Origin of the sequence: Caballeronia sp. BCC1704 (genome assembly GCF_902833455.1) — a bacterium.
Classification (GTDB): domain Bacteria; phylum Pseudomonadota; class Gammaproteobacteria; order Burkholderiales; family Burkholderiaceae; genus Caballeronia.
The window spans coordinates 343,196-456,478 of record NZ_CADFFT010000001.1 but is presented as its reverse complement, the minus strand read 5'-3'; the positions used below and the strand labels follow the sequence as shown (position 1 = coordinate 456,478).

Below are 113,283 nucleotides of genomic sequence, written 5' to 3'. Positions count from 1 at the left end.
GTGCGCGGCGAGGACGGCGGGCCGCTGCAACGCGTCGAGCCGCGCCTCGACGGCGCTCGCCCACTCCTCGAGATGCGGCGCGTCCCAGTCGGCCTGCTCGACGCGCGATGCCTCCACGTATTGCCGCTCCAGCCAGCTCTGCCAGTGCGCGCCTTCGCTGCCGTGCAGTCCGGGCACGGTCACGAGCACCGGCCGCCGCAAGGATTCGTCGTTCATGTTCATGCGTGCCTCGGCTGCATTCGGTTCAGGCTTCATTCTCGCGTGATGCAGCGCGGCCGCGAACGATTCAATCGTCATTTGGTTATTCGCAGCCGCACGCCGAGCGCGCCGTCACCGTAAAATGTCCCGAATCGCCGCATCGTCGCCACAGGGAGGCCGTATGTCCGATCTACCCGATGAATCCGCCGGCCGCTTCGAGCACGCGGACCATTCGAGGACGCAACGCACGCTGCAGCCGTTCCATCTCGCCTTTCCCGTCACCAGTCTAGAGAACGCCCGCGCGTTCTACGGCGAGTTGCTCGGCTGTCCCGAAGGACGCAGTTCGCCCGAGTGGGTCGATTTCGATTTCTTCGGGCATCAACTGGTCGCGCATCTGTCGCCCGACGAGGCGCGCCCCGCCGCGAAGAACGCCGTCGATGGCGACGCCGTGCCGGTGCGCCACTTCGGCGTCGTGCTCTCGATGAGCGACTGGCACGCGCTCGCCGAGCGTCTGAAGGGCGTGGGGACGAAGTTCATCATCGAGCCGCATATCCGCTTCAAGGGCGAAGTGGGCGAGCAGGCCACGATGTTCTTCCTCGATCCGTGCGGCAACGCGCTCGAATTCAAGGCGTTCCACGACATCGGTCAGTTGTTCGCCAAGTGAGCCGCATGAAGATCATCTTCTACGAGCAACACGCCGACACCGACGCCTGGCTGCGCGATTTCGCGCGGGAACTGCCGGAAGCCGACGTGCGCGTCTGGCAACCGGGCGACACCGCGCACGCCGCGCGAGCTGTTCGCCGATCGTCCCGATCTGAAGGCCGTGTTCAATCTCGGCGCGGGCGTCGATGCCATTCTGGATGTCGAGCGCAAGGAGCCGGGCACGCTGCCGCCCAACGCGATGCTCGTGCGTCTGGAAGACACCGGCATGGCGCAGCAGATGGTCGAATACGCAACCTATGCCGTGCTGCGCTTCATGCGCCGCTTCGACGAATACGACGTGCAGCAACGCGAACGCCGCTGGCGAAAACTGCCGCAGCATGCGCGCAAGACCTTCACGGTCGGCGTGCTGGGACTCGGCGTGCTCGGCGCTGAAGTGGCGCGTGCGCTGGTCGGTCTCGGCGTGCCGGTGCGCGGCTACAGCCGCACGCCGAAGGACATCGCAGGCGTTGAGGTTTTCGCCGGTGCCGAACAATTCGACGCCTTCCTCGACGGCGCGAAGATGCTCATCAACCTGCTGCCGCATACGCCGGATACGGAAGGCATCCTGAATGCGCGCGCGTTCGGCAAGCTCGCGCGCGGCGCGTATCTGGTGAACGTGGCGCGCGGCCCGCATGTCGTCGACGCCGACCTGCTCGCCGCGCTCGACAGCGGGCAGTTGTCCCGCGCGATGCTCGACGTCTTCCATGCCGAGCCGCTGCCCGCCGATCATCCGTTCTGGCGGCATCCGCGCGTCAGCGTCACGCCGCACATATCGGCGGAGACGTTGCGCGAGGAAAGCGTCGTGCAGATCGCCGCGAAGATCCGGGCACTCGCGCGTGGCGAAGCGATCAGCGGCATCGTGGATTTCAAGCGCGGTTACTGAATCGCGCGAGGGCTTATAACGGAGACAGCCATGCTTCCCACCAAAGTGAAAATCGTCGAAGTCGGACCGCGCGACGGTCTGCAGAACGAGAAGGAATTCGTCTCGACGGAAACGAAGGTCGAGCTCGTGAACCGGCTCGCGCGCGCGGGCGTCGTGAATGTCGAGGCCACGTCGTTCGTCTCCGCGAAGTGGGTGCCGCAAATGGCCGACGCCGCCGCCGTCATGGCCCGCATCGAGCGCCGGCCGGGCACGATCTACTCCGTGCTCACGCCGAACATGCGCGGCTTCGAAGGCGCGCTCGAAGCGAAGGCCGACGAGGTCGTCATCTTCGGCGCGGCAAGCGAGGCGTTCTCGCAGAAGAACATCAATTGCAGCATCGCGGAGAGCATCGCGCGTTTCGAGCCGGTCGCGAAAGCCGCGAAGGAAGCCGGCATGCGGCTACGCGCGAGCATTTCGTGCGCGCTCGGCTGCCCGTATCAGGGCGAAGTGAGCGTGGCGTCCGTCGTGGATGTGGTCGAGCGCATGAAGGCGCTCGGCTGCGACGAGATCGACATCGCCGATACCATCGGCGTCGCCACGCCGAAGCGCACGCGCGAAGTGGTCGCGGCGGCGTCGAAGGTGTTCCCGCGCGAGCGCCTGTCCGGCCACTTTCACGATACGTACGGCCAGGCCCTCGGCAACATCTATGCGGCGCTGCTCGAAGGCATCGAGATTTTTCATGCGTCGGTCGCGGGGCTCGGCGGCTGTCCGTACGCGAAGGGCGCGACGGGTAATGTGGCGACCGAAGACGTCGTGTATCTGATGAACGGGCTCGGCATCGAGACCGGCGTGAAACTCGATGAACTCGTCGAGATCGGTGACTTCATTTCGCGCGCAATCGGCAAGCAGAGCGCATCGCGCGCCGGCCGCGCGTTGCTGGCGAAGAAAAAGAGCGGCGAAGTCTGCGTCTAAGCGTGTCACGAAGAGAAACTCCATGATCGAACCGACTCCTATCGAAGCCCTGCCCGATTCCGCGCGCCGCGTCGCGTTGCTGTTGCAGGAGCGCGGTCATCCGCATCCGGTCGTGATGCTGCCCGAGACCGGAAAGACATCGGCGGAAGCGGCGGCCGGGCTCGACTGCTCCATTGCGCAGATCGCCAAGTCGATTCTTTTTCGCCGCCGCGAAGACGATGCGCCCGTGCTCGTGATCGCGAGCGGCGCGAATCGCGTGGACGAAGCGAAAGTCGCGGCGCGCGTCGGCGCACTTGCCCGCGCCGATGCGAAGTTCGTGCGCGAAAAGACCGGCTACGCGATCGGCGGCGTGTGCCCGATCGGGCACGCGGTCGAGCCGGTCACGCTGATCGACGAAGACCTGCTCGCGCTCGACAGCCTGTGGGCCGCGGCCGGGCATCCGCATGCGGTCTTCAACCTGTCGCCGCAAGAGTTGATCGATCTGACGGGCGCGCCCGTCGCCGATGTCGCGCTGCGCGAGACGGCGGCGCAATGAACGGCGTGCCGTCGCCGTGCGTCGACGTCTGCCGCATGAATGCGCAAACGGGCTTCTGCGATGGCTGCTTTCGCACCATCGACGAGATTGCGGAATGGAGCGCGTATGACGACGCCGCGAAACGCGGCGTGCTCGCGCGCATCCCGAGCCGCAGGCAAGGCGCGCGCGTCGTGATGCTCGGCGAATCGTTCCAGGCGACGCTCGCGCTGCCGGCCGATTCCATCCGCGAATTCGCGACGCTCGTCAACGACACGAACCCGCTGCATCACGACGAAGCCTACGCGCGCGCGAGCCGCTTTGGCACCCTGATCGCGTCCGGCACGCAACCGACCGCGCATCTCATGGCGATGATCGCCGACCACTTCGCGCGATACGCGCAGCCGCTCGGCCTCGAATTCGGCATCAAATTGACGCGCGCCGTGAAAGCCGGCGACGTGCTCACCATGCGCTGGGAAGTGATCGAAGCGAAGTGGAAAGCGAGCCTTGGCGGCGATCTGACGAAGCTGGAAGGCGGCGCTCAGAATCAACTCGGCGAAACCGTGATGAAGGCGACGGCGACCATCGTCGTGATGCCGAAGGAGACCGCGCCTTGAACGCGCTACCCGACTCCATGACCGTCTTCGAGCGCGGCTGGCTCTCGTCGAACAATGTGCTGTTCGTCAGTGACGAAGGCGCGGCGCTCGTCGATACAGGCTACGTTTCCCATGCGCCGCAAACGTTAGCGCTCGTCAGGCAGAAGCTCGGTCCGCGCCGCCAGCTCGATCTGATCGTCAATACGCATCTGCATTCGGACCATTGCGGCGGCAACGCGCTGCTTCAGCAAACGTATGCGTGCGACACGCTGATTCCCGCGAGCGAAGCCGACGCCGTGCGCGAATGGGACGAGCACGCGCTCAGTTTCAACGCCACTGGCCAGCGGTGCGACCGCTTCGGCTTCACGGGCACCATTGCGACGGGCGGCACGCTCATGCTCGGCGGACTCGCATGGTCCGTGCTCGGCGCGCCGGGACATGACCCGCACTCGCTGATGCTCTACTGCGCCGAGACGCGCGTGCTCATCAGCGCCGACGCGCTCTGGGAGAACGGCTTCGGCGTGATCTTTCCGGAGCTCGAAGGCGCGAGCGGTTTCGCCGAAGAACGCGCGGTGCTCGAACTCATCGCGCGGCTCGACGTCGGTCTCGTGATTCCCGGCCACGGCGCGCCGTTCACGGACGTGGCGCGCGCACTCGATGTCGCCTCGTCGCGGCTCGACTATTTGCAGGCCGATCCCGCCCGCAACGCGAAGAACGCGCTGAAGGTGCTGATCGTCTTCAAGCTGATGGAAGTGCGCGCGATGAGCTTCGACGCGCTCTTTGCGACCACCGCAACGGCGCGCGCCATGCGCGCCGCCGCGAATATGCTTGCCGCGCCGGGCGAGCGCCGCGCGTTGCTGGAGAGAATCGTCGCGGAACTCGCGCAGGCGGGCGCGGTGAAGGTGAACGCGGGCGTGGTGGCCGTCGCATAAAAAGCGTGCGGCCAAAAAGAAAGCCGCTTGTCAGCTACGGCAAGCGGCGAACATAGACGTGATCAACGTCGAATTGATCGTAACCCGACGATATACCCCGTGCATCGGTGCTTTCCCTACAGATGCTTGACGCTTCGTCGTCAAGCCGTGGTGTCGAAGAACGCGAGCATCTCTTCGATCAACGCATCCGGCTGCTCCTCGGGAATGTAATGCCCGCACGGCAGCGCGCGGCCGCTCACGTCGCGGGCCACGCGCCGCCATTCGGCGAGCGCGTCGAAGCATCGCTCGATCACGCCCTCCGCGCCCCACAGCACGCGCAACGGACACGCGATCTTGAGCCCGCGCTCGCGGTCGGCGCGATCGTGTTCCAGGTCGATGCTCGCGGACGCGCGATAGTCCTCGCACATCGCGTAGACCGCGCCCGGCTGCGCGAGCGCATCGCGGTAGGCCTGCAACGCATGCGGCGCAAATGGCGCGAGGCCCGCGTGACGATTGCCCATCACGCGGTCGATATATGCGTTCGGATTGCCGCCGATCAGCAGTTCCGGCAGCGGCGACGGCTGAATCAGCAGGAACCAGTGGAAATAGGCGGTCGCGAACTCGCGGTCGGTCGCTTCGTACATGGCGAGCGTCGGCGCGATGTCGAGCAGCATCAGTCGATCGACAGCATCCGGAAAATCCATCGCCATGCGATGCGCGACGCGCGCGCCGCGATCGTGCGCGCACACGAGAAAATGCTCGTAGCCGAAGTGCCGCATGACGGCGACCTGATCGGCGGCCATCGCGCGCTTCGAATACGGCGTGTGCTGATCGTCGCTCCCAGGTTTCGCCGACGCGCCGTAGCCGCGCAAATCCGTCGCGATCACCGTGAAGTGGCGCGCGAGAACGTCGGCGCACTTGTGCCAGATTTCGTGCGTCTGAGGATGGCCGTGCAAGAGCAGAAGCGGCGGACCGTTGCCGCCCTTCACGCCCGCGATCGCGACGCCCGCGGCGTCGACGCTAAACGGCTCGTAGCCTGCAAAAGACATGGTGCGTTCTTGTTGTCGGTGTGCAGGTCATTGTAGGCGTGGCGCTTCGAATGCTCACTCGACGAACGCCCGAATTGCCTGAAAACCGAGGATTCACTCGGATTTGCCCCGACCCGTAGCAAGCTCGCGCTGCCTATAATCGAACGATCGTTCCTATTCATCGCTTCGAGGCATGCTTAAGCTAGCGTCGAAACGAGATGACACATCAGGAGACTCGTCCTATGGCCCTTCCCGCCGTCCTGCAGAATCTCGCGCTTCCCGTCATCGGCTCGCCGATGTTCATCGTCAGTTACCCTGAACTCGTGCTCGCGCAGTGCAAGGCGGGAATCGTCGGATCGTTCCCCGCGCTGAACGCGCGGCCCGCCGAATTGCTCGACGAATGGCTCACGCAGATTCAGGCATCGCTCGCCGAGCACAAGGCGGCGAATCCCGATGCGGTTGTGGGACCGATCGCGGTGAATCAGATCGTGCATCAGTCCAACGCGCGGCTCGAACATGACGTGCGCGTGTGCGTCGAGCACAAGGTGCCGATCTTCATCACGAGCCTGCGGGCGCCGGTCAAGGAGATGATTGACGCCGTGCATTCGTATGGCGGCATCGTGCTACATGACGTCATCAATCTGCGCCACGCGCAAAAGGCGCTCGACGCGGGCGTCGACGGGCTGATTCTCGTGGCGGCGGGCGCGGGCGGGCACGCGGGCACCACGTCGCCGTTCGCGCTCGTCGGCGAAGTGCGGCGCATTTTCGATGGACCGATCGTGCTGTCGGGATCGATCGCGAATGGCGGCTCGATTCTCGCTGCGCAGGCGATGGGCGCGGACCTCGCCTACATGGGGACGCGCTTCATCGCGACGCGCGAGGCGCATGCGCTCGACAGCTACAAGCAGGCGATCGTCGATTCGACCGCGGCGGACATCATCTACACGAATCTCTTCACGGGCGTGCACGGCAACTACATTCGCCGGAGCATCGTAAACGCGGGGCTCGATCCGGACGCGCTGCCCGAATCCGACAAGACCGCGATGAATTTCGGGGATGGATCCAGCAAGGCGAAGGCGTGGAAGGACATCTGGGGCGCGGGCCAGGGCGTCGGCCTGATGCACGATACGCCGAGCGTCGCCGAACTGGTCGCGCGGCTGAAAGAGGAGTATGAGGAGGCGAAGAGGCGGCTGGCGATTCGCTGACCCGCCGATTCTGTCTTCGCCTGCAAAAAAACACCGCGCACCCGGCGCGGTGTTTTCTTTTGCGGCTCGGCGCTGCGCTCAGAACTTCGCGCGGATGCCGACGCCGAACGTGTCGCCCGAGGACATGCCCGTGTACTTGTCGTTCAAGTACGCGGCATAGACGTCGGTGCGCTTCGAGAGCGGATAGTCGTAGCCGACCGCCCAGCTCTTGTGCGTCTGATCGAGACCGCCGTTGCTGCGCGAGTACGCGTACGACGCCATCACCGTGCCGGGGCCGACCGGCACCGTCACGCCGCCCTGCCCCGTGTTGACGTGAAACGAGGTCGGTTCGATGTCGTTCTTCGTGTACATGTACTGCGCGAAGAACTTCACGTACTTCATGTCGAACGACGCGCCCAGTTGCCCGACGCTCTGGCTCTTGAAGCCGGGAATCGTGAAGGCATTGGACGTCGGCAGATCGCCCGGCGTGTTGTTGAAGTTCACGTACTGATAGACGCCGGTCGCCGCGAACGGGCCGTGGAAGTACAGGAACTGCGCGCTGTACTTCTTCGAGCGGTTGTCGCCGGCGCTGTTGCCGAACGCGTACATCGCGCTGCCGGAGAGGCCGTTGAAGTCAGGCGTCGTGTACTGCACGGCGTTGTTCCAGCCGGAGTCGCCCGTCACGCCCTGATCCGTCGTGTAGGTCGGGAACGTGCCCTGGCCGAGGAACACGTGAGCGACCATTGGCGAGAACACGTACGAGTCGACGAACGGGTTGGACAGAATCGTCGAGACGAAGAGCTGCGTGGTCAGGCGGCCAGCGGTAAACGTACCGATCGGGCCTTGAATGCCGACATACGAGTTGCGGGCGAAGAACGTGTCGCCGTCAAAGCGGCCGTAGCGACCGTTCTGCGCGCGGAAGAAGCTCTCGAGCGTGAAGATCGCCTTGTAGCCGTTGCCCAGGTCTTCGGCGCCTTTCATGCCCCAGTACGACGTCGACATGCCGCCGCCGCTGACGTTCCACGCGCGCTGGGAGCCGGGGAACTTGGTGGCGCCGACCCATTCGTCGACCTGGCCATACAGCGACACGCTCGATTGCGCGTGAGCAGCGCCCGCGGCGAAAAAGCCGATCATCGCGGCGACTGCGGTGGCCCTGACCGCCGCTTTCAGCGTGTTGCGCGGCGCACGGTTGACGGTTGGCATCTTGAACTCTCCTGTCTTTGTCGAAAATTAAAAGCGTGGCGGGCGAGAAACGTGGCGCTCGCCTCGTCTGACCGGCGTAATGGGCTTCTGACGAGAGGCATCGCGTGTGGAGCGGCACCATCTTTACGGACCATTTCTCCGGTCAAAAATCTTTATCGTTATTGCGGGTATAGCGTTTCGAGTACTCCGTCATGCGAGCGTCGATCGCGACGCTCATGCTTTTCGCGCGCCGCCCGCATCTCACCGCTGCGAACCACGCGATGCGACTCACCGGAAAGCAGGCGCGGCGCGCCTTCCGACGCGATGAAAGGAGTTTCGAAACAAAGGGAAGCCGCGCAATGAGCCGAAGGCCGCATTGTCCTTGCGCGGAAAAAAGAGGGGAACGTCTGACAGGAAAAGTGACGCCTTATTGTGGCGAGATTACGTCACCGTGACATGCGGGCTGGACGCGCCAATTGTTTTTCGTTAACTGGACGAAGGACGAAGTCGCGCGATTAGGAGACGCGAGTTAGACCGCTCAGTTGCGGAAGTTCGACGCGGCAGGCGCGCGGCCGTCGTCCGATGGGCGGCCCTGCGGACGGGGCACGTTGCGTTCTTCGTTATAGCGTGTGATGTCCGCGCGGATGGAGCCTGTGCCGTGAAACGCCGTGGCTTGCTCGCCACGAGGCGTCGGGCGCATCTCGGCGCTCACGGGTGTGAGCCCTTCCTTGGCGGCGATCGGCGTGGCATGCAGCGACTGGCGGCTCGCGGCCGAATCCTCGAACACGGCCGACGACAACCACTCGACGCGCGGCCCGGCGAGCGCGAGCGATCCCGCCGCCGCGAGCGCGATGAGCGCGGTGGAAGCGAGAAACCGAGTCGTCTTGCGAAAGCCTGTGGGCGCCATGTCAGAAGTGCCTGCATCCAGCACGAGAATTCATCCGTTCAACCGCAACCTAGCCGTCGAAGGAAGCGCGAGCCGTCATCGATGCCGGCGAACAGCCATCGATGTGAGCGATGAGCGCATCGCCCGACCAGCGCATCCAATAATTTATTAACCTTCGCGCGAGCCGTCGAGCCAAAAAGTGTTAGGCCCGCGCGATGGTTGTAACACCATGTTACGTCAGAGTTTTTTCGCTTCGCGGTCCTTATTTGCGCGCTGATTCTTAGGACGATTGCATCGTCTTCTGCGGGCACGCGCGGTCTAAAATTTGCTGTGCGACGGCACGACTCCCGCTCGCTCTCATGCGAAAATGGAATCAATCGATCCAAGAAATGAATTTGCCAATTCAATCGACCGCAGGCGAAAATCATGGTTTTCCCTGACGCGACGCTAGCCAGACCAAACGGCCCGGCGCGCCCGAGTGCGAGACCTCTTAGATGGCACGGCCCAAACTCCTTCCTGACAACTTCACGCTTGCGTTAATCGGCACCGTCATCATCGCCAGTTTGCTGCCGTGCCGCGGCACTGCGGCGGTCGCGTTCAACTGGATCACCGACATCGCCATCGGGCTGCTGTTCTTCCTGCACGGCGCGAAGCTCTCCCGCGAGGCGATCGTCGCCGGCGCGACGCACTGGCGTCTGCACTTGCTCGTGCTGCTCAGCACCTTCGTGATGTTCCCGCTGCTGGCCGTCGCGCTCAAGCCTGTGCTGAGTCCGCTCGTCACCCCGGCGCTCTACACCGGCATCCTGTTTCTCTGCACCTTGCCGTCCACGGTGCAGTCCTCCATCGCGTTCACTTCGATGGCGAAAGGCAACGTGCCGGCCGCCGTGTGCAGCGCGTCGGCCTCCAGCCTGCTCGGGATTTTCATCACGCCCGCGCTCGTCGGCCTGCTCGTGAGCAATCACGGCGCGACTACCGGCTCGCCGTGGCACACCGTCGGCAATATCGTGCTGCAACTGCTCGTGCCGTTCATTGCCGGCCAATTGCTGCGTCCGGCCATCGGCAAATGGGTGGACCGCCACAAGCCGGTGCTGAAGTTCGTCGATCAGGGCTCCATTCTGCTGGTCGTCTACGTCGCATTCAGCGAAGCGGTGAACGAAGGCATCTGGCATTCGATTTCCGTCTCGGCGCTGGCGGGCCTGCTCGTCGTGAACATTCTGCTGCTCGCCGCTGCGCTCTTCATTACCGCGTTCAGCGCAAAACGGCTGGGCTTCAGCCGCGCGGACCAGATCACGATCATCTTCTGCGGCTCGAAGAAGAGTCTCGCGTCCGGCATTCCGATGGCGAAGGTCATCTTCGCTTCCCACGCCGTGGGCGCGGTGGTACTGCCGTTGATGCTCTTCCATCAGATCCAGTTGATGGTCTGCGCCGTACTGGCGCAGCGCTGGGGCTCGCGCAGGACAGCCGCCGAGCCTGCGCGCGAAGGCAAAACCGTCGGGGCGCCCGCCCGCCGTTGACCGCTGCATCGTCTTTCTCCGCTTTCCGTCTAGGCCGCCCCGTGCGGCCTTTTTGTCATTTGAGCCGATGCGTCGTTCGACGTCGACTCAGCCGAACGGCATAGGCAAAACAACCTGCTCGCCGGCAGCATCACGCAACAGGCCGATGCCCGAAGTCCGGCGCTTTTGCCTACGCCATTCGGCCGAGTGTGAATCGGGTACATGACTTGCCACACTGCGGTCATAACTCGCATAGGCGAGAACGGGGAAAGCCATGAACCACACATCACTCATCCGTGATTCTTTGCTGAAAGGAGCCGCTCACTGCGGCGATCCGGCACGGCGCGTTGGCGCGCCGCCGGGGTCTGTCCGCGCGTCGCATGCTGCCGGCTCGGTCAAGCTGCGCGCGAAGGGATAGGAGCGCATTGCATGGCTACGCTGAAATCGGGCGTTTCGCCGTCGCAACAGGACGAGGCTTCCGCCCGAGGCACGCCGGAAGCCATGTGGCAAAGGTGGGGCCGTCTCGGCGCCTTGCCGGAAGTGCATTCGAGCGATCTCGTGCCGCCCGGCGCGCGGGCGGTCGTTCTGGCGCCGCATCCCGATGCGGAAGTTCTGGGCACCGGTGGATTGCTCGCGCAGCTATCGGAGACGAGCAGGAACCTGTTGATCGTCGCAGTTACGGACGGCACTGCCAGCCACCCGAATTCGACCGAATGGACGCCGGAGCGCCTCGCCGCCGTCCGTCCGATGGAAACGCGCGAGGCCTTGCAGCGGCTGCATCTGCGAAACGTGCAGGTGGCAAGGCTCGGCCTGCAACACGGCAGCGCGCAGGACATGGAGCCGGGCTTGTCCGGTTATCTCGCCAGCCACTTGCGCCCGGACGACATCGTCTTCGCGACCTGGCGTTACGACGGCCATCCGGATCACGAGGCGGTGGGACGCGCCGCGTTTTCGGCCGCGACTGCGCTCGGGTTGCCATTCGTGGAAGTGCCTCTTTGTACCTGGGACTGGGCGTCGCCGGACGATACCCGCGTACCGTGGAGCCGCGCCCGCAAGATCGTGCTGGACGATGCAACGCTTGCGCGCAAGCTGCGAGCCGTGCAGGCTTTCCGCAGCCAGATCGAACCGGACACGGCGACAGGACAGGCGGCCGTGCTGCCGGAACATGTGCTTGCGCGACTGACGCGGCCTTATGAGGTCGTGCTCATCTGAACGGCGCGTGACGGTGCGGGGTTGCGCGAGTCGGGCATTTCGAGCTAACGCGACGGATCAGGGCACACAGGCTGCGCCGCTTTCGACGGCAAGCTCGAGATCGCGGCATTCACTCAATCCGGGCGTGACTAGCGGCCAATGCTGACGTGCGAGCGAGCGCTACGCAGCCCGCTCGAAGCGAAAGCGGCGCCGACGCAGGCGACGATTTCGCCGGCAATTTGCCTGCGGCTTGCGCGAGCCATAAACGTGTATGGGTGTGAACGCGCACGGCGATGCCGCGGTGCTCGCGAAGCAACCGCCGCGAGGAAACGTGCAGGCGCCCGGCGTGCAGGCACTGTCGGATGCCGCTACAAGTCCGCGGTCGCGTCCGTTCGTTCGTACAGCCAAGTCATGATGGCGACTAATGCGGCTTGCAAGTTAAGTCCGAGACGACCGCGCGTCACGATGCTGTCTCGCCGGCGAATCAGACATGACGAGCGAACGCGCAGCGCAGAGCACGTCATCGCTGCGGCGTACCGCCGAAAGCTCGATTAAGGAGCACGGCAGGCCGACGCGGGCCGCGCGCGACGGTGCCGACCGGCAAGCGCACCGCACGCCGCGCCACTCGGCTCTACGGCCAAACACGTTGGTCCTTTTACTAAACAACCGCTTCAACCCCAAGCGCCTATCCTGCAAGCCTTAGTGGTTTCCTCTAAGCGCTCCCGCACGCGTCCCGCTGCACTTTTACTATACAATCCGCCCCCACAAGCGCCGCATATGTCGCGCGCTCTCGCCTCATCATAGAGAACAACACGATGGCCACTACCATCCGCGATGTCGCACGCGCGGCGAGCGTCTCCATCGGGACGGTTTCGCGTGCGCTCAAGAACCAGCCGGGTTTGTCGGAGGCCACGCGCGTGCGCGTCGTCGAAGTCGCGCAACGTCTCGGCTACGATTCGGCGCAGCTGCGCACGCGCATTCGTCGCGTGACCTTTCTGCTGCATCGGCAGCACAACAATTTCGCCGTCAGCCCGTTCTTCTCGCAAGTGCTGCACGGCTTCGAAGAAGCCTGCCGCGAGCGTCGTCTCGTGCCGTCCGTGCTGACCGCCGGACCGACGCAAGACCTCGCGCAGCAAATGCGGCTGCACGCGCCGGACGCCATCGCGGTCGCGGGCTTCGTCGAACCGGAACTGCTCGCGCATCTGCAGTCGCTCGCGCGGCCCATCGTGCTTATCGACTTGCGCGCGCCCGGCTTTCGTTCGGTCGACATCGACAACGCGAAGGGCGCGGCGCTCGCCATGCAGCATCTGTTCGCGCTCGGACGGCGGCGCGTCGCGTTCATCGGCGGGTCGCTCGCGCATCACAGTATCGCGCAGCGGGCGCTCGGGTATCGCAAAGCGTATTTCGACGCGGGCCTGCTCTTCGATCCGACGCTAGAAATCACCGCGCAGGCCGGCGTGCCCGCCGATGTCGCCGCGGCCGACGCGATGGAGCGCCTGATCGCCGAGACGCGCGCAAGATCGAGTCCGCTGCCCGACGCGGTTTTCGCCTATAACGATGCAGCGGCCCTCGCGGCCATGCGCGTCTGTCTCGCGCACGGTTTGCGCGTGCCGGAGGACATCGCGTTCGTCGGTTTCGACGACATTCCCGCCGCCGCTCACAGCGCGCCGCCGCTCTCGACGGTCGCCGTGGACAAGGAAGCACTCGGGCGGCGAGGCGTCGAGTTGCTGCTCGACGATCCTTCGACCCCGCCGGATCAGGCCGACTCGCTGATGAGCGTGGAATTCATCGCCCGCGCGAGTTCGGGCGCGAAAGAGGAGATCCGCACGCCATGAACATGACCGCTTCAGCCGCCGTCGCCGCCGTCGTTTCGGGCGAAGCGCCGGAAGGTGGAATCGACTTCCGCAGCCGCGACTTCCTGCTTTCGCACGTCCGCGACACGCTCGCCTTCTACGCGCCGAACGGCCGCGATCCCTCCGGCGGCTTCTTCCACTTCTTCAAGGACGACGGCACCGTCTACGATCGCACGACGCGCCATCTCGTCAGCAGCACGCGCTTCGTCTTCAACTACGCGATGGCGTATCGCCACTTCGGTGATGCGCAGTTCCTAGACGACGCCCGCCACGCATTCCGTTTCCTGCGCGACGCGCACTGGGACGCCGCAAACGAAGGCTACGACTGGGAAATCCAGTGGCGCGACGGCCAGAAACGCACGCTCGACGGCACGCGCCATTGCTACGGCATGGCGTTCGTGCTGCTCGCGTGCGCGCATGCGGCCATGGCGGGCATCGACGAAGCGCGGCCCATGATCGACGAAACGTTCGCGCTCATGGAACGCCGCTTCTGGGACGCCGAAGCCGGTCTCTACGCAGACGAAGCCACGCCCGACTGGCAGCTTTCGGACTACCGCGGGCAGAACGCGAACATGCACGCGACCGAAGCCTTGCTCGCCGCGTACGAGGCGACCGGACACGTGCTCTACCTCGACCGCGCCGAGAAGATTGCGGGCAACATCACGCTGCGGCAGGCGCGGCTGTCGAATGGCCTCGTGTGGGAGCATTTTCACCGCGACTGGTCGGTGGACTGGCATTACAACGAATCGGACAGCTCGAACATCTTCCGGCCGTGGGGCTTTCAGGCGGGGCATCAGACCGAATGGGCGAAGCTGCTGCTCATTCTGGAACGGCATCGCGCGCTGCCGTGGCTCGCGCCGCGCGCCATCGAACTGTTCGACGCGGGCTTTTCCCGCGCCTGGGACGACCGGCACGGCGGCCTGTACTACGGCTTCGGCCCCGACGACAGCATCTGCGACCACGACAAGTACTTTTGGGTGCAGGCCGAGAGCTTCGCGGCGGCGGCGCTCCTCGGCGCGCGCACCGGCAGCGAACGCTTCTGGGACTGCTACGACGAACTCTGGCGCTATAGCTGGGCGCATTTCGTCGATCATCGCTACGGCGCGTGGTATCGCATACTGACCTGCGACAACCGCAAATACGGCGACGAAAAAAGTCCCGCCGGCAAGACCGACTACCACACGATGGGCGCGTGCTACGAAGTGCTGAACGCGCTCGCCTCGCCGCACAACTCACGGTAAGCACGATGGCAACCGATCACACCACTTTTCCGCAGTTCGTCTCGGCCGGCGACATCCTCACTGACCTGATCCGCACCGGCGAGTCCAGCTGGCTGTCGCGTCCGGGCGGCGCGGGCTGGAACGTCGCGCGCGCCGTCGCCCGGCTCGGCCTGCCGACCGCGTGCGCAGGCTCGCTCGGCACCGACAATTTCTCCGACGACCTCTGGCAGGCGAGCGTCGCCGCGGGCCTCGACATGCGCTTCATGCAGCGCGTCGAGCGTCCGCCGCTTTTGGCCATCGTCCACAAGACGCAACCGCCGACCTACTACTTCATGGGCGAAAACGGCGCGGATCTCGCCTTCGATCCCCAGAAGCTGCCGCAAGGGTGGATGGAGCGCGTGAAGTGGGCGCACTTCGGCTGCATTAGCCTCGTGCGCCAGCCGCTCGGCGCGACGCTCGCCGCGCTCGCCGCGAAACTGCGCGAGCACGGCGTGAAGATCAGCTTCGATCCGAACTACCGCAACCTGATGGAGCACGGCTACGAGCCGATCCTGCGCAACATGGCGGGCCTCGCCGATCTCATCAAGGTGTCGGACGAAGACCTGCAGATGCTGTTTCGTGGCATTCCCGAGGAAGACGCGCTCGCGCAACTGCGCGCGATGAACCCGCAAGCCACCGTGCTCGTCACGCGCGGCTCGTCGGAGGCGACGCTCTATGCCGGCGATGAAGCGTTCAACGCGCGTCCGCCGGTCATCGAGGTGGCGGATACGGTCGGCGCAGGCGACGCGTCCATCGGCGGGCTGCTCTATAGCCTGATGGCGCGTCACGGCGGCTGGCCCGAGCATCTGAAGTTCGCGCTCGCGGCGGGCGCGGCGGCGTGCCGTCATTCGGGCGCGCATTCGCCGTCGCTCGACGAGGTCGAGGAATTGCTCGGCTAAGGACTGAGCGCGGTCATGCGCCGCAGTCACACGCGGCGCATGACCGCGTGCTAGCATGAATTTCATGCTTAAGTCCTTGGGCCAGAGGCGAATCCATCATGGAAGACACGACCTACACGAAAGGCATCTACACCGCGACGATCGGCGTGCGCGCCATCGACGGCGGCAAGTTCCAGGGGCTCGTCTCCCTCTCGCGCGACGACGGCGAGCAGCCCGACGCGACGCTCTACGAAGTGGAAGCGGCATCGGAGAACGAGCACGAAGCACTCGACGAAGCGCGGGCGCTCGCGCACCGCATCCTCGGGGAAATCGAACTGTAGCTGGCAGAAAGACGGCGCGATCGCGCCGTCCACTGCATCGGAGGGCGACATGCCGGACCAGGTCTTCCTATATGGCGTCTATTCCATCCACGTGCGGCCGATCGAGCTTCAGGGCCCGCGCTGGGACGCCGAGTACGAGATTCGCCATCTGGACAAAGCCGTGCAGGACTGGAAGACAGTCGGCGGCGACGACGGGCTCCCGACGTCCCACGAAGCCATTCAGCTTGCGCACCTGCGCGCGGTCGCGGACATCGACGCCGGCGCGGGCATTCCGAAGCCCCGCGCGTTTCCCTGACTCTCCGCTCAATCCACCGGCATTTTCGGGTGCGGCCTGAGTCCGAGGCGCTCGGCCTCGCGATGATCGATCGCGGCCGCGCGCTCGTAGCCTTCGCGCGCCACCGCCCGTTCGACGTAATCGAAGAGCACGCCTTGCGGCTCGATCAGCCTCGCGACGAACGCGATCTGCAACGTGCTCGCGAGCAGGATGTCGGCGGCGGTGAACGGCTCGCCGAGCAGCCACGGCCCTTCTTCGAGCGCGCTTTCGATCGCATGCTCCACCCGCGCGAGGTCGCCCCAGCCGAAGCTGAAGGTGTTGCCCTGCGCGCCGGTCATGCGCTCGGCCATCGCCGGTTCCAGGCATGAGCCGGTGAAGAACATCCATTGCAGGAACCGGCCGCGCGCCGGGTCCGAAAGCGGCGCGCCCAGACGCGCGTCCGGAAAGCGGTCCGCCAGATACAGCAGCACCGCGCCGGATTCGGCCACGCGCACGCCGCCGTCGTCGAGCGCGGGGAGCTTCGACATCGGATTGACGCGGCTGAACGCGGCTTCGTTCTGCGCGCCCGCCCGGATATTCACGAACGCCAATTCATACGGCTCGCGCAGTTCTTCGAGCATCCACAGCGCGCGAAACGCGCGCGTCTTCGGCCAGTAGAAGAGTTTCATCGGCGTCGGCCTTCTCTCGTTTTTCGGAGCGTTCAGGTTAGTCCCAATCAGCGCCGCCACGCGAGCGGCACGGCTGCGGGTTTACGCCGACGCGCGCCCGGATCGAGCAGATTTCTCCCGTTTATCCCGAAAAAGCCTGCATGGCTTCTCAACGTCTGCCGAATTGCAGCGAGTGCGAAAAAACATTCCGCTTTCGGTGACAAAAAATGACGTGTCGCCTCACAGACCCGCCTCACATACAAAGAACGAGACAACCATGAACGCACGCGTCCCCGCCGATGCTTTGTCGCCTCGCCTCAACGAACCCGCGCTGTCCGACTACCAACTCGCCGACAACCTGAGCGCCACGGGCGGCCGAATCTTCCTGACGGGCACGCAGGCGCTGGTGCGTCTCGTGTTGATGCAACGCGCGCTCGACCGCGCCGCGCATCTGAACACGGCCGGCTTTATCAGCGGCTATCGCGGCTCGCCGCTCGGCATGGTGGATCAGCAATTGTGGAAGGCGAAAAAGCTGCTCGCGTCGCATGACGTGCGTTTTCTGCCCGCGATCAACGAAGAACTCGGCGGCACCGCCGTGCTCGGCACGCAGCGCGTGGAGAGCGACCCGGAGCGCACCGTCGATGGCGTCTTTGCGATGTGGTACGGCAAAGGTCCGGGCGTGGACCGCGCGGGCGATGCGCTCAAGCACGGCAACGCGTACGGCTCGTCGCCGCACGGCGGCGTGCTCGTGGTGGCGGGCGACGACCACGGCTGCGTCTCGTCGTCGATGCCGCATCAGAGCGATCAGGCGATGATCGCGTGGCATATGCCGGTGGTGAATCCGTCGAACGTGGCGGACATGCTCGAATTCGGGCTGTACGGCTGGGCGCTCTCGCGCTTTTCGGGCGCGTGGGTCGGCTTCAAGGCCATTTCCGAGACGGTCGAATCCGGCTCGACCGTCGATCTCGACGCGTTGAAGACCGACTGGACCGCGCCCGAAGGCTTCACGCCGCCGCCGGGCGGCCTGCATAACCGCTGGCCCGACTTGCCGAGCCTCACCATCGAAGCGCGCCTGCACGCGAAGCTCGACGCCGTGCGCCACTTCGCGCGGACGAACAGCATCGACAAGTGGATCGCGCCGAGTCCGCGGGCGAACGTCGGCATCGTGACGTGCGGCAAGGCGCATCTCGATCTGATGGAGGCGCTGCGCCGCCTCGAACTCACGGTTGACGATCTCGACGCCGCCGGCGTGCGCATCTACAAAGTCGGGCTGTCGTTTCCGCTCGAAACCACCCGGCTGGATACGTTCGTCGAAGGGCTCGCGGAAGTGCTCGTGATCGAGGAGAAAGGGCCGGTCGTCGAGCAGCAGATCAAGGATCATCTGTACAACCGCGCTCAAGGCGCGCGGCCGGTCGTGATCGGCAAGACGACGCAGGACGGCGCGCCGCTGCTCTCCGCGCTCGGCGAGTTGCGGCCCTCCCGCGTGCTGCCGGTGTTCGCGCAATGGCTCGCGCGCCACAAGCCGGCGCTCGACCGCCGCGACAAAGTGGTCGATCTCGTCGCGCCGCAGATTCTGTCGAATATCGCCGATGCCGTGAAGCGCACGCCGTACTTCTGCTCGGGCTGCCCGCACAACACGTCGACGAAAGTGCCGGAAGGATCGGTGGCGCAGGCGGGCATCGGCTGTCACTTCATGGCGTCGTGGATGGAGCGCGACACGACCGGCCTCATCCAGATGGGCGGCGAAGGCGTGGACTGGGCCTCGCACGCGATGTTCACGAAAACGCCGCACGTCTTCCAGAATCTCGGCGACGGCACGTACTTCCACTCGGGCATTCTCGCGATCCGTCAGGCCGTGGCCGCCAAAGCCAACATCACGTACAAGATTCTCTATAACGACGCCGTCGCGATGACGGGCGGCCAGCCGGTCGACGGCAGCATTTCCGTGCCGCAGATCGCGCGCCAAGTGGAGGCGGAAGGCATCGCGCTGCTCGTCGTCGTGAGCGACGAACCGGAGAAGTACGACGGCCACGAGGACCAGTTCCCACGCGGCACGACCTTCCATCACCGCAGCGAACTGGATGCCGTGCAGCGCCGCCTGCGCGAAACGGCCGGCGTGACCGTGCTGATCTACGATCAGACGTGCGCCGCCGAAAAGCGCCGCCGTCGCAAGAAGGGCGAGTTTCCCGATCCGGACAAGCGCCTTTTCATCAACGAAGCCGTGTGCGAAGGCTGCGGCGATTGCGGCGTGCAGTCGAACTGCCTGTCCGTCGAGCCGGTGGAGACTGAACTGGGACGCAAGCGCCGCATCGATCAGTCGTCGTGCAACAAGGACTATTCGTGCGTCAACGGCTTCTGCCCGAGCTTCGTCACGCTCGAAGGCGCGAAGCTGAAGAAAGCGGACGGCCACGCGTTCGATCCCGCCGAACTCGCGCGCCGCGTCGATGCGCTACCGCCGCCGCGCGCGCATCTGAATCACGCGCCGTACGACATGCTGGTGACGGGCGTGGGCGGCACGGGCGTCGTCACGGTCGGCGCGCTCATCAGCATGGCGGCGCATCTGGAGGGCAAGAGCGCGTCGGTGCTCGATTTCATGGGCTTCGCGCAGAAAGGCGGCTCCGTGCTGTCGTTCGTGCGCGTGGCGAGCGAAGACGCGTTGCTCAACCAGGTGCGCATCGACACGCAGCAGGCCGACTTGCTGCTCGCCTGCGATATGGTCGTGGGCGCCAGTCCCGAAGCGTTGCAAACGGTGCGGCATGACCGGACGAAGATCGTCGTCAACACGCACGCCATTCCGAACGCGAGCTTCGTGCAGAATCCGGACGCGAATCTGCACGCCGACGCGCTCCTCGACAAGATGCGCCACGCGGCCGGCGCCGATGCCGCCGATGCCTTGTACACCTGCGACGCGCAAGCGCTCGCGACGCGCTTTCTCGGCGATACCATCGGCGCGAATATCGTGATGCTCGGCTTTGCGTGGCAACTCGGCCTCGTGCCGGTGTCGCACGGCGCGTTGATGCGCGCGCTGGAACTGAACAACGTGGCGGTTGCCGCGAACAAGCTGGCCTTCGCGGTCGGTCGGCTCGCTGCGGCGGATATGAATGCGCTCGATTCGCTCGCGTCCTCAGCGCAACCGAAGCGCGTCGCGATGGCGGACATGCCGCTTGCCGATCTCATCCGCGATCGCGAGGAGCGCTTGCGCGCGTATGGCGGCGCGAAGTACGTCGAGCGATATCGTTCGCTGATCGCGCAGGCATCGGCGAATGAAGACGTGAAGCGCGCCGTCGCGATCACGTTCTACAAGCTGCTCGCGGTGAAGGACGAATACGAAGTCGCGCGCCTGCACGCGGACCCGGCGTTCCGCGCCGCGCTCGCCGCGCAGTTCGAAGGCGCGCCCGGCGACGCTTACACGGTGAAGTTCAACCTCGCGCCGCCGGCTTTGTCGCACGGCGCGCCGAGGAAGAAAACCTTCGGCCAGTGGATGTGGCCAGTGCTCGGCGGCTTGTCGAAGCTGCGCGCGCTGCGCGGCACGGCGCTCGATCCGTTCGGCAGAACGCTCGAACGCCGCATGGAGCGCCAGCTCGCGAAGGACTACGAAATCACGATGCAGCGCGCGCTCGCGAAACTCGACGCCGGCAACGCAAAGGACGTCGCGGCGCTCGCCGCGCTCTTCGAGCGCGTGCGCGGCTACGGTCACGTCAAGCTCGCGAATCTCGCGATGGTCAAACGCAGCGAGCGCGAACTCGTCGCGCGGCTCGGCATCGAAGCGGCGACGGGCGATGCCGTGCGCGCGTCGATCGAAGCGATGAAGGGCGCGTCGTCGCTGAAGGGCATTCCGGTCGTCGTCGCGAAGTGAGCGGCATTGGTCGGCTTGAGGTGGCAGCGTTCATCGAACACAGGAAGTGCCCGTCGTCGCGCGACGGGTTTCCGGTCGTCGTCGCGAAGTGAGCGACGTCAGTCGGCGTCGTCGTCCGGCAGCCAGTCGATGTCGCCGCACAGCACGCAGCGCTTGCCGCCGGAGCGCGTCTCGACCGAGAGCGTGACGCACGGCATCGCCTCGTTGATCGACAGATACGGCTTCGTCACATGCACGCGCTCGGGGTCGCCGAGCGCCGCGCGAAAGTACGGACGGCGCAGCCAGTTCGCGCCCTGCGCATCGACGAGCGGCAGGAAGCGCGCTTCGTGCGCGGCGCGGTCGGCGCGCAGCACGACATTGCGGCCCGACTGCCGGCCGTTCTGGTCGAGCAGAAAGCAGCGCGCGGCGTGATCGAGTGCGAGGAAGTTCCAGCACACTTCGTCGAGCGGTTCGCCCGCCGCGAGCCGCTCCGCCGCGCGCTCGAACGCGCGCACGTATGGCTGAAGCCGTGTCGCGACGCGCCGCTCGCGCGCTTCCGTCTGCAAGCGATACCGCTCCGTCAATTCGCCGATGATGTTCTGCGCATGCACGCCGTCCGCGAGCCCCGGATGCGGCCGCGCGAAGAAAAAGCCCTGCACGAAGTCCGCGCCGCTCGCGAGCGCAAGCTGCGCCTCGTGCTCGGTTTCGACGCCTTCGATCAGCACGAGCTTGCCCGCCTCGTGCAGCAGCGAGACGATGCCCGACAGCACCGCTTCCATATTGCGACGCTGCTTGCGCGTGCGGTCCGACAGCGGCGCATGCACGTTGTGCCCGGCGTGCGACAGCATCACGCGGTCGAGTTTGACGATATCCGGATCGAGTTGCCAGATTCGTTCGATATTCGTGTGTCCCGCGCCGAAGTCGTCGAGCGCGATTAGAAAGCCGTGCTCGCGGAACTGCTGCACCGCCTGCGCGAGACGCTCCATGTCCGCGGCGCTCTGCTCCAGCACTTCGAGCACAACGCGGCGCGGCTCGATATGCAGCCGCTTCAGATTGGCGAGCAGCGCGGCCGCGTGATACGGCTCGGTCAGCGCGCCCGGATGCACGTTGAGGAACAGCCATTCGTCCTGCGCGCCGAGCATCTTGAAGTTTTCGAGATGCAGCGCCTGCGCGAGACGGTCGATCTGCAACGCTTCGCCGACGCGCGACGCCTGCGCGAACACATCGACCGGCGGCACGGGACGGTCGAGCGCGTCGTGCGCGCGCAGAAGTCCTTCGTAGCCGACCGCGCGCATGTGCGACAGGCTGAACACCGGCTGGAACACGCTGGAGAGCGTCCACTCGCCGTGCTCGACCGAATAGCGGTCCAAGCCCGACATCACGCCGAGCTCGAAGCTGCGCGCGGAGAGCGTCGTCTTTTCGGGATTGGCGATCACCATGTGGATGCCCCCGCGCGCGCGCCGCGCGCTTCCTGCTCCGGCCCCGCGCCGGTCCCGCCCGATACCGTTTTCATAAGAACCGCCCTCGATGATCTCGTCGGGAGTCTCGCGTCCCGTGGCAGTCGATAAAGCAAGGTCCATGCGCGGGAAGCCGCCGTGTTTGTCGGGCATTCGCAGGCTTCGTGCACCGCCAGCGGGCGGCGAACGCATGCACGCGCACCGCGCAAGTGCGTCGCGCAAAATGCCGTGGACGAAGCGTCGGGCTACACTCTCGCGTCGTCTCGAAAATAAACGGACGCCCGCGCGTTCGCATCCGGCATGGAAATCGTCTTCACCGTTCTCATCCTGCTGATGATCGTGGCGCTGTCCGGCGTCGGTCTCAGCCTGCTGCCGGTCAAGCTGCCGCTGCCGCTCATTCAGATCGCCATCGGCGCGATGCTCGCGTGGCCCGGCTTCCGGCTGCATGTCACATTCGATCCCGAGCTGTTCATGCTGCTGTTCATCCCGCCGCTGCTGTTCGCGGACGGCTGGCGGATTCCGAAACGCGAGCTGTATCTCGCGCGCCGCGCCGTTCTCATGCTCGCGCTCGGGCTCGTGTTCATCACCGTGGGCGCGCTCGGCTACTTCCTGCACTGGATGATTCCCGCGATGCCGCTTCCCGTCGCCTTCGCGCTCGCGGCCGTGCTGTCGCCGACCGATGCCGTCGCGCTCACGGGCATCGCCGGGCGCAACCGCATTCCGGCGAACCTCATGCATATTCTGGAAGGCGAAGCGTTGATGAACGACGCGTCGGGTCTCGTCGCGCTGAAGTTCGCGATCGCGGCCGCGCTGACCGGCGTGTTTTCGCTGCACGAGGCGGCCATCAGCTTCGTCGTGATCTCGGTGGGCGGCCTCGCGATCGGCGCGGCGATCAGCTGGATCGTCACCGAGATACCGGCGCGCGTGCTCAAGTTCTCCGAGGACGACGATCCCGCCGCGGGCGTCATCCTGACCGTGCTGATTCCGTTCGCGGCCTATGTGATCTCGGAGCGCGCGGGCTGCTCGGGCATTCTCGCGGCCGTTTCCGCCGGGATGATGATGAACATCCAGAGCCTGCGCGCGACGATTCCGAGCGCCGTGCGCGTGCGCATGACGAGCACGTGGACGATGATCGAGTTCGTCTTCAACGGCATGGTGTTCATCCTGCTCGGCTTGCAGTTGCCGCACATCATCGGGCGCGCGCTGATCGAGGCGCATCAGGACGGCAACGCGCAAGTCGGCCTGCTGATCGGCTACGTGATCGCGACGGTGCTCGCGCTCTACGCGCTGCGCTTCGTGTGGGTGTATTGCCTGCGCTGGGTCGCGAGCCGCAGCGCGGCGAAGGTCGGCATCGAAAGCGCCGCGCCCGGCTTGCGCACGCTGGCGCTGACGACGATCGGCGGCGTGCGCGGCGCGGTGACGCTCGCGGGCGTGCTCTCGCTGCCGGTCACGCTCGACAACGGCGCGGCGCTGGCGGGGCGCGATCTGGCGATTTTCATCGCGTCGGCGGTGATTCTGGCTTCGCTCCTGATTGCGGTCGTCGGCTTGCCGGTGGTGCTGCGCGGCGCGAAGCGCGAGCGCAACCCGCATGCGGCGGAGGAGCGGCTGGCGCGTCGGCGCGCGGCGCAGGCGGCGATCCGCGCCATCGACGAAACGCACGCGCTGCTCACCGACGACATGGACGAAGCCGCGTCCGCCCGCTGCGCGGATTCGACGGCGCGCGTGATGGACACGTATCGGCTGCGGCTGGAATCGCTCGGCGACGAGGAAGCGCCGCGCGTGGCGGCGAGACGAAGCGAGATCGTGGAAACGCGCCTCAGAATGGCGGCGCTGCGGGCGGAGCGCGCGGAACTGCTGCGGCTGAGAACGGATCAGGCGATCAACGATGAGACGCTGAACAAGCTGATGCGGGAGATCGATCTCTCGGAGACGGCGATCGTGAATCGTAAGCGGGGGATGACGGCGTGAGCGTGGGCGCGGCGGTAAGCCACGCCGGAGTTCATCGCGCAGAAAGTGATGCCTACTGGCTTCGACGACGCGTCACACGAGCCGGCGGCACGGAACCCCGTCGAAGTGATCCGTGACTCGGCGCCGGCGGGAAGTGGCGCGTGGACGTTTCGGATCAGCGCCTACGACACGTTGATCACGCGCAAGCAGAAGTTGTTGTGATGATCGCGCGTACGGTGTCTCATGCGTCGGGCCACCGTTCGCGCCGCGGGCGCCAACAATGCGTCAGGCTTTCGAATTGCGTGAAGACTAACGCCGCTAGCGTATTGGCGCTTGGGCCTCGGCGCGGGCGCAACGCAGTTGGCAATCAACCCTCGAGCACGGTCGTCGAGATTAGCGTCGAACGCGATGGCGCGCGGGAATCACCGCCTTGAATGTCGACTTCGCGCCCCGTCGCCCGCGAAGTCGACCAAACATCAAACGACACCCGCCCCGCGCCGGCGCAGGATCGCATAAAAAATGATCGCGCCGAACGTCGCCGTGCCGATGCCGCCGAGCGCGAAGCCGCCGAGCTTCAGCGTGAAATCGCCTGCGCCGAGCACGAGCGTCACCGCCGCGACGATCAGATTGCGGTTATCCGAAAAGTCCACCTTGTTGACGACCCAGATGCGCGCGCCCGTCACCGCGATCAGCCCGAACACGACGATCGACACGCCGCCGAGCACCGGGCCGGGAATCGTCTGGATCAGCGCGCCGAACTTCGGCGAAAAGCCGAGCACGATGGCGAAGAGCGCCGCGATCACGAACACGAGCGTCGAGTAGATCTTGGTGACTGCCATGACGCCGATGTTTTCCGCGTAGGTCGTCACGCCCGTGCCGCCGGCAAAGCCCGAGACGATAGTGGCAAGCCCGTCGCCGATGAACGCGCGGCCGATGTACTTGTCGAGGCTGCGTCCGGTCATCGCGCCGACCGCCTTGATGTGGCCAAGATTTTCGGCGACGAGAATGATGGCGATGGGCGCGAGCAGCGTCATGGCCTGCGGCTGGAAGACCGGCGCGGTGAAGTGCGGCAGGCCGAACCACGCGGCGTTCGAGACGATGCCGAAGTCGATCGGCTTGCCCATGCCCATGCCGTTGGTCAGCACCGCGTAGATGATGTACGCAATGGCGAGGCCGATCAGAATGAGCAGCCGCTGCGCCATGCCGCGCGCGAACACCGCGACGCCGCCGACGCACAGCACGGTGACGAGCGCCATCCACGAATCGAAGTTGCTGCCGCTCACGCCTTTCACGGCGATCGGCGCGAGATTCAGCCCGATCACGCAGACGATCGAGCCGGTGACGACGGGCGGCATCAGCGCTTCGATCCAGCGTGTGCCGACTGCCGCGACGATCGCGCCGATGACCGCATACGCCACGCCGCACGCGATGATGCCGCCGAGCGCGACCGGAATGTTGGGGTTCGCGCCGTGCCCGGAGTAGCCCGTGACCGCGATCACGAGCCCGATGAACGCGAAGCTGGAGCCGAGATAGCTCGGCACGCGTCCGCCTACGAGCACGAAAAACAGCAGCGTGCCGATGCCGGACATGAAGATGCAGAGATTCGGATCGAAGCCCATCAGGAGCGGCGCGAGCACGGTGGAGCCGAACATCGCGACGACGTGCTGAATGCCCATCGCGATCATTTGCGGCCAGGGCAGGCGCTCGTCAGGCCCGACGACGCGCCCGCCTTCGGCATTCGGCTGCTCGGGCCAGCGCGGGAAATAGGAATCGGACATGGGCAGCTCTCCTTCTCGGCGATGATGCGCCGGCCACGCGGCGCGCTTGATTCTTCGGACAGGCGCGAGTGTACGGAGTGGGCCGAACCGAGGCAAGCGAGCCGAAAATCGGTGTTGCTTATGCGATGTTGGGCGCGGTTTCGCGGGGGTTGGGGTTGCGTGGGCGCTGTCGCGTGGTGTTGCGGGCTTAGTCGCCGGCGAATCGGCGACGGAGGTGGGCCTTGCCGCACGCCTACACGCAACGTTGCCTGCGCGATCGGCGAACGCTGTTTTGCAGCGGCATTCGCTTGATGCGACGACGCGTGAACCCGCCACCGGCTTGCAGGCGAATCCGAACCCTTATGCGGGCGCCTGCACGCGACGTTGCCCGCGTAATCGGCGCGCGCTGTTCAAGCGGCGTTCGCTCGATGCGACGACGCACGAACCGACACCGGCCTGAGGGCGAATCCGAACGTTTCCGCGCGCCTACGGGCGATGCTGCCTGCGCGATCGGCGGGCGCTTCTTCAGGCGGCGTTCGGTTGATGCGACGACGCGCGAACCGGCGACGTCCTGCGGGCGGAGACAGACCTTCTCGCGCGCCTACACGCGACGTTGCCTGCGCGATCGGCGGGCGATTCTTCAAGCGGCGTTCGCTCGATGCGACGACGCGCGAACCGGCACCGGTTTGCGGGCGAACGCGAACCTTTCTGCGCGAACCGACACCGGCTTGCGGGCGAACGCGAACCATCGGCGCGCACCTACACGCGACGTTGCCTGCGCGATCGGCGGGCGCTTTTTCAATCGGCATTCGCTCGACGCGAAGACGCCCGAACCGCCACCAGCCCGCGCAAGCCCTGCCTCCGCCGCCCTGCCGTCCGCTTAAGCGCGCCCTTCGAGCTCGAACACCGCCACCGCGCCTTTCAACTGCTCGGCCTGATCCGCCATCGCCCCGGCCGCTGCTGCGGCCTGCTCGACGAGCGCCGCGTTCTGCTGCGTCACCTGATCCATCTGCGCGACCGCGCGATTCACCTGCTCGATGCCCGCGCTCTGCTCGTGCGACGCCGCCGAAATCTGCGCCATGATGCCCGTCACGCGCTGCACGGCTTCCGTGACTTCCGCCATCGTCGCGCCGGCGCGCTCGGCAATCGCCGCGCCGCTGTCCACGCGCGCCGTCGAGGCTTCGATCAGTTCCTTGATCTCCTTCGCCGACATCGCGCTGCGCTGCGCGAGCGAGCGCACTTCGCCCGCCACGACCGCGAAACCGCGTCCTTCCTCGCCCGCCCGCGCCGCTTCGACGGCTGCGTTTAACGCGAGAATGTTCGTCTGGAACGCGATGCCTTCGATCACCGCGATGATGTCCGTCATGCGCTTGCTGCCTGACGCCAGTTCGCGCATGTTGTCGACCACTTCGCCGACCAGTTCGCTGCCGCGCGCCGACACGTCCGACGCGCCGCGCGCGAGCGTGGTGGCTTCGTCGGCATTGCTCGCGTTCTGGCGCACGGTCGCGGTCAGCTGCTCCATGCTCGACGCGGTCTCTTCCAGCGACGCTGCCTGTTCCTCCGTGCGTTGCGAAAGGTCGGTGTTGCCCTGCGCGATCTCGCGCGATGCGAACAAAATCGACTCGCTCGCGTGGCGAATGCCGCCGACGATCTCCGCGAGCTTGCTGCTCATGTTGCCGAGGCTGTGCAGCATGCTGCTGTCGTCGCCGGGACGCGTCTCGACGCGCGCCGTCAGATCGCCTTGCGCAATGCGGTTGGCGATCTGCGCCGCATACGCCGGCTCGCCGCCGAGCTGCGCGGCAAGACGCCGGCCGATGACCACCGCGAGCACCGCGCCCGCCGCCATCGCGCCCAGAACGAGCGCGAGCAACACGACGCGCATGGTGTCGTACTCCGCCGCCGCGCTCGCGCGCGCCGCCGTCGCGCGCGCACGCTTGTAGTCGGCGAGCCGCTCCAGCGCGTCGCGCGCCTTCTCGCTCGCGGCAATCGCGCGTGCAATCAGCCCCATCTGATCGACGTCGATGGGCATCGGCTTCACGCCCATCTGCATCTGCACGATCTCTTCCCACGCGGCGACCGACTGGCTCGCGGCGTCGTAGAGCGCCGAGCCTTGCGGCGTCGAGAGCGTCGGGCGCATGCGCTCGAACGCGCGATGCATCGCGGCGAGCGATTCGCCCATGTCCTGCTTGAGCTTCTGCTTGCCGGCGTCGTCGGCGAAGGTCAGATTGGCGGCGTCGAGGTCCGTGTTGACCTTGTGCTTGTTGATTTCCTCCGCCCAGTAGAGGCCGTCCATGTGACGGTCGCCGATTTCCTCGACGAGGCTATGCATCTTGGCAAGCGACACCACGCCGGTTCCGCCCACGCACGCTGTGAACAGAATCACGACCGCGAACGACAACAGCAGCTTGCTCAAGACCGACAGGCGGTCAAACCCTTTCATCGATGTCTCCGAATGTCGCGAGCGGGCACGTCGAACGCAGCAGCGCGCACGCGCTCGCTTGCTTCCGGTCCCCGGCTCCTTTTCCGCGCCCCGCAGACGACGCCCGCGGACAGCGCTTTTCGCCGGTGCAATGCCGGCGTTGCGCGATACATGTCACGCACAAGGAGGCTTTACGGCGCTCGCGACGTGTTTCTTGAGCGCGGTATACCGGTCATATGGCGGAAACGTCGCCGCGCGCATGGCGGCATGGGAGACACCTTTCTTGTTGCTAACAAGCAGGCGATTAGGAGACTTCCTACTTTTCGGATTTATCGTATATAAGGGCGCGATGCCGCCACGTATGCTGCGTTCGTGCATATCCCCATGTATATGCACGAAGTCGTTGCAACTCTCCGATTACCGCCCTCGTTCCCCGGCTTGGGCGGTTCTTTTTTGTTCGTCGTTTTCCTGCGTGGCAGCGGTCGCTTACTGGCGCACCGGCTTCTTTGCCAGCTTGCGCTGCAACGTGCGCCGATGCATGTTGAGCGCGCGCGCCGTCGCCGAGATATTGCCATTGTTCTCCGCCAGCGCCCGCTGGATATGCTCCCACTCCAGCCGCGCCACCGAAAGCAGCGTCGGGTGCTCGATCGCTTCCTCGGCCGTCTGCTCGCTCGCCTCTTCCTGAAGCGCCAGCAGAATCGACTCGACGTTCGCGGGCTTCGCCAGATAGTTGTCCGCGCCGTCTTTCACCGCTTGCACCGCCGTCGCGATGCTCGCGTACCCAGTCAGCACGAGAATGCGCGCATCCGGCTGCAGGTCGCGCAACGGCGCGACGAGGCGCAGGCCGGAATCGTTGCCGAGATGCAAGTCCACCGTGATCTGACCGAACTTGTGCTGGTTCGCGAGCTTCACGGCTTCGTCCGCGTTGTGCGCCTGATGCGCCGTGTAGCCGCGACGCGCCAGCCCGCGCGCCAGAATGCCCGAGAAGACTTCGTCGTCGTCGATGATCAGGAAGTTGTTATCGCTCATGGTTCATTTCTCCTTGTTTCTCTTGGCCAAGCAGGTTCACGCCGCGCCGCTCGATTCCGTTCGCGCCGTCGCAACCGGCGCCGCCGCCGCGCCCCGGTTCGGCACCTTGAGCACAGCGCGCGTGCCGTGCGGCTCGGCCTCCAACAGTTCGATGGAACCGTTGAGCCGCGCCGCCGCTGCGAACGCGAGATAGAGCCCGACGCCGTGACCGCCCTGCGTGCTGTCGACAGGACCCGCGCCGAGCGACGCGCGCAGCGCGGGCGGAATGCCGGGGCCGCGATCGCACACTTCGAAGCGCACGTACCGCGCGCCTTCCTCCGTTTCGGCCGCGGCTTGCAGCGTCACGAACTCGCTGCTCGCGCGCGCGGCGTTGTCGAGCAGGATCGTGAGGATCTGGCCGACGGCCACCGCGTCGTCGATGGACGCCGTGGCCGGCGCTTCGCCGACTTGCTCGAACTCCACTTGCGGATGCCGCAGCCGCCATTGCTCGATGAAACTCGCGAGCCATTCGTCGAGCGGCTGCCGGTTCGACGGCCCGCTCGCCCGGCTGCGCAGCCGCGCGAGCGCCGACGTGCACAGCGCCATCTGCTGTTCGAGCAGTTCGAAGTCGTCCGCGTAGGGCGCGAGATTGGAGTCGTGCGCGGCGGCATCGCGCAATTCTTCGGAGAGCATGGCAATGGTGGACAGCGGCGTGCCCATTTCATGCGCGACGGTCGCTGCCTGCACGCCGAGCGCGACCGCGCGTTCATCGCGCAGATGACGCTGCTGCGCGTCGGCGAGCGCGGCGTCGCGCAGGCGCAGCGCCCGCGACATGCGCGCGACGAACCAGCCGATCAAGCCCACGCTCACCATGAAGTTGACCCACAGGCCGAGGCGGAAATAATCGAAGAGATTCGCCGGATTCTCGATATTGAGCGGCACGTAGTTGTAGCTGAGGAGCGCGTAACACGCGACGGCGAAGAGAGCGAGACACGCCATCATGTGCCACGGCAGGATGGCGGCGGCAATGGCGAGCGACGGCAGATAAAGCGTGACGAACGGATTGGTCGCGCCGCCCGACAGAAACAGCAGCGCCGACAGCGCGCCGAGATCGACGCACATCTGCCCGAACAGTTCGAGGTTCGTTTCGGGCCGCGCCCGCGCGACGCGCAGCCACGTCAGCCCGTTGAAGACCATCTCCAGCGCGATCACGAGCAGCATGGCCGGCAGCGGCAGATTCGCGCCGAGCCAAATCTGCACGACGGCGATGGTCGTCAACTGGCCGATGATCGCGAGCGAGCGCAGCCAGAACAGATGGCCGAGGTTGACGCGACCGGTATTCGTTATGCGATGCATGTGCCTTCGAGTGCGCGCCGGCAGCAACAGCGCGCCGGCAAGTCGTGGTTCATGCGGCATTATCCCGCTTGCGCGCGCCGCCGAACCGCCGATGGCGCGATTTGTCGCACCCCGCGCGGCATGCGCTCTGCTAACTCGAAATGCCGGCCTTTTCTATTTCGGCGAGCAGGCACGCCCGGCACAGACACACTTCGCCCGCGCGCAAGCGCTCGGCCGGCAACGCGGGCAGCGACGCGCACCAGCAGGCGGCATCGCCCGAAAGCGAGCCGCATCGGAACGCCGCGCCGCAGCGGGCGCACACGGCGCGCGGCGCGGGCGGTAGAGACGGTGGCTTCGTCATGGTGACGCGTGCGTGACAGCGAAAGATGAACGATGATCGCACGTAGCCGGCCGTGCCGGAAACCGCGGCGGCGTCGCGGCAAAACGTCATGTCGCCTCGCATCGGTCCTGTACAATTCCGCCTGTTTAAACGCTCTTCGCCTCGACTGCCGCCATGTCCGACCTTCCCGACCTCACGCAGATCGCGCCTACCCTGAAAGCTGAAATCCTGGCCGAGGCGCTGCCCTATATTCGTCAATATCACGGCAAGACGGTCGTGATCAAATACGGCGGCAATGCCATGACCGAAGAGCGTCTGAAGCAAGGCTTCGCGCGCGACGTCATTCTGCTCAAGCTCGTCGGCATCAACCCGGTGATTGTCCACGGCGGCGGCCCGCAGATCGACCAGGCGCTGAAGAAGATCGGCAAGCAGGGCACGTTCATTCAAGGCATGCGCGTCACCGACGAAGAGACGATGGAAGTCGTCGAGTGGGTGCTCGGCGGCGAAGTGCAGCAGGACATCGTCACGCTCATCAATCACTTCGGCGGCCACGCGGTCGGTCTCACCGGCAAGGACGGCGGACTCATCCACGCGCGCAAGCTGATGATGCCGGACCGCGACAATCCGGGGCAGTTCATCGACATCGGTCAAGTGGGCGAAGTCGAAGCCATTAACCCGGCTGTCGTGAAGGCGCTGCAAGACGACGCGTTCATTCCGGTCATTTCACCTATCGGCTTCGGTGAAGACGGCCTCTCGTACAACATCAACGCGGATCTGGTCGCTGGCAAACTGGCGGTCGTGCTGAACGCCGAAAAGCTCGTCATGATGACCAACATTCCCGGCGTGATGGACAAGGAAGGCAATCTGCTCACGGACCTTTCGGCGCGCGAGATCGACGCCCTGTTCGCTGACGGCACCATCTCCGGCGGCATGCTGCCGAAAATCTCGTCGGCGCTGGATGCTGCGAAGAGCGGCGTGCGCTCGGTGCATATCATCGACGGGCGCATCGAGCATTCGGTGCTGCTCGAAATCCTGACCGAACAGCCGTTCGGCACGATGATCCGCTCGCATTGAGCTTCATTGAGCCCCGCTCATTTCATGACGACGCCCGCCTCCGCGCGGGCGTTTCTTTTCGCGCAATGAATTCGCCTCCCACTTCCCGCCGCCGCGTCGAGCCGCGCGTCCCGGTCTGGCTCTTCGATCTCGACAACACGCTGCATCACGCGTCGCATCAGATCTTCCCGGCCATCAATCGCGCGATGACGCAGTACATCATGGACCGGCTCGGCGTCGATGTGGACGAGGCGAACCGGTTGCGCGTCGGCTATACGGTGCGCTACGGCGCCACGCTCGTCGGCCTCGTGAAGCATCACGGCGTCGATCCGGCCGACTTTCTGCACGTCGTGCACACGTTCGCCGATCTTCCGTCGATGCTGCGCGCCGAGCGCGGCATCGGCCGAACGCTGCGCGCGCTGCCGGGCCGCAAGATCGTGCTGACCAACGCGCCGTCCGTGTACGCGCGGGCAGTGCTCGCGGAACTCGGCATCGAGCGGCTATTCGAGCGCGTGATCGCCATCGAGGACATGCGCGAAGGCGACCGCTGGCGTTCGAAGCCGGACGCGCCGATGCTTCGCCGTGCGATGCGACGCGCGCGCGTGCGTCTCGCCGATGCAATTCTCGTCGAAGACACGCGCGGGCATCTGAAAAGCTATCGGCGGCTGGGCATCCGGACCGTGTGGATCGTCGGGCATCTGCCGGCGGCGCGCACGTCGGCGGGCGCGGTTTCGGCGCGCTTGCCGGGCGTGGGCAGGCCGCATTATGTGGATCGCACCGTGCGGTCGTTGCGCGCGCTGACGCTCGGCATGGGCGGCAGCGCGCTCGGACGGCCAGCGGCTAGATTCTGAAAAGCCGCCGCGCGAGAATATCTTCGAGGTCCGAACGCATATCGACGACGAGATGCACGTAGATGGTGTCGTCGTCGACCTTATAGATGATTCGGTTCGTCCCGCTAACGACTTCGTAATAGCCCGTCATGCGAAAGTCGACGAGTTCCGGCGGCGTCGCGCCCTTGCGTGGCGAAGCCTCGATGTCCGCGACGGCATCCGCAATCTTGTCGCGCGTCGCTTTCCACGCGGTGCCGCCGAACTTGTTGATCACGTAACGCCGGAAGTCCTGGAGGTCTTGTCGAACGGGATCGAGAAAGACGGTCTTCATTTGAGGCCCTCTTCCTTGTCGAGCCGCTCGATCTCGGCGAAAAAATCGCCCGCGCTGATGCAATGTCCCGCCTCGATATACTTTTGCCCCATCGCCAGAATCTTGAGCAGCGCGACGGTCTGATGCAGGTCCTCGTAGGACTGAACGTCCTGCACGACAACCTTCGCTTCGCCGTTCTGCGTGATGAGCATCGGCTCGCGGCTCTCCACGACGTTGCGGATCATCTCGGCTGCGCGGCTCTTCAAATGACTCAGCGGTCTGACGCGACTCGGTTTCATGTCGATTCCCGGCAAGGCGCGATGCCTAGACAATATAGACAGAAAACGACGCGCCACCCAAGCCGGCGACCGCCGTCACGATTAGCGGCTTTATTACGTTTTCCGCTATACTTCACCGCTTGACAGAATTGAACACGCGCCGATTTGCTGACTCGATTGCGGGCGCGCGAACCAGGGCATCGGCATTGCTCCGGTTCACTATAAATGCGGCTAAAGAGGTCGTCAGCCGCGCCTATCTTCCGCTTCTTCGCGCCCAGCCGACACCGTTTAGCCGCCCAGTAAAGGCGGAATGAATGGAATCCATCGGCATCGTCACTCCCCAAACCTTGCGCTTTTCCGAGCCGCTCGTGCTTCAGAGCGGCAGTTCGCTCGGCGACTATGAACTCGTCGTCGAAACGTACGGTGAACTCAACGCCGCGCGCTCGAACGCGGTGCTCGTCTGCCATGCGCTCAACGCGTCGCATCACGTCGCGGGCGTGTACGCCGACAATCCGAAGGACGTCGGCTGGTGGGACAACATGGTCGGGCCCGGCAAGCCGCTCGACACCAATCGCTTCTTCGTGATCGGCGTGAACAACTTCGGCTCGTGCTTCGGCTCGACCGGGCCGATGAGCATCGACCGCGCGACCGGCAAGCCGTACGGCGCGCGCTTTCCTGTCGTGACGGTGGAAGACTGGGTGCACGCGCAGGCGCGCGTGGCTGACCGCTTCGGCATCGAGCGATTCGCGGCCGTGATGGGCGGCAGTCTCGGCGGCATGCAGGCGCTCGCGTGGAGCCTCATGTACCCGGAGCGGCTCGGGCATTGCATCGTGATCGCGTCGACGCCGAAGCTCTCGGCGCAGAACATCGCGTTCAACGAAACCGCGCGCTCCGCGATTCTCTCGGACCCCGACTTCCACGGCGGCGACTATTACGCGCACGGCGTGAAGCCGCGCCGGGGCCTGCGCGTCGCGCGCATGATCGGCCACATCACGTATCTTTCGGACGACGACATGGCCGTGAAATTCGGCCGCGCGCTGCGCCGTGCCGAAGGCGCGCTCGACGCGTACAACTTCAACTTCGACGTCGAGTTCGAAGTGGAGTCGTATCTGCGCTATCAGGCGGACAAGTTCGCCGAATACTTCGACGCCAACACGTACCTGCTCATCACGCGCGCGCTGGATTATTTCGATCCCGCCAAAGCCTACGACGGCGATCTCACGCAGGCGCTCGCCCGCACGAAGGCGAAGTATCTGATCGCGAGCTTCACGACCGACTGGCGTTTCGCGCCGGCGCGTTCCCGCGAGATCGTGAAGGCGCTGCTCGACAACAAGCGGACGGTGAGTTACGCCGAAATCGACGCGCCGCACGGCCACGACGCCTTCCTGCTCGACGACGCGCGCTATCACAACCTGATGCGCGCCTACTACGAACGCATTGCCACGGAGATCGGCGCATGAACCAGAACACGCTTGATTCGCTCGCGCTGCGCTCGGACTTCCGGGCGATCGCGCGCTGGGTCGAACCGCGCTCCACCGTGCTCGATCTCGGCTGCGGCGACGGGTCGCTGCTCTCGCTGCTCGCCGAAGAGCTGGAAGTGAACGGCTACGGCATCGAGATCAACGACGCCGGCGTGCTCGCCTGCGCGCAGAAGGGCGTAAACGTGATCCAGCAGAATCTCGAAGACGGCCTGCGCCTTTTCGAAGACGACAGCTTCGATTTCGCGATCCTCTCGCAGACGCTGCAGACCATTCACCAGACCGCCGCGATCCTGCGCGAAACGGTGCGCGTGGGGCGCGAATGCATCGTGTCGTTTCCGAACTTCGGCTATTGGCCGCACCGGCTTGCGGTCATTCAAGGCCGCATGCCGGTGTCGAAGTCGCTGCCGTATCAATGGCATAACACGCCGAACGTGCGCGTCCTGACCATCAAGGACTTCGAGGCGCTCGCGCCGGAAGTGGGCATCGAGATTCTGGACCGCGTGGTGCTGCACGGTGGGCAGTCCATCCGTTGGGGCGCGAACTGGCGTGGTAGTCTTGCGGTCTATCGCGTGAAGCGCCGGTGATGCGACCCGGCGCATCAAGCATCGACAACGCTTTTCCAACATCGACATGCCCGACACGCCACACGAGGCGCCCGCTCTAACTGCTCACGAAGAACATCCCCGCTGGCGCGCGTTTCTCAACGCGCGCATTCTGATTTGCGTGTTTCTCGGCTTCACGTCGGGATTGCCGCTTTTCACGCTGCTGAGTCTGTTGCAGGCGTGGCTCACGAAAGAGCACATCGACGTCAAGCAGATCGGTCTGTTCGCGCTGCTCGGGCTGCCTTATACGTGGAAATTCGTCTGGGCGCCGCTGATGGACCGCTACGTGCCGCGTCTGCCGTTCTGGCGGCCCGGCCGGCGGCGCGGCTGGATGCTCGTCACGCAAGTGCTCGTGACGCTGGCCATCGGCGCGTTCGGCTTTGTTTCGCCGAGCGAGGACATCTGGACGGTGGCCGCCATCGCCGGTCTGCTCGCGTTGTTCAGCGCAAGCCAGGATATCGCCATCGACGCGTACCGGCGCGAACTGCTCGCGGACACCGAACAGGGCCTCGGCAACGCAGTCCACGTCAATGCGTACAAAGTGGCGGGTCTCGTGCCGGGCTCGCTCGCGCTGATTCTCGCCGGCTTCCTGCCGTGGAAGACGGTTTTTATCGTGACGGCGCTGTTCATGGTGCCGGGCATCGTGACCACGCTCGTCGTGAAGGAACCGGCCGTGCACGGCACGCCGCCGAAAAGTCTGCGCGATGCGGTCGTCGAGCCCTTCCACGAATTTGTCACGCGCGACGGCTGGCGCGCCGCGCTCCTCGTGCTCAGCTTCATTTTTCTGTACAAGCTCGGCGACACCATGGCGACCGCGCTCGCCACCAAGTTCTTTCTCGACCTGGGCTTCACGACCTTGCAGCTCGGCGTGATCGCGAAGACGGTCGCGTTCTGGACGAGCCTCGCGGGCGGCATTATCGGCGGCGTGTTTCTGGTGAAGATCGGCATTGCGCGCGGGCTGTGGATTTTCGGCGTGTTGCAAATCGTCGCCACATTCGGCTTCGCGTGGCTCGCGAAGATCGGGCCGTCGCCGGTCGCGCTCGCGGTGCTGTACGGCTTCGAGACGTTCGCCACGGGACTCACGCTCGCCACGTTCACCGCGTACATCGCGAGCACCACCGACCCGCGCTACACCGCGACGCAATTCGCGCTTTTCACGAGCCTGGCGGCGGTGCCGCGCACGGTCGTGTCCGCGCTGAGCGGCTTTATCGTCGCGCGGACGGGCTGGTTCGAATACTTCCTCGTCTGCATCGCGCTGTCGATTCCGGGCATGTTACTGTTGCCGATCATCGCGCCCTGGAGACCAAAACGATGACGGTGCGCATATCGACTCACCGTGCGGGCCGCGCGCTCGCGCGGACGCTTGTCTGCGCGCTCGCGTGCGCCTCGCTCGCATCGCCGCGCGCGCATGCGCAGGACGAAGACCGCGCTCCCGCGCCTTACACTGCGCCGAACAACCAGATCCGCTTCGGCAATACCGCGCTCTTTCGCAACCTCATTCCGCCTGCGGCGCTCGAACAGCAATCGGCCGACGCGTACGCCACGATCATCCACGAGGCCGAGCGCAACAAGCGGCTGCTGCCGAATGACAACGCGCTGGTGAAGCGCGTGCGCGATATCGCGAATCACGAGATTCCGTTCGCGCTCAAGTGGAACGACCGCTCGAAGAACTGGAAGTGGGAAATCAACGTCGTGCGGTCGAACGAGATCCGCATGTACTGTCTGCCGGGCGGCAAGATCGTCGTGTATAGCGGCTTGATCGAGAAGCTGCATCTGAACGACAACGAGATCGGCATGATGATGGGCCACGAGATCGCGCACGCGCTGCGCGAACACGCCCGCGAGCGGCTCGGCCGCCAGCAGGCCGAGCAACTGACGGCGGGAACGATGCCGCAGCTTTTCGGCTTTGCGGATGTCGGCTCGACGCCGCTCGGCATCGGCGATCAGTTGCTCGCCATGCGCTATTCGCCCGCCGACGAAACCGAAGCTGACGTGATCGGCAGCGAGATCGCCTCGCGCGCGGGCTACGATCCGCGCGCCGCCGTCACGCTGTGGAACAAGATCGATACCGCCACGCGCCGCGAGGACAATGGTTTCGTCTGGATGCATCCGTACGGGCCGGACCGCAAGCAGGATCTGGAGAAACGCATGTCGGACATGATGCCGCTTTATGCGAAAGCCGTCGGCAAGAGTATCGATGCGTTGCCAAACTACGCGGGCATGGGGCGGTTCAAGAAGAGCGGGCGGTGATCACTTCCGACCGACCTTCCAGTCATAGTCGATCGTCAGCGGCGCGTGGTCGCTGAACTTGATGTCGCGGAAGATGGACGTGCTCTTCGCGGTCGCGGCAACCTCTTTGGTCGCGATCTGATAGTCGATGCGCCAGCCGACGTTCTTCGCGTACGCCTGACCGCGATTGCTCCACCACGTGTATTGCTCGGGCCGCTGGTCGAGCGTGCGGAACACGTCGACATAGCCCACCTCGTCGAACAGCTTGGTCAGCCACGCGCGTTCCTCCGGCAGACAGCCGGAATTCTTCTGATTGCTCTTCCAGTTCTTGATGTCGATTTCCTTGTGCACGATGTTCACGTCGCCGCACAGAATGACTTCGCGCTCTTTCGAGAGCGCGGCGAGATGCGGCATGAATTCGTCCATGAAGCGGTACTTCGCCTGCTGACGCTCATCGCCGCTCGATCCCGATGGCACATACACCGACACCACCGAAAGCCTGCCGAAGCGCGCTTCCACGTAGCGCCCTTCGGGATCGAACTCCTCGCTGCCGAAACCGATGATCACGTCGTCCGGCTCGTGCCGCGTATAGACGCCCGCGCCGCTGTAGCCCTTCTTGACCGCGTGCTGGAAGTAGCCCTGAAAGCCGTGCGGCGCGAGGAACTCGGGCGTCAGGTCGTCTTGCGAGCACTTGATTTCCTGCACGCAGACGACGTCGGCTGCCTGCTCGCCGAACCAGTCGAAAAAGCCTTTCTTGGCAGCCGAACGAATGCCGTTCAGATTGGCGGTGATCACGCGAAACATACGCTTCCTTTCTTCTTGATTTGATTTACTCGACCTTCACGCCCTTGAGCGATTCCTTCGCCGGCGGGAATTCGAGCTTCATGCCCTGCAACGTGCGCAAGACGAGTTCGGCGACCATCACGTTCCGATGCGTCTTCGAATCGCCCGGAATGATGTACCACGGCGCGTAGTCCGTCGAGGTCGCGCCGAGCGCCACGGAATACGCGCGCTGATAGTCGTCCCAGAGCTTGCGGGCCTCGAGGTCGGAGACGTCGAACTTCCAGTGCTTCGTCGGATCGTCGATGCGCGCCTGCAACCGCTCGCGCTGCTCGTCCTTGGAAATGTGCAGAAAGCATTTGACGATGGTCGTGCCGGCGTCCGCGAGCAGCGCCTCGAACTCGCGGATATGACGATAGCGCCGCTCGCATTCGTCATCGTCGATTTGCTTCAGCACGCGCGGCACGAGCACGTCTTCGTAGTGGCTGCGGTTGAAGATCGCGAGTTCGCCCGCCATCGGCGCTTGCGCGTGAACGCGCCAGAGAAAGTCGTGCGCCATCTCGCGCTCGGTCGGCGCGCGAAACGGCACGATGCGCAGGCCGAGCGGATCGACGTCCTGAAACACGCCGCGCACCGTGCCGTCCTTGCCGCTCGTGTCCATGCCTTGCAGCACCAGCAGCACGCGCTCGCGGCGCTGGGCGTGCAGCTTCTCCTGCAACTCGTTCAGCTGCGCGCCGATCTCAGCGAGGCGCGCGCGGTCGTCGTCTTTCGCGCCTGTCGAGAACGGCTTCGCAGACGGATCGACTGAAGTGATGTCGAACGCCTTGAGCTTTTTCCCGCCGTCGAAGTACGGAACGCGATAGTCGTCCAGGTCGGATTTCTTGGCCATGTTTTTTCCGCTTCAGCAATGAAAAACGGGCCGCTGCACAGATCAACCGGCAACAGCCCGTAAGTCTTACGCTCCTGAATCAGCAGACCATGCGCGACAATGCGCCGCCGACTCAGCCCAGCTTTTTCTTCAGCAATTCATTGACCTGCTGCGGATTGGCCTTGCCCTTCGTCGCCTTCATGGCCTGACCGATCAGCGCGTTGAACGCCTTCTCCTTGCCCGCGCGGAATTCGTCCACGGACTTCTGATTAGCGGCGAGCACCTCGTCGATAATCGCTTCCAGCGCGCCGGTGTCCGAGATCTGCTTCAGCCCCTTCGCCTCGATGATGCGGTCGGCCGCGGCTTCGTCGGTGGCCTTCTCTTCCCAGATGGACTGGAAGATGTCCTTCGCGATCTTGTTCGAGATGGTGCCGTCCGCGATGCGTTGCAGCACCAGCGCGAGCTGCGCGGCAGACACCGGCGACTGAGCGATATCCAGCGATTCGCGGTTCAGTTGCGCGGAGACGTCGCCCATGAGCCAGTTCGCGGCGATCTTCGCCTGCGCCGCGCCCGCCTTCTCGACGACCGCTTCGAAGTACGCGGCCATCGCCTTCGACGAAGTGAGCACGCCGGCGTCGTAGGACGTCAGGCCGTACGTATCGACGAAGCGCTTCTGCATGTCCGCGGGCAGTTCGGGCATCTCGTCACGCACGCGCGCCACCCAGCTTTCCTCGATCACGAGCGGCATCAGATCGGGATCAGGGAAATAGCGGTAGTCGTGCGCGTCTTCCTTGCTGCGCATGGAGCGCGTTTCGCGCTTGTCCGGATCGTACAGACGCGTCTCCTGCACGACAGTACCGCCATCTTCGATCAGTTCGATCTGACGGCGCACTTCGTACTGAATGGCTTCTTCGAGGAAGCGGAACGAGTTCAGGTTCTTGATCTCGGCGCGCGTGCCGAATTCCTTCTGGCCGACCGGACGCACCGAGACATTCGCATCGCAACGGAACGAGCCTTCCTGCATGTTGCCGTCGCAGATGCCGAGCCACACGACGAGCCCGTGCAGCGCCTTCGCATACGCGACCGCTTCGGCGGCGCTGCGCATTTCCGGCTCCGTGACGATTTCGAGCAGCGGCGTGCCCGCGCGGTTCAGGTCGATGCCCGTCATGCCCGCGAAGTCTTCGTGCAGCGACTTGCCGGCGTCTTCTTCCAGATGCGCGCGCGTCAGGTTGACGGTCTTTTCGTACGCTTCCTTGCCGGCCTTTTCATTGGCGGGCACGTGGATGGTGATCTGTCCGCCCTGCACGACCGGAATCTCGTACTGGCTAATCTGGTAGCCCTTCGGCAGATCCGGGTAGAAGTAGTTCTTGCGCGCGAAGATGCTGCGCGGCGCGATATGCGCGCCGATGGCGAGCCCGAAGCGAATTGCGCGCTCGACAGCGCCGCGGTTCATGACCGGCAGCACGCCCGGCAGCGCGAGATCGACGGGACTTGCCTGCGTGTTCGGCGCTGCGCCGAACTGCGTGGGCGCGCCCGAGAAAATCTTGGAGACGGTGGAAAGCTGCGCGTGCGTTTCCAGACCGATGACGACTTCCCACTGCATGTTCACACTCCCGATGCCGATGGTGCCTTGCGGTGCCAGTCGGTCGCGCGCTGGAACGCGTCGGCGACCTGGAGCATCCGGGCTTCGTTGAAATAGTTGCCGACGATCTGCAGACCGACCGGCCGATTCGCATTCGCGCCCGCGCCGAAGCCGCACGGCACGCTCATGCCCGGCAGGCCCGCGAGGCTCACGGAGAGCGTGTAGATGTCGGCGAGGTACATCTGCACGGGATCGTCGGTCTTCTCGCCGAGATTCCACGCCACCGACGGCGCGACCGGTCCCATGATGACGTCGCACTGCTTGAACGCTTCCTGGAAATCGCGCGCGATGATGCGGCGAATCTTCTGCGCCTGCAGGTAGTACGCGTCGTAATAGCCGTGCGACAACACGTACGTGCCGACGAGAATCCGGCGCTTCACTTCCGGCCCGAAGCCTTCGGCGCGCGACTTCTTGTACATGTCGAGCAGGTCTTTGTACTCGGCCGCGCGATGCCCGTAGCGCACGCCGTCGAAGCGCGACAGATTGGACGACGCCTCCGCCGGCGCGATGATGTAGTACACGGGAATCGAAAGCTCGGTCTTCGGCAGCGAGACTTCGACGAGCGTCGCGCCGAGGGCTTCGTATTGCTTCAGCGCAGCGTCGATGGCGGCGCGCACGTCGTCGGCCAACCCTCCGCCGAAGTACTCCTTCGGCATGCCGATGCGCAGGCCTTTCAACGGCTTGTCGGCATCTTCGCTCCAGTTCTTGCCGATATACCGCGTGTAGTCTTCGTTGTCGCGTTGCAGGCTCGTGGAGTCGCGCTCGTCGAAGCCGCCCATCGCGTTCAGAAGCAGCGCGCAGTCGGCGGCAGTCTGGGCCATCGGTCCGCCCTGATCGAGCGACGACGCGAACGCGATCATCCCGTAACGCGACACGCGGCCGTATGTCGGCTTGATGCCGGTGATGCCGGTGAACGAAGCGGGCTGACGGATGGACCCGCCCGTGTCGGTGCCGGTCGCGGCGGGCGCGAGGCGCGCGGCGACGGCCGCTGCCGACCCGCCCGACGATCCGCCCGGCACGGCCTTCAGGTCCCACGGGTTCTTCACCGCGCCGAAGTACGAGTTCTCGTTGGACGAGCCCATGGCGAACTCGTCCATGTTCGTCTTGCCGAGACACACCATGCCGGCGCGGCTCAGACGCTCGACGACGGTGGCATCGAACGGGCTCGCGTAGTTCTCCAGCATGTGGGAACCCGCCGTCGACGCCCACCCGCGCGTGACGAACACGTCCTTGTGCGCGATCGGCAGGCCGGCGAGCGGACCGCCGTTGCCCTGCGCGATGAGGGCGTCGGCGGCTCTCGCCTGTTCCAGCGTGAGCTCCGGATTCACGCCGATGAACGCGTTCAGTTCTTTCGCGGCTTCGATGCGTTGCAGATACGACTGCGCCAGCTCGACGGCGGAGATCGCCTTCGAGTCGAGCGCGGCGCGCAGTTCGGTCAAGCTTTTCTGATGCATTGCAGTTCCCTGATGAGCGCGGCGCGTCACGCCACGCGCGAGATCGTTGTTCCGATGGACCGATACGGTCGATGCGCCACGCTCACTCGATCACCTTCGGCACGAGATAGAGCCCGTCCTGCACGGCCGGCGCGCAACGCTGGAACTCTTCGCGCTCGATCCGCTCTGAGACTGCGTCGTCGCGCAGTCGCAGCGCGACTTCCTCGATGGCGTCGATAGGATGCGCGAGCGGCTCGATGCCGGCGGTATCGACCGCCTGCATCTGCTCGACGAGACCGAAGAAGTCGTTGAGCCGCGCAAGCGTCGGTTCGGCCTCGTGGTCGGGCAGTTCCAGCCGCGCCAGATGCGCGATGCGTTTAACGTCGGTCAGGGTCAATGACATGGGATCACCGGAGAAAACATGAACAACTCCCGCGCCAAAAAGGTTCGCTGCAACAGTCAGTTACGATCCTGGCGGAAAGCCGTCGAAGCGGGGCCGAGGATGGCAAAAAGTGCCGTCCTTTTCCTATAGAAACCCCCAAATTATAAGGTATCATTACACGTTCGACCCACATCCGGATCGACCTGTCAGCGGCTTTCTCCCTGGATCAACCCTCGTCGAGAAACGTTTGCGTGGCATGTTCAATTCCGCGGTAGATTTCTGCTCGGATTTGCATTCACGGCGGCCCGTTTCGCCGTCCCGGCAAACCGTTATTTTTTCCGCTGCCGTCCCCGGCGCTCTTAGCGAGGCACGGCTACCCAGCGAGACAGGATTTTTGAATGTTCGGCTTTTTGCGCAGCTATTTTTCCAACGACCTGGCGATTGATCTCGGCACAGCCAACACGCTGATCTACATGCGCGGCAAGGGCATCGTCCTCGACGAGCCGTCAGTCGTCTCCATCCGTCAAGAAGGCGGCCCGAACGGCAAGAAGACCATTCAGGCTGTCGGCAAGGAAGCGAAGCAAATGCTCGGCAAGGTGCCGGGCAACATCGAAGCCATTCGGCCGATGAAAGACGGCGTGATCGCCGACTTCACCGTCACCGAACAGATGATCAAGCAGTTCATCAAGACTGCACACGAATCCCGCATGTTCTCGCCGTCGCCGCGCATCATCATTTGCGTGCCGTGCGGCTCCACGCAAGTCGAGCGCCGCGCCATCAAGGAAGCGGCTCACGGCGCGGGCGCATCGCAGGTGTATCTCATCGAGGAACCGATGGCCGCTGCAATCGGCGCGGGCCTGCCGGTCTCGGAAGCCACGGGCTCCATGGTCGTCGACATCGGCGGCGGCACCACGGAAGTCGGCGTGATCTCGCTCGGCGGCATCGTGTACAAGGGCTCGGTGCGCGTGGGCGGCGACAAGTTCGACGAAGCCATCGTCAATTACATCCGTCGCAACTACGGCATGTTGATCGGTGAACAAACGGCTGAAGCGATCAAGAAGGAAATCGGCTCGGCGTTCCCCGGCTCGGAAGTGAAGGAAATGGAAGTCAAGGGCCGCAACCTGTCCGAAGGCATTCCGCGCAGCTTCACCATTTCGAGCAACGAAATCCTCGAAGCCCTCACCGATCCGCTGAACCAGATCGTCTCGTCGGTGAAGATCGCGCTGGAACAGACGCCGCCGGAACTCGGCGCGGACATCGCCGAGCGCGGCATGATGCTGACGGGCGGCGGCGCGCTCCTGCGCGACCTCGACCGCCTGCTCGCGGAAGAAACCGGCTTGCCGGTGCTCGTCGCCGAAGATCCGCTGACCTGCGTGGTGCGCGGCTCGGGCATGGCGCTCGAGCGCATGGACAAGCTCGGCAGCATCTTCTCTTACGAGTGATCGCAGGCTTCGGGGTGCGCGCGGTTCGTATCGAACGCATTGCCGAAGCAGACACTCGAGCATCCCGCGTAACGCGACGCGCGCACGGCCCGGCATCAGTCCGGGCCTTCGTCGAAACAGCGTAGGGCAGGTCCCGCCACAAGCGAAACAGCCTGCAGCATCATCCACCCGCTCACGCCCTCGGCGCTGACCATGGAATACAGTCCGCCGCCACTTTTCAAGCAAGGCCCTTCGGCGCTCGCACGTCTCATCTTCTTCGTGGTGCTGGCCATCGCGCTGCTGGTGTCGGACGTCCGCTTCAACACCCTCGAAATCGTGCGCGGCATTCTCGGCGCCGGGCTCTATCCGTTGCAGCGCGCGGCGCTGGTTCCGCGCGACATCTTTATGGGCGCGGCCGATCTCGCCGTCACGAGCGCCACGCTACGCAGCGAAAACCGCAAGCTCGCCGACAAGAATCTCGAACTGTCCATCAAGGCCGGCGACGCCGCGCAACTGAACATCGAGAACGCGCATCTGCGGGCGCTGCTGAATCTTCAGTCGCGTGCCACCACGCAGACCACGCCCGCCGAAATCCAGTACGACACGCGCGATCCTTTCACGCAGAAGGTCGTGATCGGCAAGGGCTCGCAGCAAGGCATTCAGGACGGCGCGCCTGTCGTGGACGAAGAAGGCGTGATCGGACAAGTCACGCGCGTCTTTCCGATGCAGTCGGAAGTCACGCTGCTCACCGACAAGGATCAAGCCGTGCCGGTGCAGATCGCGCGCACGGGGCTGCGCAGCGTCATCTACGGCACGCCGAAGGGCGACACGCTCGATTTGCGCTTCGTGCCGATCAGCGCGGACGTGCAAGTCGGCGACCAGCTCGTGACGAGCGGTCTCGACGGCGTGTATCCGCCGGGGCTCGCGGTCGCCAAGGTGCTGCGCGTGGATAAACAGGCGGATACGGCGTTCGCGCGCGTCGTCTGCGTGCCGGTCGCGGCAGTGCGCGGCGCGCGACAGTTGCTCGTGCTGCACTACAACGTCAACGTGCCGCCCAATCCGATCGAAGTCGAAGCCGCCGCTGCCGCCAAGGAAGCGAAGGAAAACAAGGGCAAGAAGAAGCCCGCAGCCAAAGCAGCAGCGGGTGCGAGCGCTCCCGCTGCCGCGTCCGCGCCGGCGAGCGCGTCGGCGGCGGCGGCGGCGGCTTCATCGCCTGCCGCGAAAGCTGCCGCACCTAAAGCGGCATCGAGCGCAGCGGCCAAATCGGGCAAGAAGGCGCATGCGCCGAAACCCGCTTCGTCGGGAGCCGCGCGATGAATCGTCCGCAGTACATTCTTCAGCCGGTCAATCCGTACTTCATCACGTTCAGCCTGGCCGCCGCGTTTCTGCTGAATCTCGTGCCTTGGGGACGGCTCGTCGGCGTGCCGGATTTCGTCGCGCTCGTGCTGCTCTTCTGGAACGTGCAGCAGCCGCGCAAGGTGGGCATGGGCATCGCGTTCCTGCTCGGGCTGTTGATGGACGTCCACAGCGCGAACCTGCTGGGCGAGCACGCGCTGGCGTACACGCTGTTGTCCTACGGCGCGATCACCATTCACCGGCGCGTGCTGTGGATGTCGCTGCCGGTGCAGACGTTCGTCGTCGCTCCGCTGCTTGTCGGCGCGCATCTCGTGCCGTTCATCATCCGTCTGATGACGGGCGCCGCGTTTCCCGGCTGGAGCTATCTCGTCAACGGATTCGTCGAGGCGCTGCTTTGGCCGATCGCGAGCTTCCTGCTTCTGATGCCGCAACGGCGCGCAGCCGATCCCGACGACACGCGCCCGATCTGAGCGCCGCGCGCGACGCGGCGCCGATAAACGCCCGCGCGCCGACTACACTTGAATCGCGAAAGAATCGCGAACCACTCGCGAAACCTGCATGACCGAAATCAAGAACACCGAGCAACAGTTGTCGAAGTTCCGCCTGCGCGTCGCGGCGGCGGGACTGTTCGTGTTCGTCTGCTTCGGACTGATCGGCCTGCGTTTTCTGTATTTGCAGGTCTGGCACTTCAGCAAATACTCGTTGCAGGCCAACGAGAACCGCATCTCGGTCGCGCCGATCGTGCCGAACCGCGGCATCATTACAGACCGCAACGGCATCGTGCTGGCGAAGAACTATTCCGCCTACACGCTGGAAATCACGCCGTCGAAGATCAACGGCACGCTCGATGAAGTCATCGACGCGCTTTCGGAAGTCATCCCGATCGATTCGCGCGACCGGCGGCGTTTCAAGAAGCTGCTCGAGGACTCGAAGAATTTCGAGAGCCTGCCCATCCGCACGCGTCTCACTGACGAAGAAGTCGCCAAGTTCACCGCGCAACGCTTCCGCTTTCCCGGCGTCGAAGTGCGCGCGCGGCTGTTCCGGCAATACCCGCTCGGCACGACGGCGGCGCACGTGATCGGCTATATCGGCCGCATTTCGCAGCGCGATCAAGAACGCATCGACGATGCAAGCGACGAGAACGACGCGAATTCCGATCACTACGATCCGCGCCTCGACGCGAATAACTACAAGGGCACGGATTACGTCGGCAAGATCGGCGTGGAGCAGAGTTACGAGACCGAGTTGCACGGCCTGACCGGTTTCGAGGAAGTGGAAGTCACGGCGGGCGGCCGCCCGGTCCGCACCATGTCGCGCACGCAGGCGACGCCCGGCAACAACCTCGTGCTGTCGCTGGATATCGGCTTGCAGCAGGTCGCCGAGCAGGCGTTCGCGGGCAAGCGCGGCGCACTCGTCGCCATCGAGCCCTCCACGGGCGACGTGCTGGCGTTCGTCTCCGCGCCGAGCTTCGATCCGAATTCCTTCGTCGATGGCATCGACCAGCAGACGTGGGACGCGCTCAACAATTCGCCGGACCATCCGCTCTTGAACCGTCCGCTGCACGGCACGTATCCGCCCGGCTCGACGTACAAGCCGTTCATGGCGCTCGCCGCGCTCACGCTGCACAAGCGCACGCCCGGCTGGGGATTCCAGGACCCCGGCTATTTCACGTTCGGCGGCCACACGTTCCGCAACGACGTGCGATCGGGTCAGGGCTGGGTGGACATGAACCGCGCCATCGTCGTTTCCAACGACACGTATTTCTACATGCTGGCGCGCGACCTCGGCGTGAACGCGATGGCCGGCTTCATGAAACCGTGGGGCTTCGGCCAGATTACGGGCATCGACATCGCGGGCGAGGCGCGCGGCATTCTTCCGTCGACGGAATGGAAGCGCAAGGCGTATCGCAAGCCCGAGCAGCAGCGCTGGTACGAAGGCGAGACGATCAGCCTCGGCATCGGTCAGGGCTACAACTCGTTCACTATCCTGCAACTCGCGCACGCCACGGCCACACTCGCGAATAACGGCGTCGTGATGAAGCCGCACCTCGTGCGCGATATCGAGAACCCGATCAGCAAGGCGATACGCCCGGTCGTGCGCGACCCGAGCGACAAGATCGCCGTGCGTCAGCAAGACATCGACGTCATCAAGCGCGCGATGGAAGGCGTGGTGACGAACGGCACGGCGGCGAAGGTGTTCGCGGGCGCGCCGTATCTCGCGGCCGGCAAGACGGGCACGGCGCAGGTCTATTCGCTGCAAGGCGCGAACTATCATGGCCACGCGACAGCCGAGCATCTGCGTGACCACGCGCTCTTCATCGCGTTTGCGCCGGCTGAGAATCCGAAGATCGCGCTGGCGCTGATCGTCGAAAACGGCGGCTGGGGCGCGGAAGCGGCCGGCCCGATCGCGCGAAAGGTGCTCGACTATTACCTGGTGGACCGGATGAAGCCGGGCGCCGAAGCGGCCGCCGTGGCCGCCGCGGCCTCCGCGACGGAAGATGCCGGCCTGCCCGTGATCGGCGGCACGCAACCGCCGGCTGCGGCTGCGCTCCCTGCATCGGTGGCGAACCAGTCGCCGGCCTTCTCGCCGTCGGCGGCGTCTAATCCTGATGTCGCGAAGGCGGCTTCCGCGCCCGCCGTGCCGGCTGGCCGCCCCGCGTCCGCGCCCGCAGCCGCGCTGCCTGCGTCGGCCGCGCCGGGCCGCAAGCGCGGCCAAAAAGGCGCGCCGACCGAGCCGACGCCCACAATGGTGCGCGGCAACGCGGAGAACGGCGTGCGCACGTTCGCGCCGACCGGCGGCATCGACGAATAAGGAAATCGGCATGCAAGTGCATCTGCAATTCGACAAGCACGTGTGGATCGAGCGCGCGAAGCGCATGTTCGCGGGCTTCGACCGGCCGCTCGCGCTGATCGTTTTTCTGCTGCTGTGCGTCGGGATCGTGACGCTCTACAGCGCCAGTCTGGACGTGCCGGGCCGCGTGGAGGACCAACTGCGCAACATCATGCTGACGTTCGGGCTGATGTGGGTTCTCGCGAACATTCCGCCGCAGACGCTCATGCGCTTCGCCGTGCCGCTTTATACGGTGGGCGTCGCGCTGCTCGTCGCCGTGGCCGCGTTCGGGCTCACGCGCAAGGGCGCGAAACGCTGGCTGAACGTCGGCGTCGTCATTCAGCCGTCCGAGATCATGAAGATCGCAATGCCGCTCATGCTCGCGTGGTACTACCAGCGGCGCGAGAGCAACATTCGCTGGTGGGATTACATTGTCGGCTTCGTGATTCTGATGCTGCCCGTCGGCCTGATCGCGAAGCAGCCGGACCTCGGCACGGCGGTGCTCGTGTTCGCGGCGGGCGTGTTCGTCATCTATTTCGCCGGGCTCAGTTTCAAGCTGATCGTGCCGGTGCTCGCGGCGGCGGTGGTCGTGGTGGCGAGCGTCGCTGTGTTTCAGGACCGCATCTGCCAGCCGGAAGTCAACTGGCCGCTGATGCACGATTATCAAAAGCATCGCATCTGCACGCTGCTCGATCCGACATCCGATCCGCTCGGCAAGGGCTTTCACACCATTCAGGCGGTGATTGCAATCGGCTCGGGCGGCACGCTGGGCAAGGGCTGGCTCAAGGGCACGCAGGCGCACCTCGAGTTCATCCCTGAAAAGCATACGGACTTTATCTTCGCGGTGTTCTCGGAAGAATTCGGGCTGGCGGGCGGGCTCGTGCTGCTCTTTCTCTACATGGCGCTGATCGCGCGCGGGCTGTACATCGCGGCGAACGGCGCGACCTTCTTCGGGCGATTATTGGCCGGATCGCTCACGCTCGCGTTCTTCACCTACGCGTTCGTCAATATCGGCATGGTGAGCGGCATTCTGCCGGTCGTGGGCGTGCCGCTACCGTTCATGAGTTACGGCGGCACGGCGTTGACCACGCTGGGCGTCGCGGTCGGGCTCATCATGAGCGTCGCGCGACAGAAACGGCTGATGCAAAGCTGACGCCGCGAGCGATTACTGCGGCTGCGCCTGTGGCGGTGGCTTCTGTTGCTCTATCTCGGCGCTCAACTGCAGGTATTTGAGCTTCGCAGCCGGATCACCCTGCGCCGCGGCCGCGGCGTAATACGCGCGCGCGACGTTGAGATTGCGCTCGACGCCATCGCCGCCGCGCTCATAGAACGATCCCGCGACGTACTGCGCCGTCATGTCGCCGCCCTGCGCGGCCTTCTTGTACCAGGTGAACGCCTGCGTGTTGTCGCGAGCGGTGCCGCGGCCGTCCAAAAACTGATTCGCGAGCGCCAACTCCGCCTGCACGTGCCCCTGATTGGCGGCGCGTAGGAACCATCGGTGCGCTTCCGCCGGGTCTTTGTCCACGAACTCGCCATCGTCGTACATCTTGCCGTAGACGTACTGCGCGTGCGTCATGTTCGCGTCTGCGGCGCGGCGCAGCCACTTCTTGCCTTCGGGCACGTCGGCGGCGCCGCCTTCGCCGTTGAGCAGCATCATCGCGTAATTGAACTGCGCGAGACGGCTGCCCTTCTCCGCCGCGCGACGAAACTCCGAGCGCGCGGCGACGAGGTTGCCCGCGTTGTAATCGGCGACGGCGTTTTGCGTCGCCAGATCGGTCGGCTTCGGCATGCCTTGCGCGTGCGCGCCGCCCGCCGTCATCAAGACGAGCGCAGCGGATGCCGCCGCCACGCCGCCACGCCAAGCGCCCTTCATGCTCTGGCCTCCTGCAACGCCTGCCGCGTCGCCTTCAAGAGCCACATCACGTCGGCGGCAATCGAAACCAGCTTGATGCCCGCTTCCGCGTACTGCCGCGCGCTCGCGACATCGAGCGCGAAAATGCCGCTGCATTTGCCCGCGCGCTTCGCGGCGTCCGCGATTTTCGTGATGGCCGCGTGTACGTCCGGATGCTTGCTATCGCCGAGATGGCCGAGGCTCGCGGCGAGATCCGCGGGGCCGATGAACAGGCAATCGACGCCCGGCGTCGCGGCGATCTCATGGACGGCGGCAAGCGCCGCCACGGATTCGATCTGCACGATGGTCGCGATCTGCTGGTTCGCGCCGGACACGTAGTCGCGCCGCATGCCGTATGCCGCCGCGCGCACCGCGCCCGCGACGCCGCGCAGCCCTTCGAGCTGCGCCTCGGTGGGATAGCGCGTGAGCCGCACGATGCGCTCCGCGTCTTCCGCCGACTGCACGTTGGGGAACATCAGCGTGCGCGCGCCGGCATCGAGCACGCGCTTGACGAGCCAGCCTTCCGCGAACGGCACGCGCACGATGGGCTCGGTCGGCAAGTGCGCGGCGGCGATCGCGCGAAGCTGCTCGACCACATCGCGGCTATCGTTCGGCGAGTGTTCCATGTCGATGCACAGCCAGTCGAAACCGGCGTGCGCGAGCGCCTCGGCGGCATCGGCGCTGCACAGCGACAGCCACAGGCCGAAGAGCGGACCGGAATCGGCGAGACGTTGCTTGAGGGGATTGGTGAAGGTGCTCATCGCGCGGCTCCGTGGGAGCGCAATCTGCGCAATGTGAGGAAGGGACACGACTGAATGATTGACGGCATGTTGCGCTCCGGATGATCGACATGCACTGCGTGGCGTCGGCCAGAGTTGGCCGACTCACCGAGCGATCATACCGTGACAACGGCGCGGACGTTCGCCGCGCTTCGACGCCCAAGCGCTTATGCGCGCTCCACGTCCGCCCAGCAGTTCGGCGTCTCGTACAGCCGCACGCGCTTGAGCTTGAGATCGACACCATAGTGGGCGTCATAGACATCCGCCAGAATGCGAAACGCCACCGCCGCCATGTTCTCGACGGTCGGGATGCGGTCGAACACGACGGTCTTGTGATCCGCCATCGATTGCAGGAATTCGCGCACTTTCACGTCGCCTTCATAGACGATGAACGCGTGATCCCACTTGTTGACGAGGTGCTCCATCGCGAGCGACTTCACGTCGGCGAAGTCCATCACCATGCCGCGATCCGGCGCGCCTTCGGTATCGACGAGTTCGCCTTGAAGCGTGATTTCGAGCACGTAACGATGCCCGTGCAGATTGCGGCACTGGCTGCGGTGATCGGGAATGCGGTGGCCCGCATCGAATTCGAGTTTTCGGGTAATCGTCTGCACGTCGGCTCGATCGTCTTTCAGGGGATGTTCAGGTATTTGTGCGTCTGCATCGACAGCCGCCATTTCGGATGCCGCTTGCACCAGTCGATCGCGAGCTTCGTATTGATGTCGCGCGACGGGCCGTCCATCGGCTGCACCAGGAAGTACTCGAAGTCGAGCTTTTCGTACTCCGCGAGCCGTTGGTTGTCCTGCGGCACGACGACCTTCAGCTCGTTGCCCTTCGTGACGACGAGCGGCGCGTCGGCCTTCGGGCTCACGCAAATCCAGTCGATGCTCTCCAGCACGGCCATCGACCCGTTCGTTTCGATGGCCATTTCGAAGCCCGCCGCATGAAGCGCGTCGACGAACGGCTGGTCGATCTGCAACATCGGCTCGCCACCCGTGCACACGACGAACTTGTGCGCCGCGCCCTCGGGCCACAGCGACGCGATCTTCGCGACGAGGTCCGCCGGCGTCTTGTACTTGCCGCCGTTCTCGCCGTCCGTGCCGACGAAATCCGTGTCGCAGAAGCGGCACACCGCGTCCGCGCGGTCTTCCTCGCGGCCCGACCACAGATTGCAGCCGGCGAAGCGGCAGAACACGGCGGGACGCCCGGCGTTCGCGCCCTCGCCCTGCAACGTGTAGAAGATTTCCTTTACCGCGTACGTCATGACTGCTCTGTGACCTGTGTTAGTTCGCTCTGCTCTGCGTCTGCGATTCAGACGGGTTCGATGGTGACCTGCTCGCCCGCGCGATACGCCTCGTAGCCGCGCTTGCGCAGCTTGCACGCCGGGCACTGGCCGCAGCCGAAGCCCCAGTCGTGCAGTTCCGAACGCTCGCCGACATAGCACGTATGCGTTTCCACGCGAACGAGTTCGACGAGGGCTTCGCCGCCGAGCGTTTCCGCGAGACGCCAGGTGTCGGCCTTGTCGAGCCACATGAGCGGCGTTTCGAGCGCGTAGCGCGTTTCCATGCCGAGATTCAGCGCCACCTGCAACGCTTTCATGGTGTCGTCGCGGCAATCGGGATACCCGGAGAAATCCGTCTCGCACATGCCGCCGACGAGCACCTTCAATCCACGCCGATACGCGAGCGCCGCCGCGATGGTCATGAACAGCAGGTTGCGGCCCGGCACGAAGGTGTTCGGCAGGCCGTTCGCGGTCGACTGAATCTCGATCTCGCGGGTCATGGCCGTATCGCTGATCGCGCCGAGTACCGACAAGTCGATCATGTGGTCCTCGCCGAGCCGCTCGGCCCAATGCGGGAACTCACGCACGACCGCTGCGCGAAACCCGTCGCGGCATTCCAGTTCAACGCGATGCCGCTGGCCATAATCAAAGCCGAGCGTCTCGACGGTCTTATAGCGTTCGAGCGCCCATGCAAGGCACGTGGCCGAGTCCTGTCCGCCGGAAAACAGCACGAGAGCGCTGTCCTTCGCGTCTATCCGAGTCACCGTGAAAACTCCGTGTATGAGATTGGCGTCGTGCGCCGCATGGCCGGTGGAATAACCGGCGTCGCGTTAGACACGCGCGCGGCGGCGATCTGCGAATCCAGTATAAGCCGGTGGCGTTTTGTCGGACGCAGGCGGCCTTTATGCCTCCGATAGCAATCTGCGAGGTGATTCGCCGTTGCTTTTCGAGCATCGAAAAGAAAAGGACTTGCGGTCCGACGACGAGGCAAGTCCTTAATTCGACGCAGATTTTATCACGCTGAACGATTGTTCGCCGCGCTCGCCGTCCGGCGCTTTGGGCGCATCGCCCGACGCCGCAAATGAAAAAGCCCGAGAGCGAAAACACTCTCGGGCTTCTTGCATTCTGGTGGCCTGGGGCGGAATCGAACCACCGACACGCGGATTTTCAATCCGCTGCTCTACCAACTGAGCTACCGGGCCAACGAAGAAGTGAGACTATATCAGAGACAGGCACGGTGCTCAAGCCTTTCACCGAAATTTTCGCGCTTTCGTCCGGATCGGCTTGCCCATGCCGCTCAAACTTCGCTCTTGTTCTTTCCGAGATCGACGCCGAGCTGCTTCAGCTTTCGATACAAGTGCGTGCGCTCCAGCCCCGTCTTTTCCGCGACGCGCGTCATGCTGCCGTTCTCGCGCGCGAGGTGATATTCGAAGTACGCGCGTTCGAACGCGTCGCGGGCATCGCGCAGTGGAATGTCGAACGAGATCGACGCCGTCTGCCCCGCCTGGCTCTGCCCCGCGCCGCCCGCGCCCGCGTCGCCCGTCGATGCGTTCAGCGCCGAAGCCGTCGGCAGCGCCGCCGCGATCGGCACGCCCGAGCTGCCCGCGTTCAGCGCGGGCTTGGCCGCCGCCACCGCAGCGGGCGCCGCCGTGCCGTGCGCGAGTCCCTGCTCGACCGCCTTCAATAGCTTCTGCAGCGCGATGGGCTTCTCGAGAAAGTTGAGCGCGCCGATCTTCGTCGCTTCGACCGCCGTGTCGATGGTCGCGTGGCCCGACATCATGATGACCGGCATCGTAAGCTTGCCCTGCGCAGCCCATTCCTTCAGAAGCGTGACGCCATCGGTATCGGGCATCCAGATGTCGAGCAGGACGAGATCGGGTGTCTGCTGCAAGCGGTATTCGCGCGCGTGCTGCGCGTTCTCCGCCACGTCCACCACGTGCCCCTCGTCGCTCAGGATCTCGGAGAGCAGTTCCCGGATCCCCATTTCATCGTCTACCACCAGGATGGTTGCCATTTAAGCTGCCCTTGTCTGCACTGTTGCTTTTGTCGTTCCCTGTTTCGCGGCTGCCGGAGTCGAAGGCGCTGCGCCATCGGCGGCGGTGTCGTCCGCGAGTTGAAGAAACAGAATCGAGATTTGCGCGCCTTCCACCACGTCGCCTGTTTTCGACCGATTGCGAATGTCGATGCGCGCGCCATGCTCGTCGACGATCTTCTTTACCGTTGCAAGTCCCAGACCCGTGCCCTTCGCCTTCGTGGTCACGTAAGGCTCGAACGCCCGCGACAGGATGCGCGCGGGAAAGCCCGCGCCGTTATCCGATACGCTCAGACGAACCGCGACGCGCGCATGACCCGAGGCATCGGGCTCGCCATATTCTACTGTCCTCGTTTCGAGCAGCACGCGCGGCTCCGGCACATCGGCGACAGCATCCTGCGCGTTTTGCAGCAGGTTGTGGATGACCTGACGAATCTGCGTCGCGTCGCCCCGGATCACGGGCAGCTTCGCGAGATCCACCTTGATCGGGCTCTTGCCTTCTTCGATGCCGTAAAGCGCCAGCACTTCGCCGACGAGATCGTTCAGTTGCAGGTTGCCGAGCACGGCGGGCGGCGTGCGCGCGTATTCGCGGAAGTCGTCGACCATGTGCTTCATGGCCTGCACCTGATTCACGATGGTCGTCGATGCGCGCTTGAGCACTTCGGCATCTTGCGGCGCGAGCTTGTCGGCGAGCTTCATTTGCAGACGCTCGGCGGAAAGCTGAATGGGCGTGAGCGGATTCTTGATCTCATGCGCGAGACGCCGCGCGACTTCGCCCCAAGCGACAGAACGCTGCGCGGAAATGACGTCGGAGATATCGTCGAACACGACGACATAGCCGGTGGTCTCCGCGTCTTCGGTGTCGCTCTCGGTGGCGCTCAGCAGTTGCGTGCCGCGCACGAGCAGCGTCAGCGGATCGTTCTCACCCGGCACGGTCACGGCCACCTGCTGCTGCCAGTGCCCGCGATCTCCTGTCGGATGCCCGCTGCCGATAGCCGCCGCATCGCGCTCGGCGAATGCTTTCTTGACCATCGCGCCGAATTCAGCGAGCACGTCGATCTGATCGAGCGAATGGCCCTGCAACGCGCGGAACGGCTGCCGAAAAATGCGCTCTGCGCCGCGATTCGCGGTGGTGAGCCGGAACTGCCGGTCGAACACAAACACGCCCGCCGTGAGATTCGCGAGAATGCTTTCGAGATACGCCTTTGAATGTTCGAGCGCGATGCGGTTGTTCTCCACCGCCGCGCGCGCTTCCGAAAGCTGGCGCGTCATCGCATTGAAGGACTGCGTGAGGAAGCCGAGTTCATCGCGCGAATTGATCTCGCGTTTGGGCGTGTAGTCGCCTTCGGCCACTTCCTTCGTGCCTTGCGCGAGCAGGAAGAGCGGCCGCGCAAGCTGATTGCCGAGCGCGAGCGCGAGCATCATCGCGATGAAGGTGGCGAGGAAGAGCGCGAGCGTCAGCGTGCCGATATACATCTTGCGCAAGCCGGTACGCCCGAGCCGCTTTTCCTGATACTCGCGATACGCGCGCTGCACGGCGTCGGCGTTGCGCGCGAGTTCCTGGCTCACTGGCTGCTCGATCTGCAAGAAGCGGTCGACGTGCTGGAATTCGGTGGTCGTCGTCGGGTCCGGAATCTTCGTAATGACGCGCAGCCGCAGCGCGCCCTTCGGCCCGTTCGATTTCGGATCGCCGTCGATTTCGCCTTCTATCGCGCCGAACGGACGATCCTGCGCTTCCTTCAGCATGGCGCTCGTCGGCTCGTTCGTGGGCAAGAGCGAATAGTAGTTGCCCGACGCCTGCGCGATAGTCCGCAAGCCCGCCACGCGCTGCAACGGTCCTCCCGCGTTCAGGTCTTCGCGGTTGTACTGATCGCGCGGACGCTCGAACACGACGGCGTCCTGCACACCGAACTGATCGCGCAGGCGCAAGAGCGTCAGCGTGAGGCTCGACGGATCGGCGCTCGCGAGTTGATCGCTCATTTGCCGGCCGCGGTTTTTGAAGTCCGCGAGCGACGTTTCGAGCATGCCGCGCCCGAGCGTCAAGCCCGACGTGAGCGCGGTTTCCACGTTCACATCGAACCACGACTCGATGCTTCGGGAGACGAACTGATACGACACGACGTAGATGATCGCGCCCGGCAGCACGCCCACGAGCGCGAAGATCAGCGCGAGCTTGGCAAGGAGCCGCGTGCCGAAGCGCCCTTGCCGCACGCGCGACACGATAATCAGCGTCAGGCTGATGACGATCAGCATGAAGATGAGCGCCACCGCCACGTTCGCCGCGTAGAGCCAGCCGTAATAGCGGTCGAAGAATTCGGTATTCGCGCTCGCGAGCGCGAGCATCACGAGCAGCAGAACCGCCGTGAGCGCGACTGTGGTGACCAGCAACCGGACCACGAAACTCTTCATGTCCGTGCGGCCGCGTCGAAATCTATTTCGCACGTTCCGCCGCCGTAAAAGTGAACCGCTTCCAGTCAGAGGACAGGTTCCAGTCGCGGTTGTTGACCGCGTCGATCTGGAACGGCTTGGGCATCAGCGCGATATCCAACTGCATGCGCACCGATGCGGTGTACGTTTCTCCGCCATGCACCTGATTACGGTCGATCACGTGCCACGACGCCACATGCTTGATGACCGCGAGCGCCTCATTGAGCGAAGCGAAGCGCAATTGCAAGCCGCCCGTCGAGACGCGGTACTCGTTCGTGAGCGGCTGATAGGAGAGCCGAATGCTTTGCGATACGGTGACCGGCTCTTCGTCGAACCAGTACCAGCGCGGCCGTGAAAGCGTGAAGTCGATGGTGAAGTAGAGCGGCACACTGCGATTCACGGCTTCTTCGAGGCTGCTGTTGAGATCGAAGTCGAAGTGCGCATCGAGGCTCCAGCCGTTGTTATCCGCCTGCAAGGACGCGCGCTGCACCGAGATGGTCTCGGCGAAGGCGGGCGCAGCCGGCATGAAACTCAGCCAGAGCGTCAGCGCAGTCCAGATGACGGCCGCGAGCCGAAGCGGAAGAAAGCGTTTGATCGTCACCGTTTCTGAAAGCGCGCGTAGAAGAATCCGTCGTGATCCGCGAAGGTTTCCGCGTTGAAACTCGACGGCGGACCTGCGTTCTCTGCCTCGCCGGAACCGGCGCGTTCGGCATGTGTACCATCCGGTGACGCTTGAACCGCACCCGCGCTTGCGCGCGCCGCTGTCGGCAACAGTTGCCCCGGCGCGTCCAATCGTACCGCATCTTCATGCGACGCTCCAAACCAGCGGGCTTGTTCCTCGCCCTCCTCCGGGAAGATGGAGCACGTCACGTAGAGCAGTTCGCCGCCTTTCGCGACGAGCGGCCACAGCGCCGAGAGAATGCGTCTCTGCTCAGCGACGAGCGCGGCGATGTCCGATGCTCGACGCAGCCAGCGAATGTCCGCATGCCGCCGCACGATGCCCGACGCCGAACACGGCACGTCCGCGAGGATGCGATCGAACGGCGTGCCGTCGAACCACTGCGAAGGATCGCCGGCATCGCCCACGCGAATGTCCGCTTGCAGTTTCAGGCGCTCCAGATTTTGCGCGATGCGGCCCGCTCGCGTCGCATCGCTTTCCAGCGCGACGAGTTCGACGTTCGCCAGCTCCAGAATATGGCCGGTCTTGCCGCCGGGCGCGGCGCACGCGTCGAGCACGCGCATGCCGTCGCGGACATCGAGCAACTGCGCGGCGACTTGCGCGCCCGCGTCCTGCACGGACACGACGCCGTCCGCGAAGCCGGGAATGCGGTCGACCGGCATCGGCGTGTTTAACCGAACCGCGTGCTGCCCCGCTACGCGCGCTTCGATGTGTTCGGACCTCAGAAGGTCCAGATACGCGCTCACGCTCATGTGCCGCGCGTTGACGCGCAACGTGAGCGGCCCTTGCACGTTGCCCGCCGCGAGAATGCGCTCCCATGCATCGGGCTGGGCGCGCTTCACAGCGTCGATCCACCACTGCGGGTAGTTCCAGCGCGCGACCGGGCTTTGCATCGCTTCGGCGATAAGCGCGTCGCGTTCGCGCAGGAAGTTGCGCAGCACCGCGTTCACAAGCCCCTTCGCGAAGGAGAACTCGCGCCGCGCGGCGATCGAACTCACCGCCTGATCGACCACGGTGAACGGCGCATACGCCGCGTGCGCTTCGTCGTCCGCGAGCAAAGCGAACGCGCACGCGAGCACGTTGCTCACATGCGGCGGCGGCGCCTTGCGCACGAGCTTGTGCAAGAGCGCATCGGCGAGCGCGAGCCTTCGCATCGTGCGATACGCGATGTCCTGAATCGCGCCACGCGCCGCCGCGTGCTTGCCCGACGCCGCGACCGTCTGGATGGCCGCGGGCAACGCCGAACCTGCCCGGACCGCGCCGACGGCTTGCGCCGCGCCGTCGAGCGCGAACGCGAGCGAATCGGGCGCGAGATGCAGCGCGCTCATGCGAGCGTGCGCGTGCGGCGGGTGCGCGGCGGCGGATCGCCGGGAAGGCTTGTCTGTCATGTCGAGATGGGGTTTTGCGGCTGACGCGCGCATATCAAACGACGATTGTAACGTGCGCCACAAAGGCGACCGATGCGCCGGCAGCAAAGAAAAAGGCCGCCCGGACGTGCCGGAGCGGCCTTGCTTTCGACTACCGACGCGAAGCGCTTACATGCGCCCGGTCCGCGCCATTTCCATGAGACGCGCGACGCGCTCTTCGGTGGCCGGGTGCGTCGAGAACAGATTCGCGATGCTGCCACCCGACAGCGGATTCATGATCATCATCTGCGCGGTGGCAGGATGCGCTTCCGCCGCCGGGAACGGCACGCCGGACGCGTACGCATGAATCTTCTCCAGCGCGCTAGCGAGCGCCTGCGGATCGCCCGAGATCTGCGCGCCGCCGCGGTCCGCCTCGAACTCGCGCGCGCGGGAAATCGCCATCTGGATCATCGCGCCCGCGATCGGCGCGAGAATCGCCACGGCAATGCTCGCGATCGGATTCGCCGGACGGCCTTCCTCGTCGCGGCCGCCGAAGAACATCGCGAAGTTCGCGAGCGCCGAGATCGCGCCGGCCATCGTCGCGGAGATGGTCGAGATGAGAATGTCGCGATGCTTCACGTGCGCGAGTTCGTGCGCCATCACGCCGCGCATCTCGCGCTCGGACAGCACGCGCAGGATGCCGGTCGTCGCCGCGACCGCCGCGTGCTCCGGATTGCGGCCGGTGGCAAACGCGTTCGGCGCGTCTTCGTTGATGAGATAGACGCGCGGCATCGGCAACTGCGCGCGCGTGGCCAGCTCGCGCACCATGCGATAGAACTGCGGCGCGGTGGTTTCGTCGACTTCCTGCGCGTTGTACATGCGCAGGACCATCTTGTCCGAGAACCAATACGAGAAGAAATTCATGCCGAGCGCCACGACCAGCGCGAGCATCATGCCCTTCGACCCGCCGATCATGCCGCCGATCACGACGAAAAGGGCCGTGATCGCTGCCATCAGCATCGCGGTTTTGACCCAGTTGAACATATGCAGAGCTCCTTCTCCCTAAACACGGTGCGCCATTTGCGCGGTGGTCCCGCCCACGTCGGCCGGGACGCTCATTGTAAGCAAAACGTTAGATAGGGGCATCCGCAAAAAATTCAACTATCGGTGGGAGGTGGCCAGTTTGATGCCGAGACCGACGAACGCGCCGCCCACGCCGCGATCCAGCCACTTCTTCACGCCCGGTTTCCCGGAGAAGCGTTCCGTGACGCTGCCCGCGATCCACGCGACGAAGCTGTTCCAGACGGTGCTCATCGCGATGAACACGAGGCCGAGCGTGAGAAACGCGAGCGTTTTGTGCTGGCTGTCGGCCGCGACGAACTGCGGGAAAAACGAGACGAAGAAGAGCACGACCTTCGGGTTGAGCACGTTTGTCACGAAACCCTGCGTGAAAAGCTGGCGCAGCGACTTCGGCGCGCCCTTGGCGCTGGCTTTAGCGGATGCCACGTCGCTCGCGGCCTCGTGCTTCGTGAAGATCAGCCGCACGCCGAGGTACATCAGATAGATCGCGCCCGCGATCTTGACGACGGTGAACGCCGTCGCCGATGCCGCGAGGATCGCCGTGAGGCCGAACGCGCAGGCAAGCGTGTGCACGACGCATCCCGCCGAAATGCCGAGCGCCGACACAATGCCCGCGCCGCGCCCTTGCGCGACGCTGCGCCCGACGATGTACGCGGTGTCCGGCCCCGGCGTGACGTTCAGCAGGAACACGGCGACGAGAAAGAAGGCGAAACCTGTAATGCCGAGCATGGCGACCCCGAGAAACGTGAGCGACTTTTTATTCTATGCTGCGCGCGTCTTCGTGAACGGCGAAACGTTGCCCCTTCGACAGAGGCGTTCCCGCCAGAAATTCGCGCGCCGCGAGCCGCTTGCCGCCCGGCTTCTGTAGCTGCGTCAGCTTGAGCGCGCCGTAGCCGCAAGCCACGACGATGCCTTCCGCGGAGACGTCCAGAATGACGCCCGGCTGCTGCCCGTGCGCATCGTTAAGCGGCTGCGCCGACCAGATCTTAATAGCCGTGTCGTCCAGCGTGCCGGACGCGCCCGGGAACGGATCGAACGCGCGGACTTGTCGCGCGAGTTCGTCCGCCGGGCGACGCCAGTCGAGCGCCGCCTCGTGCTTCGCAATCTTCTCGGCGTAGGTGGTGCCGTCTTCCGGCTGAGGCGTGGCGGGAAGCTTGCCGTCGCGTTCGAGATCGCGCAGGGCCGCGACGATCAGTTCCGCGCCCATCTGCGCGAGCCGGTCGTGCAGCGTGGCCGTGGTGTCGTCCGGAAGGATGGGCGTGCGGACTTCGCGGATCATGGCGCCGGTGTCGAGACCGGCGTCCATCTGCATGAGCGTGATGCCCGTTTGCGCGTCGCCCGCTTCGATCGCGCGATGGATCGGCGCGGCCCCGCGCCAGCGCGGCAGCAGCGATGCGTGGATATTGATCGCGCCGCGTGGCGGAATATCGAGCACTTCCTGCGGCAGGATCAGGCCGTAGGCCGCCACGACCATCACATCGTGCGGCGTGGCGCGCAACAGATCGATGGCTTGCGCCGCCTCTTCCGGATATTTGCCCGCGCGCCTGAGCGACGTCGGCTGCGCGACCGGAAGACCGTGCTCGACCGCGAAACGCTTGACCGGACTGGCGGTCAGTTTCATGCCGCGGCCGGCGGGCCGGTCGGGCTGCGTGAGAACGAGAGGAACCGGAAAGCCTGCCGCGTGGATGGCCGCGAGCGCGGCGGCGGCAAATTCAGGCGTACCGGCGAAAACGACACGCAGCGATTGAGTCATCGGAGAAAGCGCCGTTCGGCGCGCCTGCAAAAACGTGCATCGTACCGCCGGTTACAGCGCCTTTTCGAGCTTTTTCATCTTCCCGCGAATGCGCGTCTGCTTGAGTTGCGACAGATATTCCACGAAGACGTGCCCGTCCAGGTGATCGATTTCGTGCTGCACGCACACGGCGAGCAACCCTTCGCAATCGAGCTCGAACGTCTCGCCCTTCTCATTGAGCGCCCTCACGCGAACCCGGTCCGGCCGTTGGACGACGTCGTAAATGCCCGGCACGGACAGACAGCCCTCTTCCCAGTCCTTTTTGACCTCGCTCGCCCAGACGATTTCCGGATTGATGAAGACCATCAGTTCGTCGTGCGCGTCCGAAACGTCGATGACGATCACGCGCTCGTGCACGTCCACCTGCGTGGCCGCGAGGCCGACGCCGGGCGCGGCGTACATCGTCTCGGCCATGTCGGCGACGAGCTTGCGGATGCGGTCGTCCACCACGGCGACGGGCTTCGCCACCTTGTTCAGCCGCTTGTCCGGGTAGTTGAGTATCTTGAGCAGAGCCATGATTCGAATTATCTACACGCGCCACGACGCGGTGAAGTCGGCCATTCGGCCAGGTTGCGGGGGCCTTGCGGCTTGCCGAAGATATGCGGGCGAATCCACGGGATTCAACGCCGCCGGCAAGCGGCAGACAGCGTCGCTACGGACCGGCAGCGCGGCCGGGCGACGATTCTTGATTTATACGGGATCAAAAAATCTTAACATGACGACCGACACCCTGCCGACCGACCCGGCGCCCCTTGCTGAAAGCGCCGCGCCGACAACCGAATCCGACGAATTTCGCGCGTGGCTGCGGCTCGCGCACGCAAAAGGCTTGCGCCCGCTCGCGCTGCGCACGCTGCTCGGCGCGTTCGGCGGGCCGCTCGAAGTGCTGTCGGAGAGCTTCGCCGCGCTCGCCCGCGCCACGGACGAAAGCGCGGCGAAAGCCGTGACCGCGCCGCCAGCGGACGTCGAAGGCGTTCCGTTCGATGACTATATTGAATGCGTGCGCGACTGGGCGTCCGAGCCGGGCAATCATCTGCTCACGCTGGCGGACGCCCAGTATCCGCAGGCGCTCTTGACCATGCCCGACCCGCCGCCCGTGCTCTACGCGAAAGGACGGCTCGACGTGCTTCAGTCGCGGGCGGTGGCGATCGTCGGCAGCCGGAACGCGACGCCGCAAGGCGCGGAAGACGCGCGGCGCTTCGCACGGGCGCTTTCGGATGCCGGACTCGCCGTCGTATCGGGGCTCGCGCTCGGCATCGACGCCGCCGCGCATCGCGGCGCGCTCGACGGCCGCGCGGGGACGATCGCCGTCATCGGCACGGGCGCGGATCTCGTGTATCCGGCGCACAACCACACGCTCGCGCACGAAATCGCCCGCGACGGCGCGATTCTGTCGGAATGGCCGCTCGGCACGCCCGCGCGATCCGCGAACTTCCCGCAGCGCAACCGGCTGATCGCGGGATTGTCGAGCGGCGTGCTGATCGTCGAAGCCGCGATGCGCTCGGGTTCGCTCATCACCGCGCGCCTGGCCGCCGAGATCGGGCGCGACGTTTTCGCGATTCCCGGATCGATTCACGCGCCGCTGTCGCAGGGCTGCCACCGGCTCATCAAACAGGGCGCGAAGCTCGTCGAAACGCCGGAAGACGTGCTCGAAGAGTTCGGCTTCCCGGCCGCTCAGGCGCCCGCGTCGGGCCGGCGCGGCAAGCCGCGAGCGCCGAGCGCGTCGTGGGCGTCCGCACGCGTGCCTGCCGACGCCCCGACGGACGACGCCGAACGCGTGCTCGCCGCGCTCGGTCACGCGCCCGCGACGCTTGAAATTCTGGCCGAGCGTACCGATCTCGACGGCGCGGCGCTTCAAGGCGCGCTGCTCCAGCTCGAACTCGCCGGGCTGGCGACGGCGCTGCCGGGCGGCCGGTACGGGGCGCTCGAACGCTCCTGAGCCCGCCTCGTGCTACATTCGCGAGAAATTGCGCCGCACGGCTTTGCCATAAGAAAGGATTGTCTCCAACCCATGTCCGCGTTCAATCTCGATACCGACGCCGAACAAATCGCCGAACGCCTCGCCGTGCCGGGCACGCTGTTCGTCGCCTGCCTGTGCGCGGAGTGGTGCGGAACGTGCCGGGATTATCGCGACGGCTTCAATAAGCTGGCCGACGCGCATCCGGACATCTGCTTCGCGTGGATCGACATCGAGAACCAGGCGGACCGCTTCGATGACCTGGACGTCGAAAATTTCCCGACCATTCTCATCGAGGATTCCGTCACGACCCGATTTTTCGGCACGGTGCTGCCGCAGGTCTCAATCGTCGAGCGCATGCTCACGGACCTCACCGCCCTGCCCGACATGACCGGCGCGCCCAAGCTGCGCCCGGCGCTTGCTATAGCGTAGACAAAACGGATCGGCGCCACCCGGTTGCGCCTTCCGAAACGCGCCCGGGCGCCGCTTCGCCGGGCGTCGTTATCGAAACCGCGACGCTCACGGCGCAAACCGTGTGCTATAAAGCGGTCGTTAAAGCGGTCCAAACGGGGCCGCTGCCAGTTCCCAACCATATTGAGTCATGTCCAAAGCCCTGATCATCGCTGAGAAGCCCTCCGTCGCGAACGACATCGCGCGCGCGCTGGGCGGCTTCACCAAGCATGACGAGTACTACGAGAGCGACGACTACGTGCTCTCGTCCGCGGTCGGCCACCTGCTGGAAATCGCCGCGCCGGAGGAATACGACGTCAAGCGCGGCAAATGGAGCTTCGCGAACCTGCCGGTGATTCCGCCGCATTTCGATCTGAATCCCATCGCGAAAAGCGAATCGCGGCTGAAGGTCCTGACCAAGCTCTTGAAGCGCAAGGATATCGACCGGCTCATCAACGCATGCGACGCGGGGCGCGAGGGCGAGCTGATTTTCCGCCTCATCGCGCAGCACGCCAAAGCGAAGCAGCCCATCCAGCGCCTCTGGCTTCAGTCGATGACGCCCGCCGCGATCCGCGAAGGCTTCGCGAATCTGCGCAGCGACGCGGACATGCAGCCGCTCGCGGACGCCGCGCGTTGCCGCTCGGAGGCGGACTGGCTCGTCGGCATCAACGGCACGCGGGCGATGACCGCGTTCAACAGCAAGGGCGGCGGTTTCTTTCTGACGACCGTCGGCCGCGTTCAAACGCCAACTTTGTCGATCGTCGTCGAACGTGAAGAGAAAATTCGCCGGTTCGTGCCGCGCGACTATTGGGAAGTGCGCGCGCAGTTCATCGCGGCGAAGGGACTTTACGAAGGCCGCTGGTTCGACCCGAAGTTCAAGCGCGTCGAGAACGATCCGGAGCAGCGCGACTCGCGTCTGTGGAGTCTCGCGGCGGCTGAATCGGTTGTCGCGGCGTGCCGCGGCAAAACCGGCACGGTGACGGAAGAATCGAAGCCGTCCACGCAGATGTCGCCGCTACTCTTCGACCTGACGAGCCTTCAGCGCGAAGCCAACAGCCGCTTCGGCTTCTCGGCGAAGAACACGCTCGGGCTCGCGCAGGCGCTCTATGAGAAGCACAAGGTCCTGACGTACCCGCGTACGGATTCGCGCGCGCTGCCGGAAGACTACTTGGGCACGGTCAAGGAAACGCTGACCATGCTCAAGGAGAGCAACAACTACTTGCCGTTCGCCAAGCAGGTGCTCGACAAGGGCTGGGTGAAGCCGAACAAGCGCATCTTCGATAATTCGAAGATCAGCGACCACTTCGCCATCATTCCGACGCTGCAAGCGCCCAAAGCGCTGTCCGAGCCCGAGCAGAAGCTGTATGACCTCGTCGTGAAGCGGTTCCTGTCCGTGTTCTTCCCGGCGGCGGAGTACCTCGTTACCACGCGCATCACCGAAGTCTCGGGGCATCACTTCAAGACCGAAGGCAAGGTGCTCGTGGAGCCGGGCTGGTTGCAGGTCTACGGCCGCGAAGCCGCGGGCGAGGAAGGCAATCTGGTGCCGGTGCAGAAGGGCGAAACGGTCGACGTCGAGAAGGTCGAGGCGCATGGGCTCGTGACCAAGCCGCCCGCGCGTTACAACGAGGCGTCGCTGCTTTCCGCGATGGAAGGCGCGGGCAAGCTCGTCGAAGACGAAGAGCTGCGCGAGGCGATGGCCGCGAAGGGCCTAGGCACGCCGGCCACGCGCGCCGCCATCATCGAAGGACTGCTCGGCGAGAAGTACATGGTGCGCGAGGGCCGCGAGTTGATCCCGACTGCCAAGGCGTTCCAGTTGATGACGCTCTTGCGCGGGCTCGGCGTCGAGGAGCTGACCGCGCCGGAGTTGACCGGCGAATGGGAGCACAAGCTCTCGCAGATGGAGCGCGGCAACCTGCATCGGGACGCGTTCATGCAGGAAATCGCGCGCATGACGCAGACCATCGTGAAGCGCGCGAAGGAATACGACTCTGACACGATCCCCGGCGATTACGCGACGCTGGAGACGCCGTGCCCGAATTGCGGCGCGCAGGTGAAGGAGAACTATCGGCGCTTTGCGTGCACGAAGTGCGAGTTCTCGATCTCGAAGATTCCGGGCGGCCGTCAGTTCGAGATCCCGGAAGTCGAGGAACTGCTGCGCGAGAAGACCATCGGTCCGCTGTCGGGTTTCCGCAGCAAGATGGGTCGTCCGTTCTCGGCCATTCTCAAGCTCGCGTTCGACGACGAGATCAAGAACTTCAAGCTGGAGTTCGATTTCGGTCAGGACACCGGCGGCGAGGACGGCGAACCGCCCGATTTCTCGGAGCAGACGCCGGTCGGCGCGTGTCCGAAGTGCCAGTCGCGCGTGTTCGAGCACGGCATGAGTTTCGTGTGCGAGAACTCGGTCGCGAATCCGAAGACTTGCGATTTCCGCTCCGGCAAAGTCATCCTGCAACAGGAGATTGCGCGCGAGCAGATGGAGAAGCTGCTGAACGAAGGCCGCACCGATCTGCTGACGAACTTCAAGTCGTCACGGACGGGGCGCAACTTTAAGGCGTATCTCGTCAAGCAACCGGACGGCAAGATCGGCTTCGAATTCGAGAAGAAAGAGGCCAAGCCGGGCGCGAAGACAGCGGCGGCGAAGCGCGGCGCGACCGCCGATGCCCAGACCGACAACGCGGACGAAGGCGATAGCGACGTCGCCGTAGCCGCGAAGACGACGCGGAAGACGGCCACGAAGACGGTCGCGGCCAAGAAAGCGCCGGCGAAGAAAGCGGCGGCGAAGAAGACGGCGGCGCGCAAAGCGGGTTGATCGGCCGCGCCGGCCAAAAAGCAAAAAGCCCGCGAAGCGATTCGCGGGCTTTTTTTGTCCGATGCGCGCTCGAAGGCGCCCAGCCGATCAGAACGGCGACGCTGCCGGCACGCGCCCTCGCGTTCGCGAAGGCTTCGCCAGCTTCGGGCCGAGTTCGCCGTCCATCGAGCGGGAACGCGGCGCGGGCGGCGGCGCTTTGGCTTCATCGGCGTGAGCGTAGTGGGCTTCCGCGCTGCTCGCGGCCGCCGGCTTGCCGATGCCATCGCGAATCCACTGCTCGCCGAGCTGATGATTCGGCGTCTGGCTAAAGTGCTCGACGAGATGATCGATGAACGTGCGGACCTTCGCGGGCAAGTGCCGCCGGCTCGGATACGCGACGTTGATTTCGACCTGCGGCAGCTGATAGTCGCCGAGCAGGCGCACCAGTTGATTGCGGTTCATGTCGTTGCCGATCAGATAGCTCGGCAAAATCGCGATGCCCATGCCGAGCAACGCGAACTGCCGCAGCATTTCGGTATTGTTCGCAATGATGACGTTCTGCGGCCGCACGCGCACTTCGCCGTCCGGACCCGTGAAGACGCGCTCGTCGCCCCAATACTCGGACGGCAGACTCAGGCACGGATGCTCCAGCAAATGTTCCGGCCGCGTCGGCGTGCCGTGCTTTTCAAGGTATTCGGGCGTCGCGCACACGGTCATGCAGCCCGTGGTCAGGCGTCGCGTCACGACGCTCGCGCTCTTCACCTGCCGCGCGATGACGATGCCAACATCGAATCCTTCTTCCACGAGATCGACCTGGCGGTCCACCAGCGTCACGTCGGGCACGACTTTCGGATAGCGCTGCGCGTACGTCTGCAACACGGGCGCGAGATTGTGCAGGCCGAACACGACCGGCGCGACAATGCGCAGGGAACCTAGCGGCTCGTGATTGCGCGCGACCACCATCTGTTCGACATCTTCGAGTTCATCGAGAATCTGGCGCGCCCGCTCAAGATACACCTGACCGGATTCCGTGAGCGAAAGGCTGCGCGTCGTGCGGTTGAGCAGACGCGTGCCGAGACGACTTTCCAGATCGGCGACGTGGCGCGTCGCCACCGCGTTCGAGATGTCCATCGCGCTGGCGGCCCGGGCAAAACTGCCGAGATCGGCCACGCGAACGAACACCTTCATCGACTGCAAATGATCCATGGGACAACTCCTGCCGCCACGCGGCTATAAATCCTGCTGCAAGGCAATTCAGAATTATCCTAGGACTCGAAGATTCGTGCAGAAGTTGCGGAGGCGCCGTGGTTTTTAGGAAAAAATCATGAGGGAAGCGGCTTCGGCGGAGAAAGATGACCGTTCGGTCATCTTCCAATGCAAAAGCCGCCGGTGTTACTAAGCAGCATCAGGCAGCGAGACGCTTTTCCATGTCCGCCTTGGCTTCCGGGAGCGCGTCCGGCAGCCCTTGCTGAAGCTTCGCGAACAACTCGTCATGCAAAGTGAGTTCATCGCGCCACGCGGCGTCGTTCACCGAGATGACCTGCTGGAACTGCTCGCGCGTGAAATCGAGCGCGCCCCAGTCGATGTCTTCATAGCGCGGCGAGATGCCGAACGCGTGTTCCTCGCCGCTCGCCGTGCCCTCGATGCGTCCGACCATCCAGTTCAGCACGCGCATGTTCTCGCCGAAGCCCGGCCACACGAACTTGCCGTCCTCGCCCTTGCGGAACCAGTTGACGCAGAAGAACTTCGGCGGCTCCGCGTTCTGCGCTTGCAGGCGCTCGCCCATCTTGAGCCAATGGCCGAAGTAGTCGCTCATGTTGTAGCCGCAGAACGGCAACATCGCGAACGGATCGCGGCGCACGACGCCCTGCTGGCCCGCCGCGGCGGCCGTGGTTTCCGAGCCCATCGTCGCGGCCATGTAGACGCCTTCCTTCCAGTCGCGCGCTTCGGTCACGAGCGGCACCGTGTTCGAGCGCCGTCCGCCGAAGACGAACGCGTCGATCGGCACGCCCGCCGGGTTCTCCCAGTCCGGATCGATCGACGGACACTGCGACGCGGGCGCAGTAAACCGCGCGTTCGGGTGCGCGGCCTTCGCGCCGGTCTCCTTCGCGATTTCCGGCGTCCAGTCGCGGCCCTGCCAGTCGATCAGATGGGCGGGCGGCGCGTCGGTCATGCCTTCCCACCAGACGTCGCCGTCGTCGGTCAGCGCGACGTTCGTGAAGATCACGTTCTCCTTGAGCGTCGCCATCGCGTTAAAGTTGGTTTTTTCGCTCGTGCCCGGCGCGACGCCGAAATAGCCCGCTTCCGGGTTGATCGCGTAGAGACGGCCGTCGCGGCCCGGCTTGATCCACGCGATGTCGTCGCCGATGGTCGTCACTTTCCAACCATTGAGGTCGGAAGGCGGAATCAGCATCGCGAAGTTGGTCTTGCCGCACGCGGACGGGAACGCCGCCGCGACGTGGTACTTGCGCCCTTGCGGCGACGTGACGCCCAAAATCAGCATGTGCTCGGCGAGCCAGCCCTCGTCGCGGCCCATGGTCGATGCAATGCGCAGCGCGAAACACTTCTTGCCGAGCAGCGCGTTGCCGCCGTAGCCCGAGCCGAAGCTCCAGATCTCGCGCGATTCGGGGAAATGCACGATGTACTTCGTGTCGTTGCACGGCCACGGCACATCCTTGCGGCCGTCCGCGAGCGGCGCGCCGACCGAGTGCACGCACGGCACGAACTCGCCGTCCGCGCCGAGCACGTCGTACACCTCGCGGCCCATGCGCGTCATGATGCGCATGTTCGTGACGACGTACGGGCTATCCGACAGTTCCACGCCGATATGCGCGATAGGCGAGCCGAGCGGGCCCATCGAGAACGGCACGACGTACATCGTGCGGCCGCGCATGGCGCCGTCGAAGAGGCCGTCGAGCGTCGTGCGCATTTCCTGCGGGTCGATCCAGTTGTTCGTCGGGCCGGCGTCTTCGCGACGCTGCGAGCAGATGAACGTGCGATCCTCGACGCGCGCCACGTCCGACGGATCGGAGCACGCGAGGTACGAGTTCGGGCGTTTTTCGGGATTGAGCTTCTTCATGGTGCCGGCGGCGACCATCTGTGCGCAGAGCCGGTCGTACTCTTCCTGCGAGCCGTCGCACCAGACGATGCGTTCCGGCTTGGTGAGCGCCGCGACGCGTTGAACCCATTCGATCAGTCTTGCGTGCCGGACATAGGCCGGCGCTTCGACGTCGATGGCATTGTTATTGTTTTGTTCGACTACTGCGGGCTGGTTCATCGAGCTGTCTCCGTTCTTCTGCAATGAAAAACCGTGCGCCCGGACGCTGCGTGCGAGAGGCGTTTCGACGGGACCGCGGGCGCTTCACGCAAGCGCGCTCACGCAAATGCGGTCGACCAGCCGAGTGCGGCGTCCTCGGGGCGTGACTCTTGCTGACCTTCGGGCGCTTCCTGCCGTGGCTTGCGCCGCAAAGGAACAAACTGTTAAAAAGAGATACTAAGCGGCCTGTCCCCTTGCTGATTACCGTGTTTTCCGCAATGGGCGCCGCGATTTTCGCTTTTCGACGCGGACCTTTATCCGCCGCCGATTAAGGGGAAGCAAGCGGGAATCAAGCGGGAATCAAGCATAACACCGCATCGCAGCGAGACATTGACGCTGCGCATAAAGCACAGGTTTCGGCGGAATAGCACGGATTTATCGGTAATTACCCGAAGTTAATCCTCGCTTCTTTCAATTGCCGGTTAGACGACGCAGCAGGTTTAATGCCCAACAATACGCAATCACATTCCATGAAAATCGCCATTCTCGACGACTACCAGGACGCCGTTCGGAAGCTCGACTGCTTCCATCTGCTCGATGACCATGAGGTGAAGGTCTTCAATAACACGGTGCGTGGGCTCGGACAGTTGGCTAGCAGACTGTCGGAAGTGGACGCGCTGGTGCTCATTCGTGAACGCACGCGCATTAGCTCGCAGTTGCTCGATAAATGCCCGAAGTTGCGCATGATTAGTCAGACCGGTCGCGCGGGCGGCGGCCATATCGACATCGACGCGTGTACGGAGCGCGGAATCGCGGTACTGGAAGGAACCGGTTCACCCGTCGCGCCGGCCGAACTGACGTGGGCGCTCATCATGGCGGCGCAGCGGCGCATTCCGCAGTACGTCGCAAATCTGAAGCAAGGCGCGTGGCAACAGTCGGGATTGAAGACGTCCGCGCTGCCGCCGAACTTCGGGCTCGGGCAAGTGCTTCGCGGTCAGACGCTCGGCATCTGGGGCTACGGAAAGATCGGCAGGCTGGTGGCGGGCTACGGCAAGGCGTTCGGCATGAACGTGCTCGTCTACGGCCGCGAGCACTCGCAGGAGGCGGCGCGCGAGGACGGCGTGGCGATCGCGGAAAGCCGTGAGATGCTGTTCGAGCAGAGCGACGTGCTCACCGTGCATCTGCGTCTGAACGACGAAACGCGCGCCATCGTCAAAACGGACGATCTCATGCGCATGAAGCCGACCGCGCTTTTCGTCAACACGAGCCGCGCGGAACTGCTCGAAGAGAACGCGCTTCTGAATTCGCTGCATCACAACCGGCCGGGCATGGTCGCGGTGGACGTCTACGAAAGCGAGCCGATTCTGCAAGGCTACGGGCTCTTGCGCATGGAGAACGTGATCTGTACGCCGCACATCGGCTACGTGGAGCGCGAAAGCTACGAGCTGTACTTCAGCGCGGCGTTCAAGAACATTCTCGCGTTCGATGCCGGCGATATGTCGAGCGTGGCGAATCCGGAGGCGCTCCAGCACGCGCGCCGCCGTTGACGTTCAGAGCGTCGACACGTCGATAGCCGGCTCGCAGCGCACCGGGAAATTCACCGAATTCGCGATGAAACAGTACCGGTGCGCTTCCTCATGCAGCCGCGCGGCGAGCGCAGCGTCGCCGCCCGCGCCGATGGTCACTTTGGGGCGCAGCAGCACATCGACGAAGCGCCCGCTGCCGCCGGGCTCTTCCTGCATCGTGCCGATGGCTTGATCGACATAGCCCGTGACGACGACCTTGTTGGTCGCGCACAGGTGCAGATACCAGAGCATGTGGCACGACGAGAGCGACGCCACGAACAACTCCTCCGGATTGTGACGCGCGGCGTCGCCGCGAAACGCCGGATCGCTCGATGCCTCGATTGCGGGCTTCGTGCCGACGCGCACGAGATGGTCGCGCGAGTACGCGTCGTAGGCGGACGTGCCGGAGCCGAGATCGCCGGTCCACGCGACGGTCAGTTCATAGCGATGCAGCTTCGACACGGCATGCCTCCATAGAGACTCAGGCGAGATGCGACGCGGTTTCCAGAAGACGCGGCAGGCGTTTCAGAAAGTCTTCGCCGTCCGCGCGACCCAGGTCGTAAGCATGCTCCATCTGCGACGGGCTCGTATAGTCCCAGCTCGATATGGGCACCTTGCGCGACGGCTGCACGTAAAGACGCTGCTGCTCGCCGTGCGGCACGACGAACATGCGCTCACGCGGATACAGCCGCGTGACCATCACGAGCACCATGCCCGGCGACGCGTCGAGCGCGGAGACAGGCACGTTGTCGACCATGCCGCCGTCGAGCACCGGACGCCCGTTGCGACGCAGGATCGGCGTGAACGGCGGCGTGCTCGACGATTGCAGAATGAGGTCGGCCAGGTCTTCGATCGTCGGGCATTCCTGCGCCGTCACGAACTCGGGATGGAAGCCGAGCGCCTGGCCGAGCGTCGGATGCAGCGTCTTGCGCACGTATTTTTCGATGTTATAGGCGATCAGGCCCGCAGCGACGGCGCTGCGCGCGCCGAGCCAGCGCGGCAGATGCGACACGCCGATGCGAATTTCCGGCGCCGATGCCAGTTCGTGGAAGCGATCCGCGAAGATGTCGAGCAGCGCCTGCCGGTAGATGCGGTAATGCGGAAACACGGACTGGCGCCGCAACAGATTGCCCCAGTAGGCGTTCTTCGTGTTGCCGCGGAGGACGTCCGCGTAATAGCGCATGACCCAGCGCGCGTCGTTGGTGTAGAGCATGCAGGCGGTGGCCGCGCCTGCCGAGATGCCCGCGATGATCCGCGGCCGCAGGTCCAGCTCCGGCTGCACGACGTTCCAGAATCCGGCTTGCCACCAGCAGCGGTTGCCGCCGCCGGCGAATACGACTTGATCGAACATTGCTTACTGGTCTTTGTTGATGAGCGCGTAGGTCGTCGTGGCGTGAGCGGCGAGTTCGCCTTTGTCGTCGTGCATGTCGATTTCGCCGAAGACGAGATTGCGCCCGCGCCGCATCACGCGCGCCGTGACGAGCACGTCGCCGGACTTCACCGGGCGCATGAACGTGGTGTTGAGCGAGACGGTGGTCATCGGCGAGAAACCGCCCATGACGTGCGATATGGCGACGACCATCGCGGTATCCGCGGCGGCCATGAACACCTGACCGCAGATAACGCCTCCCGCGTGACGCAGATGGTCCGAGTACGGCAGACGCAGGGTGACGGAGTCGGTCCCGATGGCTTCGGGCGCGAGCGACAGTTCGCGGACCCACGGCGCGAGAATGCTGTCCAGCAACGCGCGGATGGCGGCTTCGTCCATGTCTTCCTGTTCCGTGATGAGTTGACGAATCGAACGATGGTTCGGCGATGCGTCATGATAACGGCTGTCGTGGCGCGCGCTGTTCGGCGGGCGGCTTGTTGCGGCGTCGAATTTTCGCGCGGGGGGCTTGCGCTTTTCGAAATTCTGCCGCTATAATTTCGCTTCTGTTGGGGCGTTAGCTCAGTTGGTAGAGCAGCGGACTCTTAATCCGTAGGTCGAGTGTTCGAGTCACTCACGCCCCACCAAAGAATTCATGCAAAAAGCCCAGCCTTTACCGGTTGGGCTTTTCGCTTTCTGGATAGATATCAGGCAGAGTCCGGCACTTCCCGACTCGGAAGATTCGGTCGCGGAACGTTTGGCCACCTTCACGACCTTGCCCAAATCTCCACTCATCCATCGTTACCTCAACGCCAGCGGAGCGGCGCGCAGAAGCAGGACATCGGCTTCAGCGCTTCCTGTGTACTGAACGAACACCTCACGCGGCAGGTCGAGTCGACCAGAGCACGAGCGCCGGACTGAAAACGGCGCTTCGGTGCGCGACGGACGAAGTGCGAGAGCAATCTGTCAACGTCGCCGAAGGACGGCATCTTTGGGAGCGTAGGATTCCGCTCCGTCTGGGCTCTTCGTGATATGCCAAATCAAATTGCCGTTCCGCATCGTCAACTGTGCCTTTCCGTTCGTTGCTCCAAAGAATGACGAAAAATTGATCGATGCGGATGTCCCGTTAGCATTGATTTTTCCCGCAATGTTTGGGTTTTTTTCGTCGTCACAATCTGTTCTGTTTCCATTCTGGGCTACCGCACAATATTGCCCGCGAATTGAATTACCTCGCTGCTCCAAATGAACTGAGAACGTTCGCGTACTTGGCGCACTATTCCAATCCCATTCGCCGGAGAACGAGTGAGCGAACGCGGATACACTATTGCAAAGCAAAACGAAAACATAGCCCGCTAATAGGCTTCCTGAAACCTTCATGCTGATCACCCCTTGAAATCCAAGCACCGATCCACTCTCTTGGTCCATCCATCCAAAAATTTGTGGTTCTTGGTTGGCTTCCCTGAATTATCGTAAGCCAGCGACGTGTAGTATTTCTTCCGCGTCGCCCCGATTTTCTGCACCAGTTCTTCCTGGTCGTCGATCGAATTGATCTGTTCAACAAGAGCTCTCGACATCTTATTGTTCACTTCGATCGATTTCGCATAGTCCGAGATCATTAATTCTTGAATTTTGCGGATAGCTTGACCCGATGTTATTGTCCAATCGTAAATGTTCAGGGCGGTCTTCTCATTAGCAAACCCACAGAAACCGCGCGGCTCCCAGTAGCGTTTCAGATAGATAACCTTCGCTTGATCGTCGGTAAGCGCTTTGAGATTAGCCAGTGTTGGCTCGACGCCAATATCTTCCTTGGCATATGCTTGCCACGTAGCCCAAGCAATGCCCTTATTGGTGGCTCCGCCAGAATCATTGGGGTCATCAACGAATCCGCCCTCGTTCGACAAAACAATTTTTGATACCTTTTCGAAGCGCGCTTTGCAATCGCATGCGCCGCTCTGAAAATTTGCCACTAGGCCGATTGGGTGAATATGCCAAACGTTCGGGCCGGCGGGAAAACCATTGATCGCGCTCACCTTATCCCACCATTTCAGCTTTTCGATGCGCTCAAGTTCGGCCTGCCAGACAGGCTTGCCGTCGTCACCCATCAGCGGAGTCAACGCTTCCCACTTGCTCGTGTCGCCGCCCCACTCGCTCTCGTAGCTGACGATCAGGTGCGAGACAACGTCGGCCAGCCACGGCACGGTCAATGCCTCCTTCAGGTCGGCCGGAACCACCCTGTTTCCCTTGCCGCTGCCTCCACCCTTCGCTGCCATTTCCAGCTTCGCGATCAAAGGAGTGCCGTTGATGCTCGCAGCAATGGGAGCAAACGCTTGTTCCTCGCCGTCGAGCAACTGCTTCGTCTCATACAAGTTCCGCCGGTACAGGTCGATCACCGACATTCCCGTCGTATCTACCGTATCGAAGTCCGGCCACGCCCACGGGCTTTGCCATCGAGTTTCCGTGTGCCCCTTTTCGCACACCCAGCCGCAGATCGGCTGGCCGTCGCTATCGCCGGCATTGATCTGCCACCACTCTGCGGCGGTCGACTCGCTCTTGCTTTCTTCCTTGGCCGTGCTGTTATCGGAAAGCTGGTCAAGCTGGGCGCGCGAGAACACCTGCTGATAGCCGACCGCCGGGCCCTGCGCATTGGCAAGCTGTAACGGAAAATCGGTCCAGGTCTGGACCGTCGCACTGGCGACTTTGCCCGCAAACCTGCGCTCGACCCAAACCGGGGTGCCTATGGGTCTTCCGGCTAGCTGGTGAGCATGTCCGTGACCGCTCGCACTGGGCTTTGCAGCAAGTCGCGTCGGCTGTACCCTCGCCCACTTGCCCTTGCCCGGATCGCCCTTCGCGAGAGCGAGCGTGAGCCCCACAAGTTCAGTATTGCGCTGCGCATCGGAGGGTTTGACGAGTTTTGCTCCTGGCGAGATCACCAGCAAAGGCTTTCCGCCCGGCACCTTGTCTCCCAGCTTGTTCGCGCGCTCCCGGCTTTTGGTAATGAAATCGTTGATCTGTGCGCCCGTAAAGACCTCGACGTGAAGCAGCGGACGCACCGGCTGGGGCGGCAGCACGCTCGACTGTGAGAAATTCTGGTATTCACCCAGGTAACCGATCACATCGCCCGCCCGAACCTTGAACGGTGTTTCGAGCACGACCACTGTGTCTAGCGGTTTCGGCTCGATCACCGCGTCGAGTTCGTCCAGATTTACCCAGCCTGTCGAGACAGCAGAGTCACCGGTCGCGACAGGAACCGGCGTGCCCTTTGTGATTATCGCGATCTGTGCCCAACCTTTTACCCCATTGCCGACGATGGTTAGTTCTGCACCGCGCGGCAGAAGCCCGATTACCGCGCCCGATGCGCGAGCGCAGATGCGAACACCGGTCTGCGTCGTGCCGGCAGAGCGCGTTCCGTCCAGCGCATTCGCTGGCGCCCCAGCCAATTTGTACTTTGCTTTCGCACCCACTCGGAAAAGCCGGTCGCCTTGCCAGAAAGGCAACCGGTGAACCAACGGCACAGGCTGCGCACTGCCGCTGTCCGAGTGCTCCGCTGACAAATAACCCGCCCAGTCAAGCTGGTGCATGTAGAGACTGTAGAACTCCAGTACCTCATCGGCAGGTGGCGAGATGCTCTGCGGCGTCTGCGCGCCGCTAGCGGCTCCTTGCAGGCTTGCTGGCTTCGGCTCGGGGGGGAGAACAAGCTTGTGACGCACCAGTACAAAGCCGGTCGAATAAAGCGCGTATCGCGGGGGCGTGGTCGGATAGGTCAGTCCGGCGTACTTTGAATCGAGTCGGTAGGCCACCACCTCGCCATCGGCAATCACCTTGACGCCCTCGCCCTGCTTAAGGTCGGCGCCAGTCGCCGCGTCGAAGTGGATGCCGCCGTGAAACATGCCGTTCCGACCAAAGGGATAGGAACCACCGTCCGCACCCGCCAGCGCGCGGAGCCAGGTCTGAGGGTCCGTTGGATTTCCGCTCTTCGGTGCAAACGGGAAGGTCCAGTTGAGCGGCTGCCACTGAGGCAGCCGCGAGGCTGTCGGTGTTGCGGGCGCTGTCGGTGTTGCGGGCGCTGTCGGGTGGTGCGGATGACGCGGGTTAGCCATGAATCTCGGTGTTGCTGTCAGGATAGAGTGGACTCGATCGCGAATGCTGCGTCGCTGCTCGGACTATCAGCGCATGCGCGAACGGAAGGGCAGCCGCAGCGTGGAAGACTTCCGACACACGCTAGACCGTGATGCGGAACCGTTTTTCCGCTCGTCTAGCCTTCTACCCTCGGCATACCTGCGCTGCAATTGCTTCCGATCCGAAATTTGGCCACTTCTTGTCCTCGCGCAAGGTCGCTGGCGGCCCGAGCGCGAGCCGTATAATCACTAAGCGGCAACTTGTCTACGCCCGTCCTACTCGACGTCAGTCGCCGATGACAGCCCGTCGTCGGGATTCCGCCATCGTCGTCTGCGCGCGAGAAGCTAGGCACGAAGTTCATCGTCGTCGACAGCAAGACGGTCGTGTCGGCGAACGCGAAGCTCGTCGATCTGCGCTCGGGCGACGAACTGTGGAAAGGTTCCGCCACGGCCAACGGCAACGAAGTCGGCTACAACGTCGGCGTGGGCAACGGCAGCCTGATCGGCATGGTGGTCGGCGGCATCGCCAAACAGGTCACCCACTCGCTGACGGATAAATCGTTCGACGTCGCGGGCCTGACGAGCCAGCGCCTGCTCGCGACGGGCGACAAGACCGGCCTGCTCTACGGCCCGCGCTCGCCGAAATTCGGCACCGACTGAAGCATTTGCCATAGACGCCCTCACGGGCGTCTGTCGCGCCTAGACCACCTCCGCGCCGCGCTTCAGCAAAAGCTCTCGCAGCACCGACCGGTGACACCGCGCCTCATTCTCGCAGTAGCACCCGACCGACAGATTGGTTGTATGCGAGAGCGCCGCGAGCAGATCGAGCGACCTGCTCGCCTCCGGCGTCGCCATCTCGGCCTTGTACTTCCGCACGAAGGCGCTCCACTCCTTCTCCGTCTGCGCGCTCAGTGCCTCGGCCACCCGTTCCGCCGATGGCGCCAGATTCGGGTACCAAACGTCATAGAAGTTGCGGCTCGCGAACTCGGCTTTCGGCACGCCGCGCGGCGGCCGGCGAACGGTGCCGATGCGCAAGCCTTCGTTTTCGCTGCGCGGTGTGCCGAGCCGCACGATTCGAATGGCCATGCTCCGTCTCCCTGTTTTGGTCGTCACAGCATAACCGCCGCCGACGCGTTCGAGCGCGATCCGTCGCGTTCCCGTATCGTTTCGGATTATTCTTTGTCCGCTTACTTCCGGAACACGACGTGCCCGCCGATCCCACCCAATCCGCCCCCCGCGACCCCGATGCGCCGATGACCTCCCGCGAGCGGCGCGGCATGGCCGCCATTCTGCTGGCCGTCGCGCTGGCGACACTCGATACCGCCATCGCGAATACGGCGCTGCCCGCCATCGCCGCCGATCTCGGCTCGACGCCCGCGGCCTCCGTCTGGATCATCAACGCGTATCAGCTCGCGATGGTCGCCACGCTGCTGCCGTTCGCGGCGCTCGGTGGCATCGTCGGGCATCGGCGCGTTTATCTGGGCGGCCTTGTCGTGTTCACGATCGCATCCGCGATATGCGCGTTCTCGTGGTCGCTGCCGACGCTCGTCGCCGCGCGCCTGCTTCAAGGGCTCGGCGCGAGCGCGATCATGAGCGTCAATACGGCACTCATCAGCGCGCTGTTTCCGCTGCACCGGCTCGGGCGCGGCGTGGGACTGAACGCGCTGATTGTCGGCATTGCGTTCGCGGTCGGGCCGACGGTGGCGTCCATCGTGCTGTCGCTCGGGACGTGGCCGTGGCTCTTCGCGGTGAATCTGCCGGTCGGCGTGCTCGCGCTTTTTATCGCGTGGCCCGCGCTGCCGCAGACGAAGCGCAGCGCGCACGGCTTCGATCGCGTGGCGGCGGCGCTCAACGTCGTCACGTTCGCGTCGCTGATTTTTGCGCTCGGGGAAGCGGCGCAGCGGGCGCCATCGCACACGGTGCTCGCGGCGCTGGCCGTTGCGCTCGTCGCGGGCGCGCTGATGCTTCGACGCGAGCGCGGCCATCCCGCGCCGATGCTGCCCGTCGATCTGTTTCGACGCCCGATGTTCGCGCTCTCGACGATGACCGCCGTCTGCTCGTTCGCCGCGCAAGGGCTCGCGTTCGTGTCGCTGCCGTTCTACTTCGAGACCGTCCTCGGCCGCACGCAGGTGGAAACCGGCTTCCTGATGACGCCGTGGTCGGTGCTCGTCGCGTTGATGGCGCCCATCGCGGGGCGCTTGTCTGACCGCTACGCGCCGGGTCTGCTCGGCGGCATCGGGCTCGCCATTCTGTGCGCGGGCATGGTGTCGCTTGCGGCGCTGCCCGCGAATCCGCATGCGCTGGATATCTGCATTCGCATGTCGATTTGTGGCGCGGGCTTCGGCTTCTTTCAGTCGCCGAACTTGAAGGCGTTCATGGCCAGCGCGCCGCGCGAGCGAAGCGGCGGTGCGAGCGGCGTGGTCGCCACCGCGCGGCTCGTCGGTCAGGCGACGGGCGCGGCGCTCGTTGCGCTGTGCTTCGGCATCGCGGGAAAGCACGGTCCGGCGCTCGCGCTTTCGCTTGGCGCGGGGTTCGCGGGGGCGGCAAGCGTCGCGAGCGGGTTAAGGCTGGTGACGCGTGATGCCGGCTCGGCGGCGGGGATGGCGCGGGAGTGAGTTGGAGCCCGCCGCTCAAATCCGCCGCACCTTCACCTTGCGCCCCTTCAGCTTCCCGGCGCCGAGCCTGCGGATGGCGTCATCGGCAATGCCGCGCTCTACCGCCACATAAGTCACCATATCCATCACGTTGATCTTGCCGATCTGCGCGCCGTCGAAACCCGCTTCGCCGGTCAGCGCCCCGAGCACGTCGCCCGGGCGGATCTTGTCCTTGCGTCCGCCGAGAATCTGCAACGTGGCCATCGGCGGCTTCAGATGCCCCGGTTCCGCCGACGTCAATTCCGACAGCGGATGCCACTCTACTTCCGCGCGCTGCGCTTCTTCGATCGCGCCCACGCGCCCCATTTCATCCATGCTCGCGAGCGACAGCGCCCAGCCCTCCTCGCCCGCGCGCCCCGTGCGGCCGATGCGATGCACATGCACTTCCGGGTCCGGCGTCACGTCGACGTTGATGACCGCTTCCAGTTGCGCGATGTCGAGCCCGCGCGCCGCCACGTCGGTCGCGACGAGCACTGAACAGCTGCGATTGGCGAACTGCACGAGCACCTGATCGCGTTCGCGCTGCTCCAGCTCGCCATGCAACGTGAGCGCCTCGAATCCTTGCGCGCGCAACACGTCGAGCAAGTCGCGGCACTGCTGCTTGGTATTGCAAAACGCGAGCGTGCTCACCGGACGATAGTGATCCAGCAGCAGCCCGACCGCATGCAGCCGTTCGTGATCTTCCACCTGATAGAACCGCTGCTTGATCTTGGCATTGCTGTGCTGCTCGGTGAGCTTGATCTCGCGCGGATTGCGCAGAAACTGCTGGCTCAGCTTCGCGATGCCTTCGGGATACGTCGCGGAAAAGAGCAGCGTCTGCCGGTCCTTCGGGCACTGTCGCGCGACGGACGCGATATCGTCGAAGAAGCCCATGTCGAGCATGCGGTCGGCTTCATCGAGGACGAGCGTGCGGACTGCGGCGAGCGAAAGCGTTTCGCGCTGCAGATGATCCATGATGCGCCCCGGCGTTCCCACGACGATATGCGCGCCGTGCTCGAGACTCGCGATCTGCGGACGCATGGGCGTTCCGCCGCACAGCGTCAGCACCTTCACGTTTTCTTCCGCGCGCGCGAGGCGGCGGATTTCCTGCGTGACCTGATCGGCGAGTTCGCGCGTCGGACAGAGCACGAGCGCCTGCACGGCGAACTGCTTCGCATCGAGCCGCGCGAGCAGCGGCAAAGTGAAGGCGGCGGTCTTGCCGCTGCCGGTTTTCGCCTGCGCGATGAGGTCGTGCCCGGCAAGCGCATGCGGCAGACTGGCGGCCTGAATCGGCGTCATCGACGTGTAGCCGAGTTGTTGCAGGTTCGCCTGCATCGCGGGGGCGAGCGGCAGGTTCGCGAAGGAAGTGTCGGTGGTCATGGCGTTAATGCGAGCCTCGCGGCGGGATGTCGCTGACTTGTTCGTAGGAGACGGCGCCCTCCGGCGACTCGTGGCGCATCACGTAATTACGCGCGCCGCACATCGGGCAGCGGAACAGCAGACCTTGGCCTTCGTTTTTGATGACGACGTCCGAGGGCTGCCATTCTGCTTGGCAGGACTGGTTTCGGCAGGTGAACATGGGGGAAGTTCTCTTGATTGCGATGCGCGCGGGTGGGCCCGCGCGTGATGGATTGGCTCGAAGCCGAAGTGTACGCGGGTTGCGGCGGCGGCTTCGGGGATTAGAGGGGGCGCGGTTGTCCGCGGAAGACTTGGGAGCGATGCCAGGCGACGAACTGGCTCGACGGGTGATGTTCCGCTCTGACCGGCGCGTTGAGTCGACTGCCGTGATGCCGCAGCAAGACGTGATCGAACTGCTCGGTGCCGTGCGCTTCCTCGGAGACCAGCACGCGACGCTCATCGCCGAGCGTGAAAGCGCCGATATCGAAGAGCCTGTGATGCAGGCAGCACAGCGCGATGCCGTTTTCGACGACGTCGGGTCCTTCGAACTGGAACCATTTAATGTGCGCGGCTTCTAGGCCGATTGTGCGGTTGCTGATGCGCATGTCGAGATTGCACAGCGCGCAGCGGTACTGGTACGCCCTGAGTACGTCGTCGCGAAAGTCTGGACTGCGACGCGTTCTAGCTGTCAGCGGCGCGTGAAGCGTCAGGCCGACCGCGGCGAGAATGTCCTCGTGCATGCTGTCGGGAAAATGCGCGTCGAGTAATATGCGCGCAACGTCGCGGATGGCTTGCGGATCGCTGTCGAAGGTGCGTTGGACGTCATCGGAGAATTGGCCGGTTGCGTCGATGCTGCGCAACTGCGTCTTCGTCAGCGCCGCGTTGGACGCGGGGCCACCCACCGAGCCGTGCGCCGCGACGCGCCACACGTCGTCGCTTTGCAGGCGAAGAAACGGCATCTCCGGATACAGCGTGCGCCGCCACGGGCCGAACTCCCGCAGGAGTTCGTTCAGCTTGCTTTCGTACTGGTTGAACGGCACCTCGCGGACTCCGCGGCTGTACAAGCCGAGCGCGAGCAATGCCAGTAATGGCTTGTGAGGCGCGCGCTCGTCACCGCGTTGCCAAACCTTCAACGCCTCGAAGCGCTGAAGGATGTCGGGCGGGTGACGGCGCTGCATGGTTGCCTTAATGCAAGCGGGCGGCTTGAGCGCCCCCATTCCCCTCAAACATCAATATTCCCCGCCCGCAACGCATTACTCTCGATAAACGCCCGACGCGGCTCCACATCATCGCCCATGAGCGTGGTGAAGATGCCATCCGCCGCGATCGCGTCTTCGATCTGCACGCGCAGCAGCCGCCGCACGTTCGGATCCATCGTCGTTTCCCAAAGCTGCTCGGGATTCATCTCCCCGAGCCCCTTATAGCGCTGCTTCGACACGTTGCGTTCCGCATCCGCGATCAGCCACTTCATTGCGCTCTTGAAGTCGGACACGGCCATCGACCGCTCGCCGCGCTTGATCAACGCGCCTCCGCCGATCAAGCCTTTGAACGTATCCGCCGTCGAAACCAGTTGCTTATAGTCAGCGGTCAGTTGCAGGTCTTCGTCGAACACGGAAACCTTCACGTTGCCGTGATGGCGCCGCTTGATATGCAGCGAGCGTACTTCGCGCACCTGATCGTAGGCCGGCTCCACCGTGACTTCCGGCTTCAGCGGATCGGCGCGCAGCCGGGCCTCGAGCGCCTTCGCCGATGCAGCCGCCGCTTCTTCCGTCGACAGATCGATCACGACGCCATCCATCACGGCTTCCAGCGCGGCCGCGTCGTAGATGCGGCTGATGCGATCCACCACCGCCTGCGCCAGCAGATACGCACGCGCCAGTTCGCCGAGCGCATCGCCCGAGATCGGGTCCGCGCCTTCGCTCGGAATCAGTTCGGAACCCTGTAGCGCGAGCTTCAGCATGTGCTGGTTGAGCTCGTGCGCGTCCTTCATATACCGCTCGTCCTTGCCCGCCTTGATCTTGTAAAGCGGCGGCTGCGCGATATAGATATACCCGCGCTCGACGATCTCCGGCATCTGCCGGTAGAAGAACGTCAGCAAGAGCGTGCGGATGTGCGCGCCGTCCACGTCCGCATCCGTCATGATGATGATGCGGTGATAGCGCAGCTTGTCGAGGTTGTAATCGTCCTTGCCGATGCCGCAGCCAAGCGCCGTCACGAGCGTCACGATCTGCTCCGACGAGATCAGCTTGTCGAAGCGCGCCTTCTCCACGTTCAGCACCTTGCCGCGCAGCGGAAGAATCGCCTGGAACTTGCGGTCGCGTCCCTGCTTCGCCGATCCACCCGCCGAGTCGCCCTCGACGATATAGATCTCCGACTTCGCCGGGTCCTTCTCCTGGCAGTCCGCGAGCTTGCCCGGCAGGCCGATGCCGTCGAGCACGCCCTTGCGCCGCGTCATCTCGCGCGCCTTGCGGGCCGCATCGCGCGCACGCGCGGCATCGACGATCTTGCTCGTGATGATCTTCGCGTCGTTCGGCGTTTCCTGCAGGTAGTCTTCCAGCGCCTTCGCGACGATTTCTTCGACCGGCGCCCGCACTTCCGACGACACCAGCTTGTCCTTCGTCTGCGAGCTGAACTTCGGCTCGGGCACCTTCACCGAGAGCACGCAGGACAAGCCTTCGCGCATGTCGTCGCCGGTGGTTTCCACCTTCGCCTTCTTCGCGATGTCGTTGTCCGTGATGTACTTGTTGATGACGCGCGTCATCGCCGCGCGCAGGCCGGTCAGGTGCGTGCCGCCGTCGCGCTGCGGAATGTTGTTCGTGAAGCAGAGCACGCTTTCATTGAAGCTGTCGTTCCACTGCATGGCCACTTCGACGGTCACGTTCTCGCGCTCGCCGGTCGCGTGGAACACGGTCGGATGCAGCACCTGCTTCTGCTTGTTGATGTATTCGACGAAGCCCTTGACGCCGCCCGCGAACGCAAAGTCGTCTTCCTTGCCGGTGCGCAGGTCCGTGAGCCGGATGCGTACGCCGTTGTTCAGGAAGGACAGTTCGCGCATGCGCTTGGCGAGAATGTCGTAGTGGAATTCGACGTTGCCGAAAATCGTCGCGTCCGCGAGGAAGTGAACTTCCGTGCCGCGCTTTTCGGTGTCGCCGACGACGGGCATCGGCGAATACTGCACGCCGTCTTCCTCGACGATCTCGCGGTTCTGCACGACGCCGCGCGCGAATTCCATGAAGTGCTTCTTGCCGTCGCGGCGCACGGTGAGGCGCAGCCATTCGGACAGCGCGTTCACGCACGAGACGCCCACGCCATGCAGGCCGCCCGACACCTTGTAGCTGTTCTGGTCGAACTTGCCGCCCGCGTGCAGTTCCGTCATCACGATCTCGGCGGCGCTGCGCTTCGGGTCGTGCTTGTCGTCGCGCTTCAGGCCCGTGGGCACGCCGCGGCCGTTGTCCGTCACGGAGATGGAGTTGTCCGCGTGAATCGTCACGTGGATGTCGTCGCAGTAGCCGGCCAGCGCCTCGTCGATGGAGTTGTCCAGCACTTCGAACACGAGGTGATGCAGACCGGTGCCATCCGACGTATCGCCGATATACATGCCCGGACGCTTGCGCACCGCCTCCAGCCCTTCGAGGATCTGAATGGAGGATGCGCCGTAGCTGTTGTCGGGTTGCGAATGTGTGTTTTCAGTCATGGATTTCTTCCGGTTCTGCGTCACTGCTTCGACACTACTTCGATAACTGCTCGTAAATGCTCGAACTTTTCAAAACACCTTAAAAACGCCAAAGGGGCGCGCCGCCCCTTGGAGTGTGATCGGTGTCGTACGCGTCAGATGCGCATCGGCATCACCACGTATTTGAATTCCTCGTTCTCCGGAATGGTGATCAGCGCGCTGGAATTCGCGTCGCCGAGCGCCACCTGGAGCGTGTCGACCTTCAGATTCGCGAGCACGTCGAGCAGATACGTGACGTTGAATCCGATATCGACGGTATCGCCCTGATACGCGATTTCGAGTTCTTCTTGCGCCTCTTCCTGGTCCGCGTTCGTGGACATGATCTTGAGCTGGCCCGGTTCGACGAGGCAGCGCACGCCCTTGAACTTGTCCGAAGTCAGAATGGCCGCGCGCTGGAGCGAACGCTGCAACTCTTCGCGGCCGATCTCGAACGTGTTCTTGTGCGACTTCGGAATCACGCGCTGGAAGTCGGGGAACTTGCCTTCGACGAGCTTCGACACCAGTTCCACCTGACCAAAGGTGAACTTCACCTGCGTCGCGACGATGTCGATTTTCAGCGTGTCGTCGATGTCTTCCAGCAAGCGCTGCAATTCGAGAATGGTCTTGCGCGGAATGATGACTTCCTGACGCGGGAACGCGCCTTCGATCTTCATGGACGAGAACGCGAGGCGGTGGCCGTCCGTGGCGACCGCCATCAGCTGGTCGCCGTCCACCACCAGCAGCATGCCGTTCAGGTAATAGCGGATGTCCTGCTGGGCCATCGCGAAATACACCATGCCGAGCAGCTGGCGGAACGTCTTTTGGGGAACCGACAGGCTCGCGCCGAAGTCAGTAGCCTGGTTGACCGTGGGGAACTCGTCTGCGGCGAGCGTCTGCAAGTTGAAGCGGCTCTTGCCCGAGCGCACGGTGAGGCGCTTGTCGGAGAGGTCGAGCGCGACTTCGCCGACGGGCATGGCGCGCAGGATGTCGAGCAGCTTGCGCGCGGCGACGGTGGTGGCGACCTGATCGCCGCCGACGCCGAAATCGGCGCGCGTGGTGATCTGAAGTTCGAGGTCCGTCGAAAGGAACGACACGTCCGCGCCGTTCTTGGTGATGAGCAGATTGGCGAGGATCGGCAACGTATGGCGGCGTTCTACGATACCGCTCACGGTTTGCAGCGGCCTTAGAAGATTATCTCGTTCGGTCTTGACCAGTTGCATAGAGTTCCTTCATTGATGTGACGGCCTGTCCGGGCGGTTCGCCACCGTAGCGCCACTGTTCGCCCGCCGGACAACCTCGTAACACGCGTTGCCGGCCCCCCGCCGGTCACTCGCGAAAGCTTGCGCTTCAGAACCGTCCAGGCCAGCGGACGGCAAACCTGTATTGTGCCTGAAAACAGCACGGCTCCCTAGAAATTGGGGGCGTTTTCGCCAATAAACAGGCTTGCGCGCGCAACAATCGACGCCTGCCGCCGCGCGCCGCCCGGCGGCTCTCGTCAGCCCTTCAGCGTCTGTTCCAGCACGTGCAGTTCGTGGTTCAGCTGCGCGTCGTTGCCGCGCTCGGCGGCGATCTTGCGCACCGCGTGCAGCACGGTCGTGTGGTCGCGGCCGCCGAATAGTTCGCCGATTTCGGGCAGGCTTTTCTGCGTCAGTTCCTTCGCCAGATACATGGCAATCTGACGCGGACGCGCGATATTGGCCGGCCGCTTTTTCGAGTACATGTCGGCGACCTTGATGTTGTAGAAATCCGCGACCGTCTTCTGGATGTTCTCGACCGAGATCTGCCGGTTCTGCACCGTCAGCAGGTCTTTGAGCGCCTCTTTGGTCAGCTCGATGGTGATGTCGCGGCCGTGAAACTTCGAGTACGCGAGAATCTTGCGCAGAGCGCCTTCCAGTTCGCGCACGTTCGAGCGCAAATGCTTGGCGACGAAGAACGCCACATCTTCCGACAGGCTCACGCCTTCGGAAATCGCCTTGCGCATCAGGATGGCGACGCGCATCTCGAGTTCCGGCGGCTCGATGGCGACCGTCAAACCGGAGTCGAAGCGCGAGATCAGGCGATCGTCGATACCGGAGATTTCCTTCGGATACGTGTCGCTCGTGATGATGACCTGCGCCTTGTTGGCGACGAGCGCCTCGAACGCATAGAAGAATTCTTCCTGCGTGCGCGACTTGCCCGAGAAGAACTGGATATCGTCGATCAGCAGCAGGTCGAGCGAGTGGTAGTAGCGCTTGAAGTCGTCGAACGCCTTGCGCTGGTACGCCTTCACCACGTCGGACACGTACTGCTCCGCATGAATGTAGCGGATGCGCGCGCCGGCCTTGTCCATCAGCAGTTGATTGCCGATGGCGTGGATCAGGTGTGTCTTGCCGAGGCCCACGCCGCCATACAGAAAGAGCGGGTTGTACGAGATGCCCGGGTTGTCCGCGACCTGAATGGCCGCCGCGCGGGCAAGCTGGTTCGCCTTGCCGGTCACGAAGTTGTCGAACGTGAGCACCGGATTGAGCTTCGAACGTTCGTAGGCGGAATCGGTTTCACCGCCCGCCGACGGCGCGCCGCCCGGCCGCCACGTGCGCCGGCCAGCGGCGGCTTCGTTCGCGTCGAGGCTCGGGAGATCGAGGTCGACCTGTTCTTCGTGCGTGGCCTGCGCCTGCTGCGCGGCTTCGGCGGCAAGCGCGTTGACGTGCGCCGTCGCGTTCGCGTGCGCCACCACCGAAGGCGCGGCGGGCGCCGCCGCCGGCGCAGGCGGCCGCGGCGGCGTGACACTCACGCGCGGCGCGGCGTTCGGCGCGCCGCCGACGGCGCTGCGAGCGGTCGCTTTCGGATCGAGAACGAATTGCACGTCGATGGGCGCGCTGAAGAACTCGCGCGCCACGTCCGCGATGCGTCCGGAAAACTGGCTCTTCACCCAGTCGAGCTTGAAGCGGTTCGGCGCGGCGATGCGCAGCGTGCTCGCGTCGGCATCGAAGTCGACCGGGGTCAGCGGCTTGATCCACGTGACGTACTGCTGAGGCGTGAGCTCGCGCTCCAGCAGTGCGGAACAGTGTTCCCAGAAATCGTTCATCGAGTGCGGTCGTTATGGTTGCTGCGCGCCACCTGCGGCCATGCTTGCCGAATGCGTCCACTTACGTCGGATGGTTCGGCAAGTCCCGGCACGGCCAAGCAGGCATGCTCCGGAGGCTTACGCCGCAAGGGTTTGCAGGCGAACGGCGGGCCGAAGCAGCGGGCGGATATTTGCGAGTAAGGCGAGATTCTAACGCCAAACCCTCGCGGCGCGCGAGTTATCCACAGGGTCAAATCACCGCGCCGAAAGAGGGCGAAACACGCGGGTTGCACCGTCGATGGGCGCTAAACTATTGACGGTCAATAGGAAAACGGTTTAAATAGCGGGTTCCGCGAAAACAGAATTCCTGAACCTCCGGCCATCGTGCTTGCAGTGACCACACTGGAGCCAAGCCCGCGCGGTCATTCAACTCAAGTGAGAGCACCATGAAACGTACTTACCAACCTTCCGTGACGCGCCGCAAGCGCACCCATGGCTTCCGCGTTCGCATGAAGACCGCTGGCGGCCGCAAGGTCATCAACGCTCGCCGCGCGAAGGGCCGCAAGCGCCTGGCCATCTAAGACAGGCACGGTGCTGCTCGCAGCCGCGTCGCGTTCGGAGACGGATGCATCGGAAGGTGGCGAGCCGCTTGCCGAGCGCCGCACAGAAGTCTTGAAACAGGACATCGTCGAGTTGCCGGCGTCGGCCGCGTTCCCCAAGGCCGCAAGGCTGCTGAAAACGGATGAGTTCTCATCCGTTTTTCGTTTGCGCCCCTGGCGGCGTTCGCCACACTTCGTTCTGTACGGCAAGCCCACGGGCAACGAAGCGCGGCTCGGGCTCGTCATCGGTAAAAAGCAGGCGCCGCGCGCCGTCACGCGCAATCTGATCAAGCGGCTTGCGCGCGAAGCGTTCCGGCTGCGTCGCGAAGAGTTGCGCGGATTCGACATCCTCGTGCGGCTGCACGCAAAAATCGACCGCAAGGCGATGCCGAGCGCCAGTTCGCCGCCGCTCGGCGCGCTGTGCCGCGGCGAGCTGGAAGTACTTTTCGACCGTGCCGTGCGCGAAGCAGCGCGCCGCGCGGCCGAACCCGTGGCGGCGCCGCCATCTGCGCCCGCCGTCGACGATTCATCCGGCCCTTCCGGGTCATGAAGCGCGGGCCGCGTCGGTTTGCCTCTCACCGCAAACCGGGCGCGCAGCGCGAAGCTTATGCAAACGGCACTCATCGCGTTGTTGCGCTTCTACAAGGTTGCGATCAGTCCCCTGCTCGGCAACCGGTGCCGCTTTTACCCTTCCTGTTCCGACTACGCGCGCGAGGCAATCCAGTATCATGGCGCCGCGCATGGCACGTATCTCGCCGCAAAACGGCTCTGCCGCTGCCATCCCTTTTCGGCGGGCGGCGTCGATCTCGTGCCGACACCGTCCCGTGGCTCCGGTTCTCCATCCGCTTCCAATCAGGCGGATAGCCCGGCTGCAGGTTCCGCCCAAGAAAAGCATTCACCACTAAACGGCGCAAAAGCGCTTACCGATCGACACTGAGACAACGCATGGATATCAAACGCACCGTCCTATGGGTCATCTTCTTCGTGTCAGTTGTCATGCTGTTCGACAACTGGCAGCGCGACCATGGGCGCCCGTCGATGTTCTTCCCGAGCGCGACGCAGCCGGCCAAGACCGCCAGCAATCCGGCACCGGGCTCGGCCACGCCGGGCGCGCAGCCTTCCGAACTGACGAACGCGCCGGCAGGCGCGGCGCCGGGCACCTCGACGCCGCCCGCCACGGCGGCTTCGCAGCTCGTCAAGTTCACGACGGACGTGTATTCCGGTGAGATTGACACGCGCGGCGGCACGCTCTCGAAGCTCTCGCTGCTGAAGGAAGGCGACGGCAAGCAGCCCGACCTCTACATCACGCTCTTCGATCACACCGCGAACCACACGTATCTCGCGCGCACCGGTCTGCTCGGCGGCGACTTCCCGAATCACAACGACGTCTTCACGGCGGTGCCGGGCCAGACGTCGCTGTCGGGCGACGCGAAAACGCTGACGCTCGCGTTCGAATCGCCGGTGAAGGGCGGCGTGAAGGTCGTGAAGACGTACACGTTCACGCGCGGCAGCTACGTGATCAACGTCGATACGAAGATCGAGAACGTCGGCAATGCGCCGGTCACGCCGAAGCTCTACATGGAACTCGTGCGCGACAACACGCCGGTCGAGACGCCGCGCTTCTCGCACACGTTCATCGGGCCGGCTGTCTATACCGATCAGAAGCACTTCCAGAAGATCGATTTCAGCGACATCGACAAGAACAAGGCCACGTTCGAGCCGTCCGCGAACAACGGCTGGATCGCGATGGTGCAGCACTACTTCGCGTCCGCGTGGATTCCGAAGGAAGGCGCGCAGCGCGATATCTACGTCCAGAAGATCGACCCGAACCTGTACCGCGTTGGCGTGCAGCAGCCGGTGCAGACCATCGCGCCGGGACAAAGCGTGACGGTCGATGCGCGTCTTTTCGCCGGGCCGGAAGAAGAGCGCATGCTCGAGGGCATCGCGCCGGGTCTGGAGCTGGTGAAGGACTACGGCATGGTGACGATCATCGCCAAGCCGCTTTTCTGGCTGCTCGAAAAGATCCACGGTTTCGTCGGCAACTGGGGCTGGGCGATCGTGCTGCTGACGCTGCTGATCAAGGCCGTGTTCTTCCCGCTGTCGGCGGCGAGCTACAAGTCGATGGCGCGCATGAAGGAGATCACGCCGCGCATGCAGCAGATTCGCGAGCGCTTCAAGAGCGATCCGCAGAAGATGAACGCGCAGTTGATGGAGCTGTACAAGACCGAGAAGGTGAATCCGTTCGGCGGCTGTCTGCCCGTGGTGATCCAGATTCCGGTGTTCATCTCGCTGTACTGGGTGCTGCTGTCGTCGGTGGAAATGCGCGGCGCGCCGTGGATCGGCTGGATTCATGATCTGTCGCAGCAAGACCCGTATTTCATCCTGCCGGTGCTGATGGCCGTGTCCATGTTCCTTCAAACGAAGCTGAACCCGACGCCGCCGGACCCCGTGCAAGCCAAGATGATGATGTTCATGCCGATCGCGTTCTCGGTCATGTTCTTCTTCTTCCCGGCGGGTCTCGTGCTGTATTACGTGGTGAACAACGTGCTGTCGATCGCGCAGCAGTACTACATCACGCGGATGATGGGACAGCGTAAGAAGAAGGTGGCTTGAGGTTTTTGGCTGCTGGTTTGGATGGGAAAACGCCCGGCTTTGCCGGGCGTTTTTGTTTGGCGCTGTCGAAGGTCGGCTACCGCTCCGCTTCTTTCACGGCTTCTTCTTTGGTTGCGATGCGCTCCCGGACAGATGGTCGCCGAGTCGTTCATCTAGCCGGTTCAGCTTAGCCAGAACTAGGTACGCGGCGGCTGTTGCCTCCCGAATATCGCGACGAAAAGCGTCCTCGTGCTCATAGCCTTGAAACGCCGGTACGGTTTCAGCCGCCTCCAGCCGGGTTGAGACATATGGCGTGATGTCCTCACCGTCCAACAGCATCGTTCCCCGGTGGCCGAGGAGCATGGCCAACGACGTCCGATTCTTTCCCCGCGGCATCGTCTTCGCATCGAACCAGTTTTTCACGGTCGTAGCCGTTACGCTCGCGTCCGGGTCCGCATGCGCGAGTGCGTGAACGAGGTCGTCCGGATGTCCGACGCGGAAGAGCTTTTGCTTGAAATAGGGAACGTCACGCTGGATGGTGTCGGCCACGTCTGCGACCAGCAGCCGTAAGCCGCGCGCGAAGTCCTGTTTTGTACGATTGGTCGCCATGCAGGTAGTGTCGTGGACATTCCGGTCCGCGTCTCCAAACTCGAATTTGCGATCTCGAATTCGAATTTGTATCCGCAGCTGGACCGAGCCGAGCCCCTTGCGCCGCAAGCCTTCCCGCCATAAACGGCGCAAGATAAATCTCGCGGATCAGAATTGGAATATTTCGTCGCAGCGGACGCCGCTACCGCTTCATCGCCCCATAAAACTGGTCGATAAGCTCCTCCAGCAGATACCGATGATGCGGCGACAGCGCCTCGATCTTCGACGCAAGCTCCAACGTGTCCTCGGACGCCGGATACTTTTCGTCGCGCGCGAGCGGCTTCGGCGCAGTCTGCGCGCCGCCGCTCGGCGGCGGGCCGTAATGCAGCCAGTGGAGATCCACTTTCAGCCATTCAGCCAGTGTCTGAAGCTTGTCGCTCGTGGGGATCGAGCGCCCGGTGAGCCACTTGTGCGCGGTTTGGGGCGACACCGGCTCGCCCTGGTACCGCAGATTGAATTTGTTCGCGAGATCGGTCGCGCCTCGCATCTTCTCGGGCGACCGGGCCATGGAAAATTTGAGCCGTTCTGAGAAATCGGCCTTCTCTTGCTGTGTTGGCATGCGTTCAATTGTGCAAGGCAATCGCTGCCCATACGTCAACCAACTGCGCTAGATCTGGCGCGTATCAGACGTCGTTTATCCTGTCTGCGCGACCGAATGCTTGCCTGATGTCAGCCGTGCGACAGCTGGATGGCCATGCGAGACGCGCGTTAGCCCGCTAGTCAATCAATACGCTGCTGCACAGCGCGAACCGGAATCGTATCTTTTTTAAGATAATGCAAGAATTGTCCTAGCTGATCGGATCAATATCCCCGCGATACAATGCCGGCTCCTCCCGACGCCTCCGCTCCGACCGCCGCCATGCTGACCAACGACACCGATCCCATCGTCGCTATCGCCACCGCGCCGGGGCGCGGCGGAATCGGCGTGGTGCGGCTTTCGTTCGGGCGGGCGGGCGAGGCGGCCGCGCACCAGGCGATGCATGCGCTCTGCGGCCAGCCGCTCGCGCCGCGCCACGCGAGCTACGTGCCGTTCATCGACGGCAACGGCGAAGCGCTCGACCGCGGCATCGCGCTGTACTTTCCCGCGCCGCATTCGTACACGGGCGAGCACGTGCTGGAATTGCAGGGCCACGGCGGGCCGATCGTGCTCCAGCTCGTGCTGCAACGGGCGATCGAGGCCGGACGCGACTTCGGCCTGCGGCTCGCCGAGCCCGGCGAGTTCACGCGCCGCGCGTTTCTCAACGACAAGCTCGATCTCGCGCAGGCGGAAGCGGTCGCCGACCTGATCGAAGCGAGCACGGAAGCCGCCGCGCGTTCGGCCGGCCGCTCATTGGAAGGCGCGTTCTCGCGCGAAATTCACGCGCTCGTCGAGGAGGTGATCACGCTGCGCATGCTGGTCGAGGCGACCCTCGATTTCCCGGAAGAAGAGATCGACTTTCTTGAAGCCGCCGACGCGCGCGGCAAGCTCGCGCGTATCCGCGAACGGCTGGATCGCGTGCTCGCCGACGCGCGGCAAGGCGCGCTGCTGCGCGAGGGGATGTCGGTCGTGCTGGCGGGCCAGCCGAACGTCGGCAAATCGTCGCTGCTGAACGCGCTCGCCGGTGCGGAACTGGCAATCGTCACGCCGATTGCGGGCACCACGCGCGACAAGGTCGCCCAGACGATTCAGGTCGAGGGCATCCCGCTGCATATCATCGACACCGCCGGCTTGCGCGAGACCGAAGACGAAGTGGAGCGCATCGGCATCGAGCGCACGTGGGGCGAAATCGAGCGCGCGGACGTCGTGCTTCATTTGCTCGACGCTCGCACCGGGATGACCGCCGACGACGAGTCCATTGCTGCCCGCTTTCCGCGAGGCGTGCCGGTCGTCCGCGTGCTGAACAAAACTGATCTCGCGAGCGCACCGGCCGCCGTGCGCGAAGGCGACGACCATGCGCGCGAAGTCAACCTGTCCGCCAAGACGGGCGACGGCATCGCGCTGCTGCGCGAGCAGTTGCTGAAAATTGCCGGTTGGCAGGCCGGCGCAGAAAGCGTGTACCTCGCGCGCGAACGGCATCTTATTGCGCTGCGCGAAGCGCGTGGGCATCTCGCGCTCGCCGCGGATCACGCGAGCCAGCAATCGCAGGTGCTCGACCTCTTCGCCGAGGAATTGCGGCTCGCGCAGGACAGCCTGAACGCGATCACCGGCGAATTCACCTCCGACGATCTGCTCGGCGTCATCTTCAGCCGATTCTGCATCGGGAAGTAAAGCGGTCAAGCCGCGCGCGGCGGCCCCAATTCACGCAATTCGGCCGTGAGCTTTTCGGCTTCCTCGAGCCGTCCGTGAAATGCCGCCGGCGTGTTCTGGAACATCTCGATCGCGTACGCGCCGTCGCAAAGAGAAAGCACGAGCGTCTGCACGGCGTTGAAGCGCGGATCGAGCGCGTCCTGTCCGCGCGGCCACATGCCGGCCACCGCCCGCAGCAACAGCGTCTGCCCGGCCGCCATGCGCCTGACCTCGCGCACTTTTGCGACGAAAAGCGGCGTCGGATGCGCCGCGAAGATTGGCGTCAAATGCGCCTGGATACAGGCCCGGCCGTCGATGGCGCTGCCGTCGAAGCCGACGAGGCTGCCTCGCTCGGCAAAGCGCCCGGCCATGGCGGCGGCGTCCTGCCGGTTCCAGTCGTCCAGCAGCGCGAAATACACGCGCCGCGCGCTGGCGGTCCAATCGTCGATGCCGTTCATGCTGCCCTCTTCCAGGCCGCAGCGAACACGCCCGCGCCCATCAGCAACGCGCCGCCGGTGCGGTTCACGGCGCGCTGCACCGAAGTCTTGCGGATCGCGCGGCGCGCTCCGGATGCGAGCAGCGCATAAGCGAACGCGTTCGCCGCCGCGATGCCCACGAACGTGGCTTCCAGAATGGCGATCTGCGAGACGGACGCCGCGTGCGGATCCACGAACTGCGGCACGAAGGCGACGAAAAAAATGATGCTTTTGGGATTGAGCGTGGTGACCGCGTAGGCGTGCGCCATGATGCGGCTCGTGCGCAGCTCGCCGGCCGGCTTGACGGCATCCGTATCGACGACCGGCGCGCGCCACAGCTTCGCGCCGAGATAGAACAGATAAGCCGCGCCGATCCATTTCACAGCCATGAAAAGCTCCGCCGATGCCGCGAGCACCACGCCCAGACCAAGCATCGAAGCAGTCATCGCGGTGAGGTCGCCGAGCGCGACGCCGACCGTCGTCGCGAATGCGTATTTGCGGCCGTGACCGAGCGCGTACGAGACGACAAGCAGGACTGTCGGCCCGGGAATCGCCACGAGAATTGCCGAAGCGATTGCAAACGGCAGCCATTGAGCGAGCGTCATTCCGAATTCTCCTTGCGTAATGCCGTCGATTTATCCACGAACCGGCGTGCGTGACAATAGGCCGTTCGGCTAGCTTCCGCCACTGACCATCGGCTGCTATGCGCGTTGTCGCGGCCCGACAAGAACCGCTTCTGCGGCGCATCAAAAGCGCAGCGAGACAAATCGCCGCACTGGCCCACTGCTGTCGGTGAATTCATTTTCAATTTCACCCTTTAATCGGCCGGTTCGTCGTAAAGGTGACGGCAACTAATCTCCGGGATAAACACTGCGACATTGCGTCTTGTTGCAATCGCACACAACATATGCTTGCAACGCGACGCCGCTCATTTAGCATGAGTTCACGCAACCGGTTTTATATACGTTGCTAATGTCGCGGCTCGAGTCCGGAGGCTCTATTCATGAAGAAACGCGCCAGTGCTGTCTTCGCCGTGGTGAGCTTGTTTGTCGCGGTTTCCGCGGCGTACGCGCAGGACAACGCCATCCAGCCACAACAGACGTTCAAATTCAGGCCGAATTCGTACGGCTGCTTGTCGAAAGATAAATTCGATTCCGCGGATCAACACGCGAGAGCCGGCGAGCATCAGCAAATGCAGCAGTTCTTTGAAGGCTTCGAGTGCATATCGACGCCGGTGGAGTCGCATTTTCGCGTGCTGCGCGTGGTGGGCCACGACATCGAATTCGTGAATGCCGCCAATAGCGACACGCAAGGCATGTGGACCGCGGATCGCTTTATCGATCAGTAAGCGGTCGTATTCAACGTGCCTTAAACGGCGCGGTCGCCCGCTCGGGCTGACCGCGCGATCCGCACTTCCAATTCCACATCGATTCGCCGCACAATGTCGGGCTCATCGCGCCCGACGTGCGGCTTTCGCCGTTGCGCCGTGCCGCTTTTCAACTTCTTATGAATCGCCGGTCGCGAGCGCCGGCGTCATCGCTGCATGGCTCTGAAATCCACCATTTACAAGGCCGATCTCCAGATCGCCGACATGGACCGTCATTACTATGGCGATCACTCGTTGACCATCGCGCGGCATCCGTCCGAGACGGACGAACGCATGATGATTCGCGTCGCGGCGTTCGGTCTGTTCGCCGACGAGCGGCTCGAATTCTGCAAGGGCCTCTCGGATACCGACGAGCCCGATCTTTGGCAGAAGGACCTCACCGGCCAGATCCAGTTGTGGATCGAGGCGGGTCAGCCGGACGAACGGCGCATAGCGAAGGCCAGCGGGCGCGCGGACCGCGTGGTCGTGATCGCGTATGCGGGAAAGACGGCCGACATCTGGTGGCAGGGCGTGCGCGCGAAGGTCGAGCGACTGCAGAACGTGACGGTGTGGTCGCTCGCGGACGGCGTGGCGGAAGCGCTCGGCAAGCTGGCCGAACGGACGATGCGCCTGCAGCTGACGGTGCAGGATGGCGAGGCATCGCTCGGCAGCGCGACGGTCGACCCGGTGGCGATTCGCTGGAACGTGCTGAAGGCGCCGGGCGCGTGAGGCTTAGGCTTCCGGCGGCCCTTTGAGCTCGATCATGTTGCCTTCGGGATCGAACAGATAGAGCGACGGACCGAACCCTTCTGCGCCGTAACGCCGCGCTTCCTCGCCGATGCCCGCGCCGTGCGTCTCGAGGTGCGCGCGCAGGGCGGCGGCATCGAAGGGTGCGACGCGCAGGCACAGGTGATCCATGTTGCGGCCCGCGCCCGGCTGGCCGCTCTCCGGGCGGTCGATGGATGCGCCGACGGCGAGCAGATCGATCAGCGAGCGGCCGGCGCGCATCTGCACGAGACCGATATCGCGCTGCTCTTTCTCGACCGCGCAGCCGAGCGCGGTGCGGTAAAAGTCGATCATCACGTCGAGGTCGATGCAGCGAATCACGACGTGATCGATTTCGCGGATCTGGATGGGCATGGTGCGTTGCTCGCTCGCGAGGTGCTTGCGGAGGAGTGTACGCGGGATGTGGGGTGTGCGAGGCGCGGAAAAGACAAAGGGCTCGGTGTGGTACCGAGCCCTTGGAATTCGTGGTGGAGAGGAAGAGGATCGTATGATCTCGCTGCGGGCCGCCAGACGGGCGTAAGGCTCACCAGCGATTTTAAAATATGCCCCCAGCGAAGGGCTTTGAGCGGGATCATTCAAGTACGCCATCGAACTCCCGACCACGTCCGGTGAATCTCCGCGTACAGACCCCTTGGGCGACTGTACAGACTACCGAGGGACCAGACATATCGCAAACGTTTTTTCGAAACAAATGAAATACCGGTAGCCGGGTATGCATCGGGAAGACCCCGAAGCGATTAGCTGGGCGGCGACGACCGGCTGACACAGCGGCGATGTCGTGCGCGACGTGATGCTCGCTGCTGTCGAACAGCGCTTCGGCACGACACACAGGCCGCGCAGCCCATCGAGTGGTTGTCGGATAACGGCTCAGCCGGGCCATCGCGCCGCATTAGCCAGACCCGCCTGCGGTGGGCATACACGCGAACACGAGGGGGCCTTGAGGAGGGTTGCTTGAACTCTCCGTTGCCCGACGTGGACCGGCAGCAGGACGAGAAGTGGCCGGCAGGCGAAAGGTTGCTTCGGCTAGAATTGAGGGCCGATAACGGCAAGCCGTAAGCAGCTGGCAGAGCGGAACCTCGAAACGGTCCTGGGGTGGGTCCGAGTTAAGTCTTTCGTTCGATGACGAGCCGTGGGTCGTGATCGCGCAAGGAAATCGTTACCGAGTGCGGATTTGCGAAGTCGCCGCTCGACCAGAGCCCGCGCATCAAGGCCTCCCACGATACATGAGCGGAACGTTGGACCGCACACTTGCGAGCTTATAAGTGGTTGCAGTACATCCCAACGGACACAGAACATAGCGACCCGCCACCCGCATTGCATTCCGAGCCATAGCCAACGCACGTTCCTCCCACATGCCTTCATCCAAGTTCACCTACGATCTGCCGTCCGGAGCACCGAGCCCCCTTGTCAAGGAAGAGCACATCGAATACGGCTTCCTTGGCAAGCTTCAGAACTTGAAGTACGAATACCGCGACGACATTCGCGATCGCGGCGCACTAGAAAAGAACTTTCGGGAGAAGTTCGAGGCCCTCAACCGCGTCAGGCTGACCGAAGCCGAGTTCGCCAGGCTCCTGGATGAAATAGTTACCCCGGATGTCTACACCGCTGCCAAGACACTGCGGGGCATCAATGCCTTCACCCGCGACGACGGCACGCCGTTGAACTACACGCTGGTGAACATCAAGGACTGGTGCAAGAACCACTTCGAGGTCGTTCGCCAGCTCCGCATCAACACCGACAACAGCCACCACCGCTACGACGTTCTCATCCTCATCAACGGCGTGCCCTGTGTGCAGATCGAGCTGAAGACCCTAGGCGTGAATCCACGCAGGGCAATGGAGCAGATCGTCGAATACAAGCACGACCCGGGCAACGGCTACACCAAGACGCTACTCTGCTTCATGCAGCTGTTCATCGTCAGCAACCGCGACCGCACCTACTACTTCGCCAACAACAACGTCCGCCACTTCGCCTTCAATGCCGACGAGCGCTTTCTGCCCATCTATGAGTTTGCAGGCGAGGACAACCGCAAAATCACCCAACTCGACGAGTTCGCCGAACACTTCCTGAGAAAGTGCGACCTCGGCCGCACCATCAGCCGCTACATGGTGCTGCTTGCGGGCGAGCAAAAGCTTATGATCATGCGGCCATACCAGGTCTATGCCGTGCAACACATCGTCAAGTGCATCGACGAAGACAACGGGAACGGCTATATCTGGCACACCACTGGCAGCGGCAAGACGCTCACGTCCTTCAAGGCCTCTACCCTGTTAAAGGAAAACGAACACATCCACAAGTGTCTGTTCGTCGTCGATCGAAAAGACCTCGACCGCCAGACCCGGGAAGAGTTCAACAAATTCCAGGAAGGTTGCGTCGAAGAAAACACCAACACCGCCGCCCTCGTGCGCCGCCTGCTTTCAGAGGACTACGCCGACAAGGTTATCGTCACGACCATTCAGAAACTCGGCCTCGCGCTGGACGAAAACAGCAAGCGCAATAAGCAGCGCAGCAAAAGCGGCGAGGCCACTTACAAAGAGCAGCTCGAAGCACTGCAGGACAAGCGCATTGTCTTCATCTTCGACGAATGTCACCGTTCGCAGTTTGGCGACAATCACAAGGCCATCAAAGCATTCTTTCCGAGGGCGCAGCTCTTCGGTTTTACCGGCACGCCGATATTTGGTGGACCCAACGGCAACGCCAGTCGCATAAAAGTCGACGGTGACGTGGCGTCGTATCGGACCACCGAGGAGCTCTTTCACAAGCAGCTCCACGCCTACACCATCACCCATGCCATCGAGGATGGCAACGTCCTGCGCTTCCACGTCGACTACTTCAAGCCCGAGGGTAAGAACCCACCAAAGCCCGGCGAAGCCATTCCCAAGAAGGCTGTCATCGAGGCCATTCTTGCCAAGCACAATGCAGCCACCGGCGGGCGCCGCTTCAACGCTATCCTCGCCACGGCGTCCATCAACGAAGCCATCGAATACCACGCTCTGTTCAAGACCATGCAGGCGGACAAGCAGGCTAGCGATCCCGATTTCAAGCCGCTGAACGTCGCCTGCGTCTTTTCGCCGCCTGCCGAGGGCGACCCAGATGTGAAGCAGATCCAGGAAGACCTGCCGCAGGAACAGGTGGACAACGAAGAAGATCCCGAGGGCAAGAAAGCTGCGCTCAAGGCCATCCTCGCCGACTACAACGCCCGCTACGGCACTAACCACCGCTTGAGCGAGTTCGACCTCTACTACCAGGATGTGCAGAAGCGCATCAAGGACCAGCAGTGGCCAAATGCCGACTACCCGGCCGCGCAGAAGATCGACATCACTATCGTGGTGGACATGCTGCTCACTGGCTTCGATTCCAAGTTCCTGAACACGCTCTATGTGGACAAGAACCTCAAGCACCACGGCTTGATCCAGGCGTTCTCCCGCACCAATCGCGTGCTCAACGGCACCAAGCCCTACGGCAACATCCTCGACTTTCGCCAGCAGCACGATTCCGTCGATGCTGCCATCGCCCTCTTCTCCGGAGAGAAGACCGGCGAGCAGGCGCGGGAAATCTGGCTCGTGGACAAGGCACCTGTGGTCCTCCGGAAGCTGGAGACCGCAGTGCAGAAGCTGGACGACTTCATGACGTCCCAGGGCCTTGCCTGCACGCCCTCCGACGTAGCCAACCTGAAGGGCGACGAGGCCCGCGCCGCCTTCATCAGCCACTTCAAGGAAGTCCAGAGACTCAAAACCCAACTGGACCAATACACCGACCTCAGCGAAGACAACAAGGCCGCCATTGAGCAGGTGCTGCCCGATGAAAACCTGCGCGGCTTCAAAGGCCAGTATCTGCAAACTGCCAAAGAGCTCAGAGCGCAGCAGGGCAAAGACGTCAAGGAAGGTAATAGCCCCGGCAACGATGACCTCGTGGACCAGCTCGACTTCGAGTTTGTCCTTTTCGCTTCCGCCGTCATCGACTACGACTACATCATGGGCCTCATCGCCAAGTTTTCCGCCAAGGGGCCCGGCAAGGCCAAGATGACCCGCGAGGAACTTATCGGCCTCATCAGCGCCGACGCCAAGTTCATGAACGAGCGCGACGACATCGCAGAATACATCGCCACCCTCCAGGCGGGTGAGGGCCTCTCTGAAGCCGCCATCCGCGACGGCTATGCCCGCTTCAAGGCCGAGAAGAGCGCCAAGGAAGTCGCCGACATCGCCGCGAAGCACGGCCTTACCACCGCCGCCCTTCAAAGCTTCGTGGACGGCATCCTCGACCGCATGATCTTCGATGGCGAGCAGCTCAGTGACCTGATGGCCCCACTCGACCTCGGCTGGAAAGCCCGCACCCAGGCGGAGCTTGCACTAATGGAAGATTTGCATCCCCTACTCATCAAACGCGCCGGTGGCCGCGACATTTCAGGATTAAGCGCGTATGAGCAGTAAGACAAAAGCCCCCGACATGAAGAAAAAAACAACGCCCGAGTTGTTGCCGAGGTTGCGGTTTGCAGAGTTTCGGGGTGCGAAAGGATGGGAAAATAAACTCATCGGACCTTATCTTGAAGACTCCTCTGGTCGCGTGCCGCCTGATACCGAGTTACCGGTCTATAGCTCCACGCGGGAGGGGTTGAAACGCCAGGACGCCTACTTCGCCGGTCAAGTTCTTCAAAACAAGAACGAATACGGTGTGGTTCCACCGGGTTGCTTTGTTTACCGGCACATGAGCGACGACGGCCTGTTCAGATTCAACATCAATGAAACAGGCGGAGAGATTGCCGTAAGCAAAGAGTATCCCGTTTTCAGCACCAAAGGTCTTAACCCACGTTTCTTACTCGCCAAGTTGAATGATGGCCTCGACTTCAAAGAGTTTGCTCTATCGCAAAAAGCCGGAGGCACGCGAACCCGGCTCTATTTCGACAGGCTTTGCGAGTGGCGTACATCGCTGCCGTCACCCGCTGAACAACAAAAAATCGCCGAATGCCTGTGTTCGGTGGATGAGCTGATAGCCGGGCAAGCGCGGAAAGTGGACGCGATCAAGACCCATAAAAAAGGTCTGATGCAGCAGCTCTTCCCCCGCGAAGGCGAAACCCAACCCCGCCTCCGCTTCCCCGAATTCCAAAACGCCGGGGAGTGGCAGGATGAGCATCTTGGCGATTATTTCGATCCCATTCGCAATGGCTTTGTCGGCACCGCGACGCCCTATTACACGACGAGCGATGGTGTTCGATACCTTCAAGGGCGGAACATCAAGCAGGGGCGGATCGAAGCCGAAAATCTTGTTTTCATTACCAGTGAATTTCACAATCGGCAGCGCAAATCGCACCTCAAGACAGGTGACATCTTGATGGTCCAATCAGGACATGTCGGAGAGTGTGCAGTTGTTGGTCCCGATTTCGCTGGGACCAACTGTCACGCGCTAGTCATTCTCACTCCGAAGCGCAAGCTAAGTTCAGAATTCTTCGCTCACTACTTCTATTCGCCAATCGGTAAACTTGCGATCTTCACGATTACGACCGGCAACACAATCAAACACATTCTGGCCAGCGAGTTGAAGACTTTGCCGGTGCTTGTTCCCGGCTTGGCCGAACAGCAACGCATTGCCTCCTGCCTGAGCAGCCTCGACGCATGGATCTCCGCCGAAGCCCAAAAACTCGAAGCCTTCAAGACTCACAAGAAAGGGTTGATGCAGCAGCTTTTCCCGTCCCCGGGAGAGATTGACGCATGAGCACCAAGTCGAAGATCAATAAGTACGCCAACCTCAGCACACTCGCGAGAAAGCTGCGGTCTGACCTCACCGGGATTGAACTCATCCTTCTCTATGCCTACAACCGCACAGGCAAAACGCGGCTGTCGATGGAGTTCAAGGACGAGGGAAAGCGCAAGAATAGCGGCACCCCCGACACCCTCTATTTCAATGCCTTTACCGAAGACTTGTTCACCTGGGACAATGATCTGGACGGTGATGCTGTCCGGCGGCTCCAACTCAATACCAACTCTACCTTCTTCAATGGCCTGAAAGACCTCGCACTGGACGAAACGCTTGCCGGCTACCTCGACCGCTACGCGGACTTCGATTTCGACATTGACTACGAGACATGGAAGGTCACATTCCGCAAAGGTGAGGCCGAAAATATCAAGATCTCCCGTGGCGAGCAGAACATCTTCATCTGGTGCCTCTTCATGGCCATTTGCGAGCGGATGCTCGACGGTCACGTCTCCTATCAGTTGAACAAATATCTCTACATCGACGACCCCATCTCCTCGCTGGACGACAACAACGCCATCGCCGTGGCCTGTGATCTCGCACAGCTCTTGCGCCGGGCTGCAAGCCGCAAAGACCAGAACGGCGTGCCCGCGCCCATCAAGGTGGTTTTCTCATCCCATCACGCCCTTTTCTTCAACGTGATGTGTAACGAGATTGGCAGAGCAAAAGAGGGCGAGCCGAGGGTGACCCACAAGCGCTACTTTCTGCATCGTCCGAACGGAGACGGCGTGTATACCCTGCGAGCTACAGAGGACACGCCCTTTTTCCATCACGTCGCGTCACTTGCGGAGCTCCACCTTGCTGCGGCCCCCAACACCGGCAAGCTCTACACCTTCCATTTCAACGCCCTGCGCAGCATCATGGAAAAAACGGCGTCGTTCTTCGGCCACGCTGACATCTCCTTCTGCCTCAAGGCGCTGAGCATCGAGGAAGACCGTGCACTCTACAACCGCGCTCTGAACCTCCTCAGTCATGGCAAATACGCCATCCATGAGCCGACCGAAATGGGGGAGGACAACAAAGAGCTGTTCCGGCGCATTCTTGAAGACTTCACGACCAAATTCCGATTCGACCTGCCTGACATTCTTGAGACGGCGCCAACACCGACACCAGCCGTAGCACCCGCAGCAACCTCCGCCGCACCTGCCACGACCCCATGAACGAATCCAAACAAAAGCAACTCAACCAGACCCTCTGGAGCATCGCGGACCAACTCCGCGGCGCCATGGATGCGGACGACTTCCGCGACTACATGCTGTCCTTCCTTTTCCTGCGCTACCTTTCAGACAATTACGAAACGGCGGCGAAGAAAGAGTTGGGGCGGGACTACCCTGATGTGGAAAGCGACATCCGCAATGTGCCGCTGGCGCTCTGGTATGCGAACAACGTTGACGACATCCCGGCGTTTGAGAAGCAGATGCGCCGGAAGGTGCATTACGTCATTCAGCCCGCGCATCTCTGGAACAGCATCGCCAACCTGGCCCGCACCCAGGACGCAGAGCTGCTGAACACCCTGCAAGAGGGCTTTAAGTACATCGAGACGGAATCCTTCGACAGCACCTTTCGGGGTCTGTTCTCCGAGATCGATCTGAGTTCCCCGAAGCTCGGCAAAACCTACGCCGACCGGAACGCCAAGCTCTGCGCCATCATCCAGAAAATCGCCGAAGGACTGGCGGAGTTCTCCACCGACGTCGACGCGCTGGGCGATGCCTATGAATACCTGATAGGCCAGTTTGCCGCTGGGTCCGGCAAGAAGGCTGGCGAGTTCTACACCCCGCAGCAGATTTCCGACATCCTCTCCTCGATCGTCACGCTGGACAGTCAGGAACCGAAAACCGGGACGAAGAAGCGGCTAGAAAGCGTGCTGGACTTCGCGTGTGGCTCTGGCTCGCTGTTGCTCAACGTGCGCAAGAAAGTGGCCAAGGCGAACGGCACCATCGGCAGGATCTTCGGCCAGGAAAAGAACATCACGACCTACAACCTCGCACGCATGAACATGCTGTTGCACGGGGTGAAAGACACAGAGTTCGAGATCTTCCACGGGGATACCCTGCTTAACGAGTGGGACATGATGCGCGAGCAGAACCCGGCCAAGAAGCCCGGCTTTGACGCCATCGTTGCCAACCCGCCCTTCAGCTACCGGTGGGAACCGACCGAGGCCCTGGCCGACGACGTGCGCTTCAAGAGCCACGGCCTCGCGCCCAAGTCTGCTGCCGACTTCGCTTTCCTGCTGCACGGTTTCCACTACCTCAAAGACGAAGGCGTGATGGCGATCATCCTGCCGCACGGGGTGCTTTTCCGAGGTGGGGCGGAAGAACGCATTCGCATCAAGCTGCTGAAGGACGGGCACGTCGACACGGTGATCGGCCTGCCCGCCAATCTGTTCTATTCCACCGGCATCCCCGTCTGCATCCTAGTGTTGAAGAAGTGCAAGAAGCCGGACGATGTGCTGTTCATTAACGCAAGCGGGCCGGAGAACTTCGAGAAAGGCAAACGCCAGAACCAGCTCAAGCCCGAGCACATCGCCAAGATTATCAAGACCTACCAGTTCCGCGAAGAAGAGGCGCGCTACTCGCGCAGGGTGGAGATGGGCGAGATCGAGAAGAACGATTTCAACCTGAACATCTCACGCTATATCAGTACGGCGGTGAACGAGACGGAGATCTTTCTGGATGAGACTCACCAAGAACTGGTGGAGATAGAAAAAGCGATTGCGGCTGCGAAGGACAAGCATAACGCTTTCTTGAGAGAACTGGATTTGAAGCCGTTGCCATAGGCGCTTACACTGACTATCCGTGCAGGCCACCGACTCCCCGCGCCGCCTTTGCTTCGGGCTTTCGCGCCCGCGTCGCGGGCTTGCCTTGCTTTGAGCTATAGAGCCCTGAAAAGACCATCCCCGCAACCGGACTTTTACGCGTTGGCCGCGCGCGGTCAGCCCTCCATCAGGTATCGGTTCGCACGCGCATCGTGCAGCACGTGATGCCGGCCGCCATGCTCGCTGAAGTACATTTCCGAGCATCCCGCTCAGCGCTTGGCCGATGCGGCATGCTAGCCAGCCACCCGGTACGTCGCCCGGAAGATGGACGAACAAATCTCAGTCGCCTGCATAGGAGGACGGGTTAACGCCTGTTCCAAGATGCGATCAATGTCGTGCGTCGGAGCGAGTCATGCCGAGTATCAGGACTTTCCCGCGAGGACAATGGGAGGCGCTAGGACGCAGGCTGGATACGCTGCCGGAAAAGGCGAAAGACACTCAGCTGGTCAAAGTAGGGGATGGCTTTTAATCCATTCGGACACAGATCGGCACGGCGCGTGAGAAAGGTTACACGCGCAATGAAGTAATCGAGCAGGCCGCACAGGAAGGTATCCAGGTGACGCTCGATTCCCTGAGGTATGCGATGCGCCGTGCGGAAGCAAAGGGGCGAGTTCGACAGAGCGGTAAGGACGTAGCACGAGAGCATGTGTCTGCAGCTACACGAGGCAGGAAGTCGTCGCCGACCGAAACGGCTTAAGGCAATCCGCTACGTAGCGGATCACAGCAGAAAGAAAATGGGGGTGTAGCCAGACCTGGGCAACAGGTACAGGGCTTCCTCCGATTTCCGATCAGGCCGGATACCGAAAACCTGTAGAGGTATGAGGTGGCAACCGAAAATTCCCCCATCCATACGTCAGTGGCAGCACGGACGGTGTTGGCGTCTGTCAATGCGCAAAGCGGCGGAAACAAAGCAAATCGGCGAGCGGGCGAAGTTGCTGCTCTGGCGCGTTATTGAGCACGATGTTTGCCACGATGACGATTGTTCCTTCACGTCATGGGTCGGTTGCCTGACGGTGCCGGGCTCGTGCCTTTGGAGCGAATTTCGCGCCCCCTTCGGTCCGTTCTGCCTGGCATGGCCCCGAACGGGATCCCGATGGAATGAGCGGAGAGCCCTTATCGGCGCCCTCCCGGGAGCCGGGTGGACATTCCACGCCGTTTGCGGCGCGCCCGCGCAATTCGCCTTTTCTTAGAGTTGCATCGCTAATCGCTTCTTCGAACTTAGGCGCCTATCCGTTCGCCGCTTCCCGCACACTTCTTTACGCTTCGTGGACGAGCCATGTAACGCCGAGATAATCGCTCGTGAGTTCCCGAATTGCGCTTACAGCTTCCTCCGGAGTATTGAGGTGCTTACGACGCGCAGGACGTTGGCGCTTCATTCTGAAATCGGTATCTGCATCCGACTTGCGTCGCCGTATTCTTCGACCCTCATCCCACCAGTCGCCAATTGTCTCGAAGAACTCCTCATATTCTTCCCGTAGCGATTTGGCGTCGAACCTTACTGTGCGTTGCGACTGAATCATTCCGTCTACGGACGCTCGTTGGATCTTCAAGCCAGACTGAGGTTCTTGCGAGAAGCGCGCCGCGCCTTTCAAGGCTGGATCGTACACAATACAGTGCGACTCTTCGTCGCCACGGGGAATCGATGCACATCCCGAAACATCAATCCACGCTGAATTCGATACGACTTGCGCACTACGAAAGTGCGTATCTAGCTCGCTGCGGCGCGTAAAAATCGGCGCACAATAATAGAATTCACGCGACCGCTTTTGCGAGAAGCGATGGATCAAATTATATTGATCGACGTCGAGCGAAAACGCAAAGTAAGGAGAGCCTACAGCGGCACGAAAGTGCTTATTTGACGGACTGCTGCCATCAACTCTACGAGAAACCTTGTGCTGAAGGTAAAGTGACCTGTACGACTTTCCTGTGCTGAGCTTAAACGAAACATCGTATCCCAGCCGCTTCTCTTGGTTCTGAGTCGGGATGTACGGACAGCCGACCAGCGTTGAACCGCTAGCCGCGCAGAACTCTGAATTAAATGCAAACTCGAAGACTCGTTCGGAAACCCCTGGTAGCTGAACCGACATTTGTAACCTTGGTATATGTGCAACACGTCACGTATCGCGAGTTGGCGATGATACACGAGCCAGGATTGGCAATGACCAGCACACTTCTTCCGTCTCGTGTCAAATCTGGAATGCGCACGCGGACTCGCCAATATGCGCCGCTGGCTGTCCGCTACGGTCCACGAATTTTTCATGAGGATAACGGCTGTGGCGCTTTGAACTTAGGTGGTTCGCTTGGTCATAATGATTGCTGTGGCGGCAAGTCGGGAACGTCAATGCTCGCCAGACGACGTGCACTTTTACGTGAATGAACGGTGGTTGGACTCGCTTTCAGTCTTATGTGCCGCTTTGGCGAGCACGATCACCGATCTAGAGGTTCAAGTTGGCGCTCTGATCGATCACATTCGCCAACATATGAATGGGGCCGCTGACGGAGTCCGATACGGCTGGATGACACATCCGATCAAGGTTGAACGGAATCCCGCTTTGCGAAGCGGTCGCATTGAGTTTTCCTGACATCGACCGAAGATGCAGCATTCAGCCACCATAAGAAAAAAGCTCGCTCGAAACACCTCTCGGCCGAATCGGCCTCACTTCTGCGCCCGCCTTCAGCCGATTCAGATAGTCAACCCACGCCTGCATCATCGCGATCCGGTCGTCGATGAACCGGGTGCGATTTTATTCACTACCGAGCGAGTCGGGCACCCGATGCGCCAGTTGGTGCTCGATAACTTCGGCCGGAAACCGGAGCCGTTCGTGAACGATGGTCCGAGCCGTGGCCCGAAATCCGTGGCCGGCGATCTCGGTTTTCCTGTCGAAGCCCAGCCGCTGCAGCGCGGCATCGATGGCCGCTCCGCTCATAGGGTTTCAGCGATCCCGACCTGTAGAGACGCAACGCCATTTTCCCGTCAGCGCCTGCAACTCTTTCAGGATATCTACCGCCGGTGTGGCCAGTGGTGCCAGATGCTCCATGTTCGTCTTGGAAACGGTATAGCGTCATTCGCGGCGTTCCAGATCTATCTGCGTCCACTCAGCCTGCCTCAGTTCACCGGATCGTACGAACAGCAACGGCGCAAGTTGTGCAGCGCGGTGCGCACGACCAGTGTCCCGGAAAAGGTATCGAAGGCGCGCAGCATTTCCCCGACCTTCTTGGGGTCCGTAATCGAGGCGAAGTGGGTATGCCGTTGGGCCGCAGCGCGCCACGTAAATCGGCGCTCACATCGCGCATTGCGCGCCCGGTCACGGCGGCGTAGCGAAAGATCTGGCCGCAGTTCCGCTGAAGCCGGCGTGCGGTTTTGTGAGCGCCCCGCTTCTCGGCACGGCGCAGCACTTCGAGCGGCGTGATGTCGGCAATGTAACGCGATCCAAGCCACTGAAACAGGTCTTCTTCAACCGTCCCATGATCTTCTCGGAGTCGCTCGGCGCCCAGCCGCGCGCATGCTGCTCGAACCACTCGAGCCGCGACAGCCTCGAAGGTAGTGGCAGCGTTGAGCCGCGCCAGGCGCTTTTTGTCTTTCTTGGCCTGGACAGGGTCGATGCCATCGGCGAGCAGCGCCCGGCTCCATCGCGTTTTCTGCGCGCGTGACATCCGGATGAACGCCCAGCGCCAGCTTCCGCTCCCGGTCGTTGAACCGCCAGTATTTGCCGCCGGAGGGAGAAATCTCGAGATACATGCAGCGGCCGTCAGAGACCCGGTACGCCTTCTCATGCGCGGCAGCCCGGCGAACTTCCAAATCGGTAAGAGGCATGGGACACCTCCCGTAGCGTGGAGGCCTAAATTTCTGGCAGGCTCAAAAATGAGCCTGATGCCCCTAAAACTGCGCTGAAAGGCCCCCGGCTGTGAACGGAAACCCCAATCGGGGAATGGAAACAAGAACCCCGCGAGCCTTCCGGGACGCGGGGTCTGCAGAATCCTCTGGAACTGCCCGGAACACGTGATGGTGGAGAGGAGGAGGATCGAACTCCCGACCTTCGCATTGCGAACGCGACGCTCTCCCAGCTGAGCTACCCCCCCAACGAAGTGCGATTCTACCACAGCGAAGCGGCCTGCGATCAAGCCCCTCCGATGCGCCACAACGTGTTACTTCTGCGGGGCCCCCGCGAGCACCCACGCGACGACGGTCTTGATGTCGCCGTCGTTCATCGCGGGGTGCGAGGGCATCGGAATCGAGCCCCACACGCCGGCGCCGCCGTCCTTCACTTTCTTGGCGAGCTTGGCGCTCGCCTGAGCATCGCCCTTGTACTTCTGCGCGACCTGCTGAAACGACGGTCCCACGAGCTTGCGATCCACCGCGTGACAGCCCATGCACGCATTGCTGCGCGCAATCGCCATCGCGTTCGCCGAGGAAACCGACGCAACCGGCTGATCCGCCGCCACCGCATAGCCCGATGCCGCCAACAACGCAGCCACGACAAACCTTGCTTCAACCATCTTGACGCACCATTACTTCGCTGAACTGGAACTGCCCGGACGCACATCAGAATTCTTGACGGGCGCCGGAGTCTGCTGATCGAGCGGCCGCGACGTCACCGACGAATCCGGCACCGTGCCGACCGTCGCTTCCGCAGGCGCGGGCGTCGGCGCCGTCGATGAACTCGCGCCCGACGCCGCCGCTGCCAGCGCCTTCGCTTCTTCCGGCTTGATGTACTGATAGACCTTCACGACCTGCTCGACGCCCGACACGCGCGCCGCCACATCCGCGCCATGCGCGCCTTCGTCCTGCGTGACGAGGCCCATCAGATAGATGATGCTTCGTTCGCACACCACCTTGTAGTAGTTGGCCGACAGATCCTTCTCGCCGACCATCGCGGTCTTCACGCGGCCTTCGAGGTACGAATCGTTAGCGCGCGACGATATCGAACTCGCCGGCTGCACCGACAGTTCGTTCACGATACCGCCCACGTTGTTGATATCGCGCACGACAGCTTCGGCCTTTTGCTTGGACGCGTCGTCGGGCACTTCGCCCGTCAGCAGCACGCGCCGGTTGAACACCGTCACGTTGATGTGCGCCTGATCGGATACGTTCTCCTTGATCCGCGAAAGCGCCTTTACCTGAATCTCGCGGTCTTCGGTCTGCGCGCCGAGCGTGCGGCGATCCGTGGCGATCAGCGTGCCACCCGCCGCCGCGCCCACCACCGCGAGCGCGCAACCCTGCATCGTCAGCGCGACGCCGGACAACAGGCTGACCGTCAGCGTGGCTTGAGCCAGCGCCGCCTTGACGCGTGTCTTCTTCATCAACTCCGTTCCCCCTTTTAGATTCAGTCTCCGCCCAGCAGCATCGCGTCGATGCCGTCGCACAGGCAATGAATGGTCAACAGATGTATTTCGTGGATACGCGCGGTCCGTTCGGACGGCACGCAGATGTGGATGTCTGTATCAGCGAGCACGTCGGTCATCGCGCCGCCGCCGTCGCCGGTCAGCGCGATCGCGACCATCTCGCGTTCGTGCGCTTCCTGCACGGCGGCGAGCACGTTCACGCAGTTGCCCGATGCACTGATCGCCAGCAAGACGTCGCCGGCTTGTCCGAGCGCGCGGACCTGATTGGAGAAGATCTGCTCGAACGCGAAGTCGTTGCCGATGGCCGTAAGAATCGAGGAATCCGTGGTCAGCGCGATAGCCGGCAAGCCGGGGCGTTCGCGCTCGAAGCGGCCGATCAGCGCGCCCGCGAAGCGTTGCGCGTCCGCCGCCGAGGCGCCGTTGCCGCACACGAGAATCTTCGAGCCGTTGGCGAGCGCGCTGAACAGCGTATCGACGGCGGCCGCGATGGGCACCGCGAGCGAATCGAGTGCTTCGAGCGTGAGCGCGGCGCTGTCGCGGAATTGCTGTTGAATGCGTTCGACTGACATCGACTCTCGGTGTTCGGCCGCGATGCGGCGTTCGTTGCGTGTGATGTTGGAAGCGAGGCGCGCGCAAATCGCGGCGCGTCCCTGCGTTGAGTCTGCGCAGTTTACCGCATGCACCCTGCGCCGAACCGCGCGCTACGACTCGTCCGCGCGAAACGCATCCGGCAGCCAGCGGATCTCGCCCGCGTCGAACGCGATCACGTCGAAGCGGCATGCCGGAAGCGCGCCGCGCCACGTCGTCAGATAGTGCTGCGCGGCGCGCACGAGACGCGCGCGCTTCGTCGCGCCGATGCTCGTCGCCGCGTCCGCGAACCGGCGGCTCCTGCGCGCCCGCACTTCGACGAACACCAGCGCGCCGCGATCATCCATCATCACGAGATCGATCTCGCCGCCGCGACAGCGCACGTTTCGCGCGACAAGTCGCATGCGCTGCCGCTCGAGATAGTGAAGCGCGCGTGCCTCGAAAGCATCGCCGAGCGTTTTGGACATTCGTGCCTCGTGAAAGTTGTCGGCGGGCAGGCCGAAGCTCGCGTGGCAAAATGACGTCCTCTCCTCTTTGCTCTACGCCCGCCCGCGCACATGCTGCAAATCACTGAACTGGCCGCCGGGCAGCAGTATCCGGCGGGCGCGCTGTACGTCGTCGCTACGCCCATCGGCAATGCCGCGGATATCACCGTGCGCGCGCTGCATGTGCTTTCCCTCGTCGATCGCATCGCGGCCGAGGACACGCGCAACACCGCGCAACTGCTCGCGCGTTACGGCATCTCGAAGCCGTCCATCGCCGTGCACGAGCACAACGAACGCAGCGCGGCCGAGCGCGTGATCGAACATCTGCGTAGCGGCGAGCGCGTCGCGTGTGTGTCGGATGCAGGCACGCCCGGCATTTCGGACCCCGGCGCGCGTCTTGTCGATGCCGTGCGCGAAGCCGGCCTGCCCGTGGTTCCGCTTCCGGGGCCGAGCGCGGTCGTCACCGCATTGAGCGCGGCGGGCGCGTGGGTCAACGGCTTCACGTTCGTCGGCTTTCTGCCGGCGAAGGCCAAGCAGCGCGCCTCGCAATTGCGCGCGCTCGCGCAGCATCCGATGGCGCTCGTCTTCTACGAAGCGCCGCATCGCATTGTCGAAACGACGCGCGCGCTCGCCGATGCGTTCGGTGGCGAGCGGCAGCTTCTGATTGCACGCGAGTTGACGAAGTTACACGAGAGCCTGCATCGCTGCACCCTGGCCGAAGGGCCAACGTGGCTCGAAAGAGATGCCAACCGTCAGCGCGGCGAGTTCGTGCTCGTGGTGGAAGGCGCGCCGGAAGCGGAGGATGCCGAGGACGCGCACGATGCGCTGCTTCTGACGCTGCTGGAGGAGTTGTCGGTGAAAAGCGCGGCGCGGATCGCGGCGACGCTGACGGGCGCGCCGCGCAATGCGCTGTACGAGCGCGCGCTGCGGCTCAATAAGCCCGCGCAAGAATGAAAACGGGCCGTCGAAAGACGGCCCGTCGAGAATCACATGAGGGAGAAAAAGCTCAGTTCACGCTGTCATCCGCGAGCGACTGCGACTGCTCACGCGCGGCACGCGCTTCCTGCTGCGTGAGGCCTTCGATCTTCACTTTCTGCGTGCCCACGCCGCGCATACCGAGCGCGGCGGCGGCGGCATACGACAGGTCGATCACGCGACCACGCACGTAAGGACCGCGATCGTTGATCTTCACGACGACGGTCTTGTGATTCGACTCGTTCGTCACGCGCACCCACGATGCGAGCGGCAGCGTGCGGTGAGCGGCGGTCATCGCGTTCATGTCGAACTTCTCGCCGCTTGCCGTCTTGCGGCCATGAAACCAGCGGCCGTACCACGAAGCCTTGCCCTTCTGCTCGAACGTGCCGACGTCCGGGCTGTCCGTGATCGGCTGCGCGTCGGAGAGCGACTGGCTCTTGTTCGCATT

General features: G+C 63.6%; 102 protein-coding genes, 3 tRNA genes and 3 pseudogenes (2 of these 108 only partly in view). 49 read left to right on the top strand and 59 right to left on the bottom strand.

Annotated elements, in window-relative coordinates:
- A protein-coding gene (locus tag HWX53_RS02110; RefSeq protein WP_175940568.1) for an alpha/beta hydrolase crosses the window boundary here: on the bottom strand, positions 1-222 show its beginning. Its footprint begins 387 nt before the window's first position; 222 of the gene's 609 nt are visible here — the first part of the coding sequence; the start codon lies at positions 220-222; the stop codon falls past the left edge of the window.
- Between the two features lie 157 nt (positions 223-379).
- Between HWX53_RS02110 and HWX53_RS02105 the strand changes: the two genes are divergently transcribed.
- The 6 genes and pseudogenes from HWX53_RS02105 (at position 380) to HWX53_RS02080 (ending at position 4,773) form a co-directional block, all read left to right on the top strand.
- Positions 380-862, top strand: a complete 483-nt coding sequence (locus HWX53_RS02105; protein WP_175938985.1) for a VOC family protein — start codon at positions 380-382, stop codon at positions 860-862.
- Positions 863-867: 5 nt separating this feature from the next.
- Positions 868-1,783: pseudogene (locus HWX53_RS02100) on the top strand (glyoxylate/hydroxypyruvate reductase A).
- 30 nt (positions 1,784-1,813) lie between these two features.
- Complete coding sequence (locus tag HWX53_RS02095) at positions 1,814-2,734, top strand: hydroxymethylglutaryl-CoA lyase (protein WP_175938983.1); 921 nt, start codon at positions 1,814-1,816, stop codon at positions 2,732-2,734.
- 22 nt (positions 2,735-2,756) lie between these two features.
- Complete coding sequence (locus tag HWX53_RS02090; RefSeq protein ID WP_175938982.1) at positions 2,757-3,269, top strand: YbaK/EbsC family protein; 513 nt, start codon at positions 2,757-2,759, stop codon at positions 3,267-3,269.
- A gap of 35 nt (positions 3,270-3,304) precedes the next feature.
- Entirely contained in the window at positions 3,305-3,862 is a 558-nt protein-coding gene (locus tag HWX53_RS02085; protein WP_244140036.1) for a DUF1289 domain-containing protein, read from the top strand.
- On the top strand, positions 3,859-4,773 hold the full coding sequence (locus tag HWX53_RS02080) for an MBL fold metallo-hydrolase (protein WP_175938978.1): 915 nt from the start codon (positions 3,859-3,861) through the stop codon (positions 4,771-4,773). The genes HWX53_RS02085 and HWX53_RS02080 overlap by 4 nt, the downstream gene beginning before the upstream one ends.
- Positions 4,774-4,913: 140 nt before the next feature.
- Here HWX53_RS02080 and HWX53_RS02075 read toward each other — a convergent pair whose 3' ends face one another.
- Positions 4,914-5,801 carry an alpha/beta hydrolase gene (locus HWX53_RS02075; protein ID WP_175938976.1) on the bottom strand — a complete coding sequence of 296 codons (888 nt, stop codon included), beginning with the start codon at positions 5,799-5,801 and terminating at the stop codon, positions 4,914-4,916.
- 221 nt (positions 5,802-6,022) lie between these two features.
- Here HWX53_RS02075 and HWX53_RS02070 point away from each other — a divergent pair, with 221 nt between their 5' ends.
- On the top strand, positions 6,023-6,985 hold the full coding sequence (locus HWX53_RS02070; RefSeq protein WP_175938974.1) for a nitronate monooxygenase family protein: 963 nt from the start codon (positions 6,023-6,025) through the stop codon (positions 6,983-6,985).
- 78 nt (positions 6,986-7,063) lie between these two features.
- Here the strand turns inward: HWX53_RS02070 and HWX53_RS02065 are convergent, their stop codons facing one another.
- Entirely contained in the window at positions 7,064-8,167 is a 1,104-nt protein-coding gene (locus tag HWX53_RS02065; protein WP_175938973.1) for a porin, read from the bottom strand.
- Between the two features lie 517 nt (positions 8,168-8,684).
- Positions 8,685-9,053 carry a hypothetical protein gene (locus HWX53_RS02060; RefSeq protein WP_175938971.1) on the bottom strand — a complete coding sequence of 123 codons (369 nt, stop codon included), beginning with the start codon at positions 9,051-9,053 and terminating at the stop codon, positions 8,685-8,687.
- A gap of 473 nt (positions 9,054-9,526) precedes the next feature.
- Between HWX53_RS02060 and HWX53_RS02055 the strand changes: the two genes are divergently transcribed.
- Positions 9,527-10,546, top strand: coding sequence for a bile acid:sodium symporter family protein (locus HWX53_RS02055; RefSeq protein WP_175938969.1), 1,020 nt, complete (start codon positions 9,527-9,529; stop codon positions 10,544-10,546).
- An 87-nt stretch (positions 10,547-10,633) separates the two neighbouring features.
- On the opposite strand, the gene HWX53_RS02050 is transcribed toward HWX53_RS02055, so the two are convergent.
- Positions 10,634-10,819: a hypothetical protein gene (locus HWX53_RS02050; protein WP_175938967.1), complete on the bottom strand. Its 186-nt coding sequence runs from the start codon at positions 10,817-10,819 to the stop codon at positions 10,634-10,636.
- Positions 10,820-10,954: 135 nt separating this feature from the next.
- On the opposite strand from HWX53_RS02050, the gene HWX53_RS02045 reads away from it, so the two are divergent.
- The 6 genes from HWX53_RS02045 to HWX53_RS02020 all read left to right on the top strand — a co-directional run bounded on the left by HWX53_RS02045 (position 10,955) and on the right by HWX53_RS02020 (position 16,342).
- Positions 10,955-11,737 (top strand): PIG-L family deacetylase, encoded by a 783-nt coding sequence (locus tag HWX53_RS02045; protein WP_175938966.1) that lies wholly within the window; start codon positions 10,955-10,957, stop codon positions 11,735-11,737.
- 794 nt (positions 11,738-12,531) lie between these two features.
- The gene (locus HWX53_RS02040; protein WP_175938964.1) at positions 12,532-13,551 is read left to right on the top strand and encodes a LacI family DNA-binding transcriptional regulator; all 1,020 of its coding nucleotides are present in this window, start codon (positions 12,532-12,534) and stop codon (positions 13,549-13,551) included.
- Positions 13,548-14,810, top strand: a complete 1,263-nt coding sequence (locus HWX53_RS02035; protein ID WP_175938961.1) for an AGE family epimerase/isomerase — start codon at positions 13,548-13,550, stop codon at positions 14,808-14,810. Before HWX53_RS02040 ends, HWX53_RS02035 begins: the two co-directional genes overlap by 4 nt.
- Positions 14,811-14,815: 5 nt before the next feature.
- A complete protein-coding gene (locus HWX53_RS02030) occupies positions 14,816-15,727 on the top strand; it encodes a carbohydrate kinase (protein WP_175938960.1) in 912 nt (303 codons plus the stop codon).
- 98 nt (positions 15,728-15,825) lie between these two features.
- Positions 15,826-16,047, top strand: a complete 222-nt coding sequence (locus HWX53_RS02025) for a hypothetical protein (protein WP_159837620.1) — start codon at positions 15,826-15,828, stop codon at positions 16,045-16,047.
- Positions 16,048-16,096: 49 nt separating this feature from the next.
- Positions 16,097-16,342 carry a hypothetical protein gene (locus HWX53_RS02020; RefSeq protein WP_175938958.1) on the top strand — a complete coding sequence of 82 codons (246 nt, stop codon included), beginning with the start codon at positions 16,097-16,099 and terminating at the stop codon, positions 16,340-16,342.
- Positions 16,343-16,350: 8 nt separating this feature from the next.
- Here HWX53_RS02020 and HWX53_RS02015 read toward each other — a convergent pair whose 3' ends face one another.
- Positions 16,351-16,989, bottom strand: a complete 639-nt coding sequence (locus HWX53_RS02015) for a glutathione S-transferase (RefSeq protein WP_175938956.1) — start codon at positions 16,987-16,989, stop codon at positions 16,351-16,353.
- Between the two features lie 256 nt (positions 16,990-17,245).
- Between HWX53_RS02015 and HWX53_RS02010 the strand changes: the two genes are divergently transcribed.
- Entirely contained in the window at positions 17,246-20,824 is a 3,579-nt protein-coding gene (locus HWX53_RS02010) for an indolepyruvate ferredoxin oxidoreductase family protein (RefSeq protein ID WP_175938954.1), read from the top strand.
- Positions 20,825-20,922: 98 nt separating this feature from the next.
- Here the strand turns inward: HWX53_RS02010 and HWX53_RS02005 are convergent, their stop codons facing one another.
- Positions 20,923-22,242, bottom strand: a complete 1,320-nt coding sequence (locus HWX53_RS02005) for an EAL domain-containing protein (RefSeq protein WP_175940567.1) — start codon at positions 22,240-22,242, stop codon at positions 20,923-20,925.
- Between the two features lie 318 nt (positions 22,243-22,560).
- Here HWX53_RS02005 and HWX53_RS02000 point away from each other — a divergent pair, with 318 nt between their 5' ends.
- Complete coding sequence (locus tag HWX53_RS02000; protein WP_175938952.1) at positions 22,561-24,228, top strand: Na+/H+ antiporter; 1,668 nt, start codon at positions 22,561-22,563, stop codon at positions 24,226-24,228.
- Positions 24,229-24,683: 455 nt separating this feature from the next.
- On the opposite strand, the gene HWX53_RS01995 is transcribed toward HWX53_RS02000, so the two are convergent.
- The 5 genes from HWX53_RS01995 to HWX53_RS01975 form a co-directional block, all read right to left on the bottom strand.
- Positions 24,684-25,985 (bottom strand): solute carrier family 23 protein, encoded by a 1,302-nt coding sequence (locus HWX53_RS01995; protein WP_175938951.1) that lies wholly within the window; start codon positions 25,983-25,985, stop codon positions 24,684-24,686.
- An 859-nt stretch (positions 25,986-26,844) separates the two neighbouring features.
- Positions 26,845-28,404 carry a methyl-accepting chemotaxis protein gene (locus HWX53_RS01990; RefSeq protein WP_175938949.1) on the bottom strand — a complete coding sequence of 520 codons (1,560 nt, stop codon included), beginning with the start codon at positions 28,402-28,404 and terminating at the stop codon, positions 26,845-26,847.
- Positions 28,405-28,869: 465 nt separating this feature from the next.
- The gene (locus HWX53_RS01985) at positions 28,870-29,412 is read right to left on the bottom strand and encodes a response regulator transcription factor (RefSeq protein ID WP_159837606.1); all 543 of its coding nucleotides are present in this window, start codon (positions 29,410-29,412) and stop codon (positions 28,870-28,872) included.
- A 36-nt stretch (positions 29,413-29,448) separates the two neighbouring features.
- A complete protein-coding gene (locus HWX53_RS01980; protein ID WP_175938947.1) occupies positions 29,449-30,747 on the bottom strand; it encodes an ATP-binding protein in 1,299 nt (432 codons plus the stop codon).
- Between the two features lie 130 nt (positions 30,748-30,877).
- Complete coding sequence (locus HWX53_RS01975; protein ID WP_175938945.1) at positions 30,878-31,087, bottom strand: cysteine-rich CWC family protein; 210 nt, start codon at positions 31,085-31,087, stop codon at positions 30,878-30,880.
- 153 nt (positions 31,088-31,240) lie between these two features.
- Here HWX53_RS01975 and argB point away from each other — a divergent pair, with 153 nt between their 5' ends.
- Together argB and HWX53_RS01965 are read left to right on the top strand one after the other, a co-directional pair.
- On the top strand, positions 31,241-32,140 hold the full coding sequence (argB, locus tag HWX53_RS01970; RefSeq protein ID WP_159837600.1) for an acetylglutamate kinase: 900 nt from the start codon (positions 31,241-31,243) through the stop codon (positions 32,138-32,140).
- Between the two features lie 65 nt (positions 32,141-32,205).
- On the top strand, positions 32,206-32,970 hold the full coding sequence (locus tag HWX53_RS01965; protein WP_175938944.1) for a pyrimidine 5'-nucleotidase: 765 nt from the start codon (positions 32,206-32,208) through the stop codon (positions 32,968-32,970).
- Here HWX53_RS01965 and HWX53_RS01960 read toward each other — a convergent pair.
- Together HWX53_RS01960 and HWX53_RS01955 are read right to left on the bottom strand one after the other, a co-directional pair.
- Positions 32,960-33,280 (bottom strand): type II toxin-antitoxin system RelE/ParE family toxin, encoded by a 321-nt coding sequence (locus HWX53_RS01960; RefSeq protein ID WP_175938941.1) that lies wholly within the window; start codon positions 33,278-33,280, stop codon positions 32,960-32,962. The genes HWX53_RS01965 and HWX53_RS01960 overlap by 11 nt on opposite strands.
- Positions 33,277-33,558, bottom strand: coding sequence for a type II toxin-antitoxin system Phd/YefM family antitoxin (locus HWX53_RS01955; protein WP_175938940.1), 282 nt, complete (start codon positions 33,556-33,558; stop codon positions 33,277-33,279). Before HWX53_RS01955 ends, HWX53_RS01960 begins: the two co-directional genes overlap by 4 nt.
- A gap of 293 nt (positions 33,559-33,851) precedes the next feature.
- Here HWX53_RS01955 and HWX53_RS01950 point away from each other — a divergent pair, with 293 nt between their 5' ends.
- Genes HWX53_RS01950 through HWX53_RS01935 form a run of 4 tightly spaced genes read left to right on the top strand, consistent with a single transcriptional unit; the run spans position 33,852 to position 37,870 of the window.
- Positions 33,852-34,997, top strand: coding sequence for a homoserine O-acetyltransferase (locus tag HWX53_RS01950; protein WP_175938938.1), 1,146 nt, complete (start codon positions 33,852-33,854; stop codon positions 34,995-34,997).
- Positions 34,994-35,602, top strand: a complete 609-nt coding sequence (gene metW, locus HWX53_RS01945; protein ID WP_175938937.1) for a methionine biosynthesis protein MetW — start codon at positions 34,994-34,996, stop codon at positions 35,600-35,602. The genes HWX53_RS01950 and metW overlap by 4 nt, the downstream gene beginning before the upstream one ends.
- Positions 35,603-35,648: 46 nt before the next feature.
- A complete protein-coding gene (locus tag HWX53_RS01940; RefSeq protein WP_175938935.1) occupies positions 35,649-36,935 on the top strand; it encodes an AmpG family muropeptide MFS transporter in 1,287 nt (428 codons plus the stop codon).
- On the top strand, positions 36,932-37,870 hold the full coding sequence (locus tag HWX53_RS01935) for a M48 family metallopeptidase (protein WP_175938933.1): 939 nt from the start codon (positions 36,932-36,934) through the stop codon (positions 37,868-37,870). The genes HWX53_RS01940 and HWX53_RS01935 overlap by 4 nt, the downstream gene beginning before the upstream one ends.
- On the opposite strand, the gene HWX53_RS01930 is transcribed toward HWX53_RS01935, so the two are convergent.
- From HWX53_RS01930 to gatC, 5 genes are all read right to left on the bottom strand, one after another.
- Positions 37,871-38,653, bottom strand: coding sequence for an exodeoxyribonuclease III (locus HWX53_RS01930; protein WP_175938931.1), 783 nt, complete (start codon positions 38,651-38,653; stop codon positions 37,871-37,873).
- A gap of 25 nt (positions 38,654-38,678) precedes the next feature.
- Positions 38,679-39,518: a PPK2 family polyphosphate kinase gene (locus HWX53_RS01925; protein WP_175938930.1), complete on the bottom strand. Its 840-nt coding sequence runs from the start codon at positions 39,516-39,518 to the stop codon at positions 38,679-38,681.
- Positions 39,519-39,630: 112 nt separating this feature from the next.
- Positions 39,631-41,100 carry an Asp-tRNA(Asn)/Glu-tRNA(Gln) amidotransferase subunit GatB gene (gene gatB, locus HWX53_RS01920; protein ID WP_175938928.1) on the bottom strand — a complete coding sequence of 490 codons (1,470 nt, stop codon included), beginning with the start codon at positions 41,098-41,100 and terminating at the stop codon, positions 39,631-39,633.
- Between the two features lie 2 nt (positions 41,101-41,102).
- The gene (gene gatA, locus HWX53_RS01915; protein ID WP_175938926.1) at positions 41,103-42,593 is read right to left on the bottom strand and encodes an Asp-tRNA(Asn)/Glu-tRNA(Gln) amidotransferase subunit GatA; all 1,491 of its coding nucleotides are present in this window, start codon (positions 42,591-42,593) and stop codon (positions 41,103-41,105) included.
- Positions 42,594-42,675: 82 nt separating this feature from the next.
- The gene (gene gatC / locus HWX53_RS01910) at positions 42,676-42,975 is read right to left on the bottom strand and encodes an Asp-tRNA(Asn)/Glu-tRNA(Gln) amidotransferase subunit GatC (RefSeq protein ID WP_159837576.1); all 300 of its coding nucleotides are present in this window, start codon (positions 42,973-42,975) and stop codon (positions 42,676-42,678) included.
- 377 nt (positions 42,976-43,352) lie between these two features.
- Here gatC and HWX53_RS01905 point away from each other — a divergent pair, with 377 nt between their 5' ends.
- The 5 genes from HWX53_RS01905 (at position 43,353) to rodA (ending at position 49,713) form a co-directional block, all read left to right on the top strand.
- Positions 43,353-44,396 (top strand): rod shape-determining protein, encoded by a 1,044-nt coding sequence (locus HWX53_RS01905; RefSeq protein WP_004189550.1) that lies wholly within the window; start codon positions 43,353-43,355, stop codon positions 44,394-44,396.
- Between the two features lie 192 nt (positions 44,397-44,588).
- Positions 44,589-45,692: a rod shape-determining protein MreC gene (mreC, locus tag HWX53_RS01900; RefSeq protein WP_175938924.1), complete on the top strand. Its 1,104-nt coding sequence runs from the start codon at positions 44,589-44,591 to the stop codon at positions 45,690-45,692.
- Positions 45,689-46,201 (top strand): rod shape-determining protein MreD, encoded by a 513-nt coding sequence (gene mreD, locus HWX53_RS01895; protein ID WP_175938922.1) that lies wholly within the window; start codon positions 45,689-45,691, stop codon positions 46,199-46,201. Before mreC ends, mreD begins: the two co-directional genes overlap by 4 nt.
- Positions 46,202-46,289: 88 nt before the next feature.
- Positions 46,290-48,542, top strand: coding sequence for a penicillin-binding protein 2 (gene mrdA, locus HWX53_RS01890; protein ID WP_175938920.1), 2,253 nt, complete (start codon positions 46,290-46,292; stop codon positions 48,540-48,542).
- A 22-nt stretch (positions 48,543-48,564) separates the two neighbouring features.
- Positions 48,565-49,713, top strand: coding sequence for a rod shape-determining protein RodA (gene rodA / locus HWX53_RS01885; protein ID WP_175940566.1), 1,149 nt, complete (start codon positions 48,565-48,567; stop codon positions 49,711-49,713).
- A 12-nt stretch (positions 49,714-49,725) separates the two neighbouring features.
- Here the strand turns inward: rodA and HWX53_RS01880 are convergent, their stop codons facing one another.
- From HWX53_RS01880 to def, 14 genes are all read right to left on the bottom strand, one after another.
- On the bottom strand, positions 49,726-50,379 hold the full coding sequence (locus tag HWX53_RS01880) for a tetratricopeptide repeat protein (protein ID WP_244140035.1): 654 nt from the start codon (positions 50,377-50,379) through the stop codon (positions 49,726-49,728).
- Positions 50,380-50,429: 50 nt separating this feature from the next.
- Positions 50,430-51,212, bottom strand: coding sequence for an aldolase/citrate lyase family protein (locus HWX53_RS01875; protein WP_175938916.1), 783 nt, complete (start codon positions 51,210-51,212; stop codon positions 50,430-50,432).
- 185 nt (positions 51,213-51,397) lie between these two features.
- Entirely contained in the window at positions 51,398-51,844 is a 447-nt protein-coding gene (gene queD, locus HWX53_RS01870; RefSeq protein ID WP_175938914.1) for a 6-carboxytetrahydropterin synthase QueD, read from the bottom strand.
- A gap of 17 nt (positions 51,845-51,861) precedes the next feature.
- Positions 51,862-52,494, bottom strand: a complete 633-nt coding sequence (queE, locus tag HWX53_RS01865) for a 7-carboxy-7-deazaguanine synthase (protein WP_175938912.1) — start codon at positions 52,492-52,494, stop codon at positions 51,862-51,864.
- Positions 52,495-52,541: 47 nt separating this feature from the next.
- Complete coding sequence (queC, locus tag HWX53_RS01860) at positions 52,542-53,276, bottom strand: 7-cyano-7-deazaguanine synthase QueC (RefSeq protein WP_175938910.1); 735 nt, start codon at positions 53,274-53,276, stop codon at positions 52,542-52,544.
- A gap of 362 nt (positions 53,277-53,638) precedes the next feature.
- Positions 53,639-53,714 (bottom strand) — tRNA-Phe (locus HWX53_RS01855).
- Between the two features lie 95 nt (positions 53,715-53,809).
- Positions 53,810-54,526, bottom strand: coding sequence for a response regulator transcription factor EsaR (esaR, locus tag HWX53_RS01850; protein WP_175938909.1), 717 nt, complete (start codon positions 54,524-54,526; stop codon positions 53,810-53,812).
- Positions 54,527-56,953, bottom strand: coding sequence for a PAS domain-containing sensor histidine kinase (locus tag HWX53_RS01845; RefSeq protein ID WP_175938907.1), 2,427 nt, complete (start codon positions 56,951-56,953; stop codon positions 54,527-54,529). It abuts the gene before it with no gap.
- Positions 56,954-56,975: 22 nt separating this feature from the next.
- Entirely contained in the window at positions 56,976-57,572 is a 597-nt protein-coding gene (locus tag HWX53_RS01840; RefSeq protein ID WP_175938905.1) for a DUF4390 domain-containing protein, read from the bottom strand.
- On the bottom strand, positions 57,569-59,038 hold the full coding sequence (gene rsmB, locus HWX53_RS01835) for a 16S rRNA (cytosine(967)-C(5))-methyltransferase RsmB (RefSeq protein ID WP_175938903.1): 1,470 nt from the start codon (positions 59,036-59,038) through the stop codon (positions 57,569-57,571). The genes HWX53_RS01840 and rsmB overlap by 4 nt, the downstream gene beginning before the upstream one ends.
- Before the next feature lie 147 nt (positions 59,039-59,185).
- Entirely contained in the window at positions 59,186-60,040 is an 855-nt protein-coding gene (gene htpX, locus HWX53_RS01830; protein ID WP_175938902.1) for a zinc metalloprotease HtpX, read from the bottom strand.
- A 117-nt stretch (positions 60,041-60,157) separates the two neighbouring features.
- Entirely contained in the window at positions 60,158-60,805 is a 648-nt protein-coding gene (locus tag HWX53_RS01825; protein WP_175938900.1) for a LysE family translocator, read from the bottom strand.
- A 28-nt stretch (positions 60,806-60,833) separates the two neighbouring features.
- On the bottom strand, positions 60,834-61,829 hold the full coding sequence (gene fmt / locus HWX53_RS01820) for a methionyl-tRNA formyltransferase (protein ID WP_175938898.1): 996 nt from the start codon (positions 61,827-61,829) through the stop codon (positions 60,834-60,836).
- A gap of 51 nt (positions 61,830-61,880) precedes the next feature.
- Positions 61,881-62,384 carry a peptide deformylase gene (def, locus tag HWX53_RS01815; protein WP_175938897.1) on the bottom strand — a complete coding sequence of 168 codons (504 nt, stop codon included), beginning with the start codon at positions 62,382-62,384 and terminating at the stop codon, positions 61,881-61,883.
- Positions 62,385-62,583: 199 nt separating this feature from the next.
- On the opposite strand from def, the gene dprA reads away from it, so the two are divergent.
- The 3 genes from dprA (at position 62,584) to HWX53_RS01800 (ending at position 67,081) form a co-directional block, all read left to right on the top strand.
- The gene (gene dprA / locus HWX53_RS01810; RefSeq protein WP_175938895.1) at positions 62,584-63,804 is read left to right on the top strand and encodes a DNA-processing protein DprA; all 1,221 of its coding nucleotides are present in this window, start codon (positions 62,584-62,586) and stop codon (positions 63,802-63,804) included.
- A gap of 72 nt (positions 63,805-63,876) precedes the next feature.
- Positions 63,877-64,254 carry a thioredoxin family protein gene (locus tag HWX53_RS01805; RefSeq protein WP_175938893.1) on the top strand — a complete coding sequence of 126 codons (378 nt, stop codon included), beginning with the start codon at positions 63,877-63,879 and terminating at the stop codon, positions 64,252-64,254.
- Positions 64,255-64,423: 169 nt separating this feature from the next.
- Complete coding sequence (locus HWX53_RS01800; RefSeq protein ID WP_175938891.1) at positions 64,424-67,081, top strand: DNA topoisomerase III; 2,658 nt, start codon at positions 64,424-64,426, stop codon at positions 67,079-67,081.
- An 87-nt stretch (positions 67,082-67,168) separates the two neighbouring features.
- Here HWX53_RS01800 and HWX53_RS01795 read toward each other — a convergent pair whose 3' ends face one another.
- Entirely contained in the window at positions 67,169-68,266 is a 1,098-nt protein-coding gene (locus HWX53_RS01795) for a LysR family transcriptional regulator (protein ID WP_175938889.1), read from the bottom strand.
- Positions 68,267-68,465: 199 nt separating this feature from the next.
- Positions 68,466-70,337: a phosphoenolpyruvate carboxykinase (GTP) gene (locus HWX53_RS01790; RefSeq protein WP_175938887.1), complete on the bottom strand. Its 1,872-nt coding sequence runs from the start codon at positions 70,335-70,337 to the stop codon at positions 68,466-68,468.
- Between the two features lie 509 nt (positions 70,338-70,846).
- On the opposite strand from HWX53_RS01790, the gene HWX53_RS01785 reads away from it, so the two are divergent.
- A complete protein-coding gene (locus HWX53_RS01785) occupies positions 70,847-71,863 on the top strand; it encodes a D-2-hydroxyacid dehydrogenase family protein (RefSeq protein ID WP_175938885.1) in 1,017 nt (338 codons plus the stop codon).
- A gap of 3 nt (positions 71,864-71,866) precedes the next feature.
- Here HWX53_RS01785 and HWX53_RS01780 read toward each other — a convergent pair whose 3' ends face one another.
- From HWX53_RS01780 to HWX53_RS01770, 3 genes are read right to left on the bottom strand one after another with little or no spacing between them, the layout of a single operon-like run.
- A complete protein-coding gene (locus HWX53_RS01780) occupies positions 71,867-72,343 on the bottom strand; it encodes an OsmC family protein (protein WP_175938883.1) in 477 nt (158 codons plus the stop codon).
- Positions 72,344-72,362: 19 nt separating this feature from the next.
- Complete coding sequence (locus HWX53_RS01775) at positions 72,363-73,232, bottom strand: patatin-like phospholipase family protein (protein WP_175938881.1); 870 nt, start codon at positions 73,230-73,232, stop codon at positions 72,363-72,365.
- 3 nt (positions 73,233-73,235) lie between these two features.
- On the bottom strand, positions 73,236-73,649 hold the full coding sequence (locus tag HWX53_RS01770; RefSeq protein WP_175938879.1) for a PaaI family thioesterase: 414 nt from the start codon (positions 73,647-73,649) through the stop codon (positions 73,236-73,238).
- A 169-nt stretch (positions 73,650-73,818) separates the two neighbouring features.
- Between HWX53_RS01770 and HWX53_RS01765 the strand changes: the two genes are divergently transcribed.
- A tRNA-Lys gene (locus HWX53_RS01765) sits at positions 73,819-73,894 on the top strand.
- 735 nt (positions 73,895-74,629) lie between these two features.
- Here HWX53_RS01765 and HWX53_RS01760 read toward each other — a convergent pair.
- Positions 74,630-77,344 carry a glycosyl hydrolase 108 family protein gene (locus tag HWX53_RS01760; RefSeq protein WP_175938877.1) on the bottom strand — a complete coding sequence of 905 codons (2,715 nt, stop codon included), beginning with the start codon at positions 77,342-77,344 and terminating at the stop codon, positions 74,630-74,632.
- A gap of 333 nt (positions 77,345-77,677) precedes the next feature.
- On the opposite strand from HWX53_RS01760, the gene HWX53_RS01755 reads away from it, so the two are divergent.
- The gene (locus HWX53_RS01755) at positions 77,678-78,022 is read left to right on the top strand and encodes a GNA1162 family protein (protein ID WP_175940565.1); all 345 of its coding nucleotides are present in this window, start codon (positions 77,678-77,680) and stop codon (positions 78,020-78,022) included.
- Positions 78,023-78,061: 39 nt separating this feature from the next.
- Here the strand turns inward: HWX53_RS01755 and HWX53_RS01750 are convergent, their stop codons facing one another.
- Positions 78,062-78,448: a DUF488 family protein gene (locus HWX53_RS01750; protein ID WP_175938875.1), complete on the bottom strand. Its 387-nt coding sequence runs from the start codon at positions 78,446-78,448 to the stop codon at positions 78,062-78,064.
- A 167-nt stretch (positions 78,449-78,615) separates the two neighbouring features.
- Between HWX53_RS01750 and HWX53_RS01745 the strand changes: the two genes are divergently transcribed.
- Positions 78,616-79,977 carry an MFS transporter gene (locus HWX53_RS01745; protein WP_175940564.1) on the top strand — a complete coding sequence of 454 codons (1,362 nt, stop codon included), beginning with the start codon at positions 78,616-78,618 and terminating at the stop codon, positions 79,975-79,977.
- A 15-nt stretch (positions 79,978-79,992) separates the two neighbouring features.
- Here the strand turns inward: HWX53_RS01745 and dbpA are convergent, their stop codons facing one another.
- The 6 genes from dbpA to dnaA form a co-directional block, all read right to left on the bottom strand.
- Positions 79,993-81,375: an ATP-dependent RNA helicase DbpA gene (dbpA, locus tag HWX53_RS01740; protein WP_175938874.1), complete on the bottom strand. Its 1,383-nt coding sequence runs from the start codon at positions 81,373-81,375 to the stop codon at positions 79,993-79,995.
- Between the two features lie 4 nt (positions 81,376-81,379).
- Positions 81,380-81,574: a hypothetical protein gene (locus tag HWX53_RS27530; RefSeq protein WP_241269813.1), complete on the bottom strand. Its 195-nt coding sequence runs from the start codon at positions 81,572-81,574 to the stop codon at positions 81,380-81,382.
- Positions 81,575-81,674: 100 nt separating this feature from the next.
- Positions 81,675-82,571 carry a phosphorothioated DNA-binding restriction endonuclease gene (locus HWX53_RS01735; RefSeq protein WP_175938872.1) on the bottom strand — a complete coding sequence of 299 codons (897 nt, stop codon included), beginning with the start codon at positions 82,569-82,571 and terminating at the stop codon, positions 81,675-81,677.
- 44 nt (positions 82,572-82,615) lie between these two features.
- A complete protein-coding gene (gene gyrB / locus HWX53_RS01730) occupies positions 82,616-85,087 on the bottom strand; it encodes a DNA topoisomerase (ATP-hydrolyzing) subunit B (RefSeq protein WP_175938870.1) in 2,472 nt (823 codons plus the stop codon).
- A 134-nt stretch (positions 85,088-85,221) separates the two neighbouring features.
- On the bottom strand, positions 85,222-86,325 hold the full coding sequence (dnaN, locus tag HWX53_RS01725) for a DNA polymerase III subunit beta (RefSeq protein ID WP_175938868.1): 1,104 nt from the start codon (positions 86,323-86,325) through the stop codon (positions 85,222-85,224).
- 275 nt (positions 86,326-86,600) lie between these two features.
- Positions 86,601-88,169 (bottom strand): chromosomal replication initiator protein DnaA, encoded by a 1,569-nt coding sequence (dnaA, locus tag HWX53_RS01720; protein ID WP_175938866.1) that lies wholly within the window; start codon positions 88,167-88,169, stop codon positions 86,601-86,603.
- 425 nt (positions 88,170-88,594) lie between these two features.
- Here dnaA and rpmH point away from each other — a divergent pair, with 425 nt between their 5' ends.
- The 4 genes from rpmH (at position 88,595) to yidC (ending at position 91,360) form a co-directional block, all read left to right on the top strand.
- Positions 88,595-88,729: a 50S ribosomal protein L34 gene (gene rpmH / locus HWX53_RS01715; protein ID WP_004198824.1), complete on the top strand. Its 135-nt coding sequence runs from the start codon at positions 88,595-88,597 to the stop codon at positions 88,727-88,729.
- Positions 88,730-88,820: 91 nt separating this feature from the next.
- Positions 88,821-89,297, top strand: coding sequence for a ribonuclease P protein component (gene rnpA / locus HWX53_RS01710; protein WP_175940563.1), 477 nt, complete (start codon positions 88,821-88,823; stop codon positions 89,295-89,297).
- A gap of 57 nt (positions 89,298-89,354) precedes the next feature.
- Positions 89,355-89,684, top strand: coding sequence for a membrane protein insertion efficiency factor YidD (gene yidD, locus HWX53_RS01705; RefSeq protein WP_175938864.1), 330 nt, complete (start codon positions 89,355-89,357; stop codon positions 89,682-89,684).
- Positions 89,685-89,692: 8 nt separating this feature from the next.
- Entirely contained in the window at positions 89,693-91,360 is a 1,668-nt protein-coding gene (gene yidC, locus HWX53_RS01700) for a membrane protein insertase YidC (protein WP_175938862.1), read from the top strand.
- Positions 91,361-91,453: 93 nt separating this feature from the next.
- On the opposite strand, the gene HWX53_RS01695 is transcribed toward yidC, so the two are convergent.
- Complete coding sequence (locus tag HWX53_RS01695) at positions 91,454-91,948, bottom strand: hypothetical protein (RefSeq protein WP_175938860.1); 495 nt, start codon at positions 91,946-91,948, stop codon at positions 91,454-91,456.
- Between the two features lie 181 nt (positions 91,949-92,129).
- Complete coding sequence (locus HWX53_RS01690; protein WP_175938858.1) at positions 92,130-92,546, bottom strand: transcriptional regulator; 417 nt, start codon at positions 92,544-92,546, stop codon at positions 92,130-92,132.
- Between the two features lie 300 nt (positions 92,547-92,846).
- On the opposite strand from HWX53_RS01690, the gene mnmE reads away from it, so the two are divergent.
- On the top strand, positions 92,847-94,235 hold the full coding sequence (mnmE, locus tag HWX53_RS01685; protein WP_175940562.1) for a tRNA uridine-5-carboxymethylaminomethyl(34) synthesis GTPase MnmE: 1,389 nt from the start codon (positions 92,847-92,849) through the stop codon (positions 94,233-94,235).
- Between the two features lie 5 nt (positions 94,236-94,240).
- Here mnmE and HWX53_RS01680 read toward each other — a convergent pair whose 3' ends face one another.
- Together HWX53_RS01680 and HWX53_RS01675 are read right to left on the bottom strand one after the other, a co-directional pair.
- Positions 94,241-94,711 (bottom strand): SgcJ/EcaC family oxidoreductase, encoded by a 471-nt coding sequence (locus HWX53_RS01680; RefSeq protein WP_175938856.1) that lies wholly within the window; start codon positions 94,709-94,711, stop codon positions 94,241-94,243.
- The gene (locus HWX53_RS01675; protein ID WP_175938854.1) at positions 94,708-95,334 is read right to left on the bottom strand and encodes a LysE family translocator; all 627 of its coding nucleotides are present in this window, start codon (positions 95,332-95,334) and stop codon (positions 94,708-94,710) included. Before HWX53_RS01675 ends, HWX53_RS01680 begins: the two co-directional genes overlap by 4 nt.
- Before the next feature lie 398 nt (positions 95,335-95,732).
- Here HWX53_RS01675 and HWX53_RS01670 point away from each other — a divergent pair, with 398 nt between their 5' ends.
- Both HWX53_RS01670 and HWX53_RS01665 read left to right on the top strand, forming a co-directional pair.
- Positions 95,733-96,077 carry a hypothetical protein gene (locus tag HWX53_RS01670; protein WP_175938853.1) on the top strand — a complete coding sequence of 115 codons (345 nt, stop codon included), beginning with the start codon at positions 95,733-95,735 and terminating at the stop codon, positions 96,075-96,077.
- 195 nt (positions 96,078-96,272) lie between these two features.
- On the top strand, positions 96,273-96,824 hold the full coding sequence (locus HWX53_RS01665) for a YaeQ family protein (RefSeq protein ID WP_175938850.1): 552 nt from the start codon (positions 96,273-96,275) through the stop codon (positions 96,822-96,824).
- Positions 96,825-96,827: 3 nt separating this feature from the next.
- Here HWX53_RS01665 and HWX53_RS01660 read toward each other — a convergent pair whose 3' ends face one another.
- Positions 96,828-97,235: a VOC family protein gene (locus HWX53_RS01660; RefSeq protein ID WP_175938848.1), complete on the bottom strand. Its 408-nt coding sequence runs from the start codon at positions 97,233-97,235 to the stop codon at positions 96,828-96,830.
- Positions 97,236-97,605: 370 nt separating this feature from the next.
- Between HWX53_RS01660 and HWX53_RS01655 the strand changes: the two are divergent.
- The 5 genes and pseudogenes from HWX53_RS01655 to HWX53_RS01635 form a co-directional block, all read left to right on the top strand.
- Positions 97,606-97,751, top strand: a pseudogene (locus HWX53_RS01655) (IS3 family transposase); the annotation flags it as partial.
- Between the two features lie 482 nt (positions 97,752-98,233).
- Positions 98,234-101,311, top strand: coding sequence for a type I restriction endonuclease subunit R (locus HWX53_RS01650; protein ID WP_175938846.1), 3,078 nt, complete (start codon positions 98,234-98,236; stop codon positions 101,309-101,311).
- Positions 101,301-102,590: a restriction endonuclease subunit S gene (locus HWX53_RS01645; RefSeq protein WP_175938844.1), complete on the top strand. Its 1,290-nt coding sequence runs from the start codon at positions 101,301-101,303 to the stop codon at positions 102,588-102,590. The genes HWX53_RS01650 and HWX53_RS01645 overlap by 11 nt, the downstream gene beginning before the upstream one ends.
- Complete coding sequence (locus tag HWX53_RS01640; protein WP_175938842.1) at positions 102,587-103,789, top strand: AAA family ATPase; 1,203 nt, start codon at positions 102,587-102,589, stop codon at positions 103,787-103,789. Before HWX53_RS01645 ends, HWX53_RS01640 begins: the two co-directional genes overlap by 4 nt.
- The gene (locus HWX53_RS01635) at positions 103,786-105,405 is read left to right on the top strand and encodes a type I restriction-modification system subunit M (protein WP_175938840.1); all 1,620 of its coding nucleotides are present in this window, start codon (positions 103,786-103,788) and stop codon (positions 105,403-105,405) included. The genes HWX53_RS01640 and HWX53_RS01635 overlap by 4 nt, the downstream gene beginning before the upstream one ends.
- Before the next feature lie 1,295 nt (positions 105,406-106,700).
- On the opposite strand, the gene HWX53_RS01630 is transcribed toward HWX53_RS01635, so the two are convergent.
- The gene (locus HWX53_RS01630; protein WP_175938838.1) at positions 106,701-107,531 is read right to left on the bottom strand and encodes a hypothetical protein; all 831 of its coding nucleotides are present in this window, start codon (positions 107,529-107,531) and stop codon (positions 106,701-106,703) included.
- A gap of 507 nt (positions 107,532-108,038) precedes the next feature.
- Between HWX53_RS01630 and HWX53_RS28010 the strand changes: the two genes are divergently transcribed.
- Positions 108,039-108,854 carry a hypothetical protein gene (locus tag HWX53_RS28010; protein WP_347879141.1) on the top strand — a complete coding sequence of 272 codons (816 nt, stop codon included), beginning with the start codon at positions 108,039-108,041 and terminating at the stop codon, positions 108,852-108,854.
- Positions 108,808-109,095 (top strand): hypothetical protein, encoded by a 288-nt coding sequence (locus HWX53_RS28005; RefSeq protein WP_347879154.1) that lies wholly within the window; start codon positions 108,808-108,810, stop codon positions 109,093-109,095. Before HWX53_RS28010 ends, HWX53_RS28005 begins: the two co-directional genes overlap by 47 nt.
- A gap of 46 nt (positions 109,096-109,141) precedes the next feature.
- Here HWX53_RS28005 and HWX53_RS28000 read toward each other — a convergent pair.
- The 6 genes and pseudogenes from HWX53_RS28000 to HWX53_RS01600 all read right to left on the bottom strand — a co-directional run.
- Positions 109,142-109,258, bottom strand: a pseudogene (locus HWX53_RS28000) (Arm DNA-binding domain-containing protein); the annotation flags it as partial.
- 190 nt (positions 109,259-109,448) lie between these two features.
- Positions 109,449-109,524 (bottom strand) — tRNA-Ala (locus tag HWX53_RS01620).
- 66 nt (positions 109,525-109,590) lie between these two features.
- A complete protein-coding gene (locus HWX53_RS01615) occupies positions 109,591-109,941 on the bottom strand; it encodes a c-type cytochrome (protein ID WP_175938836.1) in 351 nt (116 codons plus the stop codon).
- A gap of 12 nt (positions 109,942-109,953) precedes the next feature.
- Positions 109,954-110,745 (bottom strand): BON domain-containing protein, encoded by a 792-nt coding sequence (locus HWX53_RS01610; RefSeq protein WP_175938834.1) that lies wholly within the window; start codon positions 110,743-110,745, stop codon positions 109,954-109,956.
- A 23-nt stretch (positions 110,746-110,768) separates the two neighbouring features.
- Complete coding sequence (locus HWX53_RS01605) at positions 110,769-111,356, bottom strand: phosphoheptose isomerase (RefSeq protein ID WP_175938832.1); 588 nt, start codon at positions 111,354-111,356, stop codon at positions 110,769-110,771.
- A gap of 132 nt (positions 111,357-111,488) precedes the next feature.
- A complete protein-coding gene (locus HWX53_RS01600; protein WP_175938830.1) occupies positions 111,489-111,842 on the bottom strand; it encodes a YraN family protein in 354 nt (117 codons plus the stop codon).
- A gap of 90 nt (positions 111,843-111,932) precedes the next feature.
- On the opposite strand from HWX53_RS01600, the gene rsmI reads away from it, so the two are divergent.
- Positions 111,933-112,814, top strand: a complete 882-nt coding sequence (gene rsmI, locus HWX53_RS01595; protein ID WP_175938828.1) for a 16S rRNA (cytidine(1402)-2'-O)-methyltransferase — start codon at positions 111,933-111,935, stop codon at positions 112,812-112,814.
- A gap of 52 nt (positions 112,815-112,866) precedes the next feature.
- On the opposite strand, the gene HWX53_RS01590 is transcribed toward rsmI, so the two are convergent.
- On the bottom strand, positions 112,867-113,283 hold the 3' portion of the coding sequence (locus HWX53_RS01590) for a septal ring lytic transglycosylase RlpA family protein (RefSeq protein WP_175938826.1). 186 nt of this gene lie beyond the right edge of the window; only the last 417 of its 603 coding nucleotides appear in the window; its start codon lies beyond the right edge, outside the window; the stop codon is at positions 112,867-112,869.

What these genes read in the sequence shown, in the direction of transcription:
- HWX53_RS01995 (WP_175938951.1), bottom strand. Translation starts at nt 25,985, where the DNA reads ATGTCCGATTCCTATTTCCCGCGCTGGCCCGAGCAGCCGAATGCCGAA.
- HWX53_RS01930 (WP_175938931.1), bottom strand. Translation starts at nt 38,653, where the DNA reads ATGTTTCGCGTGATCACCGCCAATCTGAACGGCATTCGTTCGGCTGCC.
- HWX53_RS01750 (WP_175938875.1), bottom strand. Translation starts at nt 78,448, where the DNA reads ATGGCCATTCGAATCGTGCGGCTCGGCACACCGCGCAGCGAAAACGAA.
- gyrB (WP_175938870.1), bottom strand. Translation starts at nt 85,087, where the DNA reads ATGACTGAAAACACACATTCGCAACCCGACAACAGCTACGGCGCATCC.
- HWX53_RS02045 (WP_175938966.1), top strand. Translation starts at nt 10,955, where the DNA reads ATGGCTACGCTGAAATCGGGCGTTTCGCCGTCGCAACAGGACGAGGCT.
- HWX53_RS01775 (WP_175938881.1), bottom strand. Translation starts at nt 73,232, where the DNA reads ATGTTCGATCAAGTCGTATTCGCCGGCGGCGGCAACCGCTGCTGGTGG.
- dnaA (WP_175938866.1), bottom strand. Translation starts at nt 88,169, where the DNA reads ATGAACGATTTCTGGGAACACTGTTCCGCACTGCTGGAGCGCGAGCTC.
- HWX53_RS01690 (WP_175938858.1), bottom strand. Translation starts at nt 92,546, where the DNA reads ATGCCAACACAGCAAGAGAAGGCCGATTTCTCAGAACGGCTCAAATTT.
- yidC (WP_175938862.1), top strand. Translation starts at nt 89,693, where the DNA reads ATGGATATCAAACGCACCGTCCTATGGGTCATCTTCTTCGTGTCAGTT.
- dnaN (WP_175938868.1), bottom strand. Translation starts at nt 86,325, where the DNA reads ATGCAACTGGTCAAGACCGAACGAGATAATCTTCTAAGGCCGCTGCAA.
- HWX53_RS01675 (WP_175938854.1), bottom strand. Translation starts at nt 95,334, where the DNA reads ATGACGCTCGCTCAATGGCTGCCGTTTGCAATCGCTTCGGCAATTCTC.
- mreD (WP_175938922.1), top strand. Translation starts at nt 45,689, where the DNA reads ATGAATCGTCCGCAGTACATTCTTCAGCCGGTCAATCCGTACTTCATC.
- rsmB (WP_175938903.1), bottom strand. Translation starts at nt 59,038, where the DNA reads ATGACAGACAAGCCTTCCCGGCGATCCGCCGCCGCGCACCCGCCGCAC.
- HWX53_RS02050 (WP_175938967.1), bottom strand. Translation starts at nt 10,819, where the DNA reads ATGAGTGATGTGTGGTTCATGGCTTTCCCCGTTCTCGCCTATGCGAGT.
- HWX53_RS02000 (WP_175938952.1), top strand. Translation starts at nt 22,561, where the DNA reads ATGGAAATCGTCTTCACCGTTCTCATCCTGCTGATGATCGTGGCGCTG.
- HWX53_RS28010 (WP_347879141.1), top strand. Translation starts at nt 108,039, where the DNA reads ATGCAGCATTCAGCCACCATAAGAAAAAAGCTCGCTCGAAACACCTCT.
- def (WP_175938897.1), bottom strand. Translation starts at nt 62,384, where the DNA reads ATGGCTCTGCTCAAGATACTCAACTACCCGGACAAGCGGCTGAACAAG.
- HWX53_RS01790 (WP_175938887.1), bottom strand. Translation starts at nt 70,337, where the DNA reads ATGAACCAGCCCGCAGTAGTCGAACAAAACAATAACAATGCCATCGAC.
- HWX53_RS01680 (WP_175938856.1), bottom strand. Translation starts at nt 94,711, where the DNA reads ATGAACGGCATCGACGATTGGACCGCCAGCGCGCGGCGCGTGTATTTC.
- HWX53_RS01650 (WP_175938846.1), top strand. Translation starts at nt 98,234, where the DNA reads ATGCCTTCATCCAAGTTCACCTACGATCTGCCGTCCGGAGCACCGAGC.
- queE (WP_175938912.1), bottom strand. Translation starts at nt 52,494, where the DNA reads ATGACGTACGCGGTAAAGGAAATCTTCTACACGTTGCAGGGCGAGGGC.
- HWX53_RS27530 (WP_241269813.1), bottom strand. Translation starts at nt 81,574, where the DNA reads ATGTTCACCTGCCGAAACCAGTCCTGCCAAGCAGAATGGCAGCCCTCG.
- HWX53_RS01845 (WP_175938907.1), bottom strand. Translation starts at nt 56,953, where the DNA reads ATGAAGAGTTTCGTGGTCCGGTTGCTGGTCACCACAGTCGCGCTCACG.
- HWX53_RS01990 (WP_175938949.1), bottom strand. Translation starts at nt 28,404, where the DNA reads ATGAAAGGGTTTGACCGCCTGTCGGTCTTGAGCAAGCTGCTGTTGTCG.
- mrdA (WP_175938920.1), top strand. Translation starts at nt 46,290, where the DNA reads ATGACCGAAATCAAGAACACCGAGCAACAGTTGTCGAAGTTCCGCCTG.
- gatB (WP_175938928.1), bottom strand. Translation starts at nt 41,100, where the DNA reads ATGCAGTGGGAAGTCGTCATCGGTCTGGAAACGCACGCGCAGCTTTCC.
- HWX53_RS01770 (WP_175938879.1), bottom strand. Translation starts at nt 73,649, where the DNA reads ATGGACGAAGCCGCCATCCGCGCGTTGCTGGACAGCATTCTCGCGCCG.
- HWX53_RS01875 (WP_175938916.1), bottom strand. Translation starts at nt 51,212, where the DNA reads ATGAGCACCTTCACCAATCCCCTCAAGCAACGTCTCGCCGATTCCGGT.
- HWX53_RS02095 (WP_175938983.1), top strand. Translation starts at nt 1,814, where the DNA reads ATGCTTCCCACCAAAGTGAAAATCGTCGAAGTCGGACCGCGCGACGGT.
- HWX53_RS02070 (WP_175938974.1), top strand. Translation starts at nt 6,023, where the DNA reads ATGGCCCTTCCCGCCGTCCTGCAGAATCTCGCGCTTCCCGTCATCGGC.
- esaR (WP_175938909.1), bottom strand. Translation starts at nt 54,526, where the DNA reads ATGGCAACCATCCTGGTGGTAGACGATGAAATGGGGATCCGGGAACTG.
- HWX53_RS01800 (WP_175938891.1), top strand. Translation starts at nt 64,424, where the DNA reads ATGTCCAAAGCCCTGATCATCGCTGAGAAGCCCTCCGTCGCGAACGAC.
- HWX53_RS02105 (WP_175938985.1), top strand. Translation starts at nt 380, where the DNA reads ATGTCCGATCTACCCGATGAATCCGCCGGCCGCTTCGAGCACGCGGAC.
- HWX53_RS01955 (WP_175938940.1), bottom strand. Translation starts at nt 33,558, where the DNA reads ATGAAACCGAGTCGCGTCAGACCGCTGAGTCATTTGAAGAGCCGCGCA.
- HWX53_RS01670 (WP_175938853.1), top strand. Translation starts at nt 95,733, where the DNA reads ATGAAGAAACGCGCCAGTGCTGTCTTCGCCGTGGTGAGCTTGTTTGTC.
- dbpA (WP_175938874.1), bottom strand. Translation starts at nt 81,375, where the DNA reads ATGACCACCGACACTTCCTTCGCGAACCTGCCGCTCGCCCCCGCGATG.
- dprA (WP_175938895.1), top strand. Translation starts at nt 62,584, where the DNA reads ATGACGACCGACACCCTGCCGACCGACCCGGCGCCCCTTGCTGAAAGC.
- HWX53_RS01605 (WP_175938832.1), bottom strand. Translation starts at nt 111,356, where the DNA reads ATGTCAGTCGAACGCATTCAACAGCAATTCCGCGACAGCGCCGCGCTC.
- HWX53_RS01660 (WP_175938848.1), bottom strand. Translation starts at nt 97,235, where the DNA reads ATGCCCATCCAGATCCGCGAAATCGATCACGTCGTGATTCGCTGCATC.
- HWX53_RS01640 (WP_175938842.1), top strand. Translation starts at nt 102,587, where the DNA reads ATGAGCACCAAGTCGAAGATCAATAAGTACGCCAACCTCAGCACACTC.
- HWX53_RS01905 (WP_004189550.1), top strand. Translation starts at nt 43,353, where the DNA reads ATGTTCGGCTTTTTGCGCAGCTATTTTTCCAACGACCTGGCGATTGAT.
- mreC (WP_175938924.1), top strand. Translation starts at nt 44,589, where the DNA reads ATGGAATACAGTCCGCCGCCACTTTTCAAGCAAGGCCCTTCGGCGCTC.
- fmt (WP_175938898.1), bottom strand. Translation starts at nt 61,829, where the DNA reads ATGACTCAATCGCTGCGTGTCGTTTTCGCCGGTACGCCTGAATTTGCC.
- HWX53_RS01695 (WP_175938860.1), bottom strand. Translation starts at nt 91,948, where the DNA reads ATGGCGACCAATCGTACAAAACAGGACTTCGCGCGCGGCTTACGGCTG.
- HWX53_RS02060 (WP_175938971.1), bottom strand. Translation starts at nt 9,053, where the DNA reads ATGGCGCCCACAGGCTTTCGCAAGACGACTCGGTTTCTCGCTTCCACC.
- HWX53_RS01940 (WP_175938935.1), top strand. Translation starts at nt 35,649, where the DNA reads ATGCCCGACACGCCACACGAGGCGCCCGCTCTAACTGCTCACGAAGAA.
- HWX53_RS02085 (WP_244140036.1), top strand. Translation starts at nt 3,305, where the DNA reads ATGAATGCGCAAACGGGCTTCTGCGATGGCTGCTTTCGCACCATCGAC.
- HWX53_RS01645 (WP_175938844.1), top strand. Translation starts at nt 101,301, where the DNA reads ATGAGCAGTAAGACAAAAGCCCCCGACATGAAGAAAAAAACAACGCCC.
- HWX53_RS01880 (WP_244140035.1), bottom strand. Translation starts at nt 50,379, where the DNA reads ATGACGGCGGGCGGCGCGCACGCGCAAGGCATGCCGAAGCCGACCGAT.
- HWX53_RS02075 (WP_175938976.1), bottom strand. Translation starts at nt 5,801, where the DNA reads ATGTCTTTTGCAGGCTACGAGCCGTTTAGCGTCGACGCCGCGGGCGTC.
- HWX53_RS02065 (WP_175938973.1), bottom strand. Translation starts at nt 8,167, where the DNA reads ATGCCAACCGTCAACCGTGCGCCGCGCAACACGCTGAAAGCGGCGGTC.
- HWX53_RS01630 (WP_175938838.1), bottom strand. Translation starts at nt 107,531, where the DNA reads ATGTCGGTTCAGCTACCAGGGGTTTCCGAACGAGTCTTCGAGTTTGCA.
- HWX53_RS02025 (WP_159837620.1), top strand. Translation starts at nt 15,826, where the DNA reads ATGGAAGACACGACCTACACGAAAGGCATCTACACCGCGACGATCGGC.
- HWX53_RS01805 (WP_175938893.1), top strand. Translation starts at nt 63,877, where the DNA reads ATGTCCGCGTTCAATCTCGATACCGACGCCGAACAAATCGCCGAACGC.
- HWX53_RS01600 (WP_175938830.1), bottom strand. Translation starts at nt 111,842, where the DNA reads ATGTCCAAAACGCTCGGCGATGCTTTCGAGGCACGCGCGCTTCACTAT.
- gatA (WP_175938926.1), bottom strand. Translation starts at nt 42,593, where the DNA reads ATGCATCAGAAAAGCTTGACCGAACTGCGCGCCGCGCTCGACTCGAAG.
- HWX53_RS01615 (WP_175938836.1), bottom strand. Translation starts at nt 109,941, where the DNA reads ATGGTTGAAGCAAGGTTTGTCGTGGCTGCGTTGTTGGCGGCATCGGGC.
- HWX53_RS01735 (WP_175938872.1), bottom strand. Translation starts at nt 82,571, where the DNA reads ATGCAGCGCCGTCACCCGCCCGACATCCTTCAGCGCTTCGAGGCGTTG.
- HWX53_RS02010 (WP_175938954.1), top strand. Translation starts at nt 17,246, where the DNA reads ATGAACGCACGCGTCCCCGCCGATGCTTTGTCGCCTCGCCTCAACGAA.
- HWX53_RS01975 (WP_175938945.1), bottom strand. Translation starts at nt 31,087, where the DNA reads ATGACGAAGCCACCGTCTCTACCGCCCGCGCCGCGCGCCGTGTGCGCC.
- HWX53_RS02020 (WP_175938958.1), top strand. Translation starts at nt 16,097, where the DNA reads ATGCCGGACCAGGTCTTCCTATATGGCGTCTATTCCATCCACGTGCGG.
- HWX53_RS01760 (WP_175938877.1), bottom strand. Translation starts at nt 77,344, where the DNA reads ATGGCTAACCCGCGTCATCCGCACCACCCGACAGCGCCCGCAACACCG.
- yidD (WP_175938864.1), top strand. Translation starts at nt 89,355, where the DNA reads ATGCAAACGGCACTCATCGCGTTGTTGCGCTTCTACAAGGTTGCGATC.
- HWX53_RS01745 (WP_175940564.1), top strand. Translation starts at nt 78,616, where the DNA reads ATGACCTCCCGCGAGCGGCGCGGCATGGCCGCCATTCTGCTGGCCGTC.
- HWX53_RS01785 (WP_175938885.1), top strand. Translation starts at nt 70,847, where the DNA reads ATGAAAATCGCCATTCTCGACGACTACCAGGACGCCGTTCGGAAGCTC.
- HWX53_RS02090 (WP_175938982.1), top strand. Translation starts at nt 2,757, where the DNA reads ATGATCGAACCGACTCCTATCGAAGCCCTGCCCGATTCCGCGCGCCGC.
- HWX53_RS02040 (WP_175938964.1), top strand. Translation starts at nt 12,532, where the DNA reads ATGGCCACTACCATCCGCGATGTCGCACGCGCGGCGAGCGTCTCCATC.
- HWX53_RS01825 (WP_175938900.1), bottom strand. Translation starts at nt 60,805, where the DNA reads ATGCTCGGCATTACAGGTTTCGCCTTCTTTCTCGTCGCCGTGTTCCTG.
- HWX53_RS01935 (WP_175938933.1), top strand. Translation starts at nt 36,932, where the DNA reads ATGACGGTGCGCATATCGACTCACCGTGCGGGCCGCGCGCTCGCGCGG.
- HWX53_RS01925 (WP_175938930.1), bottom strand. Translation starts at nt 39,518, where the DNA reads ATGGCCAAGAAATCCGACCTGGACGACTATCGCGTTCCGTACTTCGAC.
- HWX53_RS02030 (WP_175938960.1), top strand. Translation starts at nt 14,816, where the DNA reads ATGGCAACCGATCACACCACTTTTCCGCAGTTCGTCTCGGCCGGCGAC.
- rsmI (WP_175938828.1), top strand. Translation starts at nt 111,933, where the DNA reads ATGCTGCAAATCACTGAACTGGCCGCCGGGCAGCAGTATCCGGCGGGC.
- HWX53_RS02015 (WP_175938956.1), bottom strand. Translation starts at nt 16,989, where the DNA reads ATGAAACTCTTCTACTGGCCGAAGACGCGCGCGTTTCGCGCGCTGTGG.
- HWX53_RS01610 (WP_175938834.1), bottom strand. Translation starts at nt 110,745, where the DNA reads ATGAAGAAGACACGCGTCAAGGCGGCGCTGGCTCAAGCCACGCTGACG.
- argB (WP_159837600.1), top strand. Translation starts at nt 31,241, where the DNA reads ATGTCCGACCTTCCCGACCTCACGCAGATCGCGCCTACCCTGAAAGCT.
- HWX53_RS01985 (WP_159837606.1), bottom strand. Translation starts at nt 29,412, where the DNA reads ATGAGCGATAACAACTTCCTGATCATCGACGACGACGAAGTCTTCTCG.
- gatC (WP_159837576.1), bottom strand. Translation starts at nt 42,975, where the DNA reads ATGTCATTGACCCTGACCGACGTTAAACGCATCGCGCATCTGGCGCGG.
- HWX53_RS01665 (WP_175938850.1), top strand. Translation starts at nt 96,273, where the DNA reads ATGGCTCTGAAATCCACCATTTACAAGGCCGATCTCCAGATCGCCGAC.
- HWX53_RS01965 (WP_175938944.1), top strand. Translation starts at nt 32,206, where the DNA reads ATGAATTCGCCTCCCACTTCCCGCCGCCGCGTCGAGCCGCGCGTCCCG.
- mnmE (WP_175940562.1), top strand. Translation starts at nt 92,847, where the DNA reads ATGCTGACCAACGACACCGATCCCATCGTCGCTATCGCCACCGCGCCG.
- HWX53_RS01950 (WP_175938938.1), top strand. Translation starts at nt 33,852, where the DNA reads ATGGAATCCATCGGCATCGTCACTCCCCAAACCTTGCGCTTTTCCGAG.
- HWX53_RS02035 (WP_175938961.1), top strand. Translation starts at nt 13,548, where the DNA reads ATGAACATGACCGCTTCAGCCGCCGTCGCCGCCGTCGTTTCGGGCGAA.
- HWX53_RS01960 (WP_175938941.1), bottom strand. Translation starts at nt 33,280, where the DNA reads ATGAAGACCGTCTTTCTCGATCCCGTTCGACAAGACCTCCAGGACTTC.
- metW (WP_175938937.1), top strand. Translation starts at nt 34,994, where the DNA reads ATGAACCAGAACACGCTTGATTCGCTCGCGCTGCGCTCGGACTTCCGG.
- HWX53_RS01635 (WP_175938840.1), top strand. Translation starts at nt 103,786, where the DNA reads ATGAACGAATCCAAACAAAAGCAACTCAACCAGACCCTCTGGAGCATC.
- rpmH (WP_004198824.1), top strand. Translation starts at nt 88,595, where the DNA reads ATGAAACGTACTTACCAACCTTCCGTGACGCGCCGCAAGCGCACCCAT.
- HWX53_RS01795 (WP_175938889.1), bottom strand. Translation starts at nt 68,266, where the DNA reads ATGGATCATTTGCAGTCGATGAAGGTGTTCGTTCGCGTGGCCGATCTC.
- HWX53_RS02055 (WP_175938969.1), top strand. Translation starts at nt 9,527, where the DNA reads ATGGCACGGCCCAAACTCCTTCCTGACAACTTCACGCTTGCGTTAATC.
- HWX53_RS02005 (WP_175940567.1), bottom strand. Translation starts at nt 22,242, where the DNA reads ATGGTGATCGCCAATCCCGAAAAGACGACGCTCTCCGCGCGCAGCTTC.
- HWX53_RS01980 (WP_175938947.1), bottom strand. Translation starts at nt 30,747, where the DNA reads ATGCATCGCATAACGAATACCGGTCGCGTCAACCTCGGCCATCTGTTC.
- htpX (WP_175938902.1), bottom strand. Translation starts at nt 60,040, where the DNA reads ATGTTCAACTGGGTCAAAACCGCGATGCTGATGGCAGCGATCACGGCC.